This window comes from Paracoccus xiamenensis (assembly GCF_011308835.1).
GTDB classification, from domain to species: Bacteria; Pseudomonadota; Alphaproteobacteria; order Rhodobacterales; family Rhodobacteraceae; genus Paracoccus; species Paracoccus xiamenensis.
The window spans coordinates 111,348-222,523 of sequence record NZ_JAAOHY010000001.1 but is presented as its reverse complement, the minus strand read 5'-3'; the positions used below and the strand labels follow the sequence as shown (position 1 = coordinate 222,523).

Here is a 111,176-nt window from a genome sequence, read left to right as displayed (position 1 = left end):
GATCGCCTTCCCAATAATCCGTGGCCAGATATTTCCCAACCTGATCTGCCGAATACCTGCTCATGCCGAAATCCTTCAATTAATTCCGGGGGATATGCCAGAAATCCTGAGCCCGTTCCAGCAAATTCGGCATCGCTTCGGCCCGCGCGCCTTGCATCCGCCGCCCCTTGGCGTCATCTGTGGGATACTGGCAACAAAGAGCGATGATGGACAAGGTCAGCCTTCCTGAACGCCCCGGCTGGCGCGACCGTGCCGTCGAACTGGGCTTTACCTTCGCCGATATGGGCGGCGCGCCCTATTGGGATGAAAGCTCGGCCTATCGCTTCTCACTGCGTGAGATCGAGGACGGAATCGAAGACCCCTCGACCGAACTGCACGGGCTGGTGCGCGAAGCCGTGGCCACCGCGCTTGCCAGCGACGAATGGCTGACCCGCATGGCCATTCCGCCCGAGCATTGGGACTTCATCGCCGACAGCTGGAAGGATGGCGAGCCGGAACTTTATGGCCGCATGGATCTGGCCTATGACGGACAGGGTCCGGCAAAGCTGCTGGAATATAACGCAGACACGCCGACCTCGCTTTACGAATCCGCGTCTTTTCAATGGCTCTGGCTGGAAGAACAGCAGCGCCTTGGGGTGCTGTCGCCTGACACCGACCAGTTCAATGCCATACATGAAGCACTGGTGGCACGCTGGGGCGAAATCGCCGCGCCGGGCACCGATGTCCATTTCGCCGCCGACAAGAACAATCCCGAAGATTACGCCACCGTCGAGGCCCTGGCCTGGGCCGCGCGCGAGGCGGAACTGGGCGCGCATTTCACCGATCTGGCCGGGATCGGCCTGACCGAGGAAGGCCAGTTCGCCGATGACGAGGACCGGGTGATCGGCACCCTGTTCAAACTGTATCCGTGGGAAGACATGCTGCGCGACGATTTCGCGCGGCACCTCGGCCCGTCGGGCACGCGCTTCATCGAACCGCCCTGGAAGGCGGTGGTGTCGAACAAGGCGCTGCTGCCGCTGCTGTGGCGACTGTTCCCCGGCCACCCCAACCTGCTGCCCGCCTTTTTCGAGGCCGACGTGGCCGAGGCCCTGCGCGGCGGCAGCCCGGCCCCCGCCGTCTCGCGCGCCTTCGCCGCTGCCGAAGACGCGCTGCATGCCGGTTTTGTGTCCAAGCCCATCTTCTCGCGCGAGGGTGCAGGCGTTATCATCACCGAAGCGGGGCAGGAAACCGAACGCGCCCCGGACGACACCTATGACGACCACCCGCGCATCATCCAGGGGCTGGCGCGGCTGCCGGAATTCGGCGGCTTCTATCCGGTGATCGGCGCCTGGATCGTCGGCCAGACCTGCGTGGGCATGGGCCTGCGCGAAGATGCCTCGCGCATCACTCACAACCTGTCGCGCTTCAAGCCGCATTATATCGAGGGCCGAACATGACCGCTCGCATTCCCACCAAACCCGCCCGCAAGCGCTCGCGTCATGTGGCGCTGTTCCTCGCCGGCACGGCCGTTCTGGCCCTTGCCGGCTGCGAGGAGGAAAAGACCGACGCCGCCGCCTTCCCCGATCTGGAAAGCTGTGTGGCCGAGGCGCAGGGCGGCTCGCTGTTCTTCACCGAGGAAGACTGCCGTACCCAATTCGCCGCCGCCCAGCAGGAACATCTGGAAACCGCGCCGCGCTATGAATCCAAGGAGCTGTGCGAACAGGAACATGGTGCCGGCAATTGCGGCGGCGATCCGGCGGCGCAAAGCCAGCCGGGCATGGGGTCGATCTTCATGCCGCTGTTCATGGGCTATATGCTGGGCTCGATGCTGGGCGGCGGGCGCGGGGTCTTCTCGCAGCCGATGGTACGCACGGCGCAGGGTGGTTTTTCGACGCCATCGGGCAATCAGAGCTTCGCCTCGAACCGGGGCACCGGCAGGGTCGCCACCTCGACCTTCACCAAGGCCCCCACGACGATGGGCCGCCCGCCGATGACGGCGGCGCAGGTGTCGCAGCGGGGCGGGTTCGGATCGTCTGCCACCGCCCGCAGCGGCGGCGCGCGCAGCGTCGGCGGCTGATCCGGTCATCGTCCATCGGGCAGCCTGGGCTGATGTTCGCGATGGTGGCAGGGCTTATCTGGACAGGGGACGAAACCACCAGCGCAGGAAACGGTCGTCCGGGACGGCCCGCAGGATCGCCGCGATCAGCGCCGTCGCCGCGATGGCAAAGACCACCCTGCCCGCCAGCACGCCCCAGATATTCGCGCCGACCGACATGACGATGGCGGTATCTTCGATCACGCTATGGGCAAAGCCCATGAAGACGCAGGAAATGAACACCTGCCGCGGCGACACCGTTCCTGATCGCGCTTCGCGGATCAGCAGCCCGCCGCCATAGGAAATGCCCAGGAACAACCCGACCGAGGTCAGTTCTGCCGCCTCGCCCCGGATACCGGCCAGACGGAGCAGCGGGGCCAGCAGTCGCATCAGCCAGGCCATGACCCCGGTGACGCGCAGCACCTCCATCGCCCAGGACAGTGCCAGCAGAATGACCAGCATCATCGCCATGGCCTCGGCCAGTCCGATGAAAAAGCCCGGCCAGCCGCCACCGGCCGCCATCGGGATCCAGGCCGGCTGCATCGGCCCTGACAGCCAGCCGGTGGCCGCCAGAACCTGATGCAGCAGAAAGGCATAAAGCATACCGCCGCCCACGCGCAGCAGCGTGGTAATGACAAAGCCCGGTCCGGCGCGCTGGATGATCTTCTGTTCGATCGGCAAGGCATGGGCAAACAGCAGCAGCGCCGAAAAGACGGTGATGTCGCCGGTGCTGAGCGCCCCGACCGGCAGCAGCACGAAGACCATCGGCACCGCCGCCCAGATGCCCACCAGCATGCCGGTCAGCCACGGCAGGCCCAGCTCCGGCGGCAGACCAAACAGCGCCATGAGCGGGGCCAGGGCGGGTGCCACCGCCTCGATCAGGCCCAGCCGCGACAGGATCTCTGTCGCGATGGTGACCGGGATGATGATGCGCGCCAGCTCCCAGTAAATCACTAATGTCTGACGCGTCTTGTCGAGGATGGGGTGGGCCATGATCCGAATCTCCTTCCGGCGATCAGTAACCCGGGACGCGTGGCATTTGTGGTCAAATATTGCGGGCTTGTGCAATAATATTGCATCGTAATCAGAGGGCGCCCATGGACCGCATCGACCACAAGCTGCTGAACCTGCTGCAACGCGACGCCGCGCGCACCAATGCCGATCTGGCGGCAGAGGTCGGGCTGTCGCCCTCCAGCTGCCTGCGCCGTATCCGCCGCCTGCGCGAGGGCGGCATCATCGACCGCATCGTCGCGATCCTGAACCCGGCCAAGGTGGGGCGGGTGCTGAAGGCTTGGGTCACGGTCGAGCTGAAGCTGCACGGCGACCAGCACATGCGCCGCTTCCTGACGCTGGCGACAGCGGAACCGGCAGTCGCCACCGCCCATGCCGTTACCGGCTCGGTCGATGTCGTCCTGATGCTGCATCTGCGCGATATGGAAGAGTTCGACGCCCTGTGTGAGCGCCTGTTCCGCGACAATACCAATGTCGCGCGGTTCTATACGATGACGGTGATCCGCACCGCCAAGGAAGACATGACGATCCAGCTTTAAAGCGGCAGCCCCCCGCGCAGATCCATGCCTGCGCGTTCTGCACCGCCACGTCCGTAATATCTACAGCTTACCCATGATATCCTTAAGCGCCGACAGTGCATCTGCTGGCGCTAGCGGGCGCTTGGGTTGTCCGGTCAGGCTGATGATCCGGTTGACGCAAGTGTCGCCCTCGATGGCGCGATGTATCAACTGGGCGATGACCGGCGTGACTGGCGAGGAAATCCGCAACCCCCGCTCGATCCGGTCAAGCAGGTTGGTCACATCGCCCGGTGTCACCGTATAGATGGTTTGCACGCCATCATAAATCGCGCCGCCCGGCCGCAGGCGCGTCTGGGGGGGCCAGGGTCGCGCCGGCAGGTAAAGGCGGCGTTCGGTCTCGGCGATCTTCAGCGTATTGATGAACAGGGTGCCCATCAGCGCAGCCGTGCGATCAAGGTCGTTTTCCGCAATATCGACGACCGTATCGCAGATCGAGGTCAACCAGCGCGAATTCAGAACCTCGGACAGCTCATGCCCGATCTCGTTCAGGATACGCCAGAAAAGCCTGCGCGCGGCTGGGTTTTCGGCATCCCTGCGCAGGCAGACAATTGTGCAAGCCAGCAGATGGGCAGCCCTGGGCGCGCCATGAAACTCGCCTTCAAGCAATGCGAAATGTTCGGCGAGATCGCGCTTTCGCGCCGTCCACGGCTTTTGCGGCGTACCGGCGATAATGTCGCGCAGAAAAGGCCCGAGATCGACATCCGGGTCCGGCAAGGGCGGTCCGCCCGGTTCGGTCCGTGTCGCAGAATCAAGGTAACTCTGCCATGCCCGCTCGACATAGGCGCGATCGCTTGCCGCCGCCGCTTGATCCGGATCTTTCATTTACCACTCCACAACCGCATGACGAACCATGGCCGCACCCGATCCGCGCCAGCGGGAATGCGATCACGGATGGATCGGGAATCCCATGACATGCGGCCATCCGCTGTTCAACCATGGCTTGCGCCGCAATCGCCGGCCAGCACGGACCCCGATCTTATCAACAGACAGATCGTCGCATGGCGGGCGCGGAGTGATGTCGCAGCCGATGGGGTGGGTGTGGATCATCCTCGACCTCGCGCAGCGGTGGGCGCAGCTACGGCCGCTAAGGCGCCGCAGCTGCGCCATAAAGTCAGGACGCCTGGCGGATCGCGGGTATCATCCCGTCCTCATCCGGCGTTGACCGGATATCGAACCCGCAGCGCCGGAAACAGGCGAGGCTGGCCAGATTGTCGGGTTCGATCCTGGCGTCGAGAAGGACATAGTCCGCGCCCGGCCCTTCGATAAAGCCTGCCAGAACCGCAGCACCAACGCCCTTTCCGCGCAGGTCTGGGCGTATCGCAATGTCGATATAACCGCCCCCCTTCTCGTCACGGTCCACCTGCAATTTGCCGATGACCGTATCGCCGTCCAAAGCAAGCCAGCAGATCGAATCCCGGCCAACGGTGACATAGTCAAACCAATCATCCGTGGGGAAGGCCACACGGCGCGAAAGCTCGGCATCGCTGAACCAACCGCGCAATTCCTTTAAGTCGCTCTTTTGAATATTCCGAAACCTGACCTGCATCTGATCCTCTCAAGCAGCCAAATCCTGACAGGTCAGATAGCACCCCAGATTGCGCCCAACAAATGGGTTCCACGTCATTTCGGACCGGCAGATCGCCCTGATACCAAAACGAAAAACGGCGCCCGAGGGCGCCGCTTTCCTTAAACCTTCAGGGACGGATCAGACCGCGCCCTTGATGAAGTTCACGGCATCGCCGAAGGTCTGGATGGTCTCGGCAGCGTCGTCCGGGATTTCGATGCCGAATTCTTCTTCGAAGGCCATGACCAGCTCGACCGTGTCGAGGCTGTCCGCACCCAGATCGTCGATGAACGAAGCGGTCTCGACCACTTTGTCCTCGTCAACGCCGAGATGCTCGACAACGATTTTCTTCACGCGATCAGCAATATCGCTCATGTCTTTTCCTCATGTTCGCGGGCATGTGCCCAAGATGTGCGGCCATGCCGCGATGCCGGGGTTTCCCCCTTGGCCTCAAAACGGGATATAGCAGCCAACCCCGCCCTTGCAACCGCTTTAACGGCCTTTGCCACGTCTAAACCGCGGCGGAGAGACTGCCAAAGGTCAGCGTCAGACCATCGCCATGCCGCCGTTGACATGCAGGGTTGCGCCAGTGACATAGCCCGCCTCGGGGCTGGACAGATACAGAACCGCGGCCGCGATATCCTGCGCGCTGCCCATGGCGCCGGCGGGGATCTGCGTCAGGATCTTGCCCTTCTGGTCGTCGTTCAGCTTGTCGGTCATCGCCGTGGCGATAAAGCCGGGCGCGACGCAGTTCACGGTGATTCCGCGGCTTGCGACCTCGTAGGCCAGCGATTTCGACATGCCCACCAGACCGGCCTTGGCGGCGGCGTAATTGCCCTGCCCCGGATTGCCGGTGGTGCCCACGACGCTGGTGATATTCACGATACGGCCCCAGCGCGCCTTCATCATTCCGCGCAGCACGCCGCGCATCAGCCGGAAGGATGAGGTCAGGTTGACTTCGATCACCTGCGCCCATTCCTCATCCGACATGCGCATGAACAGGTTGTCGCGGGTGATGCCGGCATTGTTGACCAGAATGTCGATGCCACCCATTGCCTCAGCCGCCGCCTTGGGCAGCGCCTCGACCGCTTCGGCATCGCTCAGATTGGCGGTCACCACATGGGCGCGGTCGCCCAGCTTCGCGGCCAGTTCGGCCAGCGGCGCCTCGCGCGTGCCCGACAGCGCGACGGTGGCGCCGGCTGCATGCAGGGCCTCGGCCACGCCGCCGCCAATGCCGCCAGAGGCACCGGTCACAAGCGCACGTTTCCCTGTCAGATCAAACATATGTCTCTCCTGTCTCGAAATAGGCGGCTTCCAGCGCCGCCCGGCAGTGAATTTCGACCGTGTCGAAGACTGGCGCGGGGACATTGTGGCTCCCCAGCAGAAGCCCGACTTCGGTACAGCCGAGGATGACGCAATCGGCGCCCTGCGCCACCAGATCGGCGGCGACGCCTTCATAGTATCGGCGGCTGTCCTCGCTCACCTGGTCGCGGACCAGTTCGTCGAAGATGATGCGGTGGATGCCGGTGCGGGCATCGGGATCGGGCAGCACCGGGGTCAGGCCCGCCGCCTCCAGCCGGTCGCGGTAAAAGCGGCGCTCCATCGTATAGGCGGTGGCAATCAGGCCGGGGCGCTTCAGCCCCGCGGCACTGATGGCATCTGCGGTCGCGTCAGCGATATGGATCAGCGGCAGGTCGGTCGCGGCGGCGACCTGATCGGCCACCAGATGCATGGTATTCGCGGCGATCAGCAGAAGGCCAGCGCCTGCGGCTTCCAGCCCGCGGGCGGCCTCGGCCAGCACGTCGCCAGCGCCCTGCCAGTCGCCATCCTTCTGCATCTGCGCAATCGGCGCGAAATCGACCGAATGCAGCAGTATCCGCGCCGAATGCAGCCCGCCCATGCGGGCCGCCGCCATCCGGTTCAGCGTCGCATAATAATGCGCCGTCGAGACCCATGAGATACCACCAAGGATGCCGATCGGCCGCATCAGGCGCCTTTCAGCGCCGCGATATCGGCAGGCGTCCCGATGTTGCGGGTCGTGGCCTCCTTGCTGATGCGCTTGATCATGCCCGAAAGCGCCTTTCCGGCGCCGATTTCCCAAAATTCGGTCACGCCCGCGCCACTCAGAAATTCAATCGATTCGCGCCAGCGCACAGAACCCGTGACCTGTTCGACCAGCAGGATGCGGACGGCGCCGGGTTCCAGCACCGGCTCGGCGCGGACATTGGCGATGACGGGCACGGCGGGGGCCTGGATTTCGACCGCCGCCAGCGCATCGGCCATGGCGGCGGCAGCAGGCTGCATCAGCACCGAATGGAACGGGGCGGAGACCGGCAGCATCAGCGCCCGCTTGGCCCCGCGTTCCTTGGCCAGTGCGGCCGCGCGTTCCACCGCGTCCTTGTGGCCCGAGATCACCACCTGCGCCGGGTCGTTGTCATTGGCGGCCTGACAGACCTCGTCACCCGCCGCCTCCCGCGCGATTTCATCGACGCTGGCGAAATCGAGGCCCAGGATCGCCGCCATCGCGCCCACACCCACCGGCACCGCATCCTGCATCGCCTGCCCGCGCAGGCGCAGCAGGCGGGCGGTGTCGGTCAGGCTCAGCGCGCCGGCGGCACAAAGCGCCGAATATTCCCCCAGCGAATGCCCGGCGACGTAATCGGCATCACCGATGCCGAACCCCTCGGCCTCCAGCGCGCGGAAGGCCGCCATCGAGGTCGCCATCAGCGCCGGCTGGGCGTTGCGGGTCAGGGTCAGCTCCTCGATGTCGCCGTCCCAGATCAGTTTCGAGAGATCTTCCCCAAGCGCCTCATCCACCTCGCGAAAAACATCCATTGCAGCGGGATAGGCGTCGGCCAGCTCGCGGCCCATGCCGATGGCCTGGGCGCCCTGGCCGGGAAAAACGAATGCGCGCATGATCTTGACCTCTTTTGCTTTCCCTCGTCCTAACCCGACCGTTCCCCGGCGGCAACAGAAAGGGGCGCGGACCCATCGGCCCGCGCCCCCGTCAATGCCGTGACTGAAAGGATCAGCCGACCAGTTCGAGGCCCGAGAAGAAGAAGGCGATCTCGCGCGCAGCCGATTCCGGGCTGTCCGAACCGTGGACCGAGTTCTCGCCCTTGGACAGCGCGAAATCCTTGCGGATCGTGCCTTCGGCAGCTTCGGCCGGGTCGGTCGCGCCCATAACTTCGCGGTTTTTCAGAATTGCGCCTTCGCCTTCCAGAACCTGCACGACGACCGGCTCGGACGCCATGTATTCGACCAGCTCGCCATAGAAGGGACGCTCGGCATGCTCGGCGTAGAAGGCACCGGCTTGCGCGGGCGACAGGTGGATGCGCTTCGAGGCGACGACGCGCAGGCCGGCATCTTCGAACTTGGCGACGATCTTGCCGGTCAGGTTGCGCTTGGTGGCGTCGGGTTTGACGATCGACAGGGTGCGTTCGGTAGCCATGGGATACTCCATCAGAATGGGCGCAAGGCGGTGCCTGCGCGGAATTTGTGCGCGGCGCATAGCATGCGGGCCTGATGTTGAAAAGCCGTGACGGTGACCGCCTGACTGCGGAAAACAGTGTCACCAATCTACCGCCTGCGTGCAATCGGCGGCTGCAATCGGTGCGCCAGCCATTGACGCATACCCGCCGCTGCGGCATGGCAGCGGACATGCTGCGTATTGATGACATCTCCTATTCCATCGCGGGCCGCCCGCTGTTCGAACATGCCTCGGCGGCGATCCCGTCAGGCCACAAGGTCGGCCTGGTCGGGCCGAACGGCACCGGCAAGACGACGCTGTTCAAGCTGCTGCGCGGCGAACTGGCGCTGGATGGCGGCGATATCAGCCTGCCCTCTCGCGCCAAGATCGGCGGCGTGGCGCAGGAAGCGCCGGGCACGGCGCGCAGCGTTCTGGACACGGTGCTGGACGCCGATACAGAACGCGCCGCCCTGCTGGCAGAATCGGAAACCGCGACCGATCCCCACCGCATCGCCGAAATCCAGACGCGGCTGGCCGATATCGACGCCTGGTCGGCCGAGGCCCGCGCCGCCACCATCCTGCGCGGTCTTGGCTTTTCAACCGAGGATCAGGCCCGGCCGACCAGCGACTATTCCGGCGGCTGGCGGATGCGGGTGGCGCTGGCGGGGGTGCTGTTCGCGCAGCCTGATCTGCTGCTGCTGGACGAACCGACCAACTATCTGGACCTTGAAGGGGCGCTGTGGCTGGAAAGCTATCTGGCGCGCTATCCGCATACGGTCATCGTCATCAGCCATGACCGCGACCTTCTGAACCGGGCCGTGGGCCATATCCTGCATCTCGAAGACCGCAAGCTGGTCCTTTACACCGGCGGCTATGACACATTCGCCCGCACCCGCGCGGAAAAACGTGCGCTGCAAGCGTCAGAGGCGAAGAAGCAGGAAGCCCGGCGCGCCCATCTGCAAAGCTTCGTCGACCGTTTCCGCGCCAAGGCATCGAAGGCCGTGCAGGCGCAGGCCCGCATCAAGATGCTGGCCAAGATGGAACCGATCACCGCGCCGGAAGAGGCCAAGTTCCACCGCTTCACCTTCCCCGCGCCCGAACAGCTGTCGCCGCCCATCATCGCGATGGAGGATGTCTCCGTCGGTTACGGCGACCGCGCGGTGCTGCGCCATCTGAACCTGCGCATCGACCAAGATGACCGCATCGCGCTGCTGGGCCGCAACGGACAGGGCAAATCGACGCTGTCGAAGCTGCTGGCGGAACGGCTGGCCACCATGGCCGGGCGGATCACCCGTTCCAGCAAGCTGCGCGTGGGCTACTTCGCCCAGCATCAGGTTGATGAGCTGGAACTGGACGAGACGCCTCTGGACCATATTCGCCGCCTGCGTCCGTCCGAGGCGCCGGCAAAGCTGCGCGCGCGTCTGGCGGGTTTCGGGTTGATGGAGGCGCAGGCCACCACCAAAGTCGGCCAGCTTTCGGGCGGCCAGAAGGCGCGTCTGTCCTTGCTGATCGCCACCATCGACGCGCCGCATCTGCTGGTGCTGGACGAACCGACCAACCACCTGGACATCGAAAGCCGCGAGGCCCTGACCGAGGCGCTGAACGACTATACCGGCGCCGTGGTGCTGGTCAGCCACGACATGCACCTGCTGTCGCTGGTGGCCGAAAGGCTGTGGCTGGTCGATCAGGGCGGCGTGGCCCCATGGCAGGGCGATCTGGACGATTACCGGGCAATGCTGCTGTCCTCGTCCGAGGACAAGCCGATGCGTGCGCCTGCGAAGCCCGCCCAGAAGCGCGCCAGCCGTGACGAGATCCTTGAACTGCGCGCCGAGGCCCGCAGGGCCGAGGACCGCATCACCAAGCTGACCGAGATGCTGGACAAGCTGGGCGTCAAGATGGCCGATCCCAAGGTCTATGATGACCCGGCAGAGGTCGAAAAATGGGGCCGCAAGCATGCCGAGGCGACCGAGGCGATGACGCGGGCAGAATCCATTTGGATCAAAGCGTTGGAGCGGTTGGAGCGCGCCGAGCGGGGTTAATCGACGGCGGCGGCGGCTTTGCGTTGCGCTTAGGTCACGCCCGGCACGAGACTATGGCAGAGTTATCTGTTACGCTTGATCTCCAAAGGCTTCGGGGGCAAACGCATATCACAATCCCGGATCGCCTGCTCCGATCCCCGCAATACAGGAACTACCAATGAAATTCGCGTTGCCGCTGATCCTTGCCCTTTCCATCGCTGCACCGGCAGCTGCTCAGGACACGATCGGCACGGGCCCGAACAAGGTGTCGGTCGATATCGGGCTGGGCGCGGCCTATAAGCCGACCTATTCCGGCTCGGACGAGCACGAAGCAAGCCCCTGGCTGATCATGCGCGACCTGCGCCTGCGCGGTGTTGGTGCGGGCGAGGATACCGGCTTCAAGATCTCGCCCAATGTCAACATGATCGGCCCGCGCGATGAAGATGACGACGACCGTCTGGACGGTTTGAACGATATCGACCGCGCCTATGAGGTCGGCCTGAAAGCGACCTATAACATGGGCCAGACTACCGGCTATGCGACCATCCGCAAGGGCTTTGGCGGCCATGAAGGCATAGCTGGCGAACTGGGCGCAACCTATCGCTTTGAAACCACTGACCGGATGACCTTCTGGGCCGGCGTCGAAGCCGGCTATGGCAATGGCGAATTCAACGAGACCTACTATGGCGTCTCCGACAGTGAAGCAGCCCGCACCGATTACGATGCCTATTCGGCAGATGGCGGCTTCAACACCGCCTCGATCAGCCTCGAAGGCCGCTATGCGCTGACCCCGAACACGGCGATCAAGGGCGAGGTGAAGTTCTCACGTATCATCGGCGATGCAGCCGACAGCCCGATCGTGCGCGACCGCAACCAGCCCTCAGTCCGACTGGGCATTGTGCGCACCCTGAACTTCGCATTCTGATTCCGCCCCTGCGCCATTCATCGGCGCGAAGATCGGGTACAAGATAATCAGCAAGACACCAAACGCGAGCGCGATCCATCGGATCGCTCTGGCATCGCGTTTCGTGCGCGATATTTTGTCAAGCGCCCCATCAATCGCAATTATGGTGATCGACATCCCGATCAGCGTGACGCCGACGACTACGGCTTCACGGGCGTCAGTCTGCCCCAAGTATACGCTCAAGGGGAAGACTGTACACGCAAACCCGCAGAGCCAGCCCCAGACTGATATGAATGCCTCGGCAACATTCCTGCGCATACTTTCAAGCCATGATCGGAAGATACCAAGGACCTCCATACCGAGCAGAAGCACCCAGGTAATGAACAGCCAAGCCATTGGCACGAGGGGATCGATGAAGCCGGATAAAGCAATAGCTCTGGGAACATCGGGACGGGAAAACAGAAAGTCAGCCAGGAGAGCAGCCAACCCTACAACCCAGCCGACCAGCAGCATACCGAAAAACAACGCCACTTGGCGTTTAGGATATTCATTATTCATTCGAATAGCTTTCTAAAATGCGTTGAGCGTAAAACTGAACCGCTATCTGGTTCTTGTCATCACCCGGCCACGCCCCGCAGCAGTCTTTGCCGCGCCTGCGGAATGGCGGCGATTTCCAGACCGGTGAAGACATGCAGGGTGTTCATCTGTTCGTCCACCACCGCGTGATCGCTGACCCAGCCACCCATGATCAGATAGCTGCGCAGCAAGGGCGGCAGTCCCGCCTGCGCGCGGCGGGGATCGGGCTTGAACCGGGCAAGTGCGCGGGCAAAGCGGAACACGTTTGGCGCCTTGACGCGCGGCAGCCAGCGACGCGGGGCCAGGTGGCGTTCGCGCAGCATGGCGAAGGCATCGGCATAGCCCTGCGCGTCAGTGCCAACGAAAGACGAACAGCCGAACAGCAGCTGGATACCGTGATCGTCGACATAGCGCGTCATCGCCCCCCAGGCGAGGCGCAGGATATCGGGATCGGAATGCTCTGGGTGGATGCAGAAGCGCCCCATCTCGACCATGGGGCCGGGAAACCCGCCAAGCCGGTCAAGATCATAATAGCGGGCGGAATACGAGCGCCCGATCTCTGCCCCGCTTTGCAGATGCAGGAAGCGGAAGGTGCCCAGCAACTGCCCACTGCGGCGGTCCTCTATCAGGACATGGCGGCAATCAGCATCATAGCCGTCCGCATCAATGGCGCTGCCGTCGTCCGTGGCCCCGCGCTTGCCCATGAAAGCAAGCCAACGCAACCGCTGCGCGGCCTGCAGATCGGCCGTTTCCACCGCCTCGCGGGCCTGAAGATGGCCCCTGTTGAGCATCATCGCCTGCCCCTATCCTCACCTGTGCCGCATATCTGCCGCTACAATCTGAATAATCCGATCTTGTAACGATGGCGCAACAGGAGAATTGGGCAATCGCCGCACGGGCACCTCAGGCAACAAGGGCACCGCTTAACCCAGGGGGCGATGCGGGGGCAGATGGTCGCCCAGCACGCCCTCGATATACAGGCGTTGCACCAGCACCATGGCCACCACCATCAGCGGCGCTGCGACCAGCAGGCCCGCCAGCCCGAAGAGCACGCCAAAGGCGATCACCCCAAAGATTGTCATGACCGGCGGCAACCCGGCAGCGCGGCGCTGGATCAGCGGCATGATGACATTGCCCTCCAGCTGCTGGATGAAGATGAACAGGATCAGCACATAGAACGCATCGCGAGGCCCCTGCGTCAGCGCGAACAGCACCGCCGGCGCGCCGCCAAGAAAGGGGCCGATATAGGGAATGGCGTTGGTCAGCCCGGCGATGATTCCCAATACCAGCGCCAGCGGAATCCCCAGCATCCACAACCCGAATCCCGACATGACCGCGACCACCAGCATGTCCACCGATTGCCCGGCCAGCCAGCTCCACAGCTTGTCGCCAAGCTCCTTGAGGATGTCGGCCGCGCGGGCGCGCTTGCTGATCGGCACCAGTTGCAGCGCCCCCTGGACATATGGCCCGGGATTGATCGCCAGAAAGATCGCGACCGTCACAATCAGGATGATGTTGGCGATACTGCCGGTGGCGGCGTTCACGGTCCCGCTCAGAAAACCCAGAAGGCCGGTGAACATGCTTGCCGATGGCCGCATCGCCTCGCCAGCCTGTCCGGCACGGGCGCTTTCTGAAACCTGGTCGATCACCAGATTGCCCAATGTCGAGTTGCCGAGCCAGGCCATGACCTGACGCCAGGCCTCTGGAAGGGCCTCGATCAGCTGGCGCATCTGCTGGGCGATCTGGGGGCCGGCGCTCATGATCAACCCCAATAGGGCGATGAAGATCAGCGCGATGACCAGAAACACCCCGACCGTCGGCGTGATCGGCAACCAGCGCGACAGGTAATTCGCCGACATCCGCAGCGCGATCGCGACCAATACCCCGGCGAAGCCCATCAGCAGCACGAAAGACAGCTTCCAGACCAGCACCAGCCCGATGGCAATGGCGAATACGGTCAGGATGGTTGGAAGCGGAACGGGACCGCGTGACACCTTCAGCTTGTGGTCATGCGCAACGTCGGAAGGGTCAGGATCGGGCCGTTCGGACAGATGCGACATACGCTGCTTCCTGGCTGGTGGCGGCCCGCGATCTGCGCGCCGCGCTTTCCCGTACCGGCCCGGTCAGTCGATGACGCTGGCCGCGTTGAAGTTGCCGAGATTCCCGAGGATCTGGCGAATCGCGCTGATCGATGTCACCCCCGAATCGGTCACCCGCCGCGACAGCACCACGATTCGGCCCTGTTCCAGACCGAAGCGTTCGACATTCGACACAGTTCCGTTTTCAGCAAACGAGATCGCGACGACCTCGCGCGAGACCTCTTGCGGCTTGGTCGGGCCGTAAGTCCGCCAGCGCGAACCGACATAGTACCAGCCCGATCCGGCCAGCAAACCCTGCGAGGAAGGCCGCCCGACAAGGGTATCCAGCTCTGCCTCGGTGGTCTGGCCGACCACCACCAGGGACAGATCCTCTGGCGGGGGAACATAGCCATGGTGGCGATAGACTGGCACGCAACCGGAGATTACCAGCGTCAGCGCAAGAACAGTGCTGCGGATAGAAGTCATACGTAGATATTCCCGCCTGATGCACGGCCCCGGTTGACGCCGCCCATGTGGCTTAGCAAACTCAGGCGGGCCGCTCAAGAACATCACGGCCAAGTGTCCGGATCCATTTGGAAAGCCTTAATGAACGTATCAAATCCCCTGCCGGAACGGCTGCGGGTGTCCCATCTCTCGCCCAGCCGCCCCAATCCGTTCGATCTGACGCCCGACGCAACCGCCCGGAGCGCCATCGCCGACGAGCTGGATCTGCTGGACCTGCCACAATTCCGTTTCGAAGGCGCGATTCGCGCCTCTGGCTCGGATGCCTGGGCGCTGACCGGTCAGCTGAGCGCCACGGTCGTTCAGGCCTGCGCCATTACGCTGGCGCCGGTCAAAACCAAGCTGACCGAAGAGGTGTCACTGCTGTTCTCGCCCCATGTCGCCACCCCCGAAGAAGAGGAGGTGGAGATGGGCGATGAAACGGTCGAGCCGTTGGGCCAGTGGATCCGGCTGGGCGACATCGCGCTGGAGGCGTTGGCGCTGGCGCTGCCCCCCCACCCGCGCGCACCGGGGGCCGAGCTGCCTCAGGACGTCCAGGATGACGGCGCCGAGGACGAGCCGCGCCGCCCCTTTGCGGGCCTTGCCGATCTGATGAAGGCAAAAAAGCCGAATCAGGACTTGTAGGGTGCCATGCCCGCGCGGGCGAGTTCGTCCGCGCGTTCATTTTCCGGGTGGCCGGCATGGCCCTTGATCCATGCCCAGCTGACCTTGTGGCGCGCCTGCGCCGCGTCCAGCCGCTGCCACAGATCGACATTCTTCACCGGTTTGCGGTCGGCGGTTTTCCAGCCGTTGCGCTTCCAGCCATGGATCCAGCTGGTGACGCCGTTCTTCACATAGGCCGAATCGGTGGTGATGGTGATGGCGGATGGCCGCGTCAGCGTTTCCAGTGCGCTGATGGCTGCCATCAGCTCCATCCGGTTATTGGTGGTATCGGGTTCGCCGCCCGACAGTTCACGTTCCTTGACGATTTCGGCGCCCTTCATGGCGCGCATCAGCACGCCCCAGCCACCGGGGCCGGGATTGCCGGAACAGGCCCCGTCAGTCCATGCATGTAATTCGCTCATCCCGCGGGTCTTAACCGAAGCGGCGGGCGATCAAAAGCGCAACCGCAAGGACGGTGAAGCCCAATTTCAAGCGTGGCCACCAGTCGGGCATCAGGCCTGCACGCGCGGCCCAAAGGTCCAACCCGAGGATCAGCAGAAGGCCCAGCGATACTGCCTCGGCGGTGTTTAGAATGCCGACCCAAAGCGTCATCAAGGACAGGATCGGCACGCAGATCGCCGCATAGGCGGCAAGCCAGCGGTTGCGCAGGACCGCAGGCGCTGTAATCAATCCGGCACAGATGCCGACCAGCACCATCGACCACAGCCCGGCCAGATAGGGCACACCGTCAAACCAGCCATAGCGCTGCGCCAATGTCGCAAACCCCAACGGCAGCAGGGGCAGGACCATCAGCCCCCAGGCGGCTGGTGGCGGGCGGCGGTCTGGGGCCACAGCCTTCATGCGGCCCGTTCAGTCGCCAGTTTCAGGCCCAGAAGCGCAAAGCTCGCGGCAAAGGCGCGGCGCATCCAGTTCATCGCCGCCTCGCTGGCCAGCAGGCGCTGACGGCCTGTCGCGGCAAGGATGACGTAGCCCATGAACACCCCAAAGGTCATGGCGGTAAAGCCCGCGCCAAGCTGGATCAGCATCGCTGTGCCTGCACCTGCCGGCATGAATTGCGGGATGAAAGCCATGAAGAACAAAGGCAGTTTCGGGTTCAGGATGTTCAGCAGGATGCCGCGCCGCACCAATTGCGCAGGCGCGGCGGGCTCTGCCGGGCGCACCGACAGCCCACCATGATCCTTCAACACCGCCCATGCCATCCACAGCAGATAGGCGACACCGGCGAATTTGATGACCTGGAACAGCACGGCGCTGGCATGCAGTACCGCCGCCAGCCCCACCATCGCCACGACCATATGAATCACCGTCGCGATCGTGCAGCCAACCGAGGCCCAGAAGCCCGCCTTGAAGCCCCCGCCAAGCGTGCTCGACAGCGTATAGACAACGCCGATCCCCGGCGCGAGGCAGACGACGAAGGCGGTCAGCAGGTAATCCCAGCTCATCCATCCAATCCCACATATCCGGGCAGCGCCGAAATGCGCTGGATCCAGCGATTGATGCCGGGGAATCGGCTCATGTCAAAGCCGCCACGTTCGCCCGCCGTATGGGTATAGCCATAAAGGCAGATATCGGCGAGCGTCATGCCCTCGCCCGACAGCCAGTCATGCCCGGCCAGCCGATCCTCCATGACCTGCAGATGGGCGTGGCCACGCTCCAGCAGGTCGGCCATGCGTTCGGGCGTGGCAAGGTGGCGGCGCGGCGGATAGAACTGCAGCGCACCACGCACGGCAACGGTGCCTTCATGCTGGTTCTGCTCCCAGAACATCCACGACAGCATCCGCGCGCGCTCAAAAGGATCGGCGGGGACGAATTCCGTCCCCTCGCCCAGCCAGCACAGGATCGCATTCGATTCGGGCAGCAACTGCCCATCATCCAGTTCCAGCACCGGCGCCTTGCCGAAAGGCAGGTGCCCCTCTGCCTTGGCTTTCGCAATCGCGGGCGAGCTATCCTCGACATCGACGATCTCGGCCGTACGCCCCAGAAGCGCCAGCAGCAACCGCACCTTGTAGGAATTGCCCGACGAGGGCATAGAATAAAGTTTCATCGCACAGTCCTCAAACCGGCGCTTTCACGCTGGCACAAATATCCTCGGGGGGCGCCGGGGGGCGAAGCGCCCCCGGCTTGCGGCGATGAAGCCCGATCAGGCCGGTTCGCGCAAGACGCGAGGCACCTTGAATTCGACATTTTCCTGCGCCGTCTCAACGATGTCGACGGTGACGTCGAAACGGGCGCGGAAGGCGTCGATGACCTCGTTGATCAACACCTCGGGGGCACTGGCGCCCGCGGTGACGCCGACGGCGGTGATCCCTTCCATGGCACGCCAGTCGATCTCATCGGCGCGCATGACCAGCTGGCTATAGGCGCAGCCGGCGGCTTTCCCAACCTCGACCAGACGACGCGAGTTTGACGAATTGGGCGCCCCGATCACCAGCAGCGCATCGATCTTCGGCGCCACCGCCTTGACCGCCGCCTGCCGATTGGTGGTGGCGTAACAGATATCTTCCTTGGCCGGCCCGACAATCGCCGGGAACCGCGCCTGAAGGGCAGCGACGATGGCCGCGGTGTCATCGACCGACAGCGTGGTCTGGGTGATGAAGGCCAGCCGCGCCGGATCACGGGGAACAACATCGGCCACGTCATCGACGGTTTCGACCAGCAGCACCTCGCCCTCGGGCAATTGGCCCATGGTGCCCAGAACCTCGGTATGGCCGGCATGGCCGATCATCACCATTTGCAGGCCCTCGGCATGGTGACGCTCGGCCTCGACATGAACCTTCGACACCAGCGGACAGGTCGCATCGACAAAGACCATCTCACGGCGGCGGGCCTCGGCCGGGACGGCCTTGGGCACACCATGGGCCGAAAAAATCACCGGCCGGTCGTCGGGAACATCGTCCAGCTCTTCGACAAAGACCGCACCCTTGTCACGCAGCCCGTCGACGACGAACTTGTTGTGCACGATTTCGTGACGGACATAGACGGGGGCGCCCCATTTCTGAAGCGCCATCTCGACGATCTTGATGGCCCGGTCGACACCGGCACAAAAGCCGCGCGGCGCGGCCAGATAAAGCATGAGCGGGGGCTTGGCGTGTTCCATGCCGAAGGGCGTAACCCGGCCGGGCAGGAAAATCCAGTGGACCCGAAACCCGCGCGCGGCGTTGTGACAGCAGAACCCGGAAATGGAGATGCCAGATGAAACGCCTTCTCAGCACCACCACCGCGGCCTTGATCGCCACAGCCGCCACCGCCAGCGCCGCACCTTGGCCGCAGGACGATCCCAATACCGAATATCAGCCCGCATTCCCTGAACAGACCCGCGCCGAGGCGATGGACAGCGGCGTGACACTGAAGGTTGAGCCTGTCGTCGAAGGGCTGGAACACCCCTGGGCGGTGGAACTGCTGCCCGACGGCTCGGTCCTGATTACCGAACGTCCGGGCCGGCTGAAACTGTACAAGGAGGGTGCCGTGACCGAAGTCACTGGCGTCCCCGAGGTTTCCGCCGACGGTCAGGGCGGGCTGCTGGATGTGGCCCTTGCACCCGACTTCGAACAGTCGCGCACGATCTTCCTCAGCTATGCCGAGCCGCGCGAAGGCGGCAATGGCACGGCGGTCGCCCGCGCCACGCTGGCCGAGGATGGGGCGTCGCTTGGCGATGTGCAGGTAATCTTCCAGCAGCAGCCGACCTATGACGGCGACAAGCATTTCGGCAGCCGCATCGTGCCCAACGCCGACGGCACCCTGTTCGTGACCCTTGGCGAACGCTCGGACGTGCCGATACGCGACACCGCACAGGACATGTCGCATCATCTGGGCAAGCTGGTCCGCATTAGCCAGACTGGCGAGGTTCCCGAAGACAACCCCTTCGTTGGACAGGAGGGCGTCCAGCCCGAGATCTATGCCAGCGGGTTGCGCAACGTGCAGGCCGCGACGCTGGACCCGAACGGCAAGCTGTGGACCATCGAACACGGCCCCCAGGGCGGGGACGAACTGAACCACCCCGAGGCCGGCAAGAATTACGGCTGGCCGGTGATTTCCTACGGCGTGAACTATGACGGATCGCCGGTGAACGAAGGCATCACCGCACAGGACGGAATGGAACAGCCAGCCTATTACTGGGACCCGGTCATCGCGCCATCCGGTGCGGTTTTCTATGACGGAGAGCTGTTCGCCGACTGGCAGGGTGATCTGCTGATCGGCGCGATGAGCCCGCCATCGCTGGTCCGGCTGAAGCTGGACGGTGAGCGCGTCGTCGGCGAAGAACGCCTTGATCCTGAAATCGGCCGCATCCGCGACGTGCAGGTGGCCTCGGACGGGACGATCTGGGTGGTGACGGACGAAGATGAGGGCGGCCTTTACCGCCTGTCCCCCGCCAGCTGAACAGCCCCGTCAAGTGGGGACCGGCATTCCCGGCCCCGCCTGACGGATAAGTAACGGCCTGTCGGGGCTCAGGTCTCGACGGGCGTCTGGGGTGCGCGCGGCGGGACCGTCAATTCGCGCGGAGGCCGGCCGATGATTTCGCGCAGGGCATCAAGTTCGATGAAATTATCGGCCTGCCGGCGCAATTCGTCGGCGATCATCGGCGGCTGACTGCGCGTCGTCGAGACGACCGAAACCCGCACCCCCTGACGCTGCAAACCCTCGACCAGCGGCCGGAAATCACCATCACCGGAAAACAGCACCGCATGGTCCAGCCGCGGGGCCAGTTCCATCGCATCCACCGCCAGTTCGATATCCATATTGCCCTTGATCTTCCGCCGGCCCATGGCATCGGTGTATTCCTTGGCCGGTTTGGTCACCAGCGCAAAGCCGTTATATTGCAACCAGTCGACCAGTGGACGGATCGGCGAGTATTCTTCGTTTTCCAGCAATGCCGTATAGTAGTAAGCTCGAAGCAGCTTGCCGCGCCGCTCAAATTCCTGGCGCAGCAGCTTGTAGTCGATGTCGAAGCCAAGCGATTTTGCTGCCGCGTACAGGTTTGCGCCGTCTATGAACAACGCCAAACGATCGTCCTTGTAAAACACGTAATCTCCCTCGACACGCCCCCTCCGACGCATCAAATGCCAATTGCAACCGCTGGAAACGAATACCGAAACCAGAATGACAGCCAAACTAGCCCTCATTGCCCTTGGGTCAAACTTGTCTTCTTCGGCAGGTTCACCCGAAGAAACGCTGCGCCATGCATTGGCGAGGCTTATCCGCGCCCCCGAACTGTCTTTGCAGGCAGTATCGCGCTTCTACGCTACCCCGGCATTTCCGGCCGGCAGCGGGCCCGATTATGTCAATGCCTGCGCCCTGTTGAACAGCCGCCTGCCTGCCCCCGACCTGCTGGCCCTCCTGCACCGGATCGAGGCCGATCTGGGCCGGACCCGCAATGGCGAAAGATGGGCGGCGCGGGGGATCGACCTGGACCTGCTGGCCGTGGAAGACCTGGTCACACCTGACGCGACAACGCAGGACGCGTGGCGCGCCCTGCCCGCCGAACGCCAACGTGTCGAGGCGCCCGACCAGCTGATCCTGCCCCACCCGCGGCTTCAGGACCGCGCTTTCGTGCTGGTGCCGCTGGCCGATATTGCGCCGGGCTGGCGCCACCCGCGGCTGGGCCTGAGCGTGGCCAAAATGCTGGCGGCACTGCCCGCAGCGGATCGCAATTCGGTCAAGGTTCGGCTTGACAAACAGCCGGCAAGTGGACAGATAACCGGTTCCGCCTCTGATCTGATTCGAACCGAAGGGTGATTCATGGCTCGCGTGACCGTCGAAGATTGCGTTGATAAAGTTCCTAACCGCTTCGACCTGGTAATGCTCGCAGCGCATCGCGCCCGCGAGATCGCCACCGGCAGCCCGCTGAGCGTCGACCGCGACAACGACAAGAACCCCGTCGTCGCGCTGCGCGAAATTGCTGACGAAACGCAGCAGGTCGACGATCTGCGCGAACGGATGATCGAATCCAGCCAGACCCAGATCGAGGTCGACGAGCCGGAAGAAGACGCCATGGCGCTGCTTCTGGGTGCCGAAGTCGACCGTCCCAAGCCCGCCGACGAAGAATCGGAAGAGCGGATGCTGCGGATGATGCTGGAAGCAAACGAACGCGGCTGAGGGATAACGGGGTCTTCGATTGGAAAAATTCGACGTCGAAGACCTTCTTGCGCTGATCCGCAATTACAACCCGCGCACCGATGAAAAGCTGATCCGCGAGGCGTTTGCCTATGGTCAGCAGATGCATGAAGGGCAGTTCCGTCATTCGGGCGAGCCCTATTTTACCCATCCCGTCGCAGTGGCCGCGATCCTGACCGAAATGCGGCTGGACGATGCGACCATTGTCACCGCCCTGCTGCACGACACGATCGAAGACACCCGCGCAAGCTGGTCCGACGTCGCCGGCAAATTCAGCCGCGAGATCGCCGATCTGGTCGATGGCGTCACCAAGCTGACCAATCTGGAACTGTCCGGCGCACATTCCAAACAGGCCGAGAATTTCCGCAAGCTTTTCATGGCGATGACGCGCGATCTTCGCGTCATCCTGGTCAAGCTGGCCGACCGGCTGCATAATATGCGCACGATCCGGGCGATGAGGCCCGAAAAGCAGGTCAAGAAGGCCCGCGAAACCATGGATATCTATGCGCCCCTTGCGGGTCGCATGGGGATGCAATGGATGCGCGAGGAGCTGGAGGACCTGGCCTTCAAGGTCATCAATGCCGAGGCCCGCAACTCTATCATCCGGCGCTTCCTGACCCTGCAAAAGGAATCGGGCGACGTGATCGCCCAGATTACCGCCGATATCCGGGCCGAGCTGGACCGCGAGGGGATCGAGGCCAATGTCTACGGCCGCGCCAAGCGCCCGTTCAGCGTCTGGCGCAAGATGCAGGAAAAGCAGCTGACCTTCTCTCGGCTGTCGGACATTTACGGCTTCCGGGTGATCGTTGGCACTGAAAGCGAATGTTACCGCGCGCTTGGCCTGATCCACCGCCGCTGGCGCGCCGTGCCGGGACGGTTCAAGGATTACATCAGCCAGCCCAAGGCGAACGGCTACCGCTCGATCCACACCACGGTGACGGGCCGCGACGGCAAGCGGGTCGAGGTGCAGATCCGCACCCGCCAGATGCACGAGGTGGCCGAGGCCGGCGTGGCGGCCCACTGGTCCTACCGCGACGGCGTGCGTTCAACCAACCCCTTCGCTGTCGATCCGGCCGAGTGGATCGCCCAGCTGAACGAACGGCTGGGGGGCGAGGATCACGACGAGTTTCTGGAACACGTCAAGCTGGAGATGTATTCCGATCAGGTCTTCATCTTCACGCCCAAGGGCGACGTGATCCAGCTGCCCAAGGGGGCGACGCCGATCGACTTCGCCTATGCGATCCACACCCGCATCGGCAACAGCACCGTCGGCGCCAAGGTTGACGGTATCCGGGTGCCGCTGTGGACGCGGCTGAAGAACGGGCAATTGGTGGAAATCATCACCGCCGCCGGTCAGCGCCCGCAGGCCGCCTGGCTGGAAATCGTCCAGACCGGCCGCGCCAAGTCCGCGATCCGGCGCAGCCTGCGCGAAGAAGACCGCGCCCGGCTAATCCGGCTGGGGGCAGAGCTGGTGCGGATCAGCTTTGAACATCACGGCCGGCGGGTCACCGACAAGGCCCTGCGCACGGCGGCGTCCAAGCTGGCCCTGCCGGATGCCGATGAATTGCTGGCGCGGATCGGCTGCGCCGAGATGTCGGCGCAGGACGTGCTGACAACGCTTTACCCGGAACTGGAAAACCACAAGGAAACCGTTGACCCCTCCCGCCCCGTATCAGGGCTGGAGGCGGATCAGACGCTTGGCCGCGCCGACTGCTGTCAGCCCCTGCCCGGCGAGCGTATCGTGGGCATCACCTATCGCGGGCGCGGTATCATCATCCATTCCATCGACTGCCCCGCGCTGGCGCAGCTGGACAGCGAGGAAGACCTGAAACGCTGGGTCGACCTGCATTGGCGCGAGGGCCGCCACCCGGCCGCCTACGCGGTCACGATCTCGGCCACCATACGCCATGACGCGGGTGTGCTGGGACGCATCTGCACGCTGATCGGCAGCCAGGGGGCGAATATTTCGGATCTGGCATTTGCCGACCGCAAGCCTGATTTCTATCGCCTCCTGATCGAGGTCGAACTGCATGGCGTCGACCAGTTGCACGCGCTGCTGACCGCGCTGGAGGCGGAATCCGATGTCGCGCAGGTCACCCGTCTGCTGCGGCCGGAACTTGCCCCCTGACCCCGCGTTGACGACAAACCGTAACCAGTCCTGAACCCGACCAGCCGTTCCGATGTTCAAGCGCCGCAAACCTCGCAGCTATTCGCAGATCGCCACCGAGATGGTCTATCCGCGCGGCGGCTGGCTGCGGGCGGCGCAATATGTGCTGTATCGGGTCCGGCGGCTGCCCGACCAGCCGCATAAGATCGGGCGCGGCGTGGCGGCCGGGACATTCATTTCCTTCACCCCGCTGCACGGCTTCCATTTCCTCGCCGCTGCCGGCATCGCCTGGGTGCTGGGCGGCAACATCCTGGCGGCGCTGCTGGCGACCTTCGTTGGCAATCCGATCACCTTCCCCTTCATCGCCTATGCCTCGACCTGGCTGGGGCGCGAGATCCTGGGCACACATGGCAAGCTGTCGCCAAAGTTGATTTTCAACGATTTCGCCGATGCGACGGCGCAGATCTGGCACAATCTCGGCGCCGCCTTCGGCCCAGAGGTCGCGCATTGGGACCGGCTGGGCTCGTTCTTTCACGACATCTTCCTGCCCTATCTGGTCGGCGGCATCATCCTGGGGACGGTGGCCGGCATCATTGCCCATTACATGACCGTGCCGGTGATCCGCGCTTATCACCGCCGCCGCGCCCGCAAGCTGGCCCAGCGGATCGAAAAGATCCGCAGCGGCGGGCTGGCCGCGCAGCCGCCGACCCCATCCGATCCGCCCAGGGACGCGAATTAGGGGCTTTTCATCGTCGTGACCGTTTGTATAGTCACGACCATGACCCGGACACGCCACATTTCCACCTCTCGCAACGCGCAGATCGGCGCGCGTTCGGTCGTGAGCCTCCGCGGTCTGCTGCTTCTTACGCTGCGCTGAGCGGGTCCAGCCGGGCCGCCGCTCAGTCAGGTCACGCGCCCGGCCCCTGACAAAATCAGCAAAAAGAAGCACGACCATGACTGACAAGAACCGCGTCTTTATTTTCGACACCACCCTGCGCGACGGCGAACAATCGCCCGGCGCCACCATGTCCCATGCCGAGAAGCTGGAAATCGCATCCATGCTGGACGAGATGGGCGTGGACATCATCGAGGCCGGTTTCCCGATCGCCTCGGAAGGTGATTTCAACGCCGTCAGCGAGATCGCGAAGAACGCGAAGAACAGCGTGATCTGCGGCCTCGCCCGCGCGCAGCTGCCCGATATCGACCGCTGCTGGGAAGCGATCCGCCACGCCAAACGCCCGCGTATCCACACCTTCATCGGCACCTCGCCGCTGCACCGGGCAATCCCCAATCTGGACATGGATCAGATGGCCGACCGGATCCATCAGACGGTCACCCATGCCCGCAACCTGTGTGATAATGTGCAATGGTCGCCCATGGACGCGACGCGGACCGAACATGATTACCTGTGCCGGGTGGTGGAAATCGCCATCAAGGCCGGTGCCACGACGATCAATATTCCCGATACCGTCGGCTATACCGCGCCGCGCGAATCGGCCGATCTGATCCGCATGCTGCTGGAACGCGTCCCCGGCGCGGACGAGGTCATCTTCGCCACCCATTGCCATAACGACCTTGGCATGGCGACGGCCAACAGCCTGGCTGCGGTCGAAGCAGGCGCGCGTCAGATCGAATGCACCATCAACGGGCTGGGCGAACGCGCCGGCAACACCGCGCTGGAAGAGGTCGTGATGGCCATGCGCGTGCGCCATGACATCATGCCCTTCAACACCAATATCGACACCACCAAGATCATGGGCATCTCTCGCCGGGTGGCGCAGGTTTCAGGCTTTGCGGTGCAGTTCAACAAGGCCATCGTCGGCAAGAACGCCTTCCTGCACGAAAGCGGCATTCATCAGGACGGCGTGCTGAAGAATGTCGAAACCTTCGAGATCATGCGCCCCGCCGACATCGGCCTGAACGAAAACAACATCGTCCTGGGCAAGCATTCGGGCCGCGCCGCGCTGCGGTCCAAACTGACCGATCTGGGTTATGAGGTGGGCGACAACCAGCTGAAGGACCTGTTCGTCCGCTTCAAGGCTTTGGCCGACCGCAAGAAAGAGGTCTATGACGATGACATCGTCGCGCTCATGGCCGACAGCGCCGCCAATACCGAGGACGACTATCTTCAGGTCAAGCACCTGCGCGTGGTCTGCGGCAGCGACGGCCAGTCAGCCGATCTGACGCTGATCGTCGACGGTCAGGAAATGACCGCCTCGACCACGGGCGACGGGCCGGTGGACGCCGTCTTCAACGCCGTGCGCGAGATCTATCCGCATAATGCCGTACTGCAACTGTATCAGGTGCATGCCGTGACCGAGGGCACCGACGCCCAGGCCACAGTGTCCGTTCGGATGGAGGAAGAAGGCCGCATCGCCACTGGTCAGGCCAGCGATACCGACACGATCCTGGCCAGCGTCAAGGCCTATGTCGGCGCGCTGAACCGGCTGCGGGTCCGCCGCGGCCAGGTCGGGCCGGATGCGGATGCCAAGCAGGTCAGCATGTATTCGCACTAGGCGCCAAGGCCAAAGATATCAGTGCACAGCAGCGGGGCGGTCCTGTCGGGCCGCCCCTTTCAATTCGGCAAAGCCCGGATCCGCCTATTGAAGCAAGGGGACTTTTACCGTCGGCGGGCCGTTAAGCACCGGCCCACCGATCACGCTAAGGCCCGATCATGGATCGGTCACAAAGCCCAGATCCTGATCCAGCAGAAACGGGAAGTCGCCCTCAGTGAGGCGCAGGAATTCGTCAGGCGGGATCTCGACCGCGTTCCGGGGCCATTTTTTCTGCTGCTCGGTCGCAGTGTCGCCGGCATCCCAGCGCAGGATGACGAAACTCTGTCCCTCGACGATGCTGAGCGCCGTCATTTCCAGCGGAATCAGCCGGTGTTTGAAGGCAAAGATGCTTTTGCCGGGATCGGCCAGCCGCACCGCCGCACCTGCGCCAATGAAGGGCAGATGCGCGCGCCAATACCTGACCTCTTCCTTTCCATAACGGCGGATGATCAAGCCGCGCGGAAAGCTGATGGCGACGCGCGGCAGATCAGCCAGCCGCCGCGCCTCGCGCCGCAGACGGGCAACGAAATGCTGGCTGAGCGCATCGTCATCATCGATCCTGAATTGCAGGACCGGCCCGCCATTTGCCTTTGCCGCCTGACGCAGCGGACGTTTCAGCGCCGCGCCGACATCCTCGGCAGAGGAGACGATGATGCTGATCTGCTCAACCCCCGCGCAAAGATCGTGCAGTCGCTGCATCCAGGGTTCCGGCAGCGCGTCAGAGGTCAGCATCCAAAGCGAGAAGTCCGGATCGGTCTGCGCGCGGATGGATGGCAGCAGCACCCGCTCGAAGGCGGTAAAACGCTGCTCCAGCCGGTCGGGTGCGTAAAGTGCCAGGCGCTGTTTCTCGCGTCGCTCAGGCGTATGCTGCCAAGGTTCCCGCCCGCCGACCCAATCGTCCCAGCCCAGAAACGAGAAACGGCAAATGCCGACGATTGCATCACCCAACGCGAATACCATTCCAATACAACACGATAGGCCCCAAGCTATGCAGTGAACCATCGACGGTCAAGCGCGGCCCCGGCGCACCGGCCGCTTCGCCACGGCCTGGTTAACCTTTTCTTGACGATCTGGGGCGAATATCGCCAGCGAATCCACGCCGCCTCACGAATGACAGGGGTTTCGGCGGGCTTCTCCAGCCTCTATATGGGGCAACAGCCTGCGGGCCGGGACGACTCGGTCAGCAGGGACAGGTTTGACATGAAGCCGGCGGAAGTCCGGTATCGAAGGGTAAGGCAGGATGGCGTTCTTCGGGCTGTTTTCGACGGATATTGCAATCGACCTCGGGACGGCGAACACGCTTGTCTATGTGAAGGGCAAGGGGATCATCCTGAATGAGCCCTCGGTCGTGGCCTATCATGTGAAGGACGGCAAGAAGCAGGTGCTGGCCGTGGGAGAGGACGCCAAGCTGATGCTGGGCCGCACGCCCGGCAGCATCGAGGCGATCCGCCCGATGCGCGAAGGCGTCATCGCCGATTTCGACAGCGCCGAGGAAATGATCAAACACTTCATCAAGAAAGTGTTCAAGCGCACCAGCTTTTCCAAGCCCAAGGTCATCGTCTGCGTGCCCCACGGCGCGACCCCGGTTGAAAAACGCGCGATCCGCCAGTCGGTGCTGTCGGCAGGTGCGCGCCGCGCCGGTCTGATCGCGGAACCCATCGCGGCAGCCATCGGTGCGGGCATGCCGATCACCGAACCGACCGGTTCCATGGTCGTCGATATTGGTGGCGGCACCACCGAGGTCGCAGTCCTGTCGCTGGGTGACGTGGTCTATGCCCGCTCGGTCCGCATCGGCGGCGACCGCATGGACGAGGCGATCATCAACTATTTGCGCCGCAACCATAACCTGCTGATCGGCGATCAAACGGCAGAGCGCGTGAAAACCAGCATCGGCACCGCTCGCATGCCCGATGACGGGCGCGGCGCCACCCTGCCCGTGCGCGGCCGCGACCTGCTGAACGGCATCCCGCGCGAGTTGGAAATTACGCAGGCCATGGTCGCCGAGGCGCTCGCCGAACCCGTCCAGCAGATCTGCGAGGCGGTGATGGTGGCGCTGGAAGCGACGCCCCCCGATCTGGCCGCCGACATTATCGACCGCGGCGTCATGCTGACCGGCGGCGGTGCGATGCTGGGCGAGCTGGATCTGGCGCTGCGCGAACAGACCGGCCTGTCGATCTCCATTGCTGACCAGCCGATGAGCTGCGTGGCGCTTGGCACCGGCAAGGCGCTGGAATTCGAAAAGCAGCTGCGCCACGTCATCGACTACGACAGCTAAGCCGGGAAGGGCGCGATGGCGCGCAAGGGTTACGACTTCGCCACCCCTGTCCGCCGCATCCTGATCGGGTTGCTGGCCCTGTTCCTGTTCGCGCTGTTCCTGTTCTGGCGCATCGACAGCCCGCGGGCCGAGGCGATGCGGTCCGAATTCGTCGACCGATTCGTGCCCGGCTTTGAATGGGCGATGACGCCGCTGACGCAGGTCACGCGGATGGTGTCCAGCCTGCAAAGCTATGCGCGGATCTATGAACAGAACCAGGAACTTCGCCGCGAATTGCAGAAAATGCAGGCATGGAAGGAAGCCGCCGTTCAGCTGGAGCAGGAAAACGCCAAGCTGCTGGCCCAGAACAATGTGCGGCTTGACCCCTCGCTGACTTCGATCACCGGCATGGTGCTGACCGACAGCGGCACGGCTTTCCGCCAGTCGGTGCTGCTGAATGTCGGCCGCCGCGATGGCGTGGTCGACGGCTGGGCGGTGATGGACGGGCTGGGGCTGGTCGGGCGCATCTCGGGCGTTGGCAACCAGACCAGCCGGGTGATCCTGCTGACCGATCCGTCATCCCGCATCCCGGTCGAGGTCCAGCCCTCGGGCGAGGATGCGCTGCTGACCGGTGACAATTCGACCCTGCCGACATTGGATTTCATTGAGCGGCCGGAAAACGTCCGCCCCGGCGACCGGGTGGTCAGTTCCGGCGATGGCGGGGTGTTCCCGCCCGACATTCTGGTCGGTCAGGTGGCGCAAGGCTCCGACGGTCGGCTGCGGCTGCGGATGGCGGCCGATTACGGCGGGCTGGAATTCCTGCGCGTGCTGCGCAGCCACCCGGCCGAAAGGCTGGAAGATGGCGGCGCGCTGGTGCTGCCGCCCGAACCCGGCATGATCGGCCCGCAAATGCCCCCTGCCCCAGCCGCACGGCCCGAGGCGACCTCGGCCGTGGCAGAGTGAGGGGGCGCCGATGATCGCCGTCCTGCGCAGCCGCCGCATCGTCGGCACGGCCGCCTATATCACCTTTGGGCTGGCGATCATGTTTTTCCAACTGATGCCGCTGAACCCCGGTCAGCCCGGCCTGCCCGGCCCTGATCTGATCCTGTGCGTGACCTTTGCCTGGGTGCTGCGCCGTCCCGACCAGCTGCCAGCCATCATCATCGCCGCGATGGCCCTGGTCAGCGACATCATGCTGGGCCGCCCCTTCGGGTTGTGGAGCCTGATGGTCCTGATCGCGACCGAGCTTTTGCGCCCGCGCGCCTTGCGGTGGGCCGATCAACCCTTCTTGTTCGAATGGCTGCGCGTCGCCGTGCTAATGGGCTTGATGATGATCGGCGCGCGGCTGATGATGGTGTTGTTCCTGTTGCCTGTGCCGACACTGGGTCCGGTCATGTTGCAATGGCTGGCAACGGTGATCGCCTATCCGCTGGTGGCGGCAGTCCTGCGCGCACTGGGGGTGCGCCGGATCAGTGCCTCGGAACTGGAAATGATGGGAAGCTGATGCGCAAGTCACCCAAGGACATCGTCGACAGCGCGCGGATCATTTCGCGCCGGGGGATCATGCTGGGCGTGATTCAGGCGGCGGTGATCGGCACCCTGGGCTTGCGGCTGCGGTCCATGCAGATCGAACATGCCGATGAATTCCGGCTGCTGTCGGACGGCAACTCTATCAAGATCCGGCTGCTGCCTCCGGTGCGCGGGCTGATCCATGACCGCAATGGCATCGTCATTGCCGGCAACGAACAGAATTACCGCGCCACCATCACCCGCGAACTGGCCGGCGATGTCGATCGGGTCATCGCCAAGCTGCGCCATCTGGTGCCAATGTCCGATGACGAGGCCGCCGAGATCCTGGAAAACATCGCCAAGCGCAGTGCTATCACCCCGGTCAGCATCGGCGATCACTTAAGCTGGACCGAGTTCAGCTCGATCGCCGTCAATGCCCCTGCCCTGCCCGGCGTTCAGCCCGAATCGGTGCTGTCGCGGGTCTATCCGCGCAACGGCGATTTTTCGCATGTGCTGGGCTATGTCGGGCGGGTGTCGGATTACGACCTGTCGAAGATGGAAAACCCCGACCCGGTGCTGATGCTGCCGGAATTCCAGTTCGGCAAGGTCGGCGCTGAAAACAAGCTGGAAGGCATCCTGCGCGGCAAGGCCGGCACCCGCAAGGTCGAGGTGAACGCCGCCGGCCGGGAAATGCGCGAGCTGTCGCGGCAGGAGGGCCAGCAGGGCGCCACCTTGCAGATGACACTGGACGCGGGTTTGCAGAACTATGCCGTCCAGCGTCTGGGCGAGGAATCGGCCGCGGCCGTGGTCATCGACGTGACCAATGGCGACATCATGGCCATCGCCTCGAACCCGGTTTTCGATCCGAACCTGTTCGTGCGCGGGATCTCGGGGCCGGATTACCGGGCGCTGATGGAACACGACCACCGCCCGCTGGCCGACAAGACCGTGCAGGGGGTGTACCCGCCCGGCTCGACCTTCAAGATGGTCACGCTGCTGGCGGGGCTGGAATCGGGGATCATCAACGAAGGCACCCGCTATTACTGCAACGGCGCGCTGGAAGTCGCCGGCCGCAAGTTCCACTGCTGGAGCAGGGGCGGCCATGGCAGCGTCAGCGCCGTGGAAAGCCTGATGAAATCCTGCGACGTCTATTATTACGAAGTCGCCCGCGCCGTCGGCATCGACCGCATCGCCGAAATGGCACGCAGGCTGGGCATCGGCATCGAACATGACCTTCCGATGTCGGCCGTGGCCACCGGCATTGCGCCCGACCGGGCGTGGAAGCAGGAACGTTACGATCAGCCTTGGGTGGTGGGGGATTCGCTGAACGCCTCGATCGGTCAGGGGTTTGTGCTGGCCTCGCCCTTGCAGCTTGCGGTAATGACCGCGCGGGTGGCGACAGGGCGAGAGGTCAAGCCGCGTCTGGTTCGGGCCATCGACGGCGTGCCGGAGCCGACGCCCGAATTCGCCGATCTGGGCCTGTCTGACAGGAATCTGCGCGCCGCCCGGCGCGGCATGGATGCGGTGATGAACGCGACAGGCGGGACTGCCGCCCGGTCGCGCATCGTGACCGAGGAATGGCGCATGGCCGGCAAGACCGGCACCAGCCAGGTCCGCAACATCACCGCAGCCGAGCGCGCCCGCGGCGTGACCCGCAACGACCAACTTCCCTGGAACCGCCGCGACCACGCGCTGTTCGTCTGCTATGCCCCCTATGACAACCCGAAATACGCCGTTTCGGTGATCGTCGAACATGGCGGCGGCGGCTCTGCCGTGGCCGCCCCCGTGGCGCGCGACATTCTGCTTTACGCGCTGTCGGGTGGCGTACCGCCCTTGTCGGCTTATCCCGACAGCCAGCGCAGCCAGATCGAGGAGATGCATCGCAACATGCGCCTGATCACCCCGGTCGCGGGCAACAGCAGCGGGCGGACCCGGGCATGAGCTATCTTGATTACAAGGTCGCCGATACGCCGCGCGGGATCCGCAAGATCCTGTCCTTGAACTGGCCGCTGGTTTTCCTGCTGGCGGCAGTCGCCTCGGCCGGGTTCCTGATGCTGTATTCGGTGGCAGGCGGCAATATCGACACCTGGGCGCGGCCCCAGATGGAACGCTTTGCCATCGGCATGGTGCTGATGATCGGGCTGGGCTTCGTGCCGATCTGGTTCTGGCGCGGTATCTCGGTGGGGGCCTATATCGTCTGCGTGCTGCTGCTGGTGGCGGTGGATGTCATCGGCCATGTCGGCATGGGGGCGCAGCGCTGGCTGGACCTTGGCCCGATCAAGCTGCAACCGTCCGAGCTGATGAAGATCTCGCTGGTTCTGTTGCTGGCGGCCTATTACGACTGGCTGGACCTCAGCAAGGTTTCGCGCCCACTGTGGGTGCTGATCCCGGTCATCCTGATCCTGATCCCGACCGCGCTGGTGTTGCAGCAACCCGACCTTGGCACCTCGCTGCTGCTGTTGATGGGCGGCGCCATCGTGATGTTCGCCGCCGGGGTCAGTCTGTGGTATTTCGCCGCCGTGATCGGTGCGGGTGTCGGGCTTGTCTGGACCGTGCTGGAAAGCCGCGGCCAAAGCTGGCAGTTGCTGCATGACTATCAGTTCCGCCGCATCGACACCTTTCTGGACCCGTCGCAGGATCCGCTGGGCGCGGGCTATAACATCACCCAAGCGCAGATCGCACTGGGATCGGGCGGCTGGTCGGGGCGCGGTTTCATGCAGGGCACCCAGTCGCGGCTGAACTTCCTGCCCGAGAAACAGACAGACTTCATCTTCACCACTCTGGCCGAGGAGTTCGGCTTCATCGGGGCGGGGTCGCTGCTGGCGCTTTATGCGCTGATCATCGGTTTCTGCCTGTATTCGGCGCTGACCAATCGTGACCGCTTCGCCAGCCTGCTGACCATCGGGATCGCCGGGACTTTCTTCCTGTTCTTCTCGATCAATATGGGGATGGTGATGGGGCTGCTTCCGGTTGTGGGGGTACCGCTGCCGCTGGTCAGCTATGGCGGCACGGCGATGATGATCCTGCTGATGGCTTTCGGCATGGTGCAGTCGGCCCATGTCCACAGGCCGCGCTGAGATGCGGGTGCTGTTCGCCGCCGATGGCTGGGACCACTGGGCACCCGCAATCCGCGCCGCCTGCCCCGAGGCAGAGCTGCTGCAATCCGCCCCAGATGACAGCGTCGATGCGATCATCTATGCCCCGAACGGGCCGGGCTGCGATTTCGCCGCCTACCCCTCGGCCCGGCTGGTGCAAAGCCTCTGGGCCGGGGTCGAACGCATCGCGCCAGATCCCAGCCTGACCCAGCCGCTGGCGCGAATGGTCGATCCGGGGCTGGAACAGGGGATGCGCGAATATTGCGCAGGCTGGGTGCTGCGCCTGCATCTTGGTATGGACAGCTACGCGCAGGACGGCATCTGGCGCAACGCGGTGGTGCCGCCTTTGGCGCAGCAGCGCCGGGTCACGGTGCTGGGTGCTGGCGCCCTTGGTCAGGCGGTGGCGCTGGCGTTGAAGGATCTGGGCTTCGATGTTGTCTCTTGGTCTGCATCGGGTCGCGGCGCGCCCGGCGTACCAGCCCTTGCCGGCAGGGATCTGCCGCAAGCGCTGGCGCGGGCCGAGATCCTGCTGCTGCTTCTGCCCGACACGGCAGAGACGCGCGGGCTGCTGAATGCCGAAACGATGGCGCTGCTGCCCCAAGGCGCCGCGATCATCAACCCCGGCCGTGGAACGCTGATCGAGGACACCGCGCTGCTGGCAGCCCTTGATCGCGGCCATATCTCGCAGGCGATTCTGGACGTTTTCCAGACCGAGCCCCTGCCCCCCGAGCATCCATTCTGGAGCCATCCGGGCGTGGTGGTGACACCGCATATCGCCTCGGAAACGCGGGTCGAAACCGCCGCCACCGTTGTCGCCGAAAACCTGCGTCGGGTCATGCGGGACCAGCCGCCGCTGCACCTCGTCGACCGCGCGAAGGGTTACTAGAAGCGCAGGATCGGCGGCTTGTCGGGATCACTGCCGGGCGCGCGGGGGGCTGATTTCGGCGCCGGTGCAGGCTGAACCGGGTCCAGCCGCAGCAGCAAGGCATTCTCTGGCACGGCCAGATCAAAGGCCACGTCACAGGGCTGCGGCAGGGGCGGCAGGAAGGCGATCAGTTCTGCCAGCGCCTTGGCCAGCAATGGGCGCCGTTCGTCGGCCACACCCGACAGCACGATCAGATGACCGCGCGCGCCATCCGTCCATTCCGCCGCCACCAGTGCCGCGCCATCGGCCAGCCCCGCCATGTCGGACAGCCGCGCCGCCAGAGGCTCGGCCAGGGCCGCCACCATTTCGGGCGCGGGCGGCGTCAGCCGGGCCGGTCCGGTCTGGTCCTCGGTCGGGGCCGATTGCAAAGCCCGCGCCAACCAGTCCAGCGTCGCCGGCTCCAACACCATCTCAGAGGGGGCGCCGGGATTGACCATCAGCGCGACCCCCTCGGCTGCAAGCATTGCCGCGAGCGCCCGACCGGGTAGTGCGGCATGGGCGACAGGCTCGGCGAAGAACTCGGCCAGCCGGTCCTCGGTGTCGGCCGCGACAGCCGTGCGCCCGGTCGGCAAATCGAACAGGCGCAGCTGGATCCGATCACCTTCGGGATCGCCCGCCAGAGCCACGAAGATCTCGGTATCAGCCAGCCGGTTCAGCACGCGCGCGCGCGCGGCATCGGACAGATCGTGAAACGGCACCACGCAAAGCGCGTCAAGCGGGGTCATTCAGCACCTCCTGCACCCGAATGCGCAGGGCCGGCAGCAGGTCTTCGGCGAACCAGCCATTGCGCTTGAGCCACCCGGTATTGCGCCAGGACGGATGAGGCAAGGGGAAGACGGCGGGCGCATGGTCGCGCCAGCCCGCGACGATATCGCTGACACTGCCCTTGGCCGCCAGATGCCAGCGCTGCGCATATGCGCCCACCAGCAGCGTCAGGCGTGGCGCCAGCTGGTCCATCACCCGCCCCCGCCAGGTCCCGGCGCAGATCGGCGGCGGCGGCAGGTCGGCACCCCTGGCGTCATAGCCGGGAAAACAGAAAGCCATCGGCACGATCGCGATGCGATCGCGGTCATAAAACGTCTCGGGCGGGATTCCCATCCAGTCACGCAGCCTGTCGCCCGAGGCGTCGTCAAAGGGTTGGCCGCTGGCATGGACCCGCGCGCCGGGCGCCTGACCCACGATCAACAGCCGCGCCTGCGGCCGAAACCAGACCACCGGGCGCGGCGCGTGCGCCGTGGCCGTCGCGGCAAAGCGCCCCGCGCAAAGCCGGCAGGCAAAGATCTGGTCCGTCAGCATCATCCCTTGCAGTTAGGGGCTTTCCCTTCAGGTTTGAATGGCAGGCGATTCACATTTCATAAACCAGCCGCGCAGGGATTGATGGACTTCGCCGCCGCGCTTGCGTAATTTCGGCAGGAAGAACATGACATGGTAAGCGCCGCCCGCAGACGGGCAGCGGGCGGAACTGGTTGATGCTGGAATTCGATAATGTTTCCAAATCCTTCTGGACGGGAACTCAGCGCAAGGTGATCCTTGACCGGGCCTCGTTCCGGGTCGAACTTGGCCGTTCGCTTGGCATCCTTGCACCGAACGGCACCGGCAAGACTACGCTGATCAACATGATGTGCGGGCTGGAAAAGCCTGATGAAGGGGTGATCCGCCGGCATTCGCGGATCTCTTTTCCGCTGGGTTTCATGGGCGGCGTCATTCCCAAGCACAGCGCCAATGAAAACGCCCGCTTCATCGCCCGCATCTATGGGCTGGATCCAGACTATGTTTCGGCCTTCACCCGCTGGCTGACCGATATCGGCGAATATTTCGATATGCCGGTCGGCACCTATTCGGCGGGGATGCGGCAGCGGTTTGTGTTCTCGCTGCTGTTGTCGCTGGAATTCGACATCTACCTGATCGACGAAGGCATGCCCAATGCCACCGATGCCGAATTCAACCGCAAGGCCGGCAAGGTGCTGAACGAACGGCTGGAACGTTCGACGGTTGTAATCGTGTCGCACATCCCGGAAATCCTTGAAAAATTCTGCCGTGAAGCCGCCGTTCTGCGCGACGGCAAACTCTATATGTTTGAAACGCTGGACGAGGCGAAACAATATTATGACTACACCGCCTAAGGTTCGCATCTATCACAGCAAACGCCGGGAATCCGGCCTCAGCGCGCAAGAGGACGCAGCGCGGAAAGCGGCTGACGAAACCCGCGCCGCCGTGCAAGCGACCGGCGGCAGCCCGGATAGCGCGCCCCCAGCACCTTCGGATCCAAAGGACGAGATGGAATCGCGGATCGAGGCGGTGCAGCAAGAGGGCCTGACCGGCCGGCAGTTGCGGCTGGCGCGGCGAATCGCCGCGATGCATGGCATTGATGTCGATAGCGACGCTGAGGCCGTGGTCGTCCTGCGCGACCGCGGGATCGACCCTTTCCACCGCTCTTCACTGGCGCAACTGGTTGCCAATTCCGGCCAGCCTGCCAACCCCAGGCCCGCCCCCGGCAGCCAGATCGCCCTTCGGGCCGAGGCCCCGACCCCGACCAACAGGGGCAGCATCGGCCAGATCGCCCCTGCGCGCATACCGGCCGGCGACGGCGATCCCGCTGACCTGCCCTCACGCGAGGCGCTGACCGAAGAGCGCCGGGCTGCCGAGATCTACCGCATCCAACGTGACATTGCGCGGCGCCGTCGCATTCGGCAGTTCTGGCTGGCTGTGCGCCTGCTGCTGCTGGTGGGCGTCCCGACGGCCATCGCGGGCTGGTATTACTTCAAGGTCGCCACGCCGCTTTATGAAACCAGTGCCCAGTTCATGATCCAGCAGGCCGATACGGCCATGGTCTCCAGTGGCAATTCGATCCTCAGCGGGATCCAGCTGAACCCCGATTCGGTGGCGGTGCAAAGCTATCTGACATCGAAGAACGCCATGCTGCGCCTGGATCAGGAAGTCGGCTTCAAGCAGGCATTCCAGGACCCTTCTTTGGATCCGCTGTTGCGGCTGGACCCGCAGGCCACCGATGACGATGCCTACAAGACCTACAAGGACATGGTGAAGGTCGGCTATGATCCGACCGAGGGCGTCCTGAACATGGAAGTCATCGCCCCCGACCCCGTGCTGGCCGAGGAGTTTTCGACCGCGCTGATCCGCTATGCCGAGGGGATGGTCGACGAAATGACCGCCCGCGTGCGCAGCGACCAGATGGAAGGGGCGCAGCAGAACTACACCGACGCCGAGGTGCGCGTCCGCGAGGCTCAGGACAAGGTGCAGACGCTTCAGGAACAGCTGGGCGTGCTGGATCCCACCTCGGAAAGCAGTCTGGTGATGAACCAGATCGGCCAAATGCAGTCCGAGTTGACAAGGAAAGAACTGGAACTGGCGCAGCTTCTGTCGAACGCGCGGCCCAATGCCAGCCGGGTCGAGGGTGTGCGCGGAGACATCGCCCGCCTGCAAGAGCTGATCACCGCCAAGCGGGCAGAAATGACCGAGGGCTCCGGTGATCGCGGGTCGCTGGCGCAGGTCACCGGCCAGCTGCGAATCGCCGACGCGGACCTGACCACCCGCCAGCAGCTGTTGGCCACTGCCGCCTCGCAGCTGGAAATCGCTCGGGTCGAGGCGAACAAACAGGTTCGCTACCTGTCGCTTTCCGTGGCCCCAGTTCCACCCGAAAACGCCACCTACCCCAAGGCCCTCTCGAACACGGTGGTGGCCTTCCTTATATTCATGGGGATTTATCTGATGCTGTCACTGACCGCATCCATTCTTCGGGAACAGGTATCCACATGAAGCACGTCCAGATCGGCAATCTCATCTGCGGCAACGATCTGCCACTGACAGTCATCGCTGGCCCCTGCCAGCTGGAAACGCTGGACCATGCGCTGATGATCGCCGAGACCATGGCCAAGGCCTGCACCGATGCAGGCGCGGGTTATGTCTTCAAGGCCAGCTATGACAAGGCCAACCGCACCTCGCTGAAAGGCAAGCGCGGCATCGGCATGGAAGAAGGCCTGCGCATGCTGGAAACCGTGCGCGACAGGATCGGCTGCCCGATCCTGACCGATATCCACGACCCCGAGCAGGCCCGTACGGCCGGGGCGGTTGTCGACGTGATCCAGATCCCTGCCTTCCTGTCACGCCAGACCGATCTGCTGTTGGCCGCCGGCGAAAGCGGCGCCGTGGTAAATATCAAGAAGGGCCAGTTCCTGGCCCCCTGGGACATGCCGAATGTGGCCGACAAGGTCGCCTCCACCGGCAATGACAAGATCCTGCTGACCGAACGCGGCGCCAGCTTTGGCTATAACACGCTTGTGACCGACATGCGGTCGCTGCCGATCATGGCGCAGACCGGCTATCCGGTCATCATGGACGCGACCCATGCGGTGGCGCAGCCGGGCGGTCAGGGCGCATCGTCAGGTGGGCAGCGCGAATTCGCGCCGGTCATGGCGCGCGCGGCCGTGGCGCTTGGCGTGGCGGGGGTATTCATGGAAACCCATCAGGATCCCGACAATGCCCCCTCGGACGGGCCCAACATGATCTATCTGGACCAGATGCCGGCGCTAATCGCCAGCCTCATGCGCTTTGACGCGCTTGCCAAATCGGACCCGGTGATGGGCGCGTGACGGGACGGCCCACCGGCATCCTGCGCGTGGCGCTGCTGGCGGGCCTTCTGGCGCTGCCTGCACAGATCCTGCCTGCGCAAGATGCCGGGGGGCAGCCCGACGGCACCATCACCGTCGAATCAGATACCCGGTCGGACCGGGCGATTCGTGACCGGATCGAGGATATACTCGGCGGGTTGGACGGGTATGGCGATGTCACCGTCGCGGTCGATTCGGGCATCGTCACGCTGGGGGGCACAGTGCTGGACAGCAGCGCACTCGATCGGCTGGACCGGCTGGTCGCCCGTGTCGACGGCGTGGTTGAGATCGAGAACCGCGTTCAGGAAACCACCGATCTCGGCGCCCGGCTTACGCCGGTTGCGCAGCGCTTCCGCGACCGATTGGTGCAATGGACTGCCTTCCTGCCGCTGCTGGCGGTGTCGCTGGTGGTGGCGGCGCTGATCGCATGGCTGGGCGGACGCATCGCACGTCTGCGCCAACCCTGGGACCACCTTTCGCCCAACCCCTTCATCGCTGAAATTCTGCGCACGGCCATCCGGCTGGGCTTCTGGATCGCTGCCATCGTGGTGGCGCTGGATATCATCGGGGCCACGGCGCTTATGGGCACCTTCCTTGGCGCGGCCGGGATCATTGGCATCGCGCTTGGCTTTGCAGTGCGCGATACTGTTGAAAACTTTATCGCCTCGGTCATGCTGTCGCTGCGCCAGCCCTTCCGCCCCAATGATCTGGTAGAGATCGAGGGCAATACCGGCCGCGTCCTCAGCCTGACCAGTCGCGCCACCACGCTGCTGTCGCTGGACGGCAACCACATCCGCATCCCCAATGCCACCGTCTTCAAGGCCGTGATAACCAATTATACCCGCAACCCCGAGCGCCGGTTCAGCTTTGATCTTGGCGTTGATGCGGGCGCGGATCTGGGCGCGGTCCGCGTTCTGGGCCTGAAAACGCTGCAGGCGCTGGATTTCGTGCTGCCCGCGCCCGAGCCTGCGGTCTGGGTGAATGAGATCGGCGATTCCAATGTGATGATCCGGTTTACCGGCTGGGTGACCCAGCAAGGCGCCGAGTTCAGCAAGGCCCGGGGCGAGGCGATCCGCGTCGTCAAGGAAACGCTGGAAGGCGCCGGCTACGGCCTGCCCGAGCCGATCTATCGCGTCCGGCTGGAGGAGCTGCCGCCCGAGGAGCATGCCGAACCCCACGCGCCTGCGCCGTCCCCTGCCCCGCAACCGGTTCCCGACATGACCCCCGACGCCGCCTTTGAAAAACTGGTCGACGCAGAAAAGGACCGGGGCGAGCAGAACCTGCTGTCGAAAGACGCCCCGCACGAGTGACTGCGCCCCGCTGGCGCAAGTCGAAACCGCAAGAAGCCGCGAACCGACCTATAGAATCTCGTCCAGCAGTTCCATCGGCCGCACCAGCCGGACACCTTTCGGCCCCACCACGATGGGGCGATTCAGCAGCACCGGATGGGCCTCGATCGCATCCAGTAGCTGATCGTCCGTCAAGCTGGCATCGCCGAGGCCCAGCTCGTCATAGGGCGTGCCTTTCTGCCGCAGCAGGCCGCGCACACCCAGCCCGGTTTCCTGCGCAAGCCAGCGCAGCCTGTCGCGATCAGGCGGAGTCTTCAGATATTCCACCACCTCCGGCTCGATCCCGCGGTCGCGGATCTCGCTCAGGACATTGCGCGAAGTCGAGCAGCGCGGAAGGTGATAGATGGTCACGGACATGAGCATTCCTTTACGTTTCGCCTCGGGACTGGAAGCGCCGCCCTTCATGACATATATATTCCTTCAAAGAACGGGATTTTGACCATGAACGACGATCTGATGGAAGGCGAGCCGCTGATCCGGCCCTCTAGCACCGAACACCCGCTGTACGATCAGGTGGTCGAGGCGTGCAAGACCGTATTCGATCCCGAGATTCCGGTGAATATCTATGATCTCGGCTTGGTCTACACCATCGACATCTCGGGCGAGGGTGTGGTCAAGGTCATCATGACGCTGACCGCGCCGGGCTGCCCCGTCGCGGGCGAGATGCCGGGCTGGGTCGCCGATGCGGTCGAAGCCATCCCCGGCGTGCGCGAGGTCGATGTCGAGATGACCTTCCAGCCGCAATGGGGCATGGACATGATGTCGGAAGAGGCTCGGCTGGAACTGGGCTTTATTTGATAGCGGTGCGAGCACGCGCCCATCGGCAGGCCATTACCCCAAAAACGTAGGGTGCGTGCTCGCACGCACCATTCGCCACCCTCACCAATGCGGCGGTTTCTGATCGGCCAGCGGGATCGAACTGCTATCCGCGACCTCGCGTTCGGCCTCGCGTTCCAGCAACATGCCGACGCGCGACTTCAGCCGGACGATTTCGCGTTCCTGCCGCGCAACCACGTCCGACAGTTCCTCGACCACGCGCGTCAGGTGCGCGATGCCTTCTTCCAAAGGCTGCAACTTGTCCATTCCGTCCATCTCCGCTAAGCCGCACCCGAGACTGGAGACAGGTTCCATGCCGCAGGACAAAAAGAAATCCCCCCGCCCGAAGGCAGATACGCCGAAGGGGTTCCGTGACTATTTCGGCGCAGATGTGACCGAACGCAAGGCGATGCTGGACAGTATCGCCGAGATTTATCATCTGCACGGGTTCGAGCCGCTGGAGACCTCGGCGGTCGAAACGGTCGAGGCGCTTGGCAAATTCCTGCCCGATGTGGACCGCCCCAATGCCGGCGTCTTCGCCTGGCAGGAAGAGGACGTGCCCGGCGGCGGGCGCGGCGACTGGATGGCGTTGCGCTATGATCTGACCGCGCCGCTTGCCCGTGTCGCGGCACAGTTCCGCAACGACCTGCCCTCGCCGTACCGGCGCTATGCGATGGGGCCGGTCTGGCGCAATGAAAAGCCGGGACCGGGGCGTTTCCGGCAGTTTTATCAATGCGATGCGGATACCGTGGGCAGCGCCTCGGTGGCGGCGGATGCGGAAATCTGCGCCATGTTGGTTTCCGCGCTGCAAGGCGTGGGCATCGCGCGCGGCGATTATCTGGTGCGGATCAACAACCGCAAGGTGCTGAACGGCGTGCTGGAAGCGACCGGCGTCGAAGGCGATGACCGCGCCGCCGACGTGCTGCGCACCATCGACAAGTTCGACAAGATCGGCGCCGACGGCGTGCGCCAGTTGCTGACCGTGGGCCGCAAGGATGACAGCGGCGCCTTCATCGACGGCGTCGGGCTGACCGATGCGCAGGCCCAGCCGGTGCTGGATTTCCTGACCTCGAAAGGCACCAGCAACACCGAAACGCTGGACAACCTGACCCGCGCGGTCGGTGCTTCGGCCATGGGCGCCGAAGGCGTGGCTGAGCTGCGCCAGATCGCGGACATGCTTGCAGCACTCGGCGTGGGCGAGGATCAGGCCGTTATCGACCCCTCCATCGTGCGCGGTCTGGGTTACTATACCGGCCCGGTCTTCGAGGCCGAACTGACCTTCGAAATCCTGGACGAGAAGGGCCGCAAACGGCAATTCGGTTCGGTCGCGGGCGGCGGGCGCTATGACGGGCTGGTCGAACGCTTCACCGGCCAGAAGGTCCCCGCCACCGGCGTTTCCATCGGCGTCGACCGCTTGCTGGCCGCCTTGCGCGCCAAGGGGCTGGCCGGTCAGGACAGTCGCGGCCCCGTCGTCGTCACCGTCATGGACCGCGACCGCATGGCCGAATATCACGCCATGGCGGCCGAGTTGCGCGCCGCCGGCATCCGCGCCGAGGTCTATCTGGGCAACCCCAAGAACTTCGGCAACCAGTTGAAATACGCCGATAAACGCAACGCTCCCATCGCCATCATCCAGGGCGGGGATGAGGCCGCGCGCGGCGTCGTCCAGATCAAGGACCTGATCCTCGGCGCGAAACTCGCGTCCGAAGTCAGTCACGAGGAGTGGAAATCCCAGCCCGCCCAGACCGAGGCCCCGCGCGATGGGCTGGTCCAGGCCGTCCGCGAGATGCTGGCGAGATGGTAGCGAAATCCGCCAAGCAGGAAATCGGTCAGCGCTTCCTTGTCGCCTTCCGCGATGCCGGCGCGGCCGAGGTCGCGCCCGACATCCTGCTGGACGCCGCAACCCTGCTGGACCTGTATGGCGAGGACATCCGCGCCCGCGCCTATCTGGCCACCGACCCGGTCCGGGGCGAAGTCGTGCTGCGCCCCGATTTCACCGTCCCCGTCGTTCAGGCCCATATGGATGGCGGCGCCGAACCCGCGCGCTACTGCTATCTGGGCGAGGTCTTCCGCAAACAGGACCACGGCGACACGCGACCAGAACACCCGCGCGACAATGAATATCTGCAAGCGGGGTTCGAGGTCTTCGCCCGCGACCCCGAAGCCGATGCAGAGGTCTTCGCCCTGTTCCACCGCCTGCTGTCACCTTACGGCCTCGATGCGGCGATGGGTGACATGGATATCCTGCTGGACGCTATTCGCGCACTGCCAGTCTCTGACGCACGGCGCGCGGCCTTGCTGCACCATGTCTGGCGCCCGATCCGTTTCGCCCGCCTGATCGCCCGCTTCTCGGCGCCGGTCGAGGCACGCGACCTGCCCACCAGCCCGGCCCCCTGGACCGGCCTGCGCACGGGCAGCGAGATGGAAGCCCGCATCGCCACCCTTGAGGCCGAGCCTGACGCCGCCCCCCTGCCCGCGATCTGGCGCGACAGGCTGATGCGGCTTTTCGCCATCGACGCCCCCGCGCCTTTGGCGCTGGAACAGCTTCGCGCGCTCGCACTGGAAATCCCCCAGATCGCCGAGGCCGTCGAACGCCTTGCTGCGCGGCTTGACCAGCTGGCCGCGCGCGGGGTTGACCCCGCCGCCATCCACTTTGCCGCCAGCCATGGCCGCGAGACGATGGAGTATTACGACGGCATGACCTTCACCTTCACCGCGCCGCAGCATCCCGGCTGGCCGCCCATCGCCTCGGGCGGGCGCTATGACGCGCTGACCGCGCAACTGGGTCGCGGCCGCGCGATTCCGGCGGTCGGCGGCATCATCCGCCCGGGCCTTGTTGCGGAACTGGAGGCCTCATGCTGAAGCTGGGTGTGCCGTCCAAGGGGCGGCTGATGGAAGACACATTTGGTTGGTTCGAAGCCCGCGGCATCAAACTGTCGCGCGCCGGATCGGACCGCGAATATGCCGGCCGGGTCGAGGGCGCGGACCTGTCGCTGGTGCTGCTGTCGGCGGGCGAGATTCCGCGCGAAATGGCGGCGGGCCGGATCGATCTTGGCGTCACCGGCTCTGACCTTGTGCGCGAAAAGCTGGCGGGCTGGCGTTCGGATGTGCGGGAACTCGTGCCGATGGGCTTTGGCCATGCCGACCTGATCCTCGCCGTTCCGGCCTGCTGGCGCGATTGCGAGAACCTCGACGATTTCGCGGCCATCGCCCGCCAGTTCCGCGCCGATCACGGCTTCAGGATGCGCGTCGCCACAAAATATCACCGTCTCGTCAGGGCTTTCCTTGCCGAACATGAGATCGCCGACTACCAGCTCGTCGACAGCCAGGGCGCGACCGAGGGCACCGTCGCCAATCTGACCGCCGAGGCGATTGCCGACATCACCTCCTCGGGCGAGACGCTGCGCGCCAATCACCTGAAGATCCTGCCCGACGCGCTGATCCACGCCAGCCAGGCAACGCTGTTTGCCTCGCTTCAGGGCGACCAGGCCGAGATCGACCGCTTTCTATCGCAACTGCAGGCCTGACAGTCGACGCCGGAACACGAAATAGCCCGCAGCAAAACTGCGGGCTATTTTCATTCTGGCGAAAATATCCCGCGGGGTCCGGGGGCGCGCAGCCCCCGGCCTTCACTTCGCCGCGTCAAAGACCGGCTGATAGATCTGTCCCAGCCGCAGGACGACATCGGCGGGCGACAATTCCTCGGATTCGCCGCTGCGGCGCGAAGTCAGTTCGACCTTGTTCGCCTGCAAGCCGCGCGGGCCGACGGTGATCCGCCAGGGCAGCCCGATCAGGTCCATGGTGGCGAATTTCGCGCCCGCGCGTTCGTCGCGGTCGTCATAAAGCACTTCCATGCCCTGCGCCGTCAGTTCGCGATACAGCGCCTCGCAGGCGGAATCGACGGAAGCGTCGCCCTGTTTCAGGTTCACGATGCCGACATGGAAGGGGGTCACCCCCTCGGGCCAGATGATGCCCTTGTCGTCGTGGTTCGCTTCGATGATGGCGCCGACAAGGCGGCTGACGCCGATGCCGTGGCTGCCCATATGGACGGGCGTGCGCTGCCCGTCGGGGCCGACGACGGTGGCGCCCATCGGTTCGGAATATTTGGTGCCGAAATAGAAGATCTGGCCGACCTCGATGCCGCGTGCGGTGCGGCGGCGTTCTTCGGGGATCTGCGCGAAAGCCGCCTCATCATGGGTTTCGTCGGTGCGGGCATAGCGGCTGGTGAACTCGTCCAGCACTGCCTGGCATTCCTCGACGCTGTCATAGTCGATGTGGCGGTTGCCGAAGCGCAGATCGGTGATCTCGCTGTCATAGAAGACTTCCGATTCGCCGGTATCGGCCAGCACCAGGAATTCGTGCGTATCGTCGCCGCCGATCGGGCCGGAATCGGCGCGCATCGGGATCGCCTGCAGGCCCATACGTTCATAGGTGCGCAGATAGCTGACCAGATGCCGGTTATAGGCGTGAAGTGCCGCGTCCTTGGTCAGGTCGAAATTATAGCCGTCCTTCATCAGGAATTCGCGCCCGCGCATGACGCCGAAGCGCGGGCGGATCTCGTCGCGGAATTTCCACTGGATGTGATACAGCGTCAGCGGCAGGTCCTTGTAGCTGTTCACATTGCTGCGGAAGATGTCGGTGATCATCTCCTCGTTCGTGGGGCCATACAGCATGTCGCGCTTGTGGCGGTCGGTGACGCGCAGCAGCTCGTCACCGTAGGCGTCATAGCGGCCGCTTTCGCGCCACAGATCCGCCGATTGCAGCGTCGGCATCAGCAGCGGGATATGGCCCGCGCGCTGCTGTTCCTCGTTCACGATCTGCTCGATCCGGGACAGCACCTTGAAGCCAAGCGGCAGCCAGGAATAGATCCCTGCCGATTGCTGCTTGATCATGCCGGCGCGCAGCATCAGCCGGTGGCTGGCGATCTGGGCCTCGGACGGGGTTTCCTTCAGGACGGGCAGAAAATAGCGCGACAGACGCATGGGAATGCCTTCAATTGCAGATTTCGCATCGGGTTAGCCCATGCCCCGCCGCCCCGCAAGGAAATGTTGCCCGGCTTGAGCACGCGGGCGCGCTGTGACAGAAACGCTGCCAGCACCCCGCCGAACATGCAGGCCCTGATGAGCGCAGACCCGATCTTCACGCCCGGCTTCACGCCGCGACACGATGTGGCGGTGATCGTCGCCTGCGATGCCAACTACCTGCCCTACGCCGCCATTCCGGCGCTGCAACTGGCCGGGCGCGGCGAGTATGACGTGCTGATCGGTGGACCAGAGCCGCTGGAGCTGCCCGCCATCCTGCGCGACGCCGGCATCGCCCATGTGGCGGCGGTCGACACCGATATTCTGGACGCGCTGCCGACCGATGCCCGCCGCTCCATCGCCACCTATATGGAGCTGTTCCTTGCCCGCGCCCTGCGCGGCATCTATCGCCGCATTCTGGTGCTGGACAGCGATGTTATCTTCGAACGCGGCGATCCGGGGCGGCTTCTGCGGACCGATATGCTGGGCCATGCGGTTGCAGCGGTGCGCGATAACCGGCAATGGCGTAACCCGAAAAAACTGGTGCGCGAGTTCAAGACGCTGCGCCGCCCCGCCGCGCCTTATTTCAACGCCGGCGTGGTCATGGTCGATACGGAAAGATGGGCCGAGGCAGGCTGGTCCGCCAAGGCGGAAAGCTTCGCCCGCGATCATCTGGCGGGCCTCGGGCGCGATCAGGCGCTGATGAACGGCATGCTCTACGGCGACTGGGCCGAGATCAGCCCTCTGTGGAACTGGCAGTTCACCTGGTCATCCTCGCATCTGATGTCGATGGCGGATCCCTGCATCATCCACTTCATCGGCCCGCATAAGCCTTGGCTCGACAGCGCCGATGGCCGCGTGCCGATGCGGCTGCGCGAAGACTTTTCCCGCATCCTGCCCAAGCATTTCCCAGATGCGCAAAGGGGCAGCGGGCTGGACCGCCGCCACTGGCCGACCCGAGGAGATCTGCGCAAGACCCTCGCAAAACAATGGATGGCGGCGGGGCCGATGCTGGATTACCTTGCCCGCTTCCCGGATGAATATACGCTTCTGAACCCCTGATTCAGCGCCATTTTTCTGCGATCCACGAAGCAGGCAGATAGAAATGCCGCAGATGCTTCGACAGGCTTTCGCGGCGGCGACCGTCAAAGGTGGCCTTCAGGTGGTCGCCGGGGGTGCGGACGGGATCGTGCTTTGACCATTGGCCCAGCACCGCATCGTCGGGGTTCAGGTGCCCGGCGAAGATCACCACCTTGGTCCCCTTGGGGATGCGCGGCGGGATCACGTAATTCAGCGGAAAGGGCGGGATGCAGTTCAGCCGGAAATGGCTGACCCAGCCGCGCGGCCAGAACTTGACCCCACCCGGTGCGTTATGGGTGACGAAGCGCTGTTCATAGCGATACTTGTCCGCCATCGCCTGAGGATCGGCGCGGAATTGTTCCTGCATCGGCTTCAGCTTGCCCACCTGCATCCGATAGATTGAGGTCTGGGCCATACGTTCGAACGGCGTATTCGGGTTTTTCGCCGTAATCGTGTCCGACGGATCGCCATAGTCGAAAAACGCGTCGATGTTGCCAGTGATGATGACGTCCAGATCCATGAACAGCACCGTGCCGGTAATGTCGCCCAGATCGCCCCAAAGCTGCGATTTCGGCCATTTGCCGGGCGTGTTCTTCGGCATGACGAAATCGGGTTCCGGCAGGGGCCGGGTCTCGATCCGGGGATCCATGCCCTCGGTCTGGTCGGTGAAGCAGATCACCCGGAAGGGCGGCGTGATATTGCGCGCCACCATGTTATAGAAGCGGTTCACGTATTCGGGGCCGTATTTCGCGCCCCATTTGATGCATATGATCTGTTTCATGCCTGCCTTTCTGCCGGTCTTTCCGCATTGCGGCAAGACCTGTTGACTCTGCCCCCAGCCCGGCTATAAGCGCCGCTTCATTGGTGTTGGTGGACCCCGCAAGGGGAAGCCTGTCGGGGGAAATCCCAAAGGACAACGCCCTTTTGAAACACACAAAAGGAGATCAGCCGTGACCAAACGCACGTCTGCCAAGTATAAAATCGACCGCCGTATGGGCGAAAACATCTGGGGCCGCGCCAAATCGCCGGTCAACCGCCGCGAATATGGCCCCGGCCAGCACGGTCAGCGCCGCAAGAACAAGCTGTCGGACTTCGGGACCCAGCTGCGCGCCAAGCAGAAGCTGAAGGGCTACTATGGCGACCTGACCGAAAAGCAGTTCCGCCGCATCTACACCGAGGCCGAGCGCGTCAAGGGCGATACCGGTGAAAACCTGATCGGTCTGCTGGAGCGTCGCCTGGACGCCGTCGTCTACCGCGCGAAATTCGTGCCGACCATCTTCGCCGCCCGCCAGTTCGTGAACCACGGCCACGTGACCGTGAACGGCAAGCGCGTGAACATCGCCTCGTATCGCGTCAAGGAAGGCGACGTGATCGCTGTCCGCGACCGCTCGAAGCAGCTGGCGATCGTGCTGGAAGCCGTGCAACTGGCTGAACGCGACGTTCCGGACTATCTGGAAGTCGACACCAACAAACTGACCGCGACCTTCGTGCGCACCCCGGCGCTTGGCGACGTGCCCTATGCCGTCGTGATGGAGCCGAACCTGGTCGTCGAATACTACGCGAAGAACTGATCCTTTCGGATCGGATTTTCAGGGGCCGTCCTTCGGGGCGGCCCTTTTTATTTGCTCCGGCCCGACTGGGGCGCTGCCCCAGACCCCGGGATATTTGTGCCAGAATGAAAGAGCGTTACCACATGGTCCGCGCGGCCCGTTCGGGCCATTCGATATCATAGCTTTCGCCGCCAACCTGCCCCGCAGTCAGGTCAGCCAGGATCTGGCCGGGGGTGGGCAGGCCGGCGCTGTCATCCTCGCCCGTCCAAAGGCCTGCGCGGATCACGGCACGGGCGCATTGGAAATAGACCTCGGCAATCCGCAGGACGATCACGGTGCGGGGTTCCTTGCCCTCATGTGCGAAGCTGGCGCGCAGGCCGGGGTCGTCAGTGATGCGGGCGCGGCCGTTGATGCGGATCACGTTGGCGGAGCCGCGCACAAGGAACATCAGGCTGGTGCGGTCATCACGGGCGATATTCGCCAGGCTGTCAATGCGATCATTGCCGCGCCAATCCGGTAGCGCCAGCGTCTGCGGGTCCAACTCGCGCACCACCGGGCCATCATCGCCACGCGGGCTGGCATCGGTCCCTTCGGGGCCGACAGTGGCCAGAATGCAAAACCGCGCCCGTTGGATATGGGCGCGGTATGCGTCGGTCAGGTGGTCCGCGACCTTGCGGGTGGCGGCGGGCGCCGGGGCCCCGTAAATCTGCGACAGATCTTCGGGGCTCAGCCAGCGCATCCGCTTAATCCTTCTTGATCAGCCCAGCGAGCGCCGCCGCGAAGGGGTTGTCCGGGTCGATCGGCTTTTCGGCGCGCGGCGGGCGAGAGCTGAAATTCTTGGGCCGGTCGTTCCGGTCATCCTTGCCGCGCGGCTTGCCGCCCTTGGGCTTGCCCTTGAAATCACCCCGAGGCTTCTTGCCCTGACGTGCGCCCTCGCCCTGCCCTTCACCGTCGGCACGCGGGCCGCGCGCTTGTAGGTTGCCACGGTCCTGACGCGGACGGCGGTCGCCCTGCGGGCGCGGATTGCGCGGACGTGGGGCCCAGCGGAAGGTATAGAAAACCTCCATCTCGGGCGCGGCTTCGGTGCTTTCAGCCCCGGCCTCGGTCGCGTCAGCGGCCTCGCCCGCAGTGTCAGCCTGAGCCTCGGCCTTTTTCTTCTCGGCCTGTTCGGCTTCCCATTTGGCGCGGGTCTCGGCGGCGAGAACCGATTCTTCCTCGGTCAGGGGATGCTCGTGATCGACCTCGGCAGGGGTCTCGGGCGCGGCAACAGGGGCGGCTTCGGCGCGGGTTTTCACCCGCTCACCCTTCTCGGCGGCATAGCCGAGGCCTTCCATCAGGTTCGCGAACTGTTCAAGCGTCATGCCGGTAATCGACAGCATGTCTGCATTCGCCTCGAAACCGGCGCGGGTGTCCTGAGTGCGCAGCATGTCGGCCAGGCGTTCCAGCATGTCGATGCGGATGGCGCGGTCGCCGGCCGGGCGGTAACCCGACAAAGTATAGGTGCGGACCGGCACATCGGGCAGGTTCGGGATCGTCACCAGACCGGGCGGCGGGCTTTCGGGGAATTCGTCCAGACCGTCCCACAGGCCCGACAGCACCAGCCGCAGCCGGGTCGGCGCGGGTTTCAGCACGGCGGGCATGAAGATGGTGAACTGGCCAAAGCGCACGCCATGCTTGCGCAGCAGGCCGCGCGCGTCCTGATCCAGATCCTTGACCTCGGCCGCGACTTCCTCGCGGCGGATTATGCCCAGATTTTCGACCAACCGGAAGGCGAAGCCGCGGGCCAGCCCGGTCAGCGCCTCGTCGCGGGACATGGCCAGCAACGGTTCGAACAGGGTTGCGGTCTTGCGGTCGATGAAATGCTGCAGGCGGCGCTTCACCTTTTCGGCGATGTCGCTGCCGGCTTCTTCGTCAACGAAGGCCTCGATGCCCGGCTTCATCGGATCGCTGCCCTTGACCAGCTTGCCGACCGCGGCATTGCCCCACATCAGGCCGCCCTGTTCGGTGAAATCCAGTTCGGTATCGGGCGCGTTATAGAAACGATCCGCGCGCAGATGGAATTCAGGGCGCAGCGCCTCATAGGCGGCGCGGTTCAGCATCCGCGCCTCGTCGGGATTCTGGGTCGTATCGGCCCGGAAGCGGAATCCTTCCAGCCGCCCGGCGAATTCGCCCTCGACGCTGACTTCACCCTTGTCGTTCACCTCGGCCACGAGGGTCTCCTTCTGCTTGAGCCGGCGCATCAACACTGACGTGCGCCGGTCCACAAATCGTTGCGTGAGCGCCGCGTGCAGCGCGTCTGACAGGCGGTCTTCTACCGTGCGCGTCGCCTCGCGCCAATATGTTTCGTCATTAACCCAGCCAGAGCGCTGAGCGACATAGGTCCATGTGCGGATGAAGGCCAGCCGCTTTGACAACGCGTCAATGTCGCCCTGGGTTCGGTCGATCCGTTCGATGGCGCGTTGCAGCCAGTCATTGGGGATGCCGCCTTCCTGCAGGAAGGTGAAGATGCGTAGCAGCAGACTGGTATGTTCAGCGGGTGAAATACTGCGGAAATCGGGGATTCGGCACACATCCCACAGCAGCCGCACATCGGCGGGCGTGGTCACGCGGTCGCGGATTTCGGGCATTTCGCGCAGGGTTTTAAGCGCGACCAGATCGTCCGCCTCGCGCCCGCGCATCAGCCATTCGCTGTCGGACGGCGCTTCCAGGCTGGCAATCAGCCGGTCCATGGTGCCGAATTCCAGCCGAGAATTGCGCCAGACCAGCCGGCTGATCGGCGCGAAACGGTGGTTTTCGATGGCGGCGATCAGGCCATCGTCCAGCGGCGATGCCTCACCCGTAACGCCGAAAGTACCGGGTTCGGTGTGGCGCCCGGCGCGGCCGGCGATCTGGCCCATTTCATGCGGGAACAGCGGGCGCATCCGACGGCCGTCGAATTTCTCGGTCGAAGAAAAGGCGACATGCTTGATATCGAGGTTCAGCCCCATGCCGATGGCATCGGTGGCGACCAGATGGTCGACCTCGCCCGACTGGTACATCTCGACCTGGGCGTTGCGGGTGCGGGGGCTCAGCGCGCCCATGACCACCGCAGCCCCGCCCTTCTGGCGGCGCAGAAGCTCGGCAATGGCGTAAACGTCATCGACCGAGAAGCCGACAATGGCCGAGCGCGGCGGCATCCGGCTGATCTTCTTTGACCCGGCCCAGCTGAGCGTGGAAAACCGTTCGCGCCGCATGAATTGCGCTTCCGGCACCAGTGCGGCGATGGCCGGGCGCATGGTGTCGGACCCCAGCAGAAGCGTTTCATGACTGCCGCGGGCATTCAGCAGGCGCTCGGTAAACACATGGCCGCGCTGCGGATCGGCGCAAAGCTGGATTTCGTCGATGGCGACAAATTCGGCACCGATTTCCGGCATCGCCTCGGTCGTGGCAACCCAATATTGGGCGCGAGGCGGCACGATACGCTCCTCGCCCGTCACCAGCGCCACCGCGCCGGGACCGCGCGCCTTCACGATGCGGTCGTAAACCTCGCGCGCAAGCAAGCGCAGCGGCAGGCCGATGACTCCGGTGCGATAAGCCAGCATGCGTTCGATGGCGTAATGTGTCTTGCCGGTATTGGTCGGGCCCAGCACGGCCGTAATGCGTGACATGGCTGCCCCTTATGATCCGGCGTCAGATGTTGGTGCCGGTGTCGATCGCTTCAAGACGTGCCTTGGCGTCGATTGCGTCCTGTTGATGGGGATTGATTTCCAGGCTGCGGCTCAGCGCCTCTATCGCGCGGGGGGTATCGTTCAGCTCTTCCAGCATGGTGCCAAGCTGGGTCAGGGCCAGATAATGCTTCGGCTCCAGCTCCAGCGCGCGGGCCAGATCGACCGCCGCCGGGCCGTAATCGCCGTTCAGCCAATAGGCCATGCCGCGCAACTGGTAACCGGTGGCGTGATCCGGCGCGTGATCGACCAGTGCCGTCAGGTGGCCGATGGCCGACAGATAGTCGCCCTCGTCCAGGGCCGATTCGCCGCGCAGCTGGATCATGTTCAGCGCCTGCGACCCGGTGTCTTCCCATGCGGTCAGGATCTGTGTCTCGGCCTCCATCCAGGCATCGCCTTCGGTCTGGGCCAATGCGTCGAACAGCGCGGGATCCGCCTTGCCCGCAAAGGCAGGAAACGCGAAAAATGCGATGGAAAATGCCGCCACGGCATGATGGAAAAGAAACGCGTGCCTGATCATATAGGCAATGTAACCCGACTAGCTGGCCGCTTGCCAGTCAACACCGAGGAGAATTTGATGAGCAACGTTATCGACGCCGCTGTCGTGGCACTGAACGAAAAGCTGGCCGGCTTCGCCGATGGCACCGCGAAATTCGTGATCGAGGACGAGGGCGCGATCATCGTCGATGCCGGCGGTGCGCGCGCGGGCGATGATGATGCCGATGTCACCCTGACCGCCAATCGCGAGACCTTCGAAGGTCTGCTGGACGGTTCGGTCAACCCGACCATGGCCTATATGACCGGCAAGCTGGCCATCGACGGCAATATCGGGCTGGCGATGAAACTGGGCTCGGCACTGTCCTGATCCTCCTCGTGGGGCGCGCGCGTCCTTTGGCCGCGCGTGCCGGACCGCCAACCCCGTTCTTTACCCGCGCAAATCACGCTTTCCCCTGGCGGGTTTTCTGCTACGACTGCCCGCCATGAGCCTGTCACCCGCACCCTTTCACCAGTTCCCCGGCACCTCCGAAGTGCCAGCCGAAGCCTATTGGCTGCGCAGCGACGATGACGTGCGCCTGCGCGTCGCGCTTTGGCGCGCAAATGACGCGGCGGGTACGATCCTGCTGTTTCCGGGACGCACCGAATATGTCGAGAAATATGCCCCTGTCGGCGCGCTGCTGACGGCCGCAGGCTTTAACGTGCTGGCAATCGACTGGCGCGGACAGGGGCTGGCGGACCGGCTGCAGGAAAACCCTCGCCCCGGCCATATCGCCGATTTCGCCCAGTACCAGCTGGACGTGGTCGCCATGGTAGAGGCCGCAGCGACACTGGAGCTGACCGAGCCGTGGCATCTGCTGGCGCATTCGATGGGCGGCACGATCGGGCTTGCTGCGCTGCATAACGGGTTGCCGGTCGATACGGCGACCTTCTCGGCGCCGATGTGGGGGATCAACCATGCCCCCATGCCGCAGGCGGTGGCGCTTGCTTTGGCAGGCGTTGCGGGCCGGTTGGGACGCGGCGGCGCAGCGGCCTTCGGAACCGGCGGCGACGGCACCTATGTTATGGACGAGCCCTTTCGCAACAACCTTCTGACCAGCGACGCCGAATCCTGGGCCCGCATGGTCCGCGAGGCCGCCACCTGGCCCGATCTGACGCTTGGCGGGGCCACCTATTCCTGGGTCGGCAACGCACTTGGCGAATGCCGCAGGCTGGCGGCAGAGCCTTCGCCCGACGTGCCCATGCTGGTTTCGCTCGGTTCTCGTGAACTGATCGTGTCCGGCCCCGCAATTCGCGCCCGCGCCGCCGCCTGGCCCGCCGGACGCCTGCTGGAACTTGACGGCGCACATCACGAGGTGATGTTCGAAACGCCAGAGCTGCAGGAACAATTCTTCGCAGCCTTCCTTGGTTTGCTGGGCGTCCGCTGAACCGGCAGCCGGTGGCGGGGGTTGAACCCGCCGCCCGCAGCCTGCACATCTTGGGGCAACAGAAAGGAAGCCCCGATGCGCTTTGACCGCGAACTCCTCCGCGATACGACCCTGACTGGCACGCAGACCGAATTCGGCACCCTGCCCGACTGGGATCTGACCGACCTTTATCCCAGCCCCGACGCCCCCGAACTGAAGGCCGATCTGGCCGCGCTGGAGGAAAAAGCCGCCAGCTTCGCCGCCGATTATGAAGGTAAGCTGGCCGATCTGAACGCGCCAGAGATGTTGCAGGCTGTCCTGCGCTATGAAGACATCGACATCCTCGGCGGGCGCATCATGTCCTATGCCGGCCTGCGCTATTACCAGAACACCACCGATGCCGGCCGCGCCAAGCTGCTGTCGGACCTGCAGGCGCAGATCACCGACATGACCACGCCGCTGGTCTTCTTCAGCCTGGAATTCAACCGTATCCCCGAGGAAACCTATCAGGCGGTCTTCACCGCCGCCGATGGTCCGGCGCGTTACAAACCCGTCTTCGACCGGATGCGCGCCATGCGCCCCTATCAACTGTCGGACGAGTTGGAAAAATTCCTGCATGACAATTCGGTCGTGGGGGCCGCGGCCTGGAACCGGCTGTTTGATGAAACCATGGCCGGGCTGGAATTCGATGTGGATGGCGAAACGCTTGGGCTGGAGGCCACGCTGACCTTGCTGACCGACCATGACCGCGCCAAGCGCGAGGCTGCGGCCCGCGCGCTCGCGGTCGTTTTCGGGCGTAACATCAAACTGTTCTCACGCGTTCATAATACGCTCGCCAAGGAAAAGGCGGTCGAGGACAAGTGGCGCAAGATGCCCTCGCCCCAGCATGGCCGGCACCTGTCCAACCATGTCGAGCCCGAAGTGGTCGAGGCGCTGCGCAATGCCGTGACGGCGGCTTATCCGCGCATCTCGCACCGCTATTACGCGCTGAAAGCCAAGTGGCTGGGTCTGGACAAGCTGCAGGTCTGGGACCGCAACGCGCCCCTGCCAACCGAAACGCCGAAGACCGTCGGCTGGGACGAGGCGCAGGCGACGGTGCTGGACGCCTATGCGGGCTTCTCGCCGAAACTCGCGGAACTGGCGCAGCCCTTCTTCACCGACGGCTGGATCGACGCGGCGGTCAAACCCGGCAAGGCCCCCGGCGCCTTCGCCCACCCGACCGTGACCACCGCGCATCCTTACGTGATGCTGAACTATCTGGGCAAGCCGCGCGACGTGATGACGCTGGCGCATGAGCTGGGCCACGGTGTCCACCAGCGGCTGGCGGCAGGTCAGGGCGAATTGCTGGCCTCGACGCCCCTGACGCTGGCGGAAACGGCCAGCGTCTTCGGCGAGATGCTGACCTTCCGCAAGCTTCTGGCCGAAACCACCGATCCGGCGCAGAAAAAGGCGCTGCTGGCCGGCAAGGTCGAGGACATGATCAACACCGTGATCCGCCAGATCAGCTTCTATGATTTCGAGGTCCGGCTGCATGCCGCCCGCGCCGAAGGCGAGTTGACGCCCGACGACATCAACGCGATCTGGATGGCGGTGGCGCAGGAAAGCCTTGGCCCGGTCTTCGAATTCATGCCCGGCTATGAAACCTTCTGGTCCTATGTTCCCCATTTCGTGCACTCGCCCTTCTACGTCTATGCCTATGCCTTCGGCGACGGGCTGGTGAACGCGCTTTATGCCGCATACGAGGCCGCGCCCGAGGGGTTCCAGGACAAGTATTTCGACATGCTGGCCGCTGGCGGGTCCAAGCATCACAAGGAATTGCTGGCCCCCTTCGGGCTGGACGCCTCTGACCCGGCTTTCTGGGACAAGGGCCTGTCCATGATCGAAGGCTTCATCGACGAATTGGAGGCGATGGAGGCCTGATCCGCCCTATCGGTCTGCGCCGCCATCGGCGCAGACCACACCGCTGCCCACCCGGCAAAGATGAGGTTCTACATGTCCGGCCCAAAGGCCAACGGCCCCCTTCAAGCCGGCACAGGCAACCGCGCATGATCGTGCTGTCCCCGATGCCGCCCGAGCGTCTGACCGAGTTGGCGCAGCTGCGTCAGCATCCCGGCCAATATGCCAATGATGGCGCGCGGATGATCCTCGACGACACGCCCGAACTCAGCTTTCACGCCATTCACGCCGAAGGCCGGCTGGTCGGCATGTTCAAGCTGGACCCCCGCTATCCCGAACGTCACGATTTTGCAGAAGACACCGACCTTGGCATTCGCGGCGTGCTGATCGACCACCTGCAACAGGGGCGCGGCCTCGGCACCCGCGCAATGGCGGCGCTGCCCGACTATGCCGCCGGGCTTTATCCCGACAAGCGTCGTCTGGTGCTGACGGTCAACCTGCTGAATCCCGGTGCCTATGCCATTTACCGCAAGGCCGGCTTTCGCGACATGGGCGAGATATATGCTGGCGGATCGCGCGGACCCCAGCATATCCTCTGGGCAGACCTGCCAGTGCCGAAGGACCCCATATGCTCCGCAAGATCCTCCTCGTCCTGCTCGGCCTGATCGCGCTTGCGGCTGCCGCTTTCTTCACCTTCGCGCCTGGCTATGTGGAACGCGGGCTGAACCCGCTGACCACGCCCGAGGACGGCTGGCCCGTCAGCGAACAGGCGCAGGCCCTGCATGACCGGCTGACCATCGGCGACTGGCATTCTGACGCCCTGCTGTGGGACCGCGACCTGCTGAAACGGGTGGATCGCGGCCATACCGATGTTCCGCGCCTGCAGGACGGCAACGTCGCCGTGCAGGTCTTCACCACGGTGACGAAAAGCCCTTCGGGGCTGAATTATGGCCAGAACAGTGCCGAGGCACCGGACAATATCACCAAGCTGGTGATGGGCCAGTTGCGCCCGATCCGCACCTGGTCCAGCCTGAAGGAACGCGCACTGGATCAGGCCGCGCGCCTGCGCGCCATGGCCGAACGCGACCCGGAAAACCTGCGCCTGATCCTGACCCGCACCGACCTGCAAGCGCTGCTGGATGCCCGCGCGGGCGGTGCGAAGACCGTGGGCGCGATCCTGGGTACCGAGGGCGCGCACCCGCTGGAAGGCGATACCGCCAATCTGCAAACCCTGTATGACGCGGGGTTCCGGGTGGTGGGGCTGACGCATTTCTTCGACAATGAGCTCGGCGGCTCGCTGCATGGCGAAAGCGGTGACGGGCTGTCGGATTTCGGCCATCAGGTGATCGCGGGGCTGAGCCAGCGCGGCATGATCATCGACCTCGCCCATGCCAGCCCGCAGATGGTTCGCGACGTGCTGGCGACGCAGGGCACCCGGCCGATCATCTCGCATACCGGCATTCACGGCAATTGCGGCACCAAGCGCAATCTGGCCGACGATCTGGTCCGCGACGTCGCCGCCAAGGGCGGTGTGATCGGGATCGGCTATTGGACCGATGTGAATTGCGGCAGCACCCCCGCCGATATCGCCAAATCCATCCGCGCGGCCATCGCGCTGGTGGGCGAGGATCACGTCTCACTCGGCTCGGATTATGACGGCTCGGTCGATGCGCCCTTCGACACGGCGGGGCTGGCGGCGCTGACACAGGCGCTGATGGATGAAGGGCTTAGTGAGGACCAGATCGCCAAGGTCATGGGCGGTAACATGATGCGCTATCTGGCGGAAACGCTGCCGCCGGGCTGACAGCGTCAGCGGCAGACGGTGCGCAGCCACCGTTACCAGACGATTTCTTCCATCGGGTCATACCACGCCGCATGTTGCCCCCAGACCGCGCGGGCCAGCATGCGCGGACGGTGATGCAGCTTGGCCAGCTCGGCCCTGGTGACCCAACGGGCGCGGTTCACCACGCCTTCGGGATCTTCCAGAACGATGTCGGCATCATCGATCAGCGTCGCCCGGTGGATCAGATCGACCTGATGAAAGCCCTTCACCGAATCCTGAAATTCGTTGACGAGGATGATCGCGCCGACACTGATCTGCAGGCCGGTTTCCTCCATCACCTCGCGTTGAAGGTTTTCCGGCAGCGACTGGCCCGGTTCGGCCCCACCGCCGGGCAGGCACCACATTTCGGAACCATAATCCGGCGGATAGGCATTGACCATCAGCAGCCGGTCGCCCTGCAAAATCGCCGCGCGCACCGCCAGCCGGGGCCGGGCCATCCTCACCGGATGATCCGGTTGACATGGCCCATCTTGCGGCCCGCCCGCGCCTCGGCCTTGCCGTAAAGATGCACCTGCGTATTGGGCGCGGCCAGCAGTTCCGGCAGCCGGTCCATGTCATCGCCGATCAGGTTTTCCATCACCACGTCGGCATAGCGCTTGCCGTCACCCAAAGGCAGCCCGGCCACGGCGCGGATATGCTGTTCGAACTGATCGACAGCACAGCCCGCCTGCGTCCAGTGGCCCGAGTTATGGACCCGCGGCGCGATCTCGTTCACCACCAGTCCCTCGGGCGTGACGAACAGCTCGACCCCCATGACGCCGACGTAATCCAGCGCGCCTGCTATCTGGGCCGCCAGCAACACACCATCCGTCACCAGCCGCTGCGGCACGCCGCTGGGCACGGTGGTGGTGCGCAAAATGCCGCCCTCGTGCACGTTCAGGCCGGGATCATAGGCCGCCACCGCGCCATCCGCGCCGCGCGCCACGATGACGCTGATCTCGCCCGAGAAACTGACGAAGCCCTCCAGAACCGAAGGCGCGCCGGTCCAATCCCGTTGCGCCGGGTCCGAAAACCGGATCTGACCCTTGCCGTCATAGCCCATGCGCCGCGTCTTCAGGATCGAAGGCGCGCCAATCTGTTGCAGCGCATCCGCAAGATCAGCCTCGGTTTCGACATTGGCGAAAGGCGCGGTTTTCAGGCCGAGGTCGCGCAGAAATTCCTTTTCCGTCAGCCGGTCCTGCGACACGGCCAAAGCGCGCCGGTTCGGCCGGATCGGACGGATGGATTCCAGCAGATCCAGCGATTCCGCCGGCACATTCTCGAACTCATAGGTGATGACATCGACAGATTCGGCGAAGGCGCGCAGCGCGGCGGCATCGTCATAGCTGGCCGTCGTCACCCGATGCGCCACATCGCCCGCAGGCACCGTGCCCGGTTCATAGATATGGGTCCGGTATCCCAGCCGCGAGGCCGCCACCGACAGCATCCGCCCCAGTTGACCCCCGCCGAGGATCCCGATCACGGCACCTTGCGGCAAGGCCTCAGTCATCGGACGGCTCCTCGGGGATCGAGGCCGACAGCGCCGCGCGCCAGGCGTCCAGCCGCGCCGCAAGCGCCGGGTCCGACACAGCCAGAATCGCCGCAGCCATCAGCCCGGCATTGGCCGCGCCCGCAGCGCCGATGGCCATGGTCGCCACCGGGAAACCCTTGGGCATCTGAAGAATGGAGTAAAGCGAATCGACCCCGGACAGCGCCTTGGTCTGCACCGGCACACCCACCACCGGCACGCGGGTCTTCGACGCCATCATGCCCGGCAGATGCGCCGCCCCGCCGGCCCCGGCGATAATGACCTTCAGCCCGCGATCCGCCGCCGCCTTACCATAGGTCCAAAGCCGGTCGGGGGTGCGGTGGGCGCTGACGATCTTCGTCTCGTAACCCACACCCAGCTCGTCCAGTATCGCCGCTGCCTCGCGCATGGTCGGCCAGTCCGACTGGCTGCCCATGATGATGCCGACCGGCACGCCTGCTTGATCGCTCAGATCCATATCGCCCCCGATTGAAGGAAGTGCGCACTATATTCAGCCCGTCGCGGGACGCAACAAATCCCGGCTGTTTAACTGCGCTCAGGCGATGATATCGGGGGTCAGTTCGTCTTCCAGCCGCGCAATGCGGTCCTTCAGCGCCAGCTTCTGCCGTTTCAGCCGCTGCAGGGTCAGCGACGATGCCCCAACCTGCCCCGCCAATGCGGCGATCGCCTCGTCAAGGTCGCGATGTTCGCGCCGCAGCACCTCCAGCTTGGCGCGGGCGATTTCCTCGTGGCTCATTTCGGGATGGAAGGTCATGCGGGGCTCGTTCTGGCTGGGCAGTCGCGATTATAGCGGGCGGCCCGGGAATGTTAACTGCTATCGCAGGCCTTGTCGTGCGAGGGCTGCCACCACATATTGATGCCACGGGTCGCCGCTTCTGGGATCCGGGACCAAGGACGAGTCGCTGCACAAGGGCTTGAAACAGATGACGAAACTCACGCTGGCCACGCATCCCCACCTGTTGGGGTTCGATCAGATCGAGCGTTTGGCCGAACGTGCGGCCAAAGGGGCCGAGGGCTATCCGCCCTATAATATCGAACACCATGCGCCGGACGGGTTTACCATTACCCTGGCCGTCGCCGGCTTTGCTGAAAGCGATCTGACCGTGGCGCTGGAAAACCGGCAGCTGACCATCAGCGGCCGCCAACCCGAATCGGCCGAGGATCGCGTCTTTCTGCATCGCGGCATTGCCGCGCGGGCCTTTCAGCGCAGCTTCGTGCTGGCCGATGGGGTCGAGGTCGGGGCTGCAAGGTTGGAAAACGGGCTTCTGTCCATCTCGCTTCAACGTCGCCCACAGCAAAGCGTCGTCCAGACCATACCGATCAGCCGCAATTGAAAGGGGATCGCCATGAATACGAAATTTGAAGATCTGCCGGAAGCGACCGGCAACATCGTCTATATCCGTCGTGTCGCGATGGACAGCCTGCCCGAGGAGGTGCGCGAACAAGCGCCCGAGCTTGACAGCCTTTATGCCGTCCACGGCATTGACGGAGAACGTCTGGCACTGGTGAAAGATCGCGAGATGGCCTTCTTCCTGGCGCGCCAGAACGACCTCAGCCCCGTCAGCGTCCACTAAGACGCAGGGATGCCGCGCCGCCCTTCATGCTCCGGGGGCGGCGTGTGCTTTTGGTGACGGAGCCTTACCCGCAGGCCGATACCGAAGCGCGCCTCTAGCCCTCCGGCCAGCCGTATTCCGCCAGCATCGCCGCAATCGCGCGATCATTTCCGCCCGTGCCCAGATTGCTGGCGCGCAGATTTTCCGCCTGACTGCCGGGCCATTCGATCACCCGGAAACGGCCGCCGACCTTCTGCGGTCGCGATCCGCGCAGGCGATGCATCCAATACAGCCAGACATCGTCGGCCGAGGGCGCAAGGCGCATGAATTTTTCCGCGTCGGTGACATCGGGATGAAAGGCGTTCGGCGCGTATAGAACGCCCCCTACGCCGGTCGGAAAGATCAGCGGGCCGGTCGCCGGCGCGGTGATATGGCGGTCCCAGTCATCATAGGCCCGCGGCCGCCCCTGCCCGTCCAGCGTGACCCGATGCGCACGGTGGCAGGCGACGCCCGTATCGGCGGCGGCGACCAGCCCCTCCAGCCAGCCGGGGCCGTAATAGACATCGTCATCTGCCGTGACGATATAGCTGCCCGGGGCCTCCTGCAGGGTCGGCACGATCTTCTTGTAGGATCGCCAGTCGGGGCAGACCCGGATTTCCACTCCCAGCCCGGCAATCTCCTGCGGCAGCTTCGCCATATCCGCCTCTGCCAGCCACAGGATGACCCGATCCGCCGCCACCGTCTGGCGCATCAGCGATTGCAGCACCTTGCCCACCACGGACAGGCGCGGGCCATAGCTGGTCAGGCTGACAACCAGCGGCGCATTCAGCCCATGCGGCGCGGGCGAAAAGCTGCGCGCCGCGATCTCTGCCTCGGCGGCGCGGATGCGGCGGGCGTGTTTCCAGCGCCGGAAGGCGTCGGCGATCATCCCTGCCACGCCTTGCGCAGCCAATCGATGTTACCGATGCGGCGATACCATTTGCCGCCGTGTCCGGCGAAGACATCCTCCATCTTCGGGTTGCCGGCAAAGGCCACGATCTTCGCGCCCTCAGGCAGTTTCGGATCGCTGAGAAAGCTAAGGAAATTCCGCGGGACGCAATCATTCTTGAAGCTGACCACCCAGCCCTTCGGCCAGTAGTTCAGATGCCCATGTTTCGCCAGCTGCGCCGATTGAAACTGCTGGGAGATCTCGTAATTCGAGGTCGTGGCCTTGGGATCGGCCAGATAGGCGTCCAGAATATAGGTGTGATCGCCCACGACATAGCGGAAGACCGAAGAATTGCCGACCGAATGCAGGAAGCGGTCGCGTTCGGCATTCACCTTGCGCAGGGGCTTTGCGCGGAACAGGTCGTCGTCGCGGATGATGAAGTAATCCCCCGGCAGGTCGAAAAAGGGCGCCAGATCGTCCACGACCACCAGATCGAGGTCCAGAAACAGCGCCACCTGCCCGGTCATGCCGCCCAGATCGCGGCGAAACAGCGCCAGTTTGCGCCAACGGGTATCGCCGTGACCCTCCGGCAGGCCCAGTTCGGGCAGCGGCTGGCAATCGACGCCCGCGTCGATGCCGGCGGTATCATCGGTAAAGCAGACAAAGCGATGCGGGCGGGCAAGATGGCGGCGCACCTGACGGTAAAGCCGGTTCACATCCTCGGCCCCGTACATCGTGCCCCATTTGATGCAGATGATATTGACGATTTCCGACATGCGCCCCCCGGATATGCAAACGCCGGGCCATCATGGCCCGGCGCGGGTATCGGTTCAATCGGCGATCAGCGCAAGCCGATCAGGCCCATCTGTTCCAGCTTCAACAGCACCTGATGGGCGGCGTTGTCGACGTCGATATCGGTGGTATCGACACGCAGTTCAGGCGCTTTGGGTTCTTCGTAAGGGTCAGAGATGCCGGTGAATTCCTTGATCTTGCCCTCACGCGCCAGCTTGTACAGCCCCTTGCGGTCGCGGCGTTCGCATTCCTCCAGCGGGGTTGCGACATGGATCTCGACAAAGGCGCCGCCGGCTTCGACCATTTCGCGCACCGCGCGGCGGGTCGCGGTATAGGGCGCGATCGGGGCGCAGATGGCGATGCCGCCATTCTTGGTGATCTCGGACGCGACATAGCCGATGCGCTTGATGTTGATGTCGCGGTGTTCCTTGGAAAAGCCCAGTTCAGAGGACAGGTGCTTACGCACCACGTCGCCATCCAGCAGCGTGACCGGACGGCCGCCCATTTCCATCAGCTTGACCATCAGCGCATTGGCGATGGTCGACTTGCCCGAGCCCGACAGGCCGGTAAAGAACACCGTGAAGCCCTGCTGTGCGCGGGGCGGAGAGTTGCGGCGCAATTCCTTGACCACCTCGGGGAAAGAGAACCATTCCGGGATCTCCAGCCCCTCGCGCAGACGGCGGCGCAGTTCGGTCCCCGAGATGTTCAGGACGGTCACGCCTTCCTCGATCTCGTCGGCCGGTTCGTATTGGGCGCGTTCCTGCACATAGACCATGTGCTTGAAATCGACCATTTTCACGCCGATCTCGTCTTCGTGTTTGCGGAACAGTTCCTGCGCGTCATAGGGGCCGTAGAAATCGACGCCCTGGCTGTTCTTGCCGGGACCGGCATGATCGCGGCCGACGATGAAATGGGTCGCGCCATGGTTGCGGCGGATGATGCCGTGCCACACCGCCTCGCGCGGGCCGGCCATGCGCATGGCCAGATTCAGCAGCGACAGCGTCGTGGTCGCCTGCGGATATTTGTCCAGCACCGCTTCATAGCAGCGGACGCGGGTGAAGTGGTCGACATCGCCCGGTTTGGTCATGCCGACAACCGGGTGGATCATCAGGTTGGCCTGCGCTTCACGCGCGGCGCGGAAGGTCAGTTCCTGATGGGCGCGGTGCAGCGGGTTGCGGGTCTGGAAGACCACGACCTTGCGCCAGCCCAGCTTCTTGAACATCGCGCGCAGCTCGTTCGGGGTGTTGCGACGCCCGCGGAAATCATAATGGATCTGCGGCTGCAGGCCCTTCACCGGACCGCCGAGATAGACCTTGCCGGCACTGTTGTGCAGATAATTGATGGCCGGATGCGCCAGATCGTCGTGGCCCGCACCAAAGACCCTCTCGGCCTCCAGCTTCTTGTTCGGGATCCATTTGTCAGTGACCGACATCACCGCCAGAATCACGCCTTCCTGATCGCGCAGCGCGATATCGGTGCCGGGCTCGATCCCTTCGGCGAAGCTTTCCGACACGTCCAGCGTGATCGGCATCGGCCACAGCGTGCCGTCGGCCAGCCGCATGTCATTGACGACGCTGTTATAGTCGGCTTCGGTCAGGAAGCCCTTCAGCGGGTTGAAACCGCCATTCATCAGCAATTCAAGGTCGCAGGCCTGCCGCTGGGTCAGGTCCCAGCTGGGCATATTGCCGGCTTCGTCCTTCAACGCCGAGGCGGCTTCGGGGGAAACGAAAAGTTCGGGGATCGGGGTGTGATTTGCAGCGGTCATCGCGGATGCTCGGTCTGATATAGGAATACCGTCAAGCGCCCCTTGAAACATGGTCGGACGCCGGCTCGGGGTCGCCATAGCCCTACACCGAATAGGTTTCAACAGTATTGACGACTGCGCAATGGGGCGTCGCGCGATTGTCACATCCTCTGTTTCCGTTTCGTGCTAGATTGCCCTTCCATTTCAGTCGAAGGGAGCCGAACATATGACGGCCGATCTTGAAACGAATGAAATTCTGATCTTTTCCGCCGACAGCCATGCACCCGAGATGGGCAGCAGCCAGCGCAGCGCCCCGATCTTTCACCAATATGGCCGCCTTGCCATCGTCGATTTTCCCGGCTCGGTTACCCAGTCGCCCGTGCCCGATGCCGCGCCCGGGGCCGAACTGACCCCGACCGAGGCGCTTGGACGGCGCGGCTTTGAACGCCGAAACAGCGCGCAAGCCCGCGCCAAGAAGCAGGACCGCCGCTTTCAGGGGCTGTCCTGGGAAGGCGCGCCGGGCGATGGCCCCGGTCCGATCCACCCGCCCGGCATGGCCATGGTCGAAAACCGCCCGGCCCAGCCCGGCGCACCGATCGCAACCCCGCTGTCGGCGCGGCTGACCGGGCGTGTCGCCGTGGGCCTTGTCATCGTCAGCGGCCCGCAACCGCAGTTGGTTTTCAGCGCTGAGGACCAGACCCTTGTCGTGGCCGAGGTTCAGAACGGGCTCTCATTTCTGGCCAATGAGGCCCCGAAAAAGGGTGTGACCTTCGTCCATGATATCGAGCTGCTGACCGTCGACGCGGCAGAAGTCACCTCGGGCAATGATTTCGACGCCTACGAAGCACCATGGCGCGATGCCGCGCTGGAACAGCTTGGCCATGCCCCCGGCGATGCCGGCACCGCTGCCTATGCCGAGGCACTGCGCCAGAAGCACGGAACGGACTGGGCCTATGTCGCGTTCTTCACCAAGTACAGGATCGCGCATTTCGCCTATGCCCGGCTGGGAGGGCCGCGTCTGGTGATGCATTTCGACAATGACGGCTGGGGGCCGGACCAGATCGACCGGGTTTTCGCCCATGAGACCGGCCATATCTTCAACGCCCCTGACGAATACGCCCAGTCGGGCTGCGATTGCGGCGGTGCTTGGGGTCATTTCGGCGAGCCGAACCGGAATTGCGCCACCTGCGCACCGAACGGCGGGGAAAAATGCATCATGCAGTCCAATGACTGGGCGATGTGCGCGGCAACGAAGCTGCATCTCGGCTATGACGGCCTGCCCGACCGGAACGGAGTACCGATCGCATGACCGACGAGGTCCTTGTCTATATTGGTGAGGGCGCTGCGAAGGCGCCCGACATCCGCCAGGCGCTGGATCAGGCGCAGCAATGTTCGGGCGGCAGGCTTTATGTCATGCCCTCGGCAGTGCTGCCGATGCTGGTACAGGCGCAGGTCATCCGCTCGCCCCAGGATATGCAGCAGCTTTCAGCCGAGCTGAGCCAGAGCGACAGCCTGTTCGCAGCGGCGTGGCTCATGCGCAAGGACAAGGACGAGCGGGAAGGCGACGGCAAGGCTTGGGACGCCCCCGGCTACAAAGCGCCCTGAGCCCCCTACAGCTTGCGGCTGTCATAAGCCCAATGCAGCAGTGCCTGACGCTGGCGCGGGCGGCAGAACAGATCGCCCGGATCGCAGGCCCGGCGCAGCTGCCCGACATGGCGACGAATGGCCCGCCAGCGCCCGATCTGGCGGGCGTCGTCATCGTGACGCCGGCCCATCCAATAACGGCAATACCACTGAAACCAGCCGCGCGGATCATCCGGGTGCAGCCAGCCCTTGCGGCGCCATTCCGACAGCGGCTGGCTGGCCTTGATGCCGAAATAGTTCAGCTTTGCGTCGGGCTTGCCGGGCGACAGCTTCGCGCCCTTGAACCACTCGGCCGGAAACTCATCCCGGCAATCGGTCATGTAACAGCCGCCAAAAACCCCCAGCCGAAGCATCTCGGCCGGGATCAGGTCCGGGGTGAAGCCTTCATCGAAATCTGCCCCCGCAGGCGCGGACAGATCATAGGCATAGCCCTGTTGCATCCGGTCATCGACGATGACGCGGGCCATATCAGGCGGTCACGGGCTCGATCTGGGCGGCATCGGGTGCGGGCGCGCCGGCCTCGTGATGTTCGGCCAGATAGCGTTCGGCATCCAGCGCGGCCATGCAGCCCATGCCCGCACTGGTGACGGCCTGACGATAGATGTGGTCAGTCAGGTCGCCCGCCGCGAAAACGCCGGGGATCGAGGTCCGGGTCGAGCCGGGTTCGACCTTGACATAGCCGCCTTCCAGCAACTCCAGCTGCTCCTTGACCAGTTCGGATGCCGGCGAATGGCCGATGGCCACGAAGACGCCCGAAGTATCCAGAACGCTTTCCGCCCCGGTCTTGAGGTTGCGCAGTTTGACACCGGACACGCCCAGCGGGTTGTCCTCGCCCAGCACTTCCAGCACTTCGCTGTCCCAGATGCATTCAATCTTGGGATTTTTCAGCAGACGCTGTTGCAGGATCTTTTCGGCCCGCAATTCGTCGCGGCGGTGGATCAGCGTCACCTTGCTGGCGAAATTGGTCAGGAACAGGGCCTCTTCGACCGCGGTATTGCCGCCGCCGATCACCACCACTTCCTTGCCGCGATAGAAAAAGCCATCGCAGGTCGCGCAGGCGCTGACGCCGAAACCCTGGAATTTCTCCTCGGACGGCAGGCCCAGCCATTTTGCCTGTGCCCCGGTGGCGAGGATGACCGCATCGGCGGTGACCACATCGCCCGAATCGCAGATGGCGCGGAAGGGGCGCACGCCCAGATCCAGCTTCGACACGGTGTCGAACTTGATCTCGGCCCCCATGGCCTTGGCGTGTTCTTCCATCTTCACCATCAGCTCGGGGCCCTGAACCTCGATCAGGCCGGGCCAGTTCTCGACCTCGGTGGTAATGGTCAGCTGGCCGCCGGGCTGCATGCCTTGAATCAGCAGCGGCTCCAGCATGGCGCGGGCGGCATAGACGGCGGCGGTATAGCCCGCCGGGCCAGAGCCGACGATCAGAAGTTTGCGATGCTGTTCGGCCATCCGGGCCTCCTGTAATTCGGTGTTGCCATACAGCTAGTGCAGGCTGGCCCCGTCTTCAATCGCCTGCCGTATCGCCGCACCCTCACGAAACAATATTGCGCAGATAGGACCTCAGGTATACGTTCACGCACAATTCAAGGAAGGAATTGACATGCACGGCACCAAGCTGGACGAGATCGACCGCAAGATCCTGGCCGAGCTGCAGGCGGACGGCCGCATGACCAATGTCGAACTGGCCCGCCGCGTCGGCATTTCCGCCCCGCCCTGCCTGCGTCGCGTCCGCGTGCTGGAGGACGCCGGCTATATCCGCGGCTATCACGCCGAGATCGACCCCCGCAGCCTTGGGTTCGAGGTGCAGGTCTTCGCCATGGTTCGCCTGCAGAGCCAATCCGAGCGCGATCTGGCCGCTTTCGAGGAACGCGCCCGCGTCTGGCCGCTGGTCCGCGAATGCCACATGCTGAACGGCGAAATCGACTTTATCCTGAAATGCGTGGCCCCGGACCTGACCAGCTTTCAGAATTTCCTGACCCATGACCTGACCGCCGCGCCGAATGTGGCTTCGGTCAAGACCTCGCTGGTGATCCGCGTGGCGAAGGATGAGCCGGGGATTCCTTTTGACGGCACTGACGGCAGGCCGCCTTTGTCCTGACGCGGGTCTCGATACCCTCAGATTTCCGCCAAACGCCAAGATCGTCACCCCAAAAGGTCAGCCTAAGTGTTGGCGCGAACAAATCTTGACTATTTCTGTAAGTTGAATGAATATTCGATAAGTTCTTAATAAGAAAGACGGAATATGACTTACAGAGAAGTGTTGCCGATCTGGTGGAGCATGACTTGGCGGTCATTCATTTTTGGGACTGTTGCGGGCTTCATCGCCGGAGCCATTGCCGGACTTGCCGCTGGTATGTTGGGCCATCCTGAAGCTGGCGGCCTTTGGGGAAGCATTGCAGGTGGTCTCGTGGCAATACCTGTCAGTTTGTGGGCGATGAGAGCGGCGATCAATAAACACGAGTTCCGTCCAGCACAAACCCAACACTCCTAGTCAAGCGTAGACATTCGCGTTCGGATTCCTCGAATCGCGAATGTCCGCCAAACTTCTGACAAGAATTGTGGTGATGGTCGCGCGACCGTCATTTAGCCTCGGCGGTTTGCGCGATGTGCAGGACCGACCCTTCGCATCGCCGTCATCAATTCCCCCCAAAGATTGAAGCCAGCCAAACCACCGGAAGTCAGACGCCGGTCTATCTACGGTTGCAATACACCCGTTTCGCTCGTCACCCAGGCAGCGCGATGGCCGAAATCAGCCGCCCGTAATCGGGTTCGCCCAGATGGGTGCTGCGGCGATAGGAAAAGAAACGTTCCGGGTCGGAATAGGTGCAATGGCCGATCCACTGCGCCTCGCCCCCCGCCGCGCGCAGACGCGACAGGCCGAAGCCGGGCAAGTCAAAGACCGGTTTATCGGCTGGCCCGTTCGAGAAAAAGCGCTGATATTCCGGGTCTTCGGCGGTAAAGTTCTCCATGAAGTCCCAACCCACCTCATAGGCGCGCTGCGAAATCGTCGGTCCGATTACCGCGCGGATGCGGGTCGCGCCCAGATCGCGCATGGCATCTGCCGTAGCCTCCAGCACGCCGGACAGCGCGCCCTTCCAACCGGCATGCGCGGCGCCAATCACGCCAGCCTCGGGGTCGGCGAACAGCACCGGCTGGCAATCCGCCGTCAGCACCGACAGCGCCACGCCCGGCAGCGCTGTCACCAGCGCGTCAGCGTCGGGCTGATCGGCAGCGTTGATCTGGTCCGGGCTGGTAATGACCACCACATCGGCCGAATGCACCTGGTGGACCCCGGCCAAACGGTCATGCGCCACCCCCATTGCATCGGCGACCCGGGCGCGGTTGGTTTCAACCACATCCTGCTGATCCTTCGATCCGCGACCGCAATTCAGCCCGGCATAAAGCCCCGAACTGGCCCCACCCTTGCGGGTGAAGAAGCCGTGCCGGACGCCGTCCAGCAGGGGGTGATTCAGGATTTCCAGCGTCAATTTCATCGTCTCGGATCTGATGTTGGTGTCATGCCCGCCCGTTCAAAACCTGCGGGCGCAGGCGCCCCTTGCGGCCACAGCGCCAGCGCCTTGAACAAATGTCCCATTTCATCGGCATGGGTCAAGCGTCGTGCAGCCCCAGCGGCCGCGCTGTCGCCGGATGCCGTCAGTCGGGCGGCCCGCGCATTGATCCCCAGTGCCACCAGCAAGGCGCCCTGCGTGGTGTATCCCACCGCACAACCCGCCGCCTGCGCCGCCGCCGCAAGCGGGGCGAAATCGACATGCGCCGTCAGATCAGCCTGACCCGGCGCGGCCAGAGGATCGACTGGCTTATGCTCTGACAGCGCCTGAAACGTGTCGCCCCGACCGTTCCAACCGCCGTAGTCGACAAACAGCGCCACACCTCCCCGTGCCGCAATCCGTTCCGCGATGGCCGTCACGATGGCAGGGGCGGCTGGGCAGCGTTCGATCACCTCGCCTTCCGCGCCGGGCAGGTCCAGCCGCATCACCGGGCCGAGGCCGAAGGCCAACCGGTCGCCCTGAAGCCCGATCAGCCGTTCGGCCCAGCCATCCGGGCCACGCTGAAACTGCTGGATCGGCAGCGCGTCGAAGAATTCATTTGCCAGCAGGAACAATGGGCTGTCAGGAAAATCTGTCACGCTTTCCAGATGGGTCAGCACGCCCAGCCGGTCCTGCTGCACATGCTGCAAATGGGCCGAGGCCTCGACCAGATGCAGCCGGGCGGCCTCGGCCATGCCGGGCACCACCCGCATGGCGCGGCGCGCATCGGCCATCAGCGTACCCCGCCCCGGCCCGATCTCGGCCAGGGTAAAGGGTGTGGGCGCGCCCTGATCCAGCCAGGCCTGCGCCAGAAACAGGCCCAACAGCTCGCCATAGATCTGGCTGATCTCGGGCGCGGTGGTGAAATCGCCGGCCGCGCCGAAGGGGTCGCGGGTGCTGTAATAGCCGTGGCGCGGATGCAGCAGGCACAGCTCCATATATCGCGCCAGGCTCATCGGGCCGCTGGCGCGGATTTCATCGGCAATCAGACGGCCAAGTGGCGTCATCGCGCCGGGCGGCGCAGGGCGCGGAGGATAAAGTAGACCCCGACCGCCAGCATCGGCAGGGACAGAAGCTGGCCCATGCTCAGCCCAAGCGCCACCCGGCCCAGCGGGCTGTCGGCGGTGATGAACTGGGCGTCTGCCTCGCGGAAGAATTCAACGAAGATGCGCGCCGCCGCATAGCCCGACAGGAAAACGCCAAGCGCCAGCCCCGGACGGCGCAAACCGCCGCGCCAGACCAGCACCAGCAGGATCAATCCAAGCAGAAGCCCTTCCAGCCCGGCCTCGTAAAGCTGGCTGGGATGGCGCGCGCAAAGCCCCTCGACCCCGGGGCAGCTTTGGGCGGCGGCACCGGGAAAAATCACACCCCAGGGCGCATCTGTCGGACGCCCCCACAACTCGGCATTGATGAAATTGGCGAGGCGACCAAAAAACAGCCCGATCGGCGCCACCACCGCCAGCGCATCGGCCAGCCGCAGGGGTTCCACGCCATCGCGCCGCGCCCACCACCACGACGCCAGCACCACCCCCAGAAATCCGCCATGGAAGGACATGCCGCCGCGCCAGACCATCGGGATTTCCAGCGGATGGGTCAGGTAATAGCCCGGCTGATAGAACAGAACGAAGCCCAGCCGCCCGCCCAGAATGACGCCGCCCACGATCCAGGTCAGCAGGTCCTCGACCTTGGCCGCAGGCATCGGTGCGGCGCCGCCCCAGATCCGGTCCGATTTCATCATCCGCCAGATCGCCAGCGCCCCCAGCACCAGCCCCGCCAGATAAGCCAGCGCATACCAGCGAATCGGCAGACCCGTCTCGCCGATGGGGATGACGAACAGTTCGGGCGAGATATCGGGGAAGGGGATCATGGCGGTCCTTTGATTGCCCGCGCACGCTAGCCACGGGCGGCCCGGTGTCAACATTGAACCCCGCGCCCGCTTGCCCCATATAGGCAGAAAGAACCCCGCAGGAGCGCAGGATGACCAGCCAGAACAAGTTCTTCGACGACATGTCACGGATGATGACAAATGCGATGGGTGTGGCCCAGGGCGCCAAATCCGAGGCCGAGACCGCCTTCAATTCCTGGATCGACCGCTGGCTTGCCGAACGCAACCTGGTCACCCGAGAAGAATTCGATGCCGTCCGCGACATGGCCATCAAGGCCCGCACCGAGAATGCGGAACTGAAGGCCCGGCTGGACGCGCTGGAAGCGAAAGCGCAGGGGTGATTCAGCGCGGATTCAGCTCAACCGTCTGATGCCACGCGCCATCGGCGTCATAAATCACAATTTCGCCCCGGTCTGTCACCACGATCAGCCGGTTGCGGGCAAAGGTCACGGCCTCGGCATTGCTGCCCTCGGGCAGGTTCACCGATTCGGGCAGATCAGGCAGCATGGGCGCGTTCAGGCGCAGCCACATGATGGTGCCGATCAGCCCCAGTCCCAGCACCATCGCCACGGCCAGCCCGCCGACCATCAACTTGAGAAACAGCAGATGCGGTACCTCGGGCGAGGGCGTAGCCAGCGGTTGCCTCTCGCCCCGGGCGGGCGCATCCTTTACATCGCGATCCATGAGTGAACTGATCCTGACCATTCCCGAGGGTGTAACTGAACGCCTTGATAAGGCGCTTGCCGATCTTGTGCCAGCAGAAGCGGCATTGTCGCGTTCGCGGCTGTCAAAGCTGATCGCCGAAGGCGCGGTGATCGGGCCGGACGGGCCGGCCACCGGTGCCAAGCTGCGCGTCCAGCCGGGGCAGGTCTGGCGCATCGCCCTGCCCGATCCCGAACCGGTCGAAACGCTGGCGCAGGATATCCCGCTGAACGTGGTCTATGAGGATGCGGACCTGATCGTCATCGACAAGCCCGCCGGCATGGTTGTCCACCCCGCGCCGGGCAGCCGCGACGGTACGCTGGTCAATGCGCTGCTGCATCATTGCGCCGGCAGCCTGTCGGGCATCGGCGGAGAGATGCGGCCGGGCATCGTCCACCGGATCGACAAGGACACCTCGGGCCTGCTGGTGGCGGCGAAATCCGACCGCGCCCATCACGGCCTTGCCGCGCAGTTCGAAGCGCACAGCACCGACCGCGCCTATCTGGCGCTTGGTCACGGGGTCATCGACCCGGCCGCCGCCCGCCTGCGCGGTACACGCGGTGTCAGCTTTGAACCCGGCGGAGTGATGAAAATCACCTCACGGCTTGACCGCCACCCGACCGACCGCCAGCGTCAGGCCGTGCTGTTCGATGGCGAACGTGGCCGCCACGCCGTCACCCGCGCGCGGATGCTGGAAAGCTTCGGCACACCGCCCGCCGCCATGCTGGTCGAATGCCGGCTGGAAACCGGCCGCACCCACCAGATCCGCGTCCATATGGCCCATGCGGGCCTTGGGCTGATCGGCGATCCGACCTATGGCGGGGCGCGCAAAGCCTCGGCCAAGGCCCTGGGCGATGCGGCCGAGGCGGTCCAGAACTTCCCCCGCCAGGCGCTTCATGCCGCCCGGCTGGGCTTTGACCATCCCGTGAGCGGGGCGCATCTGGAATTCACATCGCCCCTTCCCGAAGATATGCAGGATTTGTTGGATCAGCTGCGCGGAACTGCCGCAGCGGACCAGCGTTGATCCGGTGAGAGGACAGATAAGATGGCCAACTACACTTCCCTCCCCGCGCCCAGCCCCGAACAGGGGCTGAACCGCTATTTGCAGGAAATTCGCAAGTTCCCGCTGCTGGAACCCGAAGAAGAATACATGCTGGCCAAGGCCTGGGTCGATCACGAGGACAGCGAGGCCGCGCATAAGATGGTGACCTCGCACCTGCGGCTGGCCGCCAAGATTGCCATGGGTTATCGCGGTTACGGGCTGCCTCAGGCCGAGGTCATCTCGGAAGCGAATGTGGGCCTGATGCAGGCGGTGAAGCGTTTCGATCCCGAAAAGGGGTTTCGTCTGGCGACCTATGCGATGTGGTGGATCCGCGCCTCGATCCAGGAATATATCCTGCGGTCCTGGTCGCTGGTGAAGATGGGCACCACCTCGGGGCAGAAAAAGCTGTTCTTCAACCTGCGCAAGGCCAAGAACCGCATCGGTGCCTTGGAAGAAGGCGACCTGCGCCCCGAAAACGTCGCCCGCATTGCCAATGACCTGAACGTCACCGAACAGGAAGTCATCGACATGAACCGCCGCATGGCGGGCTCGGACGCGTCGCTGAATGCGACGGTCGGGTCGGGCGATGGCGAATCGACCGCGCAATGGCAGGACTGGCTGGAAGACGAGGACGCCAATCAGGCCGAGGCCTATGCGGAATCCGAAGAACTCGACACCCGCCGCACGATGCTGATGCAGGCGATGGATGTGCTGAACGACCGCGAGAAGGACATCCTGATGGAGCGTCGGCTGCGCGACGATCCCCTGACGCTGGAGGAATTGTCCGAACGTTACGATGTCTCGCGCGAACGTATCCGCCAGATCGAGGTCCGCGCCTTCGAGAAGCTTCAGAACCGGATGCGCAGCATGGCCCAGGACAAGGGCATGACGATCGGCGCCGACGATTGACGCCGCCCGCGCCCCGCCCCATGCTGGGCGCGATATGACGGACAGGTTGGAATGCGTTCGACCGCGCTGAGGCAGTTTCAACGGCTGGAATCGCCGGGCAGTTGGCGGTCCTCGCCCGATGCGCAATTGCGCGAGGTCGTCGTCTCGATTGGCGAGGCGACGCTGATCCTGTCTGATCCCAAATCCGACGCGCCGCTGACGCATTGGTCACTGCCCGCGATTCAGCGCCTGAATCCGGGCGGCACGCCGGCGGTCTATACCCCGGTCACCACCGCCGAAGATGCCGGCTATGAGACGTTGGAGATCGACGACCGCTGGATGATCGACGCGATCAACCGGGTGCAATCGGCGATTGCGGCGCGTAAGCCGCATCCCGGCCGGCTGCGCGGCAGCCTGACCGCGACCGCGCTGGTGGTGATGCTGCTGGCGGGGATCATCTGGCTGCCCGATGCCTTGCGCGCGCATGCCGTCCGCATCACCCCCGCCGCCGAACGCGCGCAGATCGGCCAGGGGATTCTTGGCGACATGAGCCGATCGACCGGGCAGCCCTGCACCGATCCGGCCGCCGAGGCGTCCTTGCACGGCCTCGCACGCCGCATCGGCCTGCCCCCCAAGACCCGCATTGCGGTTCTGCGCGATGGATTGGAAGGGGCGTTGCTGCTGCCCGGCGACCTGATCGTCGTCGATAACCGCCTGATCGCGGATCAATCCGACCCAGCCGCCCTGGCCGGACATCTTCTTGCCGCGAAAATCGCTGCAGAAACGACCGACCCGATGCGGGCGATCATGGACCGCGCCTCTTTCCCCGAGGTGCTGAGCCTGCTGACGCGTGGCACCCTGTCGCCGAATGCATTGCAGGGTTTTGGCGAGGCCTTGCTGTCGTCGCCGCCGCATCGACCGGCCGACCAGCAGCTTCTGCAAGGATTCGCCGCCTCACGCATCCCCGCCACGCCCTATGCCGAGACCCTTCCCGGCGCCATCCCTGCCCCCGTCGCCCTGACCGAATCCGACCCGTTCCGCACCCAGCCCTATCCACCAATCCTGACCGAACGCGACTGGCTCACCCTGCAGCAGATCTGCATTGATCGGGGGTGAGCCTTGGACGCGGTTGCCCCCAAGACCTTTGATCGACAGGCAGCATGACCCTGACGTCCCTGCGCCGCGACTGATCGGATGCTGGACGGAATGACCGCGGGGCACCGTCATCCTGCGCCACAGCCTCTTCTGGTGCGCATACCTTAACCGCCCGTTTCGTCGGCGAAGGCTCCTTTCACCTTCGCCGAAGGCCAGAGCGTCCTGCCACGCCAGCCATCAGTGCTTTGCGCGGGCGTGCCACGTCGCATGCATCCCTGCCAGGCTCCTAGCGCGCAAAAGCGCGGGGATAGCCAGCCCGCCGCAGTCGATCCAATGCCGCGATCAGGCGCTCGCGGTTGTCGAACGGTCCGGCCACGATAATTCGTTGCCCCTGCGAATTTGGCTTGGTTTGCCGCGCGACCGGATAGCCCATCGCCCGGATCGCAGCCACAGCGGCGGTGACACCATCGGCATTGAACTCTCCGATCTGCACAAATCGCGCATTCGCCGGAACATTGCCGCCCGGATCACCGGCCCCGACCGAGGCCGATCCACCTTTGCGCATTGCAGGCCGTTCCGCAGTTGCGTTCTGGCGCCCCCCCGGGGCATCGGCGGCGGCACTGTCCGATTTGGCGGTGGTGGCGCGCGCCTGACTAGCCGCGCCCGTCGCTGGCGAAGGCTGAGGCCGAGCGGCAGGCATTTCCGCCCCCTTGGCGGCCGGTTGCAGTGACGAGGCCGCGCCTTTGCGCCCGGCTTCTTTCACCGGCTCGCGCAGGCTTGGCAATGCCTGCGGCGCGAGGCCCTTACAATAGCCCCGTGTCGGATCGGCGCCCACGGACCAGCCGTTCCCCGCCAGCGATTTCAACCCAAGCAGCGCGCAAAGACGCGCATTGGGGTCTATTGCCGCTGTCATCCGAGCCTCCAGAACAGGATCGGCATGAAGCGCGCGCGCGATCTCGGCCCCGGGGCCGGTTGCGGGGTCGGCCCCAACGGTGACCACTGCACGATGCTGCCGCGCCGTATCACGCGCAACGATGGCAGGGCTGTCGGAACGCACCTTTGCAACGGGGGCCGCGCGATGGTCCTCGGCCGCTGTCGGTTGTGTCAGGTCGATTGCCGCGCCCTCGGCCGCCACAATCGCCACGGTCAGTTCGCGCTCGATCTCAGCCATCGAGGATTTCGGCGCAGATCGGTCTTCGGATGACCATGCGGTTAGGCTGGGGGGAAAGCCGCATGTTTGCGCGCCGTCATCACCCAGTCTGGCCACCCATGCCCGGCCGTCACGAACAAACACGCAGCCCGTACTGTCAATGTATTGCGCCCCCGGATAGTCACCGGGGGGCGTTTCAGCGGGACCGGCACTTTCTGCGCGTGCAAGCCCGGCCCCCGTCATCCAGAACAGCAAGAAAAGCACCAGTTGCCGCATGTTACCGCCGAATCAGTCGTTTCGACCGTTCTAGCGGGCGCGGCTTACCAGCGGGTTAATTCCCTATTTCGTCCCGAACATCCGGTCGCCGGCGTCGCCCAGCCCTGGCACGATATAGCCGTGATCGTCCAGCCTTTCTTCCAGTGACGCCGTCACAATGGGAACATCCGGATGAGCCTCTGCCATGCGCGCCACGCCTTCGGGCGATGCCAGAAGGCACAGAAAGCGGATATTTGTGGCACCCGCGGCCTTGACCAGGTCGATCGCTGCCGCCGACGAATTTCCCGTCGCCAGCATCGGGTCGACGACGATGGTCATACGCGCGTCCAACTCTTTGGGAAGCTTGGAATAATACTGTACGGGTTGCAGCGTTTCAGGGTCGCGGTACAGCCCGACAAACCCCACCCGGGCCGAGGGGATCAGTTCCAGAATGCCATCCATCAGCCCGTTTCCGGCCCGCAGGATAGACACCAGCGCCAGTTTCTTGCCTTCCAGCACGGGGGCGTCCATCGGCTGCAAGGGCGTCTCGATCCGCTGATGGGTTACCGGCAGTTCGCGGGTGATCTCATATGCAAGCAGCAGGCTGATCTCGCGCAGCAGCTGCCGAAAGCCGGCGGTCGAGGTGCCTTTGTCGCGCATCAGCGTCAGCTTGTGCTGTACCAGCGGGTGATCGACGATGGTCAGGTGCTTGGTGGTCATGGCGTCACTTCCGATTTGGGGCTGCGGGGCGGTATAGGGGCTGCGCGGCAACTGTCCAGCCGTTACGCGAAGGCGGCACGCAGCCGCGCACGGGTGTTTTCGTCGCAAAAAGCGGCTTCGGCGGCGGTACGGTTCAGCTCGGTGAATTCAGGTTCGGCCCAGCCGAAGGCATCGGCAAGCCGGTCATATTCCTGTGATAGCGTGGTGTGGAAGAAAGGCGGATCATCGGTTGAAACGGTTACCTTGACGCCAGCATCGGCCAGTTTCGCAATCGGATGGGCGCGCCAGTCGGGATAGATCCCCAGCGCCAGGTTCGAACCGGGGCAGACCTCCAACACCGTACCGCGGTCGATCAGTTCGCGCATCAGCGCCGGGTCATCGACGGCGCCGACGCCGTGGCCGATGCGGGTGACGCCAAGGCTCACCGTGTCGCGAATGGATTGCGGCCCGCCCCATTCGCCAGCGTGAGAGGTCAGGCCCAGCCCTGCCTCGCGCGCGCAGTCAAAGCTCCAAGCATAGTCCTGCGCGCGGCCCACGTTTTCGGCGCCGCCCATGCCAAAGCCAGACACCCAACCGCTGTGATCGGCGCTGGCGGTTTCGGCAGCGCAGATCGCGGTCTTGCGGGCACGTTCGGGGCCGAAATGGCGGATCACGGTCAGAACCGCACGGCTGTCGATCCCGTGGCCCGACATCTCGGTCGCGACCTCGGTCATCGCGGCCAGATAGTCGCGCCAGGCCGACAGATCGCCGCCGCCGCAGAATTCGGGAGAGACGAAAAGCTCGGCATAGATGACGCCCTGTTCGCCGCAATTCTGCAGCACTTCGCGCAACAGCCGGGCATAGTCCTGCGGCGACTTGATGGCCGCAGTTGCGGCCTCATAGACGCGCAGGAAGTCGTTGAAATCCTTGTAGTCGTAATTCCCCTGCGCATCGAAAATCGGCGGCAGGTCCATGTTCTTTTCAGCTGCCAGCCCGCGAATAAAGGCCGGAGGCGCAGCACCTTCCAGATGCAGATGCAATTCAATCTTCTTTAAGTCTTTCATCGGATGATGGTCCTGCGAATCAAATGCGGAAGGTCAAAGAAAACTGGCGCCGGCTTTCGGCAGATCCAGCCCCAGATGGGCCGCGACACTGGCGCCGATATCGGAAAAGCCAACATTTCCAATGGCGCGCGCGCCCAGCCCGGCACCCAAAACGGGCACGCGTTCGCGCGTATGGTCTGTGCCGGTCCAGGACGGGTCGTTGCCGTGATCGGCGGTAAAAATCATCAAGTCGCCGGGCTGCAGCCGCGCGATGGCCTGTCCGGCAACGGTGTCGAACCATTCCAACTGCCGGGCATAGCCGGGAATGTCGCGCCGATGGCCGTAAAGGCTGTCGAACTCGACGAAGTTGGCGAAGGTCAGGCTGCCCGGTGCGGCGGTGTCGATCATGCGCAGCAGGTGCTCGGCCAGATCGGCGTCGGACTTGCCCTTGTGCAGCTTGCCGATGCCGCGATGGCTGAAGATATCGCCGATCTTGCCGATGGCATGGGTATCACGCCCGGCCTTTGCGGCGATATCCAGAATCGTCTCGGCCGGTGGGGCGATGGCATAGTCGCGGCGGTTGGGGGTGCGGGTGAAATTACCCGGTGTGCCGGTAAACGGGCGTGCGATCACGCGACCGACGCGCATCGCGTGCAGCATGGGTGCAAGGTCTTCGCACAGCTTCAGCAAGCGGTCGAGGCCGAAGGCCTCTTCATGCGCGGCGATCTGAAAAACGCTGTCGGCCGAAGTATAGCAGATCGGCCAGCCGCTGCGCATATGCTCCTCGCCCAATTCGTCGAGGATCACCGTGCCCGAGGAATGCTTGTTGCCCAGGATCCCCTCGGTCCCGGCCAGTTCGCAGACGCGGGCGGTGACTTCGGCCGGGAAAGCGGGCTGGGTGTCGGGGAAATAGTGCCAGTCCCAGGGAACGGGTACGCCAGCGATTTCCCAATGACCCGAGGGCGTATCCTTGCCGGGCGAAATCTCGCTGGCCGCGCCCCACAGGCCTTCGGGCGTCGCGCCGAGGCCCGGCGCGTCCTGCCCCGAGGCAAGCCGGATCGCCGCCCCAAGGCCAAGCCGGTCGAGATTGGGCAGGTGCAGGCTCTGCGCCAGGGCCATGTGCAGCACGGTATTGCTGCCGGTATCGGGGCGGCCGTCATTGAAAAAACGATCAGCGTCGGGCGCGCCGCCGATCCCCACCGAATCCATGACCACCAGGAAGACACGCGACATTGTTGCCCTCAATTCTCTGCTTGCTGACGATAGTTCTGCGGGCCACCCGCGGGCGGCGCGACATGGCCACGCACCAACGGGCCAGCGGGCGGGGCTTCGGGCGCGATCCGGCAGGCGGCCTGAACGGCGGCGATGGCGGCATCGGCCTCGGCATCGCTGGCGGCATGGACGAGGCCCAGCTGCCCTTCGGTCGGTTCGGCCAGCCGGCGCAGATCCGACAGGCCGACACGGTGGTCGATCACCTCGCCCGACCGGACCCGGCCACCGCCAAGCGCCACCACTGCCTGCCCGAGTGCTGTGGCGTCGATTTCGGCCACGAAGCCATCGGGGGCGGGGATGGGCCGAATGACGGGCGCGGGCGTCAGGTAACGCTCGGGGGCTTCGACCAGATCCGCAGGCCCGCCCTGCGCCGCCACCATGCGGGCGAAGGCTTCGGCGGCACGGCCGGAATCCAGCGCTTCGGTCACTTGGGCTTCGGCATCGCCCTGCCCCGCCAGCGCCAATGCCTCGGCCGACAGCTTCAGCGTCAGGTCGCGCAGCGCCGATGGCGCGCCGCGCAGGCAGGCGATCGCCTCGGCCACTTCCAGCGCATTTCCGGCGGCGCGGGCGAGCGGCTGGTCCATATCGGTGATCAGCGCCGAGGTCCGACAGCCGGCCGCATTGGCCGTCCATACCAGCGACTCCGCCAGTTCGTGGGCCTCCTTCTGCGATTGCAGGAAGGCGCCCGATCCCGATTTCACGTCCAGCACCAGCGCATCCAGCCCGGCGGCAAGCTTCTTCGACAGGATCGAGGCGGTGATCAGATCGACCGACTGGACGGCGGCGGCCTCGTCACGAATGGCGTAAAGGCGGCGGTCGGCGGGTGCCAGATCGCCCGAGGCCGCGACGATGGCGCAGCCCACCTCGGTGACCACCTGACGAAAACGGTCCTCGGTCAGGTCGCAGTCATAGCCCGGAATGGCCTCCAGCTTGTCCAGCGTGCCGCCGGTATGGCCAAGGCCCCGCCCGGAAATCATCGGCACGAAGACGCCGCAGGCCGCAAGCAGCGGGGCGAGAATCAGCGACACCACGTCGCCGATGCCGCCGGTCGAGTGCTTGTCGAAGACGGCACCCGGCAGATCCCAGCGCAGCACATGGCCGGAATCGCGCATCGCCCGCGTCAGCGCGGCCCGCCCTTCCGTCGACAGGCCGCGGGTCAGCACCGCCATCGCAAAGGCACCGGCCTGCGCATCCGAAACACCGCCATCCGCCAGCCCGCGCGCGATCTGCGTCGCACCGGCCTGATCCAGACCGCCGCCGTCACGCAGACGTGCGATGATCGGGCGCGGATCGGTGTCCAGATCATCCGGCATTGCGTCAGGCTGGCTCACGACCCGGCCCCAGCCATGTGACCCGCATCGAAACGTCCCGGCAGCAATTCGCCGATGGTTGTCGCCATGGTCGCGCCTCCGGTCGTTGCCAGCAGGACCGGTGTCTCGCCGCGGCCGAACTCGGCCAGCTTCTGCCGGCAGCCGCCGCAGGGCGGCACCGGGCTGGGCGATCCGGCGATGACGGCGACCTCGACCAGCTCGGTCTCGCCGGCCGCAACCATCGCGGCGATGGCGCCGGCTTCTGCACAGGTGCCCTCGGGATAGGCCACGTTTTCGACGTTGCAGCCACGATAGATCGCGCCCGACTTGCCGCGCACGGCCGCGCCGACCTTGAAGTTGGAATAGGGCGCATAGGCGGCCTCGCGGACCTCGCGGGCGGCGTCAAGAAGGGACATGGATAGCCTCCGGTTATGATCGAACGAATTTGCGCGCGGCGCAGCAAGGATGCAAGACACCCTGCGGTCCCGCCGTTGCGACATTCAGGATCGGCCAGAAACTGCTTCAACTGGCGACCTCATGCGCGGACTTGTGATGGCTGGGCCAAACTGGTTTAACGCTGAACTATAGTACGCCGCGACATGCGGCCGCCGGGACGCGGTGGGGCCGCTTTGGCCCCGCCGCCCGGTCGAGGGGTGCGAAAAACGCGAGGGCGGCAATGGAAGAACAGCGGCAGGACAAGGCGCGGATGTCGGCGCTGGAGTATCACGAATTTCCCCGTCCGGGTAAGCTGGAGGTGCGGGCGACGAAACCGCTGGCCAATGGCCGCGACCTGTCGCGCGCCTATAGCCCCGGCGTGGCGGAAGCGTGTATCGAGATCAAGAACAACCCCGCCGATGCGGCCCGTTATACCGCGCGGGGCAATCTGGTGGCGGTCGTGTCGAACGGGTCGGCGGTGCTGGGACTGGGCAATATCGGCCCGCTGGCATCAAAGCCCGTGATGGAGGGCAAGGCGGTCCTGTTCAAGAAATTCGCCAATATCGACTGCTTCGATCTGGAAATCGCCGAATCCGACCCCGAAAAGCTGGCCGCCATCGTCCAAAGCCTGGAGCCGAGCTTTGGCGCCATCAATCTGGAAGACATCAAGGCGCCCGAATGCTTCATCGTCGAGAAGCTGTGCCGCGAGAAGATGAACATCCCCGTCTTTCACGACGACCAGCACGGCACCGCCATCGTTGTCGGCGCGGCCGCGACGAACGCGCTGCGGGTGGTCGGCAAGAAGTTCGAGGATATCAAGATCGTTTCGACCGGTGGGGGTGCCGCCGGGATCGCCTGCCTGAACATGCTGCTGAAGCTGGGCGTCAAGCGCGAGAATGTCTGGCTCTGCGACTTGCACGGGCTGGTTTACGAAGGCCGCACCGAGGATATGAACCCGCAAAAGGCCGCCTATGCGCAGAAAAGCGACCTGCGCGCCCTCGATCAGGTGATCGACGGCGCCGACATGTTCCTTGGACTGTCGGGTCCCGGCGTGCTGAAGAAGGAAATGGTCGCCAAGATGGCCGACCGGCCGGTGATCTTCGCACTGGCGAACCCCACGCCCGAAATCATGCCCGAGGAGGCGCTGGAAGTCGCCCCCAATGCTGTCATCGCCACCGGCCGCAGCGATTTCCCCAATCAGGTCAATAACGTCCTGTGCTTCCCCTTCATCTTCCGCGGCGCGCTGGATGTCGGCGCCACGCAGATCAATGACGAAATGCAGCTGGCCTGCATCGAAGGGATCGCGGCCCTTGCCCGCGCGACCACCGCCGCCGAGGCCGCCGCTGCCTATAGTGGCGAGAAGCTGACATTCGGCCCCGACTACCTGATCCCGAAGCCCTTCGATCCGCGGCTGATCGGCGTCGTCTCGACCGCGGTCGCGAAGGCGGCGATGGAATCGGGCGTGGCCACCCGCCCGATCGAGGATCTGAACGCCTATAAGCGCAAGCTCGACGGCTCGGTCTTCCGCTCGGCGCTGATCATGCGGCCGGTCTTTGAGGCCTCGGCCCTTGCCGCCCGCAAGATCGTCTTTGCCGAGGGCGAGGATGAACGCGTGTTGCGCGCGGCCAATGCGATGCTGGAAGAAACCACCGACGTTCCGATCCTGATCGGCCGCCCCGAGGTGATTGAGATGCGCGCCGAACGCGCCGGCCTGCCGATCCGGCCGCATGTCGATTTCCAGATCGTGAACCCCGAAAACGACCCCCGCTATCGTGAGTACTGGGAAACCTATCACGATCTGATGGCCCGGCGCGGGGTCACGCCCGACCTCGCCCGCGCCATCATGCGCACCAACACCACCGCCATCGCCGCCGTCATGGTCCATCGCGGCGAGGCCGAAAGCATGATCTGTGGCACGTTCGGGCAATATAGCTGGCACCTGAACTATATCGAACAAGTCCTTGGTCGCGACGGGCTTTCGCCGCATGGCGCGCTGTCCATGGTGATTCTGGAAGACGGGCCGCTGTTCATCGCCGATACGCAGGTGAACAATCACCCGACGCCGGAACAGATCGCGCTCTCGGCCATTGGCGCCGCCCGCCATGTCCGCCGCTTCGGGCTGGTGCCGCATGTGGCGCTGTGCAGCCATTCGCAATTCGGCAATCTCGACACCGATTCCGGCCGTCGGATGCGCGCCGCCATGCAGATTCTGGAAAACCGCGAGGTCGATTTCAACTTCGACGGTGAGATGCATGTCGACGCGGCACTCGACCCCGAAATCCGCGCCCGCATCTTCCCGGCCTCGAAACTGGAAGGGGCGGCGAATGTGCTGATCTTCTCGGGAACCGACACAGCGTCGGGCGTGCGCAATATCCTGAAGCACCGGGCTAACGGGCTGGAAGTCGGGCCGATCCTGATGGGCATGGGCAACCGCGCCCATATCGTGACGCCCTCGATCACGGCGCGGGGGCTGCTGAACATGTCGGCCATCGCGGGCACCCCGGTCACGCACTACCAATAACGCGCGCGCGGATGCGGCATCTCGTCGCGACCGCGCCGTCCGATTGCCCGCGGTGCCTCTCTCGCCTAACCTCTGGTCAGGGATTGGGGGGAGAGGCAGATGGGGTATCGCGACGTTTACGACAGCTGGAAGGCCGATCCGGAGGCTTTCTGGATGCAGGCCGCCCAGGCCATCGACTGGTTTCGTCCGCCGTCCAGGGCGCTGTTCGATGAAAATGCGCCGATCTATGAGTGGTTCTCGGACGGGCTGGTAAACACCTGTTGGAACGCCGTTGACCGCCATGTCGAGGCCGGGCGCGGCGACCAGATCGCCATCTATCACGACAGCCCCATCACCCATGCCACCAAGGGCATCACCTATGCCGATCTGCAGACACGGGTGGCCACCTTGGCGGGCGCCCTGCGCGCGCGCGGCATCGAAAAGGGTGACCGGGTCATCATCTACATGCCGATGATCCCGCAGGCGATCGAGGCGATGCTGGCATGTGCGCGCCTTGGTGCGATCCATTCGGTCGTCTTCGGCGGGTTTGCCGCGAACGAGTTGGCGGTGCGCATCGACGACGCCCAGCCCAAGGCGATCATCGCCGCCTCGGCTGGCCTCGAACCCGGTCGCGTCGTCCATTACAAGCCGCTGCTGGATCAGGCCATCGAACTGGCAACCCACAAGCCGGAATTCTGCGTGATCTTCCAGCGCGAGGAGGAAGTCGCCAAGCTGATCGAGGGCCGCGATTTCAACTGGTACGGCTTTCAATACGGCATCAAACCCGTCGATTGCGTCCCTGTCGAGGGCAACCATCCGGCCTATATCCTGTATACCTCGGGCACGACGGGCCAGCCCAAGGGCGTCGTGCGCCCGACCGCCGGACATCTGGTGGCGCTGGCATGGTCGATGGAAAATATCTACAGGATCGGCCCCGGCGACCGCTTCTGGGCCGCGTCGGATGTGGGCTGGGTCGTGGGCCACAGCTATATCTGTTACGGCCCGCTGATCGTCGGGGCGCAGACGGTGGTGTTCGAGGGCAAGCCCATCGGCACACCCCATGCCGGCGTCTTCTGGCGCACCATTCAGAACAACCGCATCAAAAGCTTCTTCACCGCCCCCACCGCGATCCGCGCGATCCGGCGCGAGGATCCGGATGGCGAATATATCCGCCGCTACAAGCTGCATGATCTGCAGGCGCTGTTTCTGGCGGGCGAGCGCGCCGACCCCGAGACGATCAAATGGGCGCAGGAACATCTGGGCGTGCCGGTGATCGATCATTGGTGGCAGACCGAAACCGGCTGGGCCATCGCCGCGAACCCGCTGGGGATCGAGGAACTGCCGGTCAAGCTGGGCAGTCCGACCGTGCCCATGCCCGGCTACGACGTGCAGGTGCTGGATGAAGGCGGCCATCCGGTCCCGGCCGGTACGCTGGGGGCGATTGCCATCAAGCTGCCCTTGCCGCCCGGCACGCTTTCGACCCTGTGGAACGCCGAGGAACGTTATCGCAAGTCCTACCTGTCGCATTTCCCCGGCTATTACGAAACCGGCGACGCGGGCTATATCGACGAGGACGGCTATCTGTACATCATGGCGCGCACGGATGACGTCATCAACGTCGCCGGTCACCGCCTGTCCACCGGTGCGATGGAGGACGTCCTGGCCCGTCACCCCGACGTCGCCGAATGCGCGGTGATCGGCATTGCCGATCCGCTGAAGGGGCAAGCTCCGTTGGGCTTTCTGTGCCTGAAGAAAGGCAGCGCCACCACGCCCGAACAGGTCGTCCGCGACGTCGTGCGCATGGTGCGCGACGATATCGGCCCCGTCGCCGCCTTCAAGCAGGCGATCGTGGTCGACAGGCTGCCCAAGACCCGCTCTGGCAAGATCCTGCGCGCAACCATGACCCGGATCGCCGACGGCGAAGAATACAAGACCCCCGCCACAATCGACGACCCCGCCGTGCTGGAGGAAATCACCGCGGCTCTGCGGAATCTGGGGCGCGGCTGATCAGGATCGACAAAGGACACCCGCAAATGGAACATCCCGCCCGCAGATTGCGGACGGGATGGCCTGTCAACATGATCCCTGCCAGCGCCCGTTCATTCCCAGTGGTCGAAAGCCCCACCAGATGTTGTGTTCTTGGGTCTACACAGCCCAAGTTGCGGGAGAGTTCGCCTCAGATCAAGGAATTTTTCGTTAACATTCGGTTAACGCCAGAGGCCGGCTAAAGCAGTACTGCCTGCGCCAACCCCAGAAAGGCAAAGAAACCAACAACATCCGTCACAGTGGTGACAAATGTGCCCGATGCCAAAGCCGGATCGGCGCCCATTTTTTCCAGTGTCAGCGGCACAAGGATACCCGCCAGAGCTGCCACGAACAGGTTCACGACCATGGCGATGCCGATCACGCCGGCCAGCGATATGCCATCGAACCAGATCCAGGCCACCAGTCCCATCACCAGCGCAAAGAAGAACCCGTTCAGCACGCCGACCACGGCCTCGCGAACGACGACTCGCCTGACGTTGGACCCGGTCAGGCTTTTCGTCGCCAGCGCCCGCACCGCCACCGTCAGCGTCTGCGTCCCCGCATTGCCCCCCATCGAGGCCACGATGGGCATCAGCACCGCCAGCGCCACCAGTTCGGAAATCGTGTTTTCGAACATCGAGATCACGAACGAGGCCAGAATCGCCGTTGCCAGATTCACCGCCAGCCAAGGCACGCGCTGCCACAGGGTCTCGATCACGGTGTCCGAAATCGCCGATTCATCACCGACCCCGGCCAGGCGCAGGATGTCTTCCTGGTGTTCGTCGTCCAGCACTTCCATGGCGTCGTCGATGGTGATGACGCCGACCAGCCGGTCATGTTCATCCACCACCGGGGCCGAGATCAGGTGATACTGGTGGAAGGCATAGGCCACGTCGGCTTCTTCCGCATAGGCGCTGATCGGGCGGAAACTGTCCTCGATCAGGTCGCGCATGGGCGTGGCGCGGCGCGCCGCCAGCAACCGGCCCAGCGTGACATAGCCGACCGGGTGCCGGCGCGGATCGACCAGCACGACATGATAGAACTGGTCAGGCAGATCCTCGTCGCCGCGCAGATGGTCGATGGTGTCGCCGACGGTCCAGTGTTCGGGCGCCGTCACCACCTCGGACTGCATCATCCGGCCGGCGGAGTATTCGGGATAGGTCAGCGACTGCTCGACCGCCGCCCGGTCGGAATCGTCAAGCGCCTCCAGCACCTTCTGCTGTTCGGGCTCGTCCAGTTCCTCGATCAGCTCGACGATGTCGTCGCTGTCCATCTCGCGGACGGCCTCGGCCAGCACGGCCTTGGGCATCTGTTCGACGACCTCGTCGCGGATCGATTCGTCGATCTCCGACAGGATATCGCCGTCGATCTCGCCCGACCACAGTGACAGGAATTGCCGCCGCCGTGCTGCCGAAAGGTTTTCGATCACGTCAGCGATGTCGGCTGCGTGCATCGGTTCCAGCAGCGCTTCCAGCCGGGCCTGATCCTCGGCGTCGATGGCCTCGCGGATCTGGTCTATCAGGGCACGCGGGGGGATGAAATCGTCGTCGTCGCTCGCCGGTTCAACCTCGGGCAGGTCGTCCTTGCGCGGCGCTTCCAGCTGGTCGTCAGGCATATCGGGACGCTGCGGCTCGTCCGGCATGGACACCCCCTTTTTGATCTGTGGCGATGGCTACATGGCGGGCATCCGCGCCCAACCAGATCATAGTAGAGCCGCCCCCCGGCGGCAACGCGATTAGCCCTGCAGAAGCGCCAGGGCTGCTGCGTGCAATTCGGGCGTTGCGGCCGCCAGCACCTGACCGCCACCATGGGCGGGACCACCCTGCCAGTCGGTGACGATGCCCCCCGCCGCTTCGATCACCGCGATGGGGGCAACGATATCATGGGCCTGAAGGCCGGCCTCGATCACCAGATCCACCTGCCCCAGCGCCAGCAAGGCATAGCCATAGCAGTCCAGACCGTAACGGGTCAGCCGCACCTGGCAGGCGACACGCCCGAAGGCGGCGCGTTCGTCCTCGGTGCCGATATCGGGGTAGGTCGACAGCAGCGTCGCCTGATCCAGTGCCACGCCCTTGCGCACCCCCAGCGCGCGCGTGCCATCGCGGCTGGTCACCTGTGCGCGACCCAGACCGCCCTCAAAACGCTCGCCCGTGAAGGGCTGATCGACGATGCCATAGATCGGTCCCGTCCCATCGGTCAGCCCGATCAGCGTCCCCCAACTGGGCGCGCCCGAGATGAAGGCGCGGGTGCCGTCAATCGGATCCAGCACCCAGGTCAGGCCAGAGCGGCCGGGCGCCGCGCCGAACTCCTCGCCGAGGATGGCGTCTTCGGGGCGGCGTTCGGCCAGAATCGCGCGCATGGCGCGCTCGCTTTCGCGGTCAGCCTCGGTTACCGGGTCGAACCCGTCGGCAAGCTTGTTGTCCGGCGCCAGCCCCGCACTGCGAAACAGGGGCAATGTCCTGCTGCGCGCCGCATCGGCCATCGCGCTTGCCGTCAGGAAGATTTCGTTGTGATCCATCATTCGCCCCCTGTTGCGCGCCTTGTCTAGCGCGGAACGCAGGGGACGAACAATCGCCCTCGGGCTGGGTGTCAGGCGGCGTGGGACAGAACGCGGGCCAGTTCGAAGATCTGGCGGCGCTGCGCCTCGGGCATGGCGTAATAGGCGCGGATCAGTTGCAGCGCTTCCTTGTTGGCCAGGATGTCCTCGTCACCGGCGGCATCGGCGCGCCCGTCGGTCAGCCCTTCGAAAAAGAAACTGATGGGCACATCCAGCGCGCGGGCGATATCCCACAGCCGCGATGCCGAGACGCGATTCGCCCCTGTTTCATATTTCTGGATCTGCTGGAACTTGATCCCGACCTGATCCGCCAATTGTTGCTGCGTCATGCCAATCAACCACCGACGATGGCGGATCCGCGTGCCCACATGCACGTCAACTTCGTGCTTCATACCACACCTCACTCAATCTTCGCGAGTAATACACCCCTTGCCCCTTCGCTGGCGACTGGGAAAATCCGGCCAACACGCTAGAGTTGTCCAAAAGAACAGGTATTTGCATTACCATAATTTGTCTGACCGACCGGTCTGGCGGATTTTGGCCGGATTCAACCCGAATTTCGGGGCAAATCAGGCGAATCGGTTCGAATATCATCGATCTTTCATCCTTGCCGGGAAAACGTCCGGCGGTCACAGCGCTAGGTAACGCCACCACCAACCCTTGGTTGCACCGGGGTGCAAGATTTTTGGCCATCGCCTCCGCACTGCATCAGTGCGAGGGCGAGCCGACACGTCCTGACCAGCCTTTCGCCTTTGACGCGAAAAGCTTACCTCAGGTTGGGCCGCCTTTCGACGCCCTGCCGAAAGACGGCATTTTTGACGCCTTGTTGTTGTATTCGGCGCGGGTTGATCCAATATTAACACACGAACGGTGCATCCCGCACCGCCAACGCCAGCAATGGAGAGTTTGATGGCTGAATACGACACCCTGCGTCAGGCCCAGGCCCGGACGGGTGCCGCAACCCGCGCCGATATTGATGTTGGCCTTCGCGACTACATGATGAAGGTTTACGGCATCATGGCCACCGGTATGGCGGTGACCGCGTTCTTTGCCCTTGGTTTGAACATGCTTGCCGTGCAGGACGGCCAACTGACGGAACTCGGCCGCGCGGTCTATGTGTCGCCCCTGAAATGGGTTCTGATGTTCGCGCCGCTGCTGGTGGTCTTCGCCTTTGGCGCGGCCGTCTACCGGTTGTCCACTCAGGCCGCGACGCTGATCTTCTACGGCTTCGCCGCGCTGATGGGCATGTCGCTGAGCTGGATCTTCCTGCGCTATACCGGCTCCTCGATTGCGTCGACCTTCTTCGCGACCGCGGCGGGCTTCGCGGGTCTTTCGCTTTACGGCTATACCACCAAGCGAGACCTGTCGGGGATGGGGACCTTCCTGATGATGGGCCTGATCGGGCTGATCATCGCGTCGATCGTGAACATCTTCCTGCAATCGGGCGCGATGCAGTTTGCGATCTCGGTCATCGGCGTGCTGATCTTTGCCGGCCTGACCGCCTTCGATACGCAGAACATCAAGAACACCTATATCCAGCTTGCCGATTCCGATCGTGAATTCCTGGGCAAGACCGCGATCATGGGGGCCTTGAACCTGTATCTGGACTTCCTGAACCTGTTCATGTTCCTGCTGCAGTTCATGGGTTCCAGCAACGACTGATCGCCCGCGAAAAACAGCAAAAGGCCCCGCCGAGGCGGGGCCTTTTTCATGAGGCTTGTCGCCTCAGGCCTTCGCCACCATGGTCAGCACGTCATATTGGGCGACGACCTCGTCCTTCTGGTTGGTCACGCGGCAATCCCAGCGAACTTCGGCATGTTCGGCATTTTCGCGCGGGTTGATCTCCTTGCAGGTCAGGCGCACGCGCAGGGTGTCGCCGAAATAGACCGGCGTCAGGAAGCGCAGGTTGTCGACGCCGTAATTCGCCAGCACCGGGCCGGGATCGGGATCGACGAACAGCCCCGCCGCGAATGAGGCGATAAGATAGCCATGCGCCACCCTATCATCGAAGAACGGGTTTGCCTTCGCCGCATCGCTGTTCATATGGGCATAGAAAGTGTCGCCGGTGAAATGGGCGAAATGTTCTACGTCAGCCTCGGTGACCTCGCGCGCTTCGGTCACGATCTGGTCGCCGATGCGCAGTTCCGCGACCGATTTGCGGAACGGGTGCTTATCGGCGCGGGTATCGGCACCTTCGGACCAGATGCCGGTCACCGCGCTCAGCAGGCGCGGCGCGCCCTGGACGGCGGTGCGCTGCATGTAGTGCTTGACGGCGCGCATGCCGCCCAACTCCTCGCCTCCGCCTGCCCTGCCCGGCCCGCCATGGACCAGCGGCGCCAGCGGGCTGCCATGCCCGGTCGAGGATTTGGCGCTGCGCCGGTTGCCGATCAGCACCCGGCCATGCATCGGCGCCATGCCGATCACCATTTCTTCGGCCACGTCCGGGCTGTCTGTGAAGACCGAGGCGACCAGCGACCCCTTGCCGCGATGGGTCAGCGCCACCGCCTGATCGATGCCGTCATAGGGCATCACCGTGACGACCGGGCCAAAGGCTTCGACATCGTTCGCCGCCGCCTCGGCCGGGTTCTCGGCCAGCAGCACGACCGGGTTGATGAAGGCCCCCTTCTCGGCATCGCCCGAGGCGACGCGCACATCGTCCGGGTCACCCAGAACGATCCGGGCGCTGCCCTGAAGATCCTTGATGCGGTCGCGGACTTCCTCACGCTGTTCCAGACTGGCGAGCGGCCCCATCCGCGTGCCTTCAACCGCAGGATCGCCGGCGACATTCTTCGCCAGCCTCTCACCCAGTGCGGCGATCACGGCATCGACATGATCGGCGGGCACGATGGCGCGGCGGATGGCGGTGCATTTCTGGCCTGCTTTGGTGGTGATTTCGCGATGGATTTCGCGCACGAACAAGTCGAACTCTTCCGTGCCCGGCCCGGCATCGGGACCAAGGACCGAGGCGTTCAGGCTGTCCGCTTCCATCGTGAAGCGGACCGAGTTTTCGATAATTGCGGGCGAGGTCTTCAGCATCCGCCCGGTCGAGGCTGACCCGGTGAACGTCACCACATCCTGACAGGTGACATGGTCCAGCAGATCGCCCGCCGATCCGCTAACCAGTTGCAGCGCGCCATCGGGCAGGATGCCCATATCGGCGATGCGGCGGACCATCAGTTCGGTCAGATAGGCCGTCTGGCTGGCCGGCTTCACGATGGTGGGCATCCCGGCGATCAGCGTCGGCGCGATCTTTTCCAGCATCCCCCAGATCGGGAAGTTGAACGCGTTGATATGCACCGCCACGCCCTGCAACGGTGTCAGGATATGCTGGCCAGAGAAGCTGGCATCCTTCGACAGCGGCTCGACCGCGCCATCCGGGATCACCTTCGCATTCGGTAGCTCGCGCCGCGCCTTCGACGCCAGCGTCAGCAGCGTGCCGATGCCGCCTTCGATATCGACCCAGCCATCCGCCCGCGTCGCCCCGGTCCAGAGGCTCTCGGCATAGAAATCCTCTTTCATCTCCAGCAGCTTCAGGCCGATTTCCTTCAGCATCAGCGCCCGCTGATGAACGGTCATCGCCCGCAGCGCACGCCCGCCCTTCTCGCGCCCATATTCCAGCGCCGCCGCGTGATCGAGACCCGAGGCATCGATCAGCGCCACCACCTCGCCGGTCGAGGCATTCAGCAATTTCTTGCCGTCACGGCTGCCATTCTGCCACTCGCCGCAGAGATAGGACTGCAACAGGCGCGGAGTTTGGATGTTCATCGGATGTCCTTTCAGGCGAGGCCCATGGGCAGCAGCAGGTCAGTGGCCCGTTGCGACCAGGTCTCGCGCAGCTTGTCATTCTGGGTGTGGCGCAGCCCAAAGCGCGCCTGCGTGTCATAGCGTTTCGATCCCGATTGCCCGAAGGTCGCGTTGACCCGTGGCATCCAGTATTCGATGGCGGCCTTGGCCTTTGCGCGGCCCTCATCGGTTCCCGCGATCTGGCGCAGCCCGTTCAGGCCCAGCTCGACATGGCGGGCCTCGCGCGGGGCGATTTCGCGGAAGGCGTCGGCCAAGGGCGCATAGCTGACGCGCTTCATCTCATCCAGTTGAACCACCGTCGCCAGCCCCATCAGCACGTTCAGCACCACCGCATCGACATAGCCCTGAAGCGGATAGTGAAAGACCGACAGGCGCATGTCGTCGCCGTGGCGCGCGGCACCCAGATCGGCGTCGCGGTCGACGCGGGCGGCCCAGTCGTGGCGGCGGTCATAAGCGGCCATATCGCCGCCGAATTCGCCCATCACCTGCAAAACACGGCCGGCATGGTCCAGCTTTTCCTGCGTGATCTTGGCGGCCGCAATGCGGTTCCTGATGCCCGGCGCGTCGTTGATCGTATCGGCAAAACCCGCCGCCCCGGCCAGTTCGCTGTCCACGAATGACGCCATCAGCCGCAGCAATTCGCCGCGATAGCGGGCCGGCACGTTGCCGGGCGAGGTCAGCTTGCCGCCCTGCGCCAGATAGTCCTCGATGGTCATATCGGTCATGGCTGCCCCCTATTCGTCATAGCTGACGACGATACGGTCGGTCAGCGGATAGCATTGGCAGGTCAGCACATAGCCCTGCGCGACCTCGTAATCTTCCAGCGCGTGGTTGATGGCCATCTCGGCCTCGCCTTCCAGCACCTTCGCGCGGCAGGTCGAACAAACCCCGCCCTTGCAGGCGTAAGGCACATCCATATCGGCCGCCAAAGCCGCATCCAGCAGGCTTTCGCCCTGTTTCGGCATCCTGAAGCTGCGGGTGGCGCCGTCCAGCGTCACCACGGCTTCGGTCATGTCGCCCGACTGCACCGCGTCCTTGCTGACCGCCTTTTTCTTCGCCCGTCCCGGCTGACCCGAGGCGAAAAGCTCGAACTTGATCTGCGCCTCGTCCAGACCGGCCTTTTTCAGGCTGTCGGCAATGGTCAGCATCATCGGCTCTGGCCCGCAAATAAAAGCGGTATCGACCGAAGCGGCATCAATCCAGTTCTCGAACAGCGCCGCCATCTTCTCGGCGTCGATGCGGCCGGTGAACAGGTCGATCTCCTGCCCCTCGGTTTCCAGAACATGGATGACCGCCAGCCGGCCAAGATAGAGGTTCTTCAGATCCTCCAGCTCCTCGCGGAACATGATCGTGTTGATGCCCCGGTTCGCATGGACCAGTGTAAAGCGCGATTTCGGCTCGCGTTTCAGCACCGTCTTGATGATCGACAGCACCGGCGTGATCCCGGAACCCCCGGCAAAGCCGAGGTAATGGCGTGACGCCGCCGGATCGAGATCGGTGAAGAAGCGGCCCATCGGCGGCATCGCCTCGATCATCATGCCGGGGCTGAGTTCCTCGTTCGCCCAGGTCGAGAAGGTGCCCCCATCGACGCGCTTGATGCCGACGCGCAGAAAGCCTTCGTCCCGGCCGGCGCATATGGAATATGAGCGGCGCAACTCCTCTCCGTCGAAATCGTGGCGGAAGGTCAGGTACTGGCCTTGGGTGAAATCGAACGCCGCCGCATCTTCCGGGCGGGGGCGAAGCGTCACCACCACCGCGTCGCGGGTATCGCGCCGGATGTCGGTGATGTGAAGCGGCAGGAAGCGTGACATGGCGGTTCCTTCAGTGGCACTTGAAGTAATCGAAAGGCTCCAGGCAGGCATTGCACACCCAGCTGGCCTTGCAGGGGGTCGAGCCGAACTGGCTGACCCGGCGGGTATCGTTCGAATTGCAGCGCGGGCATGGCACTGCCATGTTCCCCCGCCCGGTCAGCGAGGTCACCCGCGCCATCACGTCCCCATCGGGCGCGGTGCCGTCGATGGGAGGGGCGATGCCGTAATCGCGCAGCTTGTCGCGGCCCTGATCGCTGATCCAGTCGGTCGTCCAGGCGGGCGTCAGCTGGCGGCGCAGCATGACATGCTCGATGCCCTTCGACAGCAGGTGGTTTTCGATATCCAGATTAATGACCGCCGTGGCCGGGCATCCCGAATAGGTCGGCGTCACCGTCACCACCAGCACCTCGCCCTGCCATTCGACATCGCGGATGATGCCCAGATCGGTCAGCGAGATCACCGGGATTTCCGGGTCCGGGACTTCGGCCAGCCAGTCCCAGACCTGCGAGACTGCGGGGCGCATCCTACCAGCTCGCGCCGGGATAGGCGCGCTGCAGGAACTGCATTTCCGCCAGGATATAGCCCAGATGCTCGGTATGGGTGCCCTGCTTGCCGCCCTTATGGGCAAAGCTGCCCTCAGGCCGTTTCAGCGTCGCCTGATCCAGCACCGCATCGACGGTTTCGTCCCAGACCCCGCGCAGGCTGGCCGGGTCCGGCGCGATGCCCGCCTGCGCCATGGTCACGTCGGTGGCGTCGCTGGCAAACATCTCCAGTGCATAGCACCATTGGTCATCCAGGGCCGACTGCATGCGGGCATGGCTTTCGTCCGTGCCATCGCCAAGCGCGATCACCTGTTCGGCCGAGCGTTCAAGGTGATAGCTGACCTCTTTCAGCGCCTTCTGCGCGATTTCCGCCACACGCGGATCGGCGGACCCGGAAAGCGCCTGCAACTGGTGGAAATGGAAGGCGTCGAACAGGAATTGCCGCATCAGCGTCGCGCCGAAATCGCCATTCGGGCGTTCGACCAGCAGCAGGTTGCGAAAATCCCATGCGTCGCGCAGATAGGCCAGGTCGTCGGCGCTGCGGCCCTTGCCTTCGACCTCTGCCGCCAGACCCAGCCACAGCGAGGTCTGCCCGATCAGATCCAGCGCCATGTTCGACATGGCGATGTCTTCCTCCAAGACGGGACCATGTCCGCACCATTCGGAATTACGATGACCAAGGATCAGGGCATTGTCACCCATCCGCAAAAGAAACTCGAAAAACGCATCCTGATCGGCATCTGCGGCGGGCGCATGCGCCCCGCCCTGCCCCGCCTGCCGGGCCAGGCCTTCGGCGTCGGGGGTCATGATATCTGGAAGCGACGGCATCACATATGCCCCACTTCATCGGGAATGTCGTAGAATGTCGGGTGACGGTAAACCTTGTCATTCGACGGCTCGAACAGCGGCCCCTTGTCCGATGGGCTGGACGCCGCGATATCGACCGACTTCACCACCCAGATCGAAACGCCCTCGTTCCGGCGCGTATAGACGTCGCGGGCGTGCTTGATCGCGACATCGGCATCCGGCGCGTGCAGGCTGCCGACATGGCGGTGGTTCAGCCCGTGCTGACCACGGATAAAGACTTCCCAAAGGGGCCATTCGCTGGACATCTGTTCCTCCCTTCCTGCGGCAGAGCACCGCTGGGTATCGATCAATAAGCGTAAAGTTCGACCCGGTATCCATCGGGGTCGAGCACCTGCACACGCGCCGGACCATCGGCGCTGTATTCCGTTTCGGTCACGCCATCGGCGCGAAAGCGTTCCCGCAATGCTTCGACCTCCCCGGCGGTATCGACAAGGCTGCCAAAGTGGTTCGTGCGCGGCAGATCCTGCGGCACTTCGCCCACGCTCAGCGCCAGCAACGCCCCGCTGTCATCGGCAAGAATCAGCAGATGCGGATCGTCATGCACACGCTTCGTCAGGCCGAAATACGCCCCATAAAACCGGGCCGAAACTTCGCGATCCGACACTGTCAGCGCGACATGGTTCAGCCGGGGCATCAGCTTATTCCGCCGCGACCGCGCTGCGCCGTGCAGCCTTCTTCTTCGCATGGGCGACCATCGCATCGCGATACCACGCCCCGTCTTCCCATGCCTTGACCCGAGCACCCAGACGTTCCTTGTTGCAAGGCCCGTTGCCCTTCAGCACCTGATAGAACTCGTCCCAATCGGGTTCACTGAAATCGTAACCGCCCTTTTCCTCGTTCCATTTCAGGTCCGGGTCGGGAACGGTCAGGCCCAGATATTCAGCCTGCGGCACGGTCTGGTCGACGAATTTCTGGCGAAGCTCGTCATTGGTGTTCATCTTGATCTTCCAGGCCATCGACTGGACCGAATGGACCGAGTCCTTGTCAGACGGCCCGAACATCATCAGCGAGGGATACCAAAGCCGGTTCAGCGCATCCTGCGCCATCCGCTTCTGTTCAGGCGTGCCATTCGCCATCTTCATCATGATCGCATAGCCCTGCCGCTGGTGGAAGCTCTCCTCCTTGCAGATGCGGATCATCGCGCGGGAATAGGGGCCATAGCTGGTGCGCTGCAGCGGCACCTGATTCATGATCGCCGCACCATCAACCAGCCAGCCGACCGCGCCCATATCGGCCCATGTCAGGGTCGGATAGTTGAAGATCGAGGAATATTTCATATCCCCCGAATGCAGCTTCTCCAGCAGTTCATCGCGGCTGACACCCAGCGTTTCGGCGGCGCAGTAAAGGTAAAGCCCATGCCCGGCCTCGTCCTGCACCTTGGCCAGCAGGATCTGCTTGCGCTCCAGCGTGGGGGCGCGGGTGATCCAGTTGCCTTCGGGCAATTGGCCGACGATTTCGGAATGCGCGTGCTGGCCGATCTGGCGGATCAGCGTCTTGCGATAGCCTTCCGGCATCCATTCCTTCGGCTCGATCTTCTCGCCGCGGTCGATGCGTTCCTGAAAGGCGATGTCTTCGGGCGACATCTCCTCGCGCGACTTGCCTTCGGATTTGACGAGCTGTGCATACATGGCAGTTCCTCCTCAGACGCGTTCGATAATGATGGCGATGCCCTGCCCCACGCCCACGCACATGGCGCACAGCGCATAGCGCCCGCCGGTCCGGTGCAGTTCATACATTGCGGTCGTCACCAGCCGGGCGCCCGACATGCCCAGCGGATGGCCAAGCGCGATGGCACCCCCGTTCGGATTAACATGGGGTGCATCATCCGGCAGGCCAAGGTCGCGAACTGTCGCAAGCGCCTGGGACGCAAAAGCCTCGTTCAGTTCGATCACGTCCATCTGGTCGATGCTCAGCCCGGCGCGGGCGAGAACCTTCTTCGCCGCCGGTGCGGGACCAATGCCCATGATGCGCGGCTCGACCCCTGCTGCCGACATGGCGACGATGCGGGCTTTGGGCGTCAACCCGTTCGCCTTCGCGGCTTCTTCGCTGGCGATCAGCAGCGCGCAGGCCCCGTCATTCACGCCCGAGGCATTGCCGGCGGTCACCGACAGATCCGGGCCGTTGACGCCGCGCAGCTTGGCAAGCTGTTCGGCCGAGGTGCCGGGGCGCGGGTGTTCGTCAGTATCGACGGTGACCGGGTCGCCCTTCCGCTGCGGGATCGTGACCGGCACGATCTCATCGGCGAAACGACCGGCCTTCTGCGCCGCGTCCCACCGCGCCTGAGAGCGGGCGGCGAAAGCGTCCTGATCCTCGCGGCTGACGTCGAAATCCGCGGCCACGTTATCGGCGGTCTGGGGCATCGAATCGATGCCGTATTGCGCCTTCATCTTCGGGTTCACGAAGCGCCAGCCGATGGTGGTGTCGTAAACCGCATTGCTGCGGCTGAAGGCGGTTTCGGCTTTCGGCATCACGAAGGGCGCCCGCGACATGCTTTCGACCCCGCCCGCGATCATCAGGTCGCAATCGCCCGCCTTGATCGCGCGCGCGGCCATGCCGACCGCATCCATGCCCGACCCGCACAGCCGGTTCACCGTCGTCCCGGGCACCTCGATCGGCAGCCCCGCCAGCAGCGCGGCCATACGGCCCACATTGCGGTTATCCTCGCCCGCCTGATTGGCGCAGCCATAGATGAGGTCATCGACGCTGGCCCAGTCGACACCGGGATTGCGCGCCATCAGCGCCGCCAGCGGTGCCGCCGCCAGATCGTCGGCGCGCACCTGCGCCAATGCCCCGGCATAGCGCCCGATCGGCGTTCGGATTGCGTCGCAAATGAAAGCTTCGGCCATGGCTTCCCCCCATTCATGGCAAAGGTTCAGATCAGAGTAAGAATATCGCTGACCGACCGTTCGGTTATTTATACGTCGATTCGAGCGTCGGGCAAGGAAAATGTTATCATTGCCGAGGTCATTGGTGACCAGATCAGGCCCGTGGGACTTTTGCCACCATGAAAAAACACCGACAAAATTTGGCAAAACCCCCGGCACCGACAGGCACCGGGGGTTTTGATGGCAAGTTCAAGGTTTGGGCCGCAGATCAGCCCAGCCGGTAGTTCGGGCTTTCGCGGGTGATCTGCACGTCATGGACATGGCTTTCCTTCAGCCCGGCCCCCGTGATGCGGACGAAATTGCAGCCGCCGCGCATCGCCTCGACCGTGGGGCTGCCGGTATAGCCCATGGCGGCGCGCAGCCCGCCCACCATCTGGTGCACCACCGTCGCAACCGGACCTTTATAAGGCACCTGCCCCTCGATCCCTTCGGGGACTAGCTTGTCGGTCGCCGCGTCCTTCTGGAAATAGCGGTCGGCCGAGCCGCGCGCCATCGCGCCCAGGCTGCCCATCCCGCGATAGGATTTGAAGCTGCGGCCCTGATACAGGATCACCTCGCCCGGGGATTCGTCGGTGCCGGCAATGGCGCTGCCGACCATGGCGCAGCTTGCGCCCGCCGCGATGGCCTTGGCGAAATCGCCCGAGAACTTGATGCCGCCATCGGCAATCACCGGCACGTCGCCGGCCGCGCCCGCGACATCCATGATCGCCGTCAGCTGCGGCACGCCCACGCCCGCCACGATCCGGGTGGTGCAGATGGACCCCGGCCCGATCCCGACCTTGACCGCATCCGCGCCTGCGTCGATCAGCGCCCGGGCGGCATCTGCGGTGGCGATATTGCCGGCGACGATCTGGATGTCAGCCGAGAAGTCGCGAAGCCGCGCGACCGCGCGGGCGACGCCCTCGGAATGGCCGTGTGCGGTGTCGATGACAACCATGTCGACGCCTGCCTCGATCAGGGCCACGCTGCGCTCATACCCTTCTTCGCCGACGGTCGAGGCCGCGCCCACGCGCAACCGGCCCAGATCGTCCTTGCAGGCCAGCGGGTTCAGCACCGATTTTTCGGTGTCCTTCAAGGTCAGCAGGCCGGTCAGGTGACCGCGGCCATCGGTGACCAGAAGCTTCTCGATCCGGCGTTCCTTCATCATCGCGATGGCCTGCGCACGGTCGGCGGGCTCGCGCAGGATGGCGAGGTTCTGCGCCGTCATCATCGCCTTCACCGGCGTCTTGTCGTCGCTGGCAAAGCGCATATCGCGGTTGGTGACGATGCCGACGACGCGGCCGTCCTCGTCCACCACCGGAAAGCCGGTTACGTTATAGCGTTCCTGCAGCGCCTTCGCATCGGCCAGCGTCTGCGTCGGCGTCAGGGTGATCGGGTTATAGACGATACCGCTTTCGAACCGCTTCACCCGCCGGACCTCATCGGCCTGCCGTTCCGTGGTCAGGTTGCGGTGAACGACGCCCATGCCGCCGGCCTGCGCCATGGCAATGGCCATCCGGCTTTCGGTGACCGTATCCATGGCCGAACTGACCAGAGGAATGTTCATCTTGATCCCGCGCGTCACGCGCGTGGTCACATCAGCGGTCGAGGGCATCACACTGGATGCAGCCGGAACCAATAGAACGTCGTCGAAGGTGAGCGCCTCACGAATCTGCATCGCAGCCATCCTTGATAAGGGGGGTTCGTTTGGCAGTTCCCCTTTTCACCTTGCGTCAGGTTTGTAAACCCCGAGGGCGCGCATAGCTGCCAATTGGCAGCCGCAAGGCTGCCCCGTCAGGCGCTTGCGGCGTTGGTCTTGACCGCCAGCCGGCCGCGCGCCCAATCGCGCAGGATCAGGAAGGTGATCGGAACAACGACCAGCGTGGCCACGGTCAGGGCAAGCCCCGCAACGATGCGCAGACCCTCGGAAGGGGCGGCATCGTAAAGCGTCCAGAACAGGCCGCCGCTTGCGGCGACGGGAAAGGCAAACGCCCCCCACAGCGCGGAAAACCCAGCCGCAGTAAGCCAGCGCGTGGCCAGCAGTCCCGCCACCAGCAACAGGCCCACAACCACTGCAATCACCTTCGCCGCATCAAGATGGCCCAGCAGCACCAGCACTGTCCCGCTCAACGCCAACGGCGCAAGGTGGATCGCCAGCAAGGGGCGCAGCGCGGCGGGCAAACGCATGGACCGCAATTGCCACATCGAGGCCGCCCAGATCACCAGCGCCGCCAACAGTCCGGGCCAAAACAGCAGCGCAGCCAGTCCGGGCCAGCCCAGCAGCGGCGCCACCCGTGCCGCGACCAGCAACCCCGCCCATTGCAGATGCCAGGCCGGGCTGACCCGGCGCGCGTCGCCCACGCCATTGGCCAGCACCCGCAGCACCACGACCAGCAACACTAGATGCAGCGCCAGCCCCGCCAGCAACGCCGCGCGCGCCAGCGGCAGCGTATAAGCAGAAAGCAGCCCCGCCAGCAGATAGACACACAGCACGCCCGCCGCCGTCCCGGTCCGTCCGGGCAAGGTGGCGAGTTCGTCCGCCAGAACGGCGGGACGCCAGGACAGTTTCACCGCATAGGTCGTGGCCGCGAACAGGAACAGCGCAACCGCCACCCCGTCCAGCATCCCCGACAGGCCGGATGGCAGCGCGAATTGCGCCACGCCCGCGCGCCATGCCAGCGCCAGCGCCATCAACCCGAGAATCGGCGGGAATATCGCCGGAGGCACCCGCCGCCACAGCCCCGCGGGCGCAGGCTTCGGCATCGCGAATTTTAACCGCTCGGCCATGTTTTCCTCGCTATTTGCAGCGCGTCACAGTATCACGCGGGGCGCAGACGCCCTCAACCGTTGCAAAGGCGTCACGGTGTCGCAACACACCGCGCCGTGGACGCCACGTCATCGCGACCGCGTGATTGATTCGTGAACGCAGCCGTATAGCGTTGCAATTGAAGCGACAGCCACAAAGGCCGAGCAGGGAGGAAAACATGAAAAAAACGCTGATCGGCGCCACCGCGCTGCTTATGACAACCGCACCGGTCTTTGCCGCCGGGATCGAACGGTCAACCCAGTCGATCGGGATCCTGTTCGAGGAAGGCAACTATGTCGAAACTGGCCTGCAGGTCACCAACCCGGACGTCAGCGGTACGGATATTTTCCCGGATCTTGGCGGAAATTATCGCAAGACTGGCAATATCGCCGACAACTTCAACGTGCTGACCTTTGGCTACAAACACCAGTTCAGCGACCAGTTCTCGGCCGCATTGATCATCGAGCACCCCTATGGCGCCGATATCGAATATCCGGGCGTCGACATGACCTCGGCAACCAAAGGCTCCGCCATGTTGGGCGGAACCCATGCGACGGTCGAAAGCGCGATGATCTCGGTCATCGGTCGCTACAAGTTTAACGAAACCTGGGGCGTCCATGCCGGCATGCGCGCATCGAAGGCCTCGGGCGATATCCGTCTCAGCGGCGGGGCCTATCGCGGTGCGTCTGGCTATCGTGCAAAACTTGCCGATGACACCGCCGTCGGCTGGCTGGCTGGTGCCTCGTGGGAACGCCCCGACATCGCCGCCCGCGTCGCGCTGACCTATTACTCCGATATCGACCACGAATTCGACACTCAAGAATTTATGGGCGCGGTACAGGTCGCCGATGGCACCACGGATGTGACCACGCCCTCGATGCTGGCGCTGGATTTCCAGACGGGCGTCGCGCAGGACACGCTGATTTTCGGTCAGATCCGCCGCACCTACTGGTCGGATTTCACGGTAACTCCGCCATTCTTTGAGGTGAATATCAATCCAAACGGATTGGTCAGTCTGGAAGACACCAACACCTTCACCCTGGGCGTTGGCCGCAAGTTCACCGAAAACTGGTCTGGCACCGTTGCCTTCACCTATGAACCCACCGGCAAGGAACTGGTTTCGCCGCTGGCGCCGACCAATGGCCGCAAGGGGATCACCGTCGCCGGCATCTACACGATGGACAAATGGAAGTTCACCGGCGGCATCAACTACACCAAGCTGGGTGATGCCAAGGCCGAAGTCGGCGACGATCCCGATACCGCCGTGGCAGATATGGAAGACAACGACGCAATCAGCCTCGGCCTGCGCGTCGGCTATCGCTTCTGATCGCCGCATCAGCGACCTTGGAAAAGCCCCGCCCCCGCGCGGGGCTTTTCTATTTCCGCGCCGCTGCCTAGATTGCGCCGCGAAGGAGACGCCATGATCTACAGCACCGGACAGGATTGGCTTGGCAGCCCGCGCAAGCGTGTGCTGCTGTTCGGCATGTCGGGTCTGGGCAAGACCTATCTGTCGAACATGCTGCGCGCATCGGGTGACTGGTTCCATTACAGCATCGACTACCGCATCGGCACCCGCTACATGGGCGAACTGATCGCCGACAATTTCAAGCGCGAGGCGATGAAGGTCCCGTTCCTGCGCGAATTGCTGCTGTCGGACAGCGTCTATATCGGCAGCAATATCACCTTCGACAATCTCTCGCCGCTCTCGACCTATCTCGGCAAGCCGGGGTCCGAAACCCGCGGCGGCCTGCGCTTCGACGAATATGCCAAGCGCCAGCGCGAACATGAGAAGGCCGAAATCGCCTCGCTTCTGGACACGCCGCATTTCATCACCCGCTCCGAGGAAATTTACCGCCTGCCGCATTTCGTCTGCGACAGCGGCGGTTCGATCTGCGAGGTGGTGGACCCCGACAACCCAGCCGACCCGGTGCTGTCCACGCTGGAAAAACACCTGCTGATGGTCTGGATCAAGGGCTCGGACGCGCATACCGAAGAACTGGTCCGCCGCTTTGACCGTGCGCCCAAGCCGATGTATTACCAGCCGGAATTTCTGGACAAGTCATGGCTGGCTTACCGGATGGAAAAGGGCCTGCGCGAGGATCAGGTCGATCCCGACGACTTCATCCGCTGGACCTATGCCCGCGCCCTTGCCCATCGCCAGCCCCGCTATGAAGCGATGGCCCGGGGTGGCGTCACGATCACCGCCGAAGAGGTCGCCGGGGTTCGCAGCCCCGCCGATCTCGACCGGCTGATCGCCGCCGCAATCGACCGCAAGACCGACAGCACGAAAGAAACCAAGGAAGCCTGACATGCCCATTACCCTGCCCAATGACCTGCCCGCCTTCGACATCCTGTCGGATGAGGGCGTGATGGTCATGTCGCCGGGTCGGGCCGCCATGCAGGACATCCGGCCGCTGCGCATCGGGCTGCTGAACCTGATGCCGAAGAAGATCCAGACCGAAAACCAGTTCGCCCGGCTGATCGGCGCGACGCCGCTGCAGATCGACTTTCAGCTGATCCGCATGTCGGACCATGAAAGCCGCAATACCGCCGCCGACCACATGCAGTCCTTCTATCGCAAGTTCTCGGATGTCGAGGCCACGGGCGAGAAGTTCGACGGCCTCATCATTACCGGCGCGCCCATCGAACAGCTCCCCTTCGAGGAAGTCACCTATTGGAACGAACTGACCCGCGTCTTCGAATGGACGCAGACGCATGTCCATTCCACCTTTGGCGTCTGCTGGGGGGCGATGGCGATGGCGTGGCATTTCCATGGGCTGCCGAAACATGACCTGCCCGCCAAGGCTTTCGGCTGCTTCCGCCACGAAAACCGCGCCCCGGCCTCGCCCTTCCTGCGCGGCTTTTCGGACGACCTGCTGATCCCAGTCAGCCGCTGGACCGAAGTTCGCGCCGAAGACGTAGACGCCCGCCCCGCACTGACCACACTGGTCGCCTCGGACGAGGTGGGGCCTTGCCTGTTGCAGGACGAAGGCCACCGCGCGCTCTATGTCTTCAACCATTTCGAATATGATTCAACGACGCTCAAGGACGAATATGATCGCGACGTGGCCTCTGGCAAGGCGATCGAGGTGCCGGTGAATTACTATCCCGACGACGACCCCGCGCGGGTGCCCTCGAACCGCTGGCGCAGCCATGCCCATCTGCTTTACGGCAACTGGATCAACGAGATCTACCAGACCACCGAATACGACCTGTCGAAGATCGGGACCTGAGACGCCCCTTTTCAGTCATCCCGGCCAGCCCCATACTGGCCGGGATGCGAATGGAGATAACGATGCCCAAGGACGAGCTTGCGCCCCTGCCCTTCGTCGGCAAGATCACCCGCTATTACAAGAACGACGCCCCCAAACAGATCCGCCAGGCGATAGAAAAGGCCGGCAAGGACGACATGCTGGACCCGTCCTATCCCTATCCGGTCGAGATGGATAAGGGCGACTATGAAAAGCATATGGAAAAGCTGCAGCGCGAGCTGGTGAAGATGATGCATGACGTCGTCACCACCGGCAAGCGCGTGGTGGTGGTCTTCGAAGGCCGCGACGCCGCCGGCAAGGGCGGCACCATTGAACGCGTGCGCGAAAACCTGAACCCGCGTTCGGCCTATATCGTGGCACTGCCGAAGCCCTCGGAACGCGAAGCCGACCAGTGGTATTTCCAGCGCTATATCGACTGGCTGCCCGCCAAGGGCGAGGTCGCGCTGTTCGACCGCAGCTGGTACAACCGCGGCGTGGTCGAACGCGTCTTCGGCTTTTCCACCGAGGATGACCGCATCAAGTTCTTCCGCCAGCTTCCCAGTTTCGAGGAAATGCTGGTCGAGGACGGTCTGATCCTGGTCAAGCTGTGGCTGAATGTCGGCCGGGCCGAACAGTTGAAGCGGTTCCTCGACCGCGAGGGCGATCCGCTGAAACAGTGGAAGCTGTCCTCTATCGACGTCGACGGTCTGGCGAAATGGGACGAATATACCCAGGCAATTCGCGACACCTTGCAACAGTCCAATCTGAAGGGGGCGCCCTGGACGGTGATCCGGTCCGACGACAAGAAACGCGCCCGGATCGCGGCGATCCAGACGATCCTGAACGCGGTCGACTATGCCGGGCGCGACAAGAAGGCCATCGGCAAGATCGACGACAAGATCGCCGGCGGCCCGGACATGCTGGAACGATGATCCGCGCCGTCCTTCTTTGGTTGGTTCTGGCGCTGCCGCTGGCGGCGCAGGATCTGCCTGCGCCCGACTATACCTCGGTCAACGATTTCGCCCGCCTGCTGACCCCGGATGACACCCGCATCTTGGATCAGGCACTGATCGCGCTGCATGATGACACCGGGGTCGAGGGCACGGTCGTCACCATGAACAAGCGCGCCGAATATGGCGGCACCGACGGGCTGGAGGCATTTGCAACCCGGCTGTTCAATCATTGGGGCGTGGGCGATGCGCAGCGCAACGACGGCTTCATGGTGCTGTTGTTGAAGGATGACCGTGAAACCCGGATCGAGCTCGGCAAGGGCTATGCCGACGGCTACAACCAGATCGCCGGGCAGATCATCGAAAACGAGATGCTGCCGCATTTCCGCCGCAACGATTATTCGGCAGGTCTGCGTGATGGCACGCTGGCGGTGATATCGCGTGTCGCACGCGAACATGCGGCGGGCGCACCACCCGCCAGCCTGTCCCCTGCGACCTCTGAAAGCGGGGACGGGACTGCCGCGCCGAATGAACGGCAGCAGCCCTGGACCCTTATGCCGCTGATCGTCGGAGCGGGGTTTTTCATGCTGTTCAGCGCAGTCTTTCTGCGCAGCTTCAGCCGCAACCGCAACAGAGGGGCAAGGGGCTGGCGCAAATGCCCGGACTGTCGCAACCGCGATCTGGTGACCATGGAAAGCCCGGTGCGCGATGATAAGGACGATGGCGGCTGGTCCGTTTCCCAGACATCGGTGAAGACCCTGTGCCCGAAATGCGGTTGGTCCAACGAACAGCGCGTCGACCATGACCAAACCGTGACTTACGCCGCCGACGGCGCGGTCCTGAGCACCTTGCCCCATTATTCCGGTCGTGACGGCTGGTCTCGCAGGGATCGGCACCGCAGCGACAGAAGCAGCCGGTCAAGCAGCTCTGGCAGCAGCGGCGGTTTCGGCGGCGGCAGTTCCTCGGGCGGCGGGTCCTCTGGCAGGTGGTAGCCAGCACTTGCGGAACGATCAATCCGCCGCATAATTCCGTCGGCGCTAAGGGAGAGATAACAGGATGAAGCTTGCAGAAACGCGTGCCGTGGTCACCGGCGGCGCATCTGGACTGGGGGCTGCGACGGCAAGCTGGCTGGTCAAGCAGGGTGCGCAGGTCACCATCCTTGACCGCGACCCGCGCGGCCGCAACTTTGCCGAAGAAATCGGTGCCCATTTCGCCGAAACCGACGTCACGGACGAAGCCAGCGTCACCCGCGCCATCGAAACCGCCAGCGCGGCGATGGGAGGCATCACCGCCTGCGTGAACTGCGCCGGCATCGTCACCGGCGAAAAGACCGTTGGCCGCGACGGGCCGCACAAGCTGGACAGTTTCCGCCGCACCATTGAAATCAACCTGATCGGCAGCTTCAACGTATTGCGTCTTGCCGCCGTCGAGATGGCAAAGAACCCGGGCGAGGATAAGGGCGTCATCATCAACACCGCCTCGGTCGCGGCATATGATGGGCAGGCCGGCCAGGCCGCCTATGCCGCATCCAAGGCCGGGATTGCCGGTATGACCCTGCCCATCGCCCGCGATCTGGCGCGTTCGGGTATCCGGGTCATGGCCATTGCGCCCGGCATTTTCGGCACGCCGATGCTGCGCAGCTTGCCCCAGGATGTGCAGGACAGCCTTGCCGCCGAGGTCACCTATCCCAAGCGATTGGGCGAGCCGGTCGAGTTTGCGCGCCTCGTCGGCACCATCATCGAATCCGCCTATCTGAACGGCGAGGTGATCCGCATCGACGGCGCCCTGCGCATGCGCTGACCAGTTTTGCACGCACGCTTTCGCCGGGTCGCCAAACGGCTTGCGCGGTTTTCGCCGGGCGGCTAGCGTCGGGGTGCAACCTCAACCGAAAGGCCATTGTTACATGACCTTCCTGCGCTCGACCGCCATTCTCGCGGTTCTCGCCTCCCCCGCATTCGCTGCCGATTCCGAACTGACGGTCTTCGACTGGGCGGGTTTCGAGGAACCCTCGATCTTTCAGGGCTATGTCGACAAGCATGGCGACAGCCCGACCTATGCCTTCTATGGCGATGATGACGAGGCCTTCCAGAAGGTCGCCTCGGGTTTCAAGGCCGATGTCGTCCACCCGTGCAGCCAGATGGTGTCGAAATACCGCGACGCCGGCCTGATCGAGCCCTGGGACATCTCGAAGATCCCGGCCTATGCCGATCTCGACCCGGCGCTGAACGATTCCGCGGTCTTTCACGATGACGGCGGCGTATGGTTCATCCCGACCGACTGGGGCGCCACCGCCGTTGCCTATAACACCGAAAAGGTCCCGGCCGAGGATCTGGCCAGCCTGAACATTTTCGTTGACCCGGACTATCAGGGCCGGACCTCTCTGCCCGACAGCTCGGACGATGTCTGGGCGCTTGCCTATCTGGCCACCGGCGTGACCGACTGGACCGAGGTGACCGACGAACAATTCACCGCCGCCGCCGACTGGCTGCGTCAGGCGCATCAGAACGTCGCCGCCTATTGGGCCGATCCGCAGGATCAGGCGCAGCTGATGGCCTCGGGTCAGGTCGATGTGGCCTGGTCGTGGAATGACGGCGTGGTCTACCTGCAAGAGGACGACTATCCCGTCGGCTTCCAGCGCGCCCCGACCGAGGGTTCCTCGACCTTCATCTGCGGCTTCGTGAACATGAAGGACGGCCCCGGCAGCGAAGAAAAGGCCTATGACTTCATCAACGCCTGGTTGGAGCCGCGCGCGGCCAAGGGCCTGCTGGACACGATCGGCTACGGCCATTCGACCAAGGCCGGGATGGAAACGATCAAGGACGAGCAGGCAGTGAAAGACGGCCTCGGTTCGGTTGACGCGCCGATTCTGGCCCAGACCCCGAACGACCCGCAACTGCGTGAAAAACAGTTGGCCGAGTTCGAAAAGATCAAGGCGGGGTTCTGAGCCAAAGACCAGTGAACGGTCTTGCCCTACCGCGAATTTTCGTGGCCGAACAGAAAAAGCGAGAAGGCCGGGCGATTGCCCGGCCTTCTTCAGTTCAGCACACCAAAGCCCTGCTTTTCTGCATGTGGCGAATCGCCAGCTTGCGGCCCCGCCGTCCTGAAGCAATGGGTCGGACAGGCGGTGAACCTGCGCCTTCGCGAAGTTCCGGGAAGATCGTAAAGATTTCCTCCTGCGCGGCAGGACCGACGGATTTCAGCGTCTCTGCGCCAGTAAACAGCGACTCGGTCTCTGCACCATTCGCAATGACGACATGGTGCTCGTCCAGCAGGAAGTGGACATATGTGACCTCGTTCAGATCCGAGGCAACGTCCACGCCCTTGATCTGCAAAAGCTGCTTGGCGGCCACAAGCACTTCCATTGCACCAAACATCTTCTGCGCGATTTTCGAGCGCAGCAGCACCCGGTGCTGCGGCGAAACGATCAGATCGCTTGCCGGGATACCCTCACCAAGCGCACCGGCACTGATGCGGATCGGCTGCAACTTCGGATTGTCGTTCAGCACCCTTTCAGCGATTCTTCGTTTCCCGATCCAGCGAATAGCCTGAAGCCCGGCATCTCGGGTAACAACCATATCGCCGGTTTTCAGGTCGCCCGCCGCAACCTCACCATGCGCAGTCAGGATCAGTGCGTCATTGCCGAAGCAGACGACTGCCGTGTTGTCGGTGGTCAGATCACTGCCGGCCGTGGCTTCGACGTCGTCATCGTCATCGTCGTCATCGTCGTCGTCGATATCGTCGTCGTCCTTGCTGAGGATCCTCATCGAGAAGTCCTCAGCAAATCCATTGGCCGTGCTGATGTCATCCAGCACGCCATCATCGGCCTGATCTGCCTGCATCCACTTCAGCGGGTTGCCATAAGGCTTCAGGCCGGCCGCAACACGCGCGTCGTTGATGATCGCCAGATTGGATTCGTTGTAATAGCCCGACAGGTCAACGAAATCGTTATTGCCCTGCAAGCCATCCCTGAAGTTCTGACCATTTGCGAGGTTGAAGTCATGGATGACGTCGCCATGACCCGCGATGAAGGTGTCAAAGCCCTCGCCGCCGGTCAGGTCATCCGAACCGTCGCCACCATTGAGAAGGTCGTTGCCAGTTCCGCCGACCAACGTATCGTCACCGAATGCGCCAAGCAGGGTGTCATCGCCTTCTTCGCCACTTAGATGGTCGCTCCCGTCGCCACCGATCACGGTGTCGTTATCGGCACCACCCTTCAGCGTATCGGCACCGATACCACCCATCATGAAGTCGTGGCCGGCACCGCCCTCGGCATAGTCGTTATCTTGGGCCGTCGCGCTGGTAAGTGCGCTCCCGTCTACATAGTCGTTGCCATCACCGCCGAACAGGCTGTCATCGCCGTCATCGCCCCAAAGGAAATCGGCACCAGCGTCACCATGGATTTTGTCAGCGCCGGTGTCGCCATCAAGGTAATCGATACCTTCACCACCGTGCAAAGTATCGTTCTCGGTGCCGCCAACGAGGGTATCGTTGCCGACCCCGCCAACCAGGCTGTCGTCGCCCTCATCGCCTTGCAGGTGGTCATTGCCGCCTTCAGTCGCAGAGGTCGCCTGATCGTCGCCCTCCATGACGTCAGCACCCGTGCCGCCATAAAGATGGTCATCGCCAAGCGCGCCGATCAGCCGGTCATCGCCTTCATCGCCGATTACAGTGTCGTTATCCGCGCCACCGTCCAGCCGGTCATTGCCAGCCTGACCATGCAGCGTATCATCGCCTTCATTGCCCTGAAGGTTGTCGTCTCCGATCTGACCCTCGAGCACATCATTGCCGGTGCCGCCCAACAGATCGTCGTCGCCCGCGCCACCTTTCAGCGTGTCGCTGCCTGCGCCGCCATCAAGCGTGTCGTTTTCTTCATCGGCGATTGCCGATGCGAGAGTGTCGCCTTCCAGAAGGTCATTATCTGCGCCGCCATAGACGGTATCGCGGCCTGCTCCGCCTCTCAGGGTGTCATTGCCGACCCCGCCCATCATGGAATCGTTACCGGCACCGCCCTCGGCATAGTCGCTATCCGGGCCAGCCGTATCCACTTGCGCGCTGGCATCGACATAGTCGTTCCCATCGCCACCAAAGAGGCGGTCATCGCCGTCATGGCCCCACAGCGTATCGTTGCCGCCATCACCATGAACGATGTCTGTGCCGGTGAAGCCATCTACCCGGTCATCGCCATCGCCGCCATGTAAGGTATCGTTTTCGGAGCCGCCAACGAGAGTATCACTGCCGACCCCGCCGACCAGGCTGTCATCACCCTCATCGCCTTGCAGGTGGTCATTGCCGCCTTCGGTCTCAGAGGTCGCTTGGTCGTCACCCTCCATGACGTCAGCGCCCGTGCCGCCATAAAGCTTGTCATCGCCAAGCGCGCCGATCAGCCGGTCATCGCCTTCATTGCCGATAACGACGTCATTATCCGCGCCACCGTCCAGCCGGTCATCACCTTCCTGACCATGCAGCGTGTCGTCGCCTTCATTGCCCCGAAGGTTGTCGTCGCCGATCTGACCCTCGAGCACATCATTGCCGGTGCCGCCCAACAGGTCATCAGCGCCCGCACCGCCCTTCAGCGTGTCGTTGCCGGCATCACCGTCCAGCGTGTCGTTCTCGGCGATGCCTACCGCCGTGGTGAGGTTGTCACCTTCCAGATAGTCCGCGCCGCCCCCGCCGCGTATCGTGTCCCGCCCCGACTGGCCGAACAGCGTGTCATCCCCTGCACCGCCATCGATGCTGTCGTCGCCGTCACCACCTTCAATGGAATCCTTGCCGCCTTGGGCAAGTGTCGTGTCCCCCCACAGGGTATCGTCACCCTCGGCACCGAAGACCCTGTCATTGCCGAGGCCACCGCGCATAAAGTCGTTTCCGGTGCCGCCATG

General features: G+C 64.0%; 115 protein-coding genes (2 of these 115 cut by a window edge). 52 read left to right on the top strand and 63 right to left on the bottom strand.

The genetic code is table 11. From position 1 onward, the window contains the following. Positions 1–64: the start of a M10 family metallopeptidase gene (locus G7044_RS01170; RefSeq protein ID WP_166324734.1), read on the bottom strand. Its footprint begins 1,616 nt before the window's first position; only the first 64 of its 1,680 coding nucleotides appear in the window; its start codon is at positions 62–64; the stop codon falls past the left edge of the window. 142 nt (positions 65–206) lie between these two features. Between G7044_RS01170 and G7044_RS01165 the strand changes: the two genes are divergently transcribed. Together G7044_RS01165 and G7044_RS01160 are read left to right on the top strand one after the other, a co-directional pair. After that, positions 207–1,436, top strand: coding sequence for a glutathionylspermidine synthase family protein (locus tag G7044_RS01165; protein ID WP_166327226.1), 1,230 nt, complete (start codon positions 207–209; stop codon positions 1,434–1,436). Continuing rightward, entirely contained in the window at positions 1,433–2,056 is a 624-nt protein-coding gene (locus tag G7044_RS01160; protein WP_166324731.1) for a DUF1190 domain-containing protein, read from the top strand. Before G7044_RS01165 ends, G7044_RS01160 begins: the two co-directional genes overlap by 4 nt. Before the next feature lie 54 nt (positions 2,057–2,110). On the opposite strand, the gene G7044_RS01155 is transcribed toward G7044_RS01160, so the two are convergent. After that, positions 2,111–3,067 (bottom strand): nucleoside recognition domain-containing protein, encoded by a 957-nt coding sequence (locus G7044_RS01155; protein ID WP_166324728.1) that lies wholly within the window; start codon positions 3,065–3,067, stop codon positions 2,111–2,113. A gap of 104 nt (positions 3,068–3,171) precedes the next feature. Here G7044_RS01155 and G7044_RS01150 point away from each other — a divergent pair, with 104 nt between their 5' ends. Continuing rightward, complete coding sequence (locus G7044_RS01150; protein WP_166324725.1) at positions 3,172–3,624, top strand: Lrp/AsnC family transcriptional regulator; 453 nt, start codon at positions 3,172–3,174, stop codon at positions 3,622–3,624. Positions 3,625–3,684: 60 nt separating this feature from the next. Here the strand turns inward: G7044_RS01150 and G7044_RS01145 are convergent, their stop codons facing one another. From G7044_RS01145 to ndk, 7 genes are all read right to left on the bottom strand, one after another. Next, complete coding sequence (locus G7044_RS01145) at positions 3,685–4,485, bottom strand: hypothetical protein (protein ID WP_166324722.1); 801 nt, start codon at positions 4,483–4,485, stop codon at positions 3,685–3,687. Positions 4,486–4,774: 289 nt separating this feature from the next. After that, positions 4,775–5,209, bottom strand: coding sequence for a GNAT family N-acetyltransferase (locus G7044_RS01140; protein ID WP_268935289.1), 435 nt, complete (start codon positions 5,207–5,209; stop codon positions 4,775–4,777). Between the two features lie 159 nt (positions 5,210–5,368). Next, entirely contained in the window at positions 5,369–5,602 is a 234-nt protein-coding gene (locus G7044_RS01135; protein ID WP_101498706.1) for an acyl carrier protein, read from the bottom strand. A gap of 171 nt (positions 5,603–5,773) precedes the next feature. Beyond that, positions 5,774–6,511 (bottom strand): 3-oxoacyl-[acyl-carrier-protein] reductase, encoded by a 738-nt coding sequence (fabG, locus tag G7044_RS01130; protein ID WP_166324717.1) that lies wholly within the window; start codon positions 6,509–6,511, stop codon positions 5,774–5,776. Further along, a complete protein-coding gene (locus G7044_RS01125; protein WP_166324714.1) occupies positions 6,504–7,214 on the bottom strand; it encodes an aspartate/glutamate racemase family protein in 711 nt (236 codons plus the stop codon). The genes fabG and G7044_RS01125 overlap by 8 nt, the downstream gene beginning before the upstream one ends. After that, positions 7,214–8,143 (bottom strand): ACP S-malonyltransferase, encoded by a 930-nt coding sequence (gene fabD, locus G7044_RS01120; RefSeq protein WP_166324711.1) that lies wholly within the window; start codon positions 8,141–8,143, stop codon positions 7,214–7,216. The genes G7044_RS01125 and fabD overlap by 1 nt, the downstream gene beginning before the upstream one ends. A 112-nt stretch (positions 8,144–8,255) precedes the next feature. Continuing rightward, positions 8,256–8,678 carry a nucleoside-diphosphate kinase gene (gene ndk / locus G7044_RS01115; RefSeq protein WP_166324708.1) on the bottom strand — a complete coding sequence of 141 codons (423 nt, stop codon included), beginning with the start codon at positions 8,676–8,678 and terminating at the stop codon, positions 8,256–8,258. 209 nt (positions 8,679–8,887) lie between these two features. On the opposite strand from ndk, the gene G7044_RS01110 reads away from it, so the two are divergent. Both G7044_RS01110 and G7044_RS01105 read left to right on the top strand, forming a co-directional pair. After that, positions 8,888–10,735, top strand: coding sequence for an ABC-F family ATP-binding cassette domain-containing protein (locus tag G7044_RS01110; protein WP_166324705.1), 1,848 nt, complete (start codon positions 8,888–8,890; stop codon positions 10,733–10,735). Positions 10,736–10,892: 157 nt separating this feature from the next. Further along, positions 10,893–11,639 carry a MipA/OmpV family protein gene (locus tag G7044_RS01105; protein ID WP_166324702.1) on the top strand — a complete coding sequence of 249 codons (747 nt, stop codon included), beginning with the start codon at positions 10,893–10,895 and terminating at the stop codon, positions 11,637–11,639. Here the strand turns inward: G7044_RS01105 and G7044_RS01100 are convergent. The 4 genes from G7044_RS01100 to G7044_RS01085 all read right to left on the bottom strand — a co-directional run bounded on the left by G7044_RS01100 (position 11,595) and on the right by G7044_RS01085 (position 14,758). After that, complete coding sequence (locus tag G7044_RS01100) at positions 11,595–12,176, bottom strand: hypothetical protein (RefSeq protein WP_166324699.1); 582 nt, start codon at positions 12,174–12,176, stop codon at positions 11,595–11,597. The two genes, G7044_RS01105 and G7044_RS01100, sit on opposite strands and share 45 nt — an antisense overlap. A gap of 59 nt (positions 12,177–12,235) precedes the next feature. Beyond that, positions 12,236–12,988 carry a GNAT family N-acetyltransferase gene (locus tag G7044_RS01095; protein ID WP_166324696.1) on the bottom strand — a complete coding sequence of 251 codons (753 nt, stop codon included), beginning with the start codon at positions 12,986–12,988 and terminating at the stop codon, positions 12,236–12,238. Between the two features lie 129 nt (positions 12,989–13,117). Continuing rightward, on the bottom strand, positions 13,118–14,254 hold the full coding sequence (locus tag G7044_RS01090) for an AI-2E family transporter (protein ID WP_166324693.1): 1,137 nt from the start codon (positions 14,252–14,254) through the stop codon (positions 13,118–13,120). A gap of 63 nt (positions 14,255–14,317) precedes the next feature. Then, positions 14,318–14,758 (bottom strand): outer membrane protein assembly factor BamE, encoded by a 441-nt coding sequence (locus G7044_RS01085; protein ID WP_166324690.1) that lies wholly within the window; start codon positions 14,756–14,758, stop codon positions 14,318–14,320. A 120-nt stretch (positions 14,759–14,878) separates the two neighbouring features. Between G7044_RS01085 and G7044_RS01080 the strand changes: the two genes are divergently transcribed. Continuing rightward, positions 14,879–15,418 (top strand): YceD family protein, encoded by a 540-nt coding sequence (locus G7044_RS01080; protein WP_166324687.1) that lies wholly within the window; start codon positions 14,879–14,881, stop codon positions 15,416–15,418. On the opposite strand, the gene rnhA is transcribed toward G7044_RS01080, so the two are convergent. The 5 genes from rnhA to ispH form a co-directional block, all read right to left on the bottom strand. Then, positions 15,406–15,858 (bottom strand): ribonuclease HI, encoded by a 453-nt coding sequence (gene rnhA / locus G7044_RS01075; RefSeq protein WP_166324684.1) that lies wholly within the window; start codon positions 15,856–15,858, stop codon positions 15,406–15,408. The genes G7044_RS01080 and rnhA overlap by 13 nt on opposite strands. A 10-nt stretch (positions 15,859–15,868) precedes the next feature. Next, positions 15,869–16,297 carry a hypothetical protein gene (locus G7044_RS01070; RefSeq protein WP_166324682.1) on the bottom strand — a complete coding sequence of 143 codons (429 nt, stop codon included), beginning with the start codon at positions 16,295–16,297 and terminating at the stop codon, positions 15,869–15,871. Beyond that, the gene (locus G7044_RS01065; protein WP_166324679.1) at positions 16,294–16,899 is read right to left on the bottom strand and encodes a LysE family translocator; all 606 of its coding nucleotides are present in this window, start codon (positions 16,897–16,899) and stop codon (positions 16,294–16,296) included. The genes G7044_RS01070 and G7044_RS01065 overlap by 4 nt, the downstream gene beginning before the upstream one ends. Then, positions 16,896–17,501: a glutathione S-transferase family protein gene (locus tag G7044_RS01060; RefSeq protein ID WP_166324676.1), complete on the bottom strand. Its 606-nt coding sequence runs from the start codon at positions 17,499–17,501 to the stop codon at positions 16,896–16,898. Before G7044_RS01060 ends, G7044_RS01065 begins: the two co-directional genes overlap by 4 nt. Before the next feature lie 96 nt (positions 17,502–17,597). Continuing rightward, entirely contained in the window at positions 17,598–18,554 is a 957-nt protein-coding gene (gene ispH / locus G7044_RS01055) for a 4-hydroxy-3-methylbut-2-enyl diphosphate reductase (protein ID WP_166324673.1), read from the bottom strand. A 95-nt stretch (positions 18,555–18,649) separates the two neighbouring features. Here ispH and G7044_RS01050 point away from each other — a divergent pair, with 95 nt between their 5' ends. Next, positions 18,650–19,834, top strand: coding sequence for a PQQ-dependent sugar dehydrogenase (locus tag G7044_RS01050; protein WP_166324670.1), 1,185 nt, complete (start codon positions 18,650–18,652; stop codon positions 19,832–19,834). A 68-nt stretch (positions 19,835–19,902) separates the two neighbouring features. Here the strand turns inward: G7044_RS01050 and G7044_RS01045 are convergent, their stop codons facing one another. Beyond that, positions 19,903–20,478 (bottom strand): LabA-like NYN domain-containing protein, encoded by a 576-nt coding sequence (locus tag G7044_RS01045; RefSeq protein WP_166324667.1) that lies wholly within the window; start codon positions 20,476–20,478, stop codon positions 19,903–19,905. A gap of 76 nt (positions 20,479–20,554) precedes the next feature. Here G7044_RS01045 and folK point away from each other — a divergent pair, with 76 nt between their 5' ends. The 5 genes from folK (at position 20,555) to G7044_RS01020 (ending at position 26,191) form a co-directional block, all read left to right on the top strand. Beyond that, complete coding sequence (gene folK, locus G7044_RS01040) at positions 20,555–21,190, top strand: 2-amino-4-hydroxy-6-hydroxymethyldihydropteridine diphosphokinase (RefSeq protein WP_166324664.1); 636 nt, start codon at positions 20,555–20,557, stop codon at positions 21,188–21,190. A gap of 3 nt (positions 21,191–21,193) precedes the next feature. Next, positions 21,194–21,550 carry a DNA-directed RNA polymerase subunit omega gene (gene rpoZ, locus G7044_RS01035; RefSeq protein WP_166324661.1) on the top strand — a complete coding sequence of 119 codons (357 nt, stop codon included), beginning with the start codon at positions 21,194–21,196 and terminating at the stop codon, positions 21,548–21,550. A gap of 19 nt (positions 21,551–21,569) precedes the next feature. Then, positions 21,570–23,696: a RelA/SpoT family protein gene (locus G7044_RS01030; protein WP_166324658.1), complete on the top strand. Its 2,127-nt coding sequence runs from the start codon at positions 21,570–21,572 to the stop codon at positions 23,694–23,696. 52 nt (positions 23,697–23,748) lie between these two features. Further along, entirely contained in the window at positions 23,749–24,414 is a 666-nt protein-coding gene (locus G7044_RS01025; protein WP_166324655.1) for a DUF2062 domain-containing protein, read from the top strand. A gap of 214 nt (positions 24,415–24,628) precedes the next feature. Beyond that, positions 24,629–26,191 carry a 2-isopropylmalate synthase gene (locus G7044_RS01020; protein WP_166324652.1) on the top strand — a complete coding sequence of 521 codons (1,563 nt, stop codon included), beginning with the start codon at positions 24,629–24,631 and terminating at the stop codon, positions 26,189–26,191. A 156-nt stretch (positions 26,192–26,347) separates the two neighbouring features. On the opposite strand, the gene G7044_RS01015 is transcribed toward G7044_RS01020, so the two are convergent. After that, positions 26,348–27,178, bottom strand: coding sequence for a glycosyltransferase (locus tag G7044_RS01015; protein ID WP_166324649.1), 831 nt, complete (start codon positions 27,176–27,178; stop codon positions 26,348–26,350). A 292-nt stretch (positions 27,179–27,470) separates the two neighbouring features. Here G7044_RS01015 and G7044_RS01010 point away from each other — a divergent pair, with 292 nt between their 5' ends. From G7044_RS01010 to G7044_RS00985, 6 genes are read left to right on the top strand one after another with little or no spacing between them, the layout of a single operon-like run. Further along, the gene (locus G7044_RS01010; RefSeq protein WP_166324645.1) at positions 27,471–28,505 is read left to right on the top strand and encodes a rod shape-determining protein; all 1,035 of its coding nucleotides are present in this window, start codon (positions 27,471–27,473) and stop codon (positions 28,503–28,505) included. Positions 28,506–28,520: 15 nt separating this feature from the next. Further along, the gene (gene mreC, locus G7044_RS01005) at positions 28,521–29,447 is read left to right on the top strand and encodes a rod shape-determining protein MreC (protein ID WP_166324643.1); all 927 of its coding nucleotides are present in this window, start codon (positions 28,521–28,523) and stop codon (positions 29,445–29,447) included. 10 nt (positions 29,448–29,457) lie between these two features. After that, on the top strand, positions 29,458–29,988 hold the full coding sequence (locus G7044_RS01000) for a rod shape-determining protein MreD (protein WP_166324640.1): 531 nt from the start codon (positions 29,458–29,460) through the stop codon (positions 29,986–29,988). After that, complete coding sequence (gene mrdA / locus G7044_RS00995; protein WP_166324637.1) at positions 29,988–31,934, top strand: penicillin-binding protein 2; 1,947 nt, start codon at positions 29,988–29,990, stop codon at positions 31,932–31,934. The genes G7044_RS01000 and mrdA overlap by 1 nt, the downstream gene beginning before the upstream one ends. Further along, the gene (gene rodA / locus G7044_RS00990; RefSeq protein WP_166324634.1) at positions 31,931–33,070 is read left to right on the top strand and encodes a rod shape-determining protein RodA; all 1,140 of its coding nucleotides are present in this window, start codon (positions 31,931–31,933) and stop codon (positions 33,068–33,070) included. The genes mrdA and rodA overlap by 4 nt, the downstream gene beginning before the upstream one ends. Beyond that, positions 33,051–33,974, top strand: coding sequence for a 2-hydroxyacid dehydrogenase (locus G7044_RS00985; RefSeq protein ID WP_235931100.1), 924 nt, complete (start codon positions 33,051–33,053; stop codon positions 33,972–33,974). The genes rodA and G7044_RS00985 overlap by 20 nt, the downstream gene beginning before the upstream one ends. Here the strand turns inward: G7044_RS00985 and G7044_RS00980 are convergent. Further along, complete coding sequence (locus tag G7044_RS00980) at positions 33,971–34,738, bottom strand: SseB family protein (RefSeq protein WP_166324631.1); 768 nt, start codon at positions 34,736–34,738, stop codon at positions 33,971–33,973. The two genes, G7044_RS00985 and G7044_RS00980, sit on opposite strands and share 4 nt — an antisense overlap. Beyond that, the gene (locus G7044_RS00975; protein ID WP_166324628.1) at positions 34,725–35,312 is read right to left on the bottom strand and encodes a uracil-DNA glycosylase family protein; all 588 of its coding nucleotides are present in this window, start codon (positions 35,310–35,312) and stop codon (positions 34,725–34,727) included. The genes G7044_RS00980 and G7044_RS00975 overlap by 14 nt, the downstream gene beginning before the upstream one ends. A gap of 170 nt (positions 35,313–35,482) precedes the next feature. Here G7044_RS00975 and G7044_RS00970 point away from each other — a divergent pair, with 170 nt between their 5' ends. From G7044_RS00970 to G7044_RS00955, 4 genes are read left to right on the top strand one after another with little or no spacing between them, the layout of a single operon-like run. Beyond that, entirely contained in the window at positions 35,483–36,136 is a 654-nt protein-coding gene (locus tag G7044_RS00970) for an ABC transporter ATP-binding protein (protein ID WP_166324625.1), read from the top strand. Then, positions 36,120–37,787, top strand: a complete 1,668-nt coding sequence (locus G7044_RS00965; RefSeq protein ID WP_166324622.1) for a capsule biosynthesis protein — start codon at positions 36,120–36,122, stop codon at positions 37,785–37,787. The genes G7044_RS00970 and G7044_RS00965 overlap by 17 nt, the downstream gene beginning before the upstream one ends. Further along, a complete protein-coding gene (gene kdsA / locus G7044_RS00960; protein WP_166324619.1) occupies positions 37,784–38,620 on the top strand; it encodes a 3-deoxy-8-phosphooctulonate synthase in 837 nt (278 codons plus the stop codon). The genes G7044_RS00965 and kdsA overlap by 4 nt, the downstream gene beginning before the upstream one ends. Then, positions 38,617–39,948: a mechanosensitive ion channel domain-containing protein gene (locus G7044_RS00955; protein WP_328803783.1), complete on the top strand. Its 1,332-nt coding sequence runs from the start codon at positions 38,617–38,619 to the stop codon at positions 39,946–39,948. Before kdsA ends, G7044_RS00955 begins: the two co-directional genes overlap by 4 nt. 48 nt (positions 39,949–39,996) lie before the next feature. Here G7044_RS00955 and arsC read toward each other — a convergent pair whose 3' ends face one another. After that, complete coding sequence (gene arsC / locus G7044_RS00950; RefSeq protein WP_166324616.1) at positions 39,997–40,344, bottom strand: arsenate reductase (glutaredoxin); 348 nt, start codon at positions 40,342–40,344, stop codon at positions 39,997–39,999. 84 nt (positions 40,345–40,428) lie between these two features. Between arsC and G7044_RS00945 the strand changes: the two genes are divergently transcribed. Continuing rightward, entirely contained in the window at positions 40,429–40,785 is a 357-nt protein-coding gene (locus G7044_RS00945; RefSeq protein ID WP_166324613.1) for an SUF system Fe-S cluster assembly protein, read from the top strand. Positions 40,786–40,866: 81 nt separating this feature from the next. On the opposite strand, the gene G7044_RS00940 is transcribed toward G7044_RS00945, so the two are convergent. Further along, the gene (locus G7044_RS00940; RefSeq protein ID WP_166324610.1) at positions 40,867–41,070 is read right to left on the bottom strand and encodes a SlyX family protein; all 204 of its coding nucleotides are present in this window, start codon (positions 41,068–41,070) and stop codon (positions 40,867–40,869) included. Positions 41,071–41,116: 46 nt separating this feature from the next. Here G7044_RS00940 and hisS point away from each other — a divergent pair, with 46 nt between their 5' ends. The 3 genes from hisS to hisG are packed head-to-tail and all read left to right on the top strand — an operon-like array spanning position 41,117 to position 44,330. Next, complete coding sequence (gene hisS / locus G7044_RS00935; protein WP_166324607.1) at positions 41,117–42,607, top strand: histidine--tRNA ligase; 1,491 nt, start codon at positions 41,117–41,119, stop codon at positions 42,605–42,607. Beyond that, positions 42,601–43,665 (top strand): ATP phosphoribosyltransferase regulatory subunit, encoded by a 1,065-nt coding sequence (locus G7044_RS00930; protein WP_166324604.1) that lies wholly within the window; start codon positions 42,601–42,603, stop codon positions 43,663–43,665. Before hisS ends, G7044_RS00930 begins: the two co-directional genes overlap by 7 nt. Further along, on the top strand, positions 43,659–44,330 hold the full coding sequence (hisG, locus tag G7044_RS00925) for an ATP phosphoribosyltransferase (protein ID WP_166324601.1): 672 nt from the start codon (positions 43,659–43,661) through the stop codon (positions 44,328–44,330). The genes G7044_RS00930 and hisG overlap by 7 nt, the downstream gene beginning before the upstream one ends. A 102-nt stretch (positions 44,331–44,432) precedes the next feature. On the opposite strand, the gene proS is transcribed toward hisG, so the two are convergent. Continuing rightward, positions 44,433–45,785 (bottom strand): proline--tRNA ligase, encoded by a 1,353-nt coding sequence (gene proS / locus G7044_RS00920; RefSeq protein WP_166324598.1) that lies wholly within the window; start codon positions 45,783–45,785, stop codon positions 44,433–44,435. A 138-nt stretch (positions 45,786–45,923) separates the two neighbouring features. Between proS and G7044_RS00915 the strand changes: the two genes are divergently transcribed. Continuing rightward, positions 45,924–46,886 carry a glycosyltransferase family 8 protein gene (locus G7044_RS00915; protein ID WP_166324595.1) on the top strand — a complete coding sequence of 321 codons (963 nt, stop codon included), beginning with the start codon at positions 45,924–45,926 and terminating at the stop codon, positions 46,884–46,886. A gap of 1 nt (position 46,887) precedes the next feature. On the opposite strand, the gene G7044_RS00910 is transcribed toward G7044_RS00915, so the two are convergent. After that, entirely contained in the window at positions 46,888–47,685 is a 798-nt protein-coding gene (locus tag G7044_RS00910; RefSeq protein WP_166324592.1) for a glycosyl transferase, read from the bottom strand. 169 nt (positions 47,686–47,854) lie between these two features. Here G7044_RS00910 and rpsD point away from each other — a divergent pair, with 169 nt between their 5' ends. Next, on the top strand, positions 47,855–48,475 hold the full coding sequence (rpsD, locus tag G7044_RS00905) for a 30S ribosomal protein S4 (protein WP_166324589.1): 621 nt from the start codon (positions 47,855–47,857) through the stop codon (positions 48,473–48,475). Positions 48,476–48,590: 115 nt separating this feature from the next. Here the strand turns inward: rpsD and G7044_RS00900 are convergent, their stop codons facing one another. The 3 genes from G7044_RS00900 to G7044_RS00890 are packed head-to-tail and all read right to left on the bottom strand — an operon-like array spanning position 48,591 to position 52,645. Continuing rightward, complete coding sequence (locus G7044_RS00900; RefSeq protein ID WP_166324586.1) at positions 48,591–49,193, bottom strand: pyridoxamine 5'-phosphate oxidase family protein; 603 nt, start codon at positions 49,191–49,193, stop codon at positions 48,591–48,593. 4 nt (positions 49,194–49,197) lie between these two features. Beyond that, positions 49,198–52,101 carry a helicase-related protein gene (locus G7044_RS00895; protein WP_166324583.1) on the bottom strand — a complete coding sequence of 968 codons (2,904 nt, stop codon included), beginning with the start codon at positions 52,099–52,101 and terminating at the stop codon, positions 49,198–49,200. A gap of 22 nt (positions 52,102–52,123) precedes the next feature. After that, positions 52,124–52,645: a tetratricopeptide repeat protein gene (locus G7044_RS00890; RefSeq protein ID WP_166324580.1), complete on the bottom strand. Its 522-nt coding sequence runs from the start codon at positions 52,643–52,645 to the stop codon at positions 52,124–52,126. A gap of 90 nt (positions 52,646–52,735) precedes the next feature. Here G7044_RS00890 and G7044_RS00885 point away from each other — a divergent pair, with 90 nt between their 5' ends. The 5 genes from G7044_RS00885 (at position 52,736) to G7044_RS00865 (ending at position 57,759) form a co-directional block, all read left to right on the top strand. After that, positions 52,736–53,023, top strand: a complete 288-nt coding sequence (locus G7044_RS00885; RefSeq protein ID WP_166324577.1) for an SCP2 sterol-binding domain-containing protein — start codon at positions 52,736–52,738, stop codon at positions 53,021–53,023. A gap of 115 nt (positions 53,024–53,138) precedes the next feature. Continuing rightward, positions 53,139–54,080, top strand: coding sequence for an alpha/beta fold hydrolase (locus G7044_RS00880; RefSeq protein ID WP_166324574.1), 942 nt, complete (start codon positions 53,139–53,141; stop codon positions 54,078–54,080). Positions 54,081–54,155: 75 nt separating this feature from the next. Beyond that, the gene (locus G7044_RS00875; RefSeq protein WP_166324571.1) at positions 54,156–55,979 is read left to right on the top strand and encodes a M3 family oligoendopeptidase; all 1,824 of its coding nucleotides are present in this window, start codon (positions 54,156–54,158) and stop codon (positions 55,977–55,979) included. 125 nt (positions 55,980–56,104) lie between these two features. After that, positions 56,105–56,620 carry a GNAT family N-acetyltransferase gene (locus G7044_RS00870; protein WP_166324568.1) on the top strand — a complete coding sequence of 172 codons (516 nt, stop codon included), beginning with the start codon at positions 56,105–56,107 and terminating at the stop codon, positions 56,618–56,620. Next, positions 56,584–57,759 (top strand): dipeptidase, encoded by a 1,176-nt coding sequence (locus G7044_RS00865; protein WP_166324565.1) that lies wholly within the window; start codon positions 56,584–56,586, stop codon positions 57,757–57,759. The genes G7044_RS00870 and G7044_RS00865 overlap by 37 nt, the downstream gene beginning before the upstream one ends. 32 nt (positions 57,760–57,791) lie before the next feature. Here G7044_RS00865 and G7044_RS00860 read toward each other — a convergent pair whose 3' ends face one another. The 4 genes from G7044_RS00860 to G7044_RS00845 all read right to left on the bottom strand — a co-directional run bounded on the left by G7044_RS00860 (position 57,792) and on the right by G7044_RS00845 (position 60,080). After that, a complete protein-coding gene (locus tag G7044_RS00860; RefSeq protein WP_166324562.1) occupies positions 57,792–58,235 on the bottom strand; it encodes an NUDIX domain-containing protein in 444 nt (147 codons plus the stop codon). 2 nt (positions 58,236–58,237) lie between these two features. Beyond that, positions 58,238–59,287: a 5-(carboxyamino)imidazole ribonucleotide synthase gene (locus tag G7044_RS00855; RefSeq protein WP_166324559.1), complete on the bottom strand. Its 1,050-nt coding sequence runs from the start codon at positions 59,285–59,287 to the stop codon at positions 58,238–58,240. Continuing rightward, positions 59,280–59,783, bottom strand: coding sequence for a 5-(carboxyamino)imidazole ribonucleotide mutase (purE, locus tag G7044_RS00850; protein ID WP_166324556.1), 504 nt, complete (start codon positions 59,781–59,783; stop codon positions 59,280–59,282). The genes G7044_RS00855 and purE overlap by 8 nt, the downstream gene beginning before the upstream one ends. Positions 59,784–59,861: 78 nt before the next feature. Beyond that, the gene (locus G7044_RS00845; RefSeq protein WP_166324553.1) at positions 59,862–60,080 is read right to left on the bottom strand and encodes a YdcH family protein; all 219 of its coding nucleotides are present in this window, start codon (positions 60,078–60,080) and stop codon (positions 59,862–59,864) included. 169 nt (positions 60,081–60,249) lie between these two features. On the opposite strand from G7044_RS00845, the gene G7044_RS00840 reads away from it, so the two are divergent. After that, entirely contained in the window at positions 60,250–60,660 is a 411-nt protein-coding gene (locus G7044_RS00840) for an Hsp20 family protein (protein WP_166324550.1), read from the top strand. Positions 60,661–60,672: 12 nt separating this feature from the next. Continuing rightward, positions 60,673–60,900, top strand: coding sequence for a DUF1150 family protein (locus tag G7044_RS00835; RefSeq protein ID WP_166324547.1), 228 nt, complete (start codon positions 60,673–60,675; stop codon positions 60,898–60,900). Positions 60,901–60,994: 94 nt separating this feature from the next. Here G7044_RS00835 and G7044_RS00830 read toward each other — a convergent pair whose 3' ends face one another. The 3 genes from G7044_RS00830 to G7044_RS00820 all read right to left on the bottom strand — a co-directional run bounded on the left by G7044_RS00830 (position 60,995) and on the right by G7044_RS00820 (position 64,364). Further along, positions 60,995–61,807, bottom strand: a complete 813-nt coding sequence (locus G7044_RS00830) for a glycosyltransferase family 2 protein (RefSeq protein WP_166324544.1) — start codon at positions 61,805–61,807, stop codon at positions 60,995–60,997. Further along, the gene (locus tag G7044_RS00825; protein ID WP_166324541.1) at positions 61,804–62,583 is read right to left on the bottom strand and encodes a hypothetical protein; all 780 of its coding nucleotides are present in this window, start codon (positions 62,581–62,583) and stop codon (positions 61,804–61,806) included. Before G7044_RS00825 ends, G7044_RS00830 begins: the two co-directional genes overlap by 4 nt. A 65-nt stretch (positions 62,584–62,648) precedes the next feature. After that, a complete protein-coding gene (locus G7044_RS00820; RefSeq protein WP_166324538.1) occupies positions 62,649–64,364 on the bottom strand; it encodes a bifunctional sulfate adenylyltransferase/adenylylsulfate kinase in 1,716 nt (571 codons plus the stop codon). 205 nt (positions 64,365–64,569) lie between these two features. On the opposite strand from G7044_RS00820, the gene G7044_RS00815 reads away from it, so the two are divergent. After that, the gene (locus G7044_RS00815; RefSeq protein ID WP_166324535.1) at positions 64,570–65,652 is read left to right on the top strand and encodes a zinc metalloprotease; all 1,083 of its coding nucleotides are present in this window, start codon (positions 64,570–64,572) and stop codon (positions 65,650–65,652) included. Further along, on the top strand, positions 65,649–65,948 hold the full coding sequence (locus G7044_RS00810; RefSeq protein WP_166324532.1) for a hypothetical protein: 300 nt from the start codon (positions 65,649–65,651) through the stop codon (positions 65,946–65,948). The genes G7044_RS00815 and G7044_RS00810 overlap by 4 nt, the downstream gene beginning before the upstream one ends. 5 nt (positions 65,949–65,953) lie before the next feature. Here the strand turns inward: G7044_RS00810 and G7044_RS00805 are convergent, their stop codons facing one another. Next, on the bottom strand, positions 65,954–66,454 hold the full coding sequence (locus G7044_RS00805) for a hypothetical protein (RefSeq protein WP_166324529.1): 501 nt from the start codon (positions 66,452–66,454) through the stop codon (positions 65,954–65,956). A 1-nt stretch (position 66,455) separates the two neighbouring features. Continuing rightward, positions 66,456–67,445 carry a thioredoxin-disulfide reductase gene (gene trxB / locus G7044_RS00800; protein ID WP_166324526.1) on the bottom strand — a complete coding sequence of 330 codons (990 nt, stop codon included), beginning with the start codon at positions 67,443–67,445 and terminating at the stop codon, positions 66,456–66,458. A 151-nt stretch (positions 67,446–67,596) separates the two neighbouring features. Here trxB and G7044_RS00795 point away from each other — a divergent pair, with 151 nt between their 5' ends. After that, positions 67,597–68,094 (top strand): Lrp/AsnC family transcriptional regulator, encoded by a 498-nt coding sequence (locus tag G7044_RS00795; protein WP_166324523.1) that lies wholly within the window; start codon positions 67,597–67,599, stop codon positions 68,092–68,094. Between the two features lie 625 nt (positions 68,095–68,719). Here G7044_RS00795 and pgeF read toward each other — a convergent pair. From pgeF to lgt, 3 genes are read right to left on the bottom strand one after another with little or no spacing between them, the layout of a single operon-like run. After that, positions 68,720–69,490 (bottom strand): peptidoglycan editing factor PgeF, encoded by a 771-nt coding sequence (gene pgeF / locus G7044_RS00790; RefSeq protein WP_207630133.1) that lies wholly within the window; start codon positions 69,488–69,490, stop codon positions 68,720–68,722. Continuing rightward, positions 69,487–70,551, bottom strand: a complete 1,065-nt coding sequence (locus tag G7044_RS00785; protein WP_166324520.1) for a class I SAM-dependent methyltransferase — start codon at positions 70,549–70,551, stop codon at positions 69,487–69,489. Before G7044_RS00785 ends, pgeF begins: the two co-directional genes overlap by 4 nt. Continuing rightward, the gene (lgt, locus tag G7044_RS00780) at positions 70,548–71,411 is read right to left on the bottom strand and encodes a prolipoprotein diacylglyceryl transferase (protein WP_166324517.1); all 864 of its coding nucleotides are present in this window, start codon (positions 71,409–71,411) and stop codon (positions 70,548–70,550) included. The genes G7044_RS00785 and lgt overlap by 4 nt, the downstream gene beginning before the upstream one ends. Positions 71,412–71,521: 110 nt before the next feature. Here lgt and G7044_RS00775 point away from each other — a divergent pair, with 110 nt between their 5' ends. Beyond that, positions 71,522–71,770 carry an accessory factor UbiK family protein gene (locus G7044_RS00775; RefSeq protein ID WP_166324514.1) on the top strand — a complete coding sequence of 83 codons (249 nt, stop codon included), beginning with the start codon at positions 71,522–71,524 and terminating at the stop codon, positions 71,768–71,770. Between the two features lies 1 nt (position 71,771). On the opposite strand, the gene G7044_RS00770 is transcribed toward G7044_RS00775, so the two are convergent. Beyond that, positions 71,772–72,113, bottom strand: coding sequence for a DUF6476 family protein (locus tag G7044_RS00770; RefSeq protein WP_235931099.1), 342 nt, complete (start codon positions 72,111–72,113; stop codon positions 71,772–71,774). On the opposite strand from G7044_RS00770, the gene G7044_RS00765 reads away from it, so the two are divergent. From G7044_RS00765 to G7044_RS00755, 3 genes are read left to right on the top strand one after another with little or no spacing between them, the layout of a single operon-like run. Further along, positions 72,112–73,155 (top strand): RluA family pseudouridine synthase, encoded by a 1,044-nt coding sequence (locus G7044_RS00765; protein WP_166324511.1) that lies wholly within the window; start codon positions 72,112–72,114, stop codon positions 73,153–73,155. The genes G7044_RS00770 and G7044_RS00765 overlap by 2 nt on opposite strands. 21 nt (positions 73,156–73,176) lie before the next feature. Then, positions 73,177–74,082: an RNA polymerase sigma factor RpoH gene (gene rpoH / locus G7044_RS00760; protein WP_166324508.1), complete on the top strand. Its 906-nt coding sequence runs from the start codon at positions 73,177–73,179 to the stop codon at positions 74,080–74,082. 51 nt (positions 74,083–74,133) lie between these two features. After that, a complete protein-coding gene (locus G7044_RS00755) occupies positions 74,134–75,177 on the top strand; it encodes a hypothetical protein (RefSeq protein WP_166324505.1) in 1,044 nt (347 codons plus the stop codon). Positions 75,178–75,442: 265 nt separating this feature from the next. Here G7044_RS00755 and G7044_RS00750 read toward each other — a convergent pair whose 3' ends face one another. The 6 genes from G7044_RS00750 to G7044_RS00725 form a co-directional block, all read right to left on the bottom strand. Then, positions 75,443–76,327, bottom strand: coding sequence for an SPOR domain-containing protein (locus tag G7044_RS00750; protein ID WP_166324502.1), 885 nt, complete (start codon positions 76,325–76,327; stop codon positions 75,443–75,445). 318 nt (positions 76,328–76,645) lie between these two features. Continuing rightward, entirely contained in the window at positions 76,646–77,281 is a 636-nt protein-coding gene (gene upp, locus G7044_RS00745) for a uracil phosphoribosyltransferase (protein ID WP_166324499.1), read from the bottom strand. Between the two features lie 62 nt (positions 77,282–77,343). Then, positions 77,344–78,324 carry an adenosine deaminase gene (locus G7044_RS00740; RefSeq protein ID WP_166324496.1) on the bottom strand — a complete coding sequence of 327 codons (981 nt, stop codon included), beginning with the start codon at positions 78,322–78,324 and terminating at the stop codon, positions 77,344–77,346. Positions 78,325–78,357: 33 nt separating this feature from the next. After that, positions 78,358–79,536: a phosphopentomutase gene (locus tag G7044_RS00735; RefSeq protein ID WP_166324493.1), complete on the bottom strand. Its 1,179-nt coding sequence runs from the start codon at positions 79,534–79,536 to the stop codon at positions 78,358–78,360. Positions 79,537–79,544: 8 nt separating this feature from the next. Next, complete coding sequence (locus tag G7044_RS00730; RefSeq protein ID WP_166327216.1) at positions 79,545–80,888, bottom strand: thymidine phosphorylase; 1,344 nt, start codon at positions 80,886–80,888, stop codon at positions 79,545–79,547. Between the two features lie 14 nt (positions 80,889–80,902). Continuing rightward, complete coding sequence (locus G7044_RS00725; protein ID WP_166324490.1) at positions 80,903–81,301, bottom strand: cytidine deaminase; 399 nt, start codon at positions 81,299–81,301, stop codon at positions 80,903–80,905. Between the two features lie 260 nt (positions 81,302–81,561). Between G7044_RS00725 and G7044_RS00720 the strand changes: the two genes are divergently transcribed. Then, entirely contained in the window at positions 81,562–83,841 is a 2,280-nt protein-coding gene (locus tag G7044_RS00720; protein WP_166324487.1) for an NADP-dependent malic enzyme, read from the top strand. Between the two features lie 99 nt (positions 83,842–83,940). After that, positions 83,941–85,827, top strand: a complete 1,887-nt coding sequence (locus G7044_RS00715) for an AMP-binding protein (RefSeq protein WP_166324484.1) — start codon at positions 83,941–83,943, stop codon at positions 85,825–85,827. Positions 85,828–86,044: 217 nt separating this feature from the next. Here G7044_RS00715 and mgtE read toward each other — a convergent pair whose 3' ends face one another. The 3 genes from mgtE to G7044_RS00700 all read right to left on the bottom strand — a co-directional run bounded on the left by mgtE (position 86,045) and on the right by G7044_RS00700 (position 88,794). Continuing rightward, complete coding sequence (mgtE, locus tag G7044_RS00710) at positions 86,045–87,460, bottom strand: magnesium transporter (protein WP_166327214.1); 1,416 nt, start codon at positions 87,458–87,460, stop codon at positions 86,045–86,047. 120 nt (positions 87,461–87,580) lie between these two features. Then, a complete protein-coding gene (locus G7044_RS00705) occupies positions 87,581–88,363 on the bottom strand; it encodes an inositol monophosphatase family protein (RefSeq protein WP_235931097.1) in 783 nt (260 codons plus the stop codon). A 71-nt stretch (positions 88,364–88,434) separates the two neighbouring features. Continuing rightward, a complete protein-coding gene (locus G7044_RS00700) occupies positions 88,435–88,794 on the bottom strand; it encodes a helix-turn-helix domain-containing protein (RefSeq protein WP_166324481.1) in 360 nt (119 codons plus the stop codon). A gap of 517 nt (positions 88,795–89,311) precedes the next feature. Between G7044_RS00700 and G7044_RS00695 the strand changes: the two genes are divergently transcribed. Continuing rightward, a complete protein-coding gene (locus tag G7044_RS00695) occupies positions 89,312–90,064 on the top strand; it encodes a Bax inhibitor-1/YccA family protein (protein ID WP_166324478.1) in 753 nt (250 codons plus the stop codon). A gap of 63 nt (positions 90,065–90,127) precedes the next feature. Here G7044_RS00695 and paaZ read toward each other — a convergent pair whose 3' ends face one another. The 11 genes from paaZ to G7044_RS00640 all read right to left on the bottom strand — a co-directional run bounded on the left by paaZ (position 90,128) and on the right by G7044_RS00640 (position 101,077). After that, complete coding sequence (gene paaZ, locus G7044_RS00690) at positions 90,128–92,167, bottom strand: phenylacetic acid degradation bifunctional protein PaaZ (RefSeq protein WP_166324475.1); 2,040 nt, start codon at positions 92,165–92,167, stop codon at positions 90,128–90,130. Between the two features lie 11 nt (positions 92,168–92,178). Further along, positions 92,179–92,931 carry a Phenylacetic acid catabolic protein gene (locus G7044_RS00685; protein WP_166324472.1) on the bottom strand — a complete coding sequence of 251 codons (753 nt, stop codon included), beginning with the start codon at positions 92,929–92,931 and terminating at the stop codon, positions 92,179–92,181. Positions 92,932–92,940: 9 nt separating this feature from the next. Then, positions 92,941–94,017, bottom strand: a complete 1,077-nt coding sequence (gene paaE, locus G7044_RS00680; protein ID WP_166324469.1) for a 1,2-phenylacetyl-CoA epoxidase subunit PaaE — start codon at positions 94,015–94,017, stop codon at positions 92,941–92,943. A gap of 10 nt (positions 94,018–94,027) precedes the next feature. Then, the gene (gene paaD, locus G7044_RS00675; RefSeq protein WP_166324466.1) at positions 94,028–94,540 is read right to left on the bottom strand and encodes a 1,2-phenylacetyl-CoA epoxidase subunit PaaD; all 513 of its coding nucleotides are present in this window, start codon (positions 94,538–94,540) and stop codon (positions 94,028–94,030) included. Position 94,541: 1 nt separating this feature from the next. Then, complete coding sequence (gene paaC, locus G7044_RS00670) at positions 94,542–95,387, bottom strand: 1,2-phenylacetyl-CoA epoxidase subunit PaaC (protein WP_166324463.1); 846 nt, start codon at positions 95,385–95,387, stop codon at positions 94,542–94,544. Continuing rightward, positions 95,387–95,671: a 1,2-phenylacetyl-CoA epoxidase subunit PaaB gene (paaB, locus tag G7044_RS00665; protein ID WP_166324460.1), complete on the bottom strand. Its 285-nt coding sequence runs from the start codon at positions 95,669–95,671 to the stop codon at positions 95,387–95,389. Before paaB ends, paaC begins: the two co-directional genes overlap by 1 nt. A gap of 41 nt (positions 95,672–95,712) precedes the next feature. Then, on the bottom strand, positions 95,713–96,060 hold the full coding sequence (locus tag G7044_RS00660; protein WP_166324457.1) for a VOC family protein: 348 nt from the start codon (positions 96,058–96,060) through the stop codon (positions 95,713–95,715). Between the two features lie 4 nt (positions 96,061–96,064). Further along, positions 96,065–97,054, bottom strand: coding sequence for a 1,2-phenylacetyl-CoA epoxidase subunit PaaA (paaA, locus tag G7044_RS00655; RefSeq protein WP_166324454.1), 990 nt, complete (start codon positions 97,052–97,054; stop codon positions 96,065–96,067). Between the two features lie 12 nt (positions 97,055–97,066). After that, positions 97,067–98,272: a 3-oxoadipyl-CoA thiolase gene (gene pcaF / locus G7044_RS00650; protein ID WP_166324451.1), complete on the bottom strand. Its 1,206-nt coding sequence runs from the start codon at positions 98,270–98,272 to the stop codon at positions 97,067–97,069. Positions 98,273–98,519: 247 nt separating this feature from the next. Then, positions 98,520–99,968: an IMP dehydrogenase gene (gene guaB / locus G7044_RS00645; RefSeq protein WP_166324448.1), complete on the bottom strand. Its 1,449-nt coding sequence runs from the start codon at positions 99,966–99,968 to the stop codon at positions 98,520–98,522. A gap of 116 nt (positions 99,969–100,084) precedes the next feature. Continuing rightward, the gene (locus tag G7044_RS00640; protein ID WP_166324445.1) at positions 100,085–101,077 is read right to left on the bottom strand and encodes a TDT family transporter; all 993 of its coding nucleotides are present in this window, start codon (positions 101,075–101,077) and stop codon (positions 100,085–100,087) included. A gap of 197 nt (positions 101,078–101,274) precedes the next feature. Between G7044_RS00640 and G7044_RS00635 the strand changes: the two genes are divergently transcribed. The 7 genes from G7044_RS00635 (at position 101,275) to G7044_RS00605 (ending at position 108,241) form a co-directional block, all read left to right on the top strand. Then, on the top strand, positions 101,275–102,423 hold the full coding sequence (locus G7044_RS00635; protein ID WP_166324442.1) for an OmpP1/FadL family transporter: 1,149 nt from the start codon (positions 101,275–101,277) through the stop codon (positions 102,421–102,423). Positions 102,424–102,516: 93 nt separating this feature from the next. Then, entirely contained in the window at positions 102,517–103,404 is an 888-nt protein-coding gene (locus tag G7044_RS00630; RefSeq protein ID WP_166324439.1) for an ATPase, read from the top strand. Position 103,405: 1 nt separating this feature from the next. Beyond that, entirely contained in the window at positions 103,406–104,329 is a 924-nt protein-coding gene (metA, locus tag G7044_RS00625; protein ID WP_166324436.1) for a homoserine O-acetyltransferase MetA, read from the top strand. 62 nt (positions 104,330–104,391) lie between these two features. Further along, positions 104,392–105,279: a polyphosphate kinase 2 gene (gene ppk2, locus G7044_RS00620; protein ID WP_166324433.1), complete on the top strand. Its 888-nt coding sequence runs from the start codon at positions 104,392–104,394 to the stop codon at positions 105,277–105,279. After that, positions 105,276–106,289, top strand: coding sequence for a TPM domain-containing protein (locus tag G7044_RS00615; RefSeq protein ID WP_166324430.1), 1,014 nt, complete (start codon positions 105,276–105,278; stop codon positions 106,287–106,289). The genes ppk2 and G7044_RS00615 overlap by 4 nt, the downstream gene beginning before the upstream one ends. A gap of 64 nt (positions 106,290–106,353) precedes the next feature. Next, positions 106,354–107,097 carry an SDR family NAD(P)-dependent oxidoreductase gene (locus G7044_RS00610; RefSeq protein WP_166324427.1) on the top strand — a complete coding sequence of 248 codons (744 nt, stop codon included), beginning with the start codon at positions 106,354–106,356 and terminating at the stop codon, positions 107,095–107,097. Between the two features lie 103 nt (positions 107,098–107,200). After that, positions 107,201–108,241, top strand: a complete 1,041-nt coding sequence (locus G7044_RS00605) for an ABC transporter substrate-binding protein (RefSeq protein WP_166324424.1) — start codon at positions 107,201–107,203, stop codon at positions 108,239–108,241. 94 nt (positions 108,242–108,335) lie between these two features. Here G7044_RS00605 and G7044_RS00600 read toward each other — a convergent pair whose 3' ends face one another. Further along, a protein-coding gene (locus tag G7044_RS00600) for a Hint domain-containing protein (RefSeq protein ID WP_166324421.1) crosses the window boundary here: on the bottom strand, positions 108,336–111,176 show its 3' portion. Its footprint extends 636 nt past the window's final position; 2,841 of the gene's 3,477 nt are visible here — the last part of the coding sequence; its start codon lies beyond the right edge, outside the window; it ends in the stop codon at positions 108,336–108,338.

Excerpts from the sequence above, each read along its gene's own strand:
- G7044_RS00815 (WP_166324535.1), top strand. The coding sequence starts at position 64,570 with ATGACGGCCGATCTTGAAACGAATGAAATTCTGATCTTTTCCGCCGAC.
- G7044_RS00915 (WP_166324595.1), top strand. The coding sequence starts at position 45,924 with ATGAGCGCAGACCCGATCTTCACGCCCGGCTTCACGCCGCGACACGAT.
- G7044_RS00895 (WP_166324583.1), bottom strand. The coding sequence starts at position 52,101 with ATGTCACGCATTACGGCCGTGCTGGGCCCGACCAATACCGGCAAGACA.
- guaB (WP_166324448.1), bottom strand. The coding sequence starts at position 99,968 with ATGCAGATTCGTGAGGCGCTCACCTTCGACGACGTTCTATTGGTTCCG.
- G7044_RS01070 (WP_166324682.1), bottom strand. The coding sequence starts at position 16,297 with ATGAAGGCTGTGGCCCCAGACCGCCGCCCGCCACCAGCCGCCTGGGGG.
- paaD (WP_166324466.1), bottom strand. The coding sequence starts at position 94,540 with ATGCGCCCCGCAGTCTCGCAGGTCTGGGACTGGCTGGCCGAAGTCCCG.
- G7044_RS00605 (WP_166324424.1), top strand. The coding sequence starts at position 107,201 with ATGACCTTCCTGCGCTCGACCGCCATTCTCGCGGTTCTCGCCTCCCCC.
- ppk2 (WP_166324433.1), top strand. The coding sequence starts at position 104,392 with ATGCCCAAGGACGAGCTTGCGCCCCTGCCCTTCGTCGGCAAGATCACC.
- G7044_RS01165 (WP_166327226.1), top strand. The coding sequence starts at position 207 with ATGGACAAGGTCAGCCTTCCTGAACGCCCCGGCTGGCGCGACCGTGCC.
- pcaF (WP_166324451.1), bottom strand. The coding sequence starts at position 98,272 with ATGGCCGAAGCTTTCATTTGCGACGCAATCCGAACGCCGATCGGGCGC.
- mrdA (WP_166324637.1), top strand. The coding sequence starts at position 29,988 with ATGCGCAAGTCACCCAAGGACATCGTCGACAGCGCGCGGATCATTTCG.
- G7044_RS00615 (WP_166324430.1), top strand. The coding sequence starts at position 105,276 with ATGATCCGCGCCGTCCTTCTTTGGTTGGTTCTGGCGCTGCCGCTGGCG.
- mreC (WP_166324643.1), top strand. The coding sequence starts at position 28,521 with ATGGCGCGCAAGGGTTACGACTTCGCCACCCCTGTCCGCCGCATCCTG.
- G7044_RS01025 (WP_166324655.1), top strand. The coding sequence starts at position 23,749 with ATGTTCAAGCGCCGCAAACCTCGCAGCTATTCGCAGATCGCCACCGAG.
- trxB (WP_166324526.1), bottom strand. The coding sequence starts at position 67,445 with ATGGCCGAACAGCATCGCAAACTTCTGATCGTCGGCTCTGGCCCGGCG.
- G7044_RS00750 (WP_166324502.1), bottom strand. The coding sequence starts at position 76,327 with ATGGCTGAGATCGAGCGCGAACTGACCGTGGCGATTGTGGCGGCCGAG.
- G7044_RS01100 (WP_166324699.1), bottom strand. The coding sequence starts at position 12,176 with ATGAATAATGAATATCCTAAACGCCAAGTGGCGTTGTTTTTCGGTATG.
- arsC (WP_166324616.1), bottom strand. The coding sequence starts at position 40,344 with ATGTCCGTGACCATCTATCACCTTCCGCGCTGCTCGACTTCGCGCAAT.
- G7044_RS01010 (WP_166324645.1), top strand. The coding sequence starts at position 27,471 with ATGGCGTTCTTCGGGCTGTTTTCGACGGATATTGCAATCGACCTCGGG.
- G7044_RS00985 (WP_235931100.1), top strand. The coding sequence starts at position 33,051 with ATGTCCACAGGCCGCGCTGAGATGCGGGTGCTGTTCGCCGCCGATGGC.
- G7044_RS00765 (WP_166324511.1), top strand. The coding sequence starts at position 72,112 with ATGAGTGAACTGATCCTGACCATTCCCGAGGGTGTAACTGAACGCCTT.
- G7044_RS00855 (WP_166324559.1), bottom strand. The coding sequence starts at position 59,287 with ATGACTGAGGCCTTGCCGCAAGGTGCCGTGATCGGGATCCTCGGCGGG.
- G7044_RS00875 (WP_166324571.1), top strand. The coding sequence starts at position 54,156 with ATGCGCTTTGACCGCGAACTCCTCCGCGATACGACCCTGACTGGCACG.
- G7044_RS00900 (WP_166324586.1), bottom strand. The coding sequence starts at position 49,193 with ATGCGCTGGCTGAGCCCCGAAGATCTGTCGCAGATTTACGGGGCCCCG.
- G7044_RS00835 (WP_166324547.1), top strand. The coding sequence starts at position 60,673 with ATGAATACGAAATTTGAAGATCTGCCGGAAGCGACCGGCAACATCGTC.
- G7044_RS00840 (WP_166324550.1), top strand. The coding sequence starts at position 60,250 with ATGACGAAACTCACGCTGGCCACGCATCCCCACCTGTTGGGGTTCGAT.
- G7044_RS00965 (WP_166324622.1), top strand. The coding sequence starts at position 36,120 with ATGACTACACCGCCTAAGGTTCGCATCTATCACAGCAAACGCCGGGAA.
- fabD (WP_166324711.1), bottom strand. The coding sequence starts at position 8,143 with ATGCGCGCATTCGTTTTTCCCGGCCAGGGCGCCCAGGCCATCGGCATG.
- G7044_RS00860 (WP_166324562.1), bottom strand. The coding sequence starts at position 58,235 with ATGGCCCGGCCCCGGCTGGCGGTGCGCGCGGCGATTTTGCAGGGCGAC.
- G7044_RS00930 (WP_166324604.1), top strand. The coding sequence starts at position 42,601 with ATGGTAGCGAAATCCGCCAAGCAGGAAATCGGTCAGCGCTTCCTTGTC.
- lgt (WP_166324517.1), bottom strand. The coding sequence starts at position 71,411 with ATGATCCCCTTCCCCGATATCTCGCCCGAACTGTTCGTCATCCCCATC.
- G7044_RS01155 (WP_166324728.1), bottom strand. The coding sequence starts at position 3,067 with ATGGCCCACCCCATCCTCGACAAGACGCGTCAGACATTAGTGATTTAC.
- G7044_RS00635 (WP_166324442.1), top strand. The coding sequence starts at position 101,275 with ATGAAAAAAACGCTGATCGGCGCCACCGCGCTGCTTATGACAACCGCA.
- G7044_RS01160 (WP_166324731.1), top strand. The coding sequence starts at position 1,433 with ATGACCGCTCGCATTCCCACCAAACCCGCCCGCAAGCGCTCGCGTCAT.
- G7044_RS01060 (WP_166324676.1), bottom strand. The coding sequence starts at position 17,501 with ATGAAACTTTATTCTATGCCCTCGTCGGGCAATTCCTACAAGGTGCGG.
- G7044_RS00715 (WP_166324484.1), top strand. The coding sequence starts at position 83,941 with ATGGGGTATCGCGACGTTTACGACAGCTGGAAGGCCGATCCGGAGGCT.
- ispH (WP_166324673.1), bottom strand. The coding sequence starts at position 18,554 with ATGGAACACGCCAAGCCCCCGCTCATGCTTTATCTGGCCGCGCCGCGC.
- G7044_RS00700 (WP_166324481.1), bottom strand. The coding sequence starts at position 88,794 with ATGAAGCACGAAGTTGACGTGCATGTGGGCACGCGGATCCGCCATCGT.
- hisG (WP_166324601.1), top strand. The coding sequence starts at position 43,659 with ATGCTGAAGCTGGGTGTGCCGTCCAAGGGGCGGCTGATGGAAGACACA.
- mgtE (WP_166327214.1), bottom strand. The coding sequence starts at position 87,460 with ATGCCTGACGACCAGCTGGAAGCGCCGCGCAAGGACGACCTGCCCGAG.
- G7044_RS01125 (WP_166324714.1), bottom strand. The coding sequence starts at position 7,214 with ATGCGGCCGATCGGCATCCTTGGTGGTATCTCATGGGTCTCGACGGCG.
- G7044_RS00775 (WP_166324514.1), top strand. The coding sequence starts at position 71,522 with ATGACCAGCCAGAACAAGTTCTTCGACGACATGTCACGGATGATGACA.
- G7044_RS00720 (WP_166324487.1), top strand. The coding sequence starts at position 81,562 with ATGGAAGAACAGCGGCAGGACAAGGCGCGGATGTCGGCGCTGGAGTAT.
- paaE (WP_166324469.1), bottom strand. The coding sequence starts at position 94,017 with ATGTCACGCTTCCTGCCGCTTCACATCACCGACATCCGGCGCGATACC.
- G7044_RS01065 (WP_166324679.1), bottom strand. The coding sequence starts at position 16,899 with ATGAGCTGGGATTACCTGCTGACCGCCTTCGTCGTCTGCCTCGCGCCG.
- G7044_RS00805 (WP_166324529.1), bottom strand. The coding sequence starts at position 66,454 with ATGGCCCGCGTCATCGTCGATGACCGGATGCAACAGGGCTATGCCTAT.
- G7044_RS00735 (WP_166324493.1), bottom strand. The coding sequence starts at position 79,536 with ATGTCGCGTGTCTTCCTGGTGGTCATGGATTCGGTGGGGATCGGCGGC.
- G7044_RS00785 (WP_166324520.1), bottom strand. The coding sequence starts at position 70,551 with ATGACGCCACTTGGCCGTCTGATTGCCGATGAAATCCGCGCCAGCGGC.
- purE (WP_166324556.1), bottom strand. The coding sequence starts at position 59,783 with ATGGATCTGAGCGATCAAGCAGGCGTGCCGGTCGGCATCATCATGGGC.
- G7044_RS00980 (WP_166324631.1), bottom strand. The coding sequence starts at position 34,738 with ATGACCCCGCTTGACGCGCTTTGCGTGGTGCCGTTTCACGATCTGTCC.
- fabG (WP_166324717.1), bottom strand. The coding sequence starts at position 6,511 with ATGTTTGATCTGACAGGGAAACGTGCGCTTGTGACCGGTGCCTCTGGC.
- hisS (WP_166324607.1), top strand. The coding sequence starts at position 41,117 with ATGCCGCAGGACAAAAAGAAATCCCCCCGCCCGAAGGCAGATACGCCG.
- G7044_RS00795 (WP_166324523.1), top strand. The coding sequence starts at position 67,597 with ATGCACGGCACCAAGCTGGACGAGATCGACCGCAAGATCCTGGCCGAG.
- ndk (WP_166324708.1), bottom strand. The coding sequence starts at position 8,678 with ATGGCTACCGAACGCACCCTGTCGATCGTCAAACCCGACGCCACCAAG.
- G7044_RS01090 (WP_166324693.1), bottom strand. The coding sequence starts at position 14,254 with ATGTCGCATCTGTCCGAACGGCCCGATCCTGACCCTTCCGACGTTGCG.
- pgeF (WP_207630133.1), bottom strand. The coding sequence starts at position 69,490 with ATGAAATTGACGCTGGAAATCCTGAATCACCCCCTGCTGGACGGCGTC.
- G7044_RS00970 (WP_166324625.1), top strand. The coding sequence starts at position 35,483 with ATGCTGGAATTCGATAATGTTTCCAAATCCTTCTGGACGGGAACTCAG.
- G7044_RS01020 (WP_166324652.1), top strand. The coding sequence starts at position 24,629 with ATGACTGACAAGAACCGCGTCTTTATTTTCGACACCACCCTGCGCGAC.
- G7044_RS00940 (WP_166324610.1), bottom strand. The coding sequence starts at position 41,070 with ATGGACAAGTTGCAGCCTTTGGAAGAAGGCATCGCGCACCTGACGCGC.
- paaZ (WP_166324475.1), bottom strand. The coding sequence starts at position 92,167 with ATGAACATCCAAACTCCGCGCCTGTTGCAGTCCTATCTCTGCGGCGAG.
- G7044_RS00685 (WP_166324472.1), bottom strand. The coding sequence starts at position 92,931 with ATGACCGATATGACCATCGAGGACTATCTGGCGCAGGGCGGCAAGCTG.
- metA (WP_166324436.1), top strand. The coding sequence starts at position 103,406 with ATGCCCATTACCCTGCCCAATGACCTGCCCGCCTTCGACATCCTGTCG.
- G7044_RS00910 (WP_166324592.1), bottom strand. The coding sequence starts at position 47,685 with ATGAAACAGATCATATGCATCAAATGGGGCGCGAAATACGGCCCCGAA.
- G7044_RS01140 (WP_268935289.1), bottom strand. The coding sequence starts at position 5,209 with ATGCAGGTCAGGTTTCGGAATATTCAAAAGAGCGACTTAAAGGAATTG.
- G7044_RS00730 (WP_166327216.1), bottom strand. The coding sequence starts at position 80,888 with ATGCCGGATGATCTGGACACCGATCCGCGCCCGATCATCGCACGTCTG.
- rodA (WP_166324634.1), top strand. The coding sequence starts at position 31,931 with ATGAGCTATCTTGATTACAAGGTCGCCGATACGCCGCGCGGGATCCGC.
- G7044_RS00770 (WP_235931099.1), bottom strand. The coding sequence starts at position 72,113 with ATGGATCGCGATGTAAAGGATGCGCCCGCCCGGGGCGAGAGGCAACCG.
- folK (WP_166324664.1), top strand. The coding sequence starts at position 20,555 with ATGACAGCCAAACTAGCCCTCATTGCCCTTGGGTCAAACTTGTCTTCT.
- rpoZ (WP_166324661.1), top strand. The coding sequence starts at position 21,194 with ATGGCTCGCGTGACCGTCGAAGATTGCGTTGATAAAGTTCCTAACCGC.
- G7044_RS00830 (WP_166324544.1), bottom strand. The coding sequence starts at position 61,807 with ATGATCGCCGACGCCTTCCGGCGCTGGAAACACGCCCGCCGCATCCGC.
- G7044_RS00640 (WP_166324445.1), bottom strand. The coding sequence starts at position 101,077 with ATGGCCGAGCGGTTAAAATTCGCGATGCCGAAGCCTGCGCCCGCGGGG.
- G7044_RS01110 (WP_166324705.1), top strand. The coding sequence starts at position 8,888 with ATGCTGCGTATTGATGACATCTCCTATTCCATCGCGGGCCGCCCGCTG.
- G7044_RS00865 (WP_166324565.1), top strand. The coding sequence starts at position 56,584 with ATGCTCCGCAAGATCCTCCTCGTCCTGCTCGGCCTGATCGCGCTTGCG.
- paaA (WP_166324454.1), bottom strand. The coding sequence starts at position 97,054 with ATGTATGCACAGCTCGTCAAATCCGAAGGCAAGTCGCGCGAGGAGATG.
- paaB (WP_166324460.1), bottom strand. The coding sequence starts at position 95,671 with ATGTCCAGCGAATGGCCCCTTTGGGAAGTCTTTATCCGTGGTCAGCAC.
- rnhA (WP_166324684.1), bottom strand. The coding sequence starts at position 15,858 with ATGAGCGAATTACATGCATGGACTGACGGGGCCTGTTCCGGCAATCCC.
- G7044_RS01105 (WP_166324702.1), top strand. The coding sequence starts at position 10,893 with ATGAAATTCGCGTTGCCGCTGATCCTTGCCCTTTCCATCGCTGCACCG.
- G7044_RS00740 (WP_166324496.1), bottom strand. The coding sequence starts at position 78,324 with ATGAAAGACTTAAAGAAGATTGAATTGCATCTGCATCTGGAAGGTGCT.
- G7044_RS01050 (WP_166324670.1), top strand. The coding sequence starts at position 18,650 with ATGAAACGCCTTCTCAGCACCACCACCGCGGCCTTGATCGCCACAGCC.
- G7044_RS01135 (WP_101498706.1), bottom strand. The coding sequence starts at position 5,602 with ATGAGCGATATTGCTGATCGCGTGAAGAAAATCGTTGTCGAGCATCTC.
- G7044_RS00885 (WP_166324577.1), top strand. The coding sequence starts at position 52,736 with ATGAGCAACGTTATCGACGCCGCTGTCGTGGCACTGAACGAAAAGCTG.
- G7044_RS00705 (WP_235931097.1), bottom strand. The coding sequence starts at position 88,363 with ATGGATCACAACGAAATCTTCCTGACGGCAAGCGCGATGGCCGATGCG.
- G7044_RS00810 (WP_166324532.1), top strand. The coding sequence starts at position 65,649 with ATGACCGACGAGGTCCTTGTCTATATTGGTGAGGGCGCTGCGAAGGCG.
- G7044_RS01150 (WP_166324725.1), top strand. The coding sequence starts at position 3,172 with ATGGACCGCATCGACCACAAGCTGCTGAACCTGCTGCAACGCGACGCC.
- proS (WP_166324598.1), bottom strand. The coding sequence starts at position 45,785 with ATGCGTCTGTCGCGCTATTTTCTGCCCGTCCTGAAGGAAACCCCGTCC.
- G7044_RS00755 (WP_166324505.1), top strand. The coding sequence starts at position 74,134 with ATGCGTTCGACCGCGCTGAGGCAGTTTCAACGGCTGGAATCGCCGGGC.
- rpoH (WP_166324508.1), top strand. The coding sequence starts at position 73,177 with ATGGCCAACTACACTTCCCTCCCCGCGCCCAGCCCCGAACAGGGGCTG.
- G7044_RS00820 (WP_166324538.1), bottom strand. The coding sequence starts at position 64,364 with ATGACCGCTGCAAATCACACCCCGATCCCCGAACTTTTCGTTTCCCCC.
- G7044_RS01000 (WP_166324640.1), top strand. The coding sequence starts at position 29,458 with ATGATCGCCGTCCTGCGCAGCCGCCGCATCGTCGGCACGGCCGCCTAT.
- G7044_RS01145 (WP_166324722.1), bottom strand. The coding sequence starts at position 4,485 with ATGAAAGATCCGGATCAAGCGGCGGCGGCAAGCGATCGCGCCTATGTC.
- G7044_RS00695 (WP_166324478.1), top strand. The coding sequence starts at position 89,312 with ATGGCTGAATACGACACCCTGCGTCAGGCCCAGGCCCGGACGGGTGCC.
- G7044_RS00975 (WP_166324628.1), bottom strand. The coding sequence starts at position 35,312 with ATGATGCTGACGGACCAGATCTTTGCCTGCCGGCTTTGCGCGGGGCGC.
- G7044_RS00825 (WP_166324541.1), bottom strand. The coding sequence starts at position 62,583 with ATGTCGGAAATCGTCAATATCATCTGCATCAAATGGGGCACGATGTAC.
- G7044_RS00870 (WP_166324568.1), top strand. The coding sequence starts at position 56,105 with ATGATCGTGCTGTCCCCGATGCCGCCCGAGCGTCTGACCGAGTTGGCG.
- G7044_RS01080 (WP_166324687.1), top strand. The coding sequence starts at position 14,879 with ATGAACGTATCAAATCCCCTGCCGGAACGGCTGCGGGTGTCCCATCTC.
- G7044_RS00610 (WP_166324427.1), top strand. The coding sequence starts at position 106,354 with ATGAAGCTTGCAGAAACGCGTGCCGTGGTCACCGGCGGCGCATCTGGA.
- G7044_RS01095 (WP_166324696.1), bottom strand. The coding sequence starts at position 12,988 with ATGATGCTCAACAGGGGCCATCTTCAGGCCCGCGAGGCGGTGGAAACG.
- G7044_RS01085 (WP_166324690.1), bottom strand. The coding sequence starts at position 14,758 with ATGACTTCTATCCGCAGCACTGTTCTTGCGCTGACGCTGGTAATCTCC.
- G7044_RS00725 (WP_166324490.1), bottom strand. The coding sequence starts at position 81,301 with ATGTCCCTTCTTGACGCCGCCCGCGAGGTCCGCGAGGCCGCCTATGCG.
- G7044_RS00845 (WP_166324553.1), bottom strand. The coding sequence starts at position 60,080 with ATGACCTTCCATCCCGAAATGAGCCACGAGGAAATCGCCCGCGCCAAG.
- G7044_RS00880 (WP_166324574.1), top strand. The coding sequence starts at position 53,139 with ATGAGCCTGTCACCCGCACCCTTTCACCAGTTCCCCGGCACCTCCGAA.
- G7044_RS00660 (WP_166324457.1), bottom strand. The coding sequence starts at position 96,060 with ATGCCCCGGCTGAACCATGTCGCGCTGACAGTGTCGGATCGCGAAGTT.
- upp (WP_166324499.1), bottom strand. The coding sequence starts at position 77,281 with ATGACCACCAAGCACCTGACCATCGTCGATCACCCGCTGGTACAGCAC.
- paaC (WP_166324463.1), bottom strand. The coding sequence starts at position 95,387 with ATGCCGTCGCTTCCAGATATCATGACCCCCGACGCCGAAGGCCTGGCC.
- G7044_RS00945 (WP_166324613.1), top strand. The coding sequence starts at position 40,429 with ATGAACGACGATCTGATGGAAGGCGAGCCGCTGATCCGGCCCTCTAGC.
- kdsA (WP_166324619.1), top strand. The coding sequence starts at position 37,784 with ATGAAGCACGTCCAGATCGGCAATCTCATCTGCGGCAACGATCTGCCA.
- G7044_RS00630 (WP_166324439.1), top strand. The coding sequence starts at position 102,517 with ATGATCTACAGCACCGGACAGGATTGGCTTGGCAGCCCGCGCAAGCGT.